Source organism: Prosthecochloris marina (assembly GCF_003182595.1).
Taxonomy (GTDB): Bacteria; Bacteroidota; Chlorobiia; order Chlorobiales; family Chlorobiaceae; genus Prosthecochloris; species Prosthecochloris marina.
Genome location: NZ_PDNZ01000006.1, coordinates 115344 through 211537, shown reverse-complemented (window position 1 = coordinate 211537; position 96194 = coordinate 115344). Strand labels below are relative to the sequence as shown.

Here is a 96194-nt window from a genome sequence, read left to right as displayed (position 1 = left end):
CCGCCGTAGAGCTTGTCATCACCGCCGTTTCCGGTGATGGTGTCGATACCGTCATCGCCGCTCATGGTGTCGTGACCGTCACCGGCAGTGATGGTATCGTTCCCGGCACCGCCGTATATTTTGTTGTTCCCTTCTCCGGCGTCAAGGTGATCATCGCCGTTCCCGCCGTTGAGATAGTCGTCACCCTCTTCACCAAGGAGCGTATCGTTATCATCCTGCCCATAGAGGTAGTCGTCGCCGGTTCCCCCGTAGAGAAGGTCGTTGCCGGTTCCGCCGTAGAGCTTGTCATCACCGCCATTTCCGGTGATGGTGTCGATGCCGTCGTCACCGCTCATGGTGTCGTGACCGTCACCGGCAGTGATGGTATCGTTCCCGGCACCGCCGTATATTTTGTTGTTTCCTTCTCCGGCATCGAGGCTGTCGTCGCCGTTACCCCCATACAACTTGTCGTCACCACTCCCTCCCGCAAACGTATCGTCACCATCATCCCCATGCATTATATCATCGCCGTCTTCAGCGATCAGCACATCGTTCCCGTCTCCACCGTAGATCCGGTTGTTGCCGCTACCGGCATGCAGGTAGTCATCGTCATCACCGCCGCGGATATAATCGTTACCTTCCTGTGCCGCTATGATGTCTTTTCCTTCCTGACCGTAGAGCTTATCATCCCCGCTTCCTCCGATAAGGATGTCGTTTCCGGCACCGCCGAAGAGAACATCATTGCCATCGCCCCCATCGGCAATATCATCACCGGCGTCAAGGTAGACTTTGTCATCTCCCCCTCTTGCATGGACTTCTTCGGCATGGTTCAGGCCCCTGACAGTGTCGGCCTCTTCTGAGCCGTAGATAATCTCTTTGTCCAGGTAGTAGTAGTTGAGCCATGTTGCCAGATCGCCGAGATTTGCATTCTGGTCTCCGTCTTCGTTGAGGATGTAGTCGCCTTCGATTTCAAACCCAAGATGATAGATGCCGTCAGCAACCGTGTTGATCAGGTTGTCGCCACGAAACTGTATGTTGCTGCCATCGTTTTGCACAAGATGGAAGCCAGTTTCGTCGCCGTTGTCGAAATCATCACCATGGAGTTCGGTCCATTCGTCGAGATGATGCTCGCGGATATAAGCATTGATGGTTCGTACATCGTCTACCGAAATCCTTCCGTCACCGGCTACTCCGGTGTTTTCAATAGCTTCGACGATGATTTCATTCATCCTGTTTGCCGCATCAGCGCCTGTATTGATGTCGTCGGCGTCGGTGTTTCGGGCCAGGCCGGGATCGGTTTTTACCGCATCGGTGAGCCGGTCGAGACCGGTGCCGGTATCCGACTGGTCGACATAGTAATACTGTACCCAACTGGCGAGATCCTCGAGACTTGCATTGCGGTTGCCGTCTTCATTGAGGATATAATCTCCTTCTATATCGAATCCCAGGTGGTAAATGCCGTCGGCCACCGTATTGACGAAGTTCTCACCGAACATCCGTGTAGAAGCGCCATCGTTTTGAACCAGGTGGAACCCGGTTTCAATTCCATTTTCATCATCTCCGTGAAGTTCTACCCATTCATCGTGATAATTACCCTGAATGTACTGGTTGATGAGGACGATATCATCGGCCGAGATCTTTTTGTCTTCGGCAACACCGGTTTCCCTGATGGCTTCATCGATGATTTCATTCATTCGGTTGGCTGTGTCGGCGGCTTCGGCAATTTCCTCATCGGTGATGTTCTTGTCAAGCCCTTTATCTGCCATGACCGTATCGGTGATTCTATCCAAGCCGGTACCCGTTGTCGAGTGGTCGGTGTAGAACTGCGTCAGCCACTCTGCAACCTGATCAACCGAAGCATTCTGGTCACCGTCTTCATTGAGAATATAGTCCCCCTGAATTTCAAAGCCGAGATGATAGATGCCGTCAGCAACCGTGTTTATCAGATTGTCTCCACGGTATCGCAGGGCTGCCCCGTCGTTTTGGACCAGGTGGAACCCGGTTTCCACACCGTTTTCGTCATCACCGTGCAAGTCGATCCATTCCTGCTGGTAGTTTGTCCTGATATAGGTATTGATCTCCCGTACATCATCTCCGGATATTATTCCGTCATCCATCGCTCCGGTTGCCTCGACAGCTTCGGTGATGATGTCGTTCATGGCTGCAGCGGCTTTGGCTCCGCCTTCTATATCTTGCTGTGAAATTCTGCCTTCAAGCCCTGGATCGTTCTGAATTGCTTCGACAAGCTGATCGAGGCCATTGTTCTCGGGCGCAATGAGGTTGTTTTCCTCACTTTCATATTTTTTTTCTACCATGATATCGTGGGGGTTGGAGTGTTTTTTTTTGCAGTTGAGTGCGAAGTGGTTATTAAGCAAATAAGCGTGCTAAAGTAAAATTTAAAGAAAATATACTTCTTTGGGAAAGTGACTGAAGTGTTTTTTGGGCAATTGATAAACGTTTTTATCCACATTCAAGGTAATTATAAATAGGTCATAATTTTTTTTAAAAAAGAGTTAAGCTTTATGTAATGTGTAGTTGACGTATTTTTTTGTTTGACTAAAAGTTTACAATTGTTACATATGTTTTTCAGTTATGCAAGCTTTTAGGGGTGGGCGGTGAGTATTGAAAGCTTTATCCGGGCTTTTGCAGGAGAGGCGCAAGTATGGTTTGCTGTTTTGTCTTCATGCCATAGCGTGGATGATGATTTACGGTTTAGATGAGGGTATTGCGTGTCTTTTTTCAATGAACAAGGATAGTGCTTGCAGCACGAAAAACTGTAATCAATCGAAACTATGGCTTATTTCAACCATGTTTGTCTTGTTGAGGCGCCTCAGGCTGCATCCTTTCCGTTTCCCCAGTATGTTTCCGATATCATCGGCATCTGTTCCCTGGCTGCATCGATCGAAGGCGATGTGGAGAGTCTTGTTATTCCGGACAATTATTATAACAGTGCCCTGTTTGACAGTTTCGAGAGGTTGTTGAAACGACATCGGATCGAACTGGTGGGGATTTCATCAATGACCGGAGGCTTCAATAACGCGAAGAGACTCGCAGAAATCGCCAGGACACAAGGGGCTTTCGTTGTCATGGGCGGTTTTCACCCTACAGCCATGCACGAAGAGGTGCTGAAGCTTTCAAGTGTGGACGTTGTTGTTGCAGGCGAAGGTGAAAACACTTTTCGTGAGTTGGTTCTTAACGGTCCGTCACGCAATGTGAAGGGAATAGCTTTCAGGGAGAATGGCGGTATTGTCTACAACGGACCGAGGGAGACAATCCGTGATGTCGATACCATTGCTTTTCCTTTGCGCAGCCTTCGCCCGGAACGTTACGGTGAAAAGGGACAGGACTATTCGGTAGATACCATTTTTACTTCCAGAGGATGCCCATGGGCTTGTTCGTTCTGTGCCAATGACCAGATGCACAAGAAATGGAGGGGAAGAAGTCCGGAGAATGTCGTGGATGAAATCGCTCTTATACATGATCCGGCAAAAAAGAAATATCTCAAAATCTGGGATGCGAACTTTCTGACGGATATCGAGCGTGTTGAGGAGATCTGCGATATGATGATAGAGCGGGAATTGACAAATTTCAGGATAACCACTGAAACCAGGGCGAAGGACGTACTTCGTTCTGAAAGAGTGCTCGACAAGCTTCGCAGAGTAGGGTTGAAAAAGATCGGTCTGGGTATCGAAAGCCCGAACCAGGAAACTCTCAAGCTCATGAAAAAGAAAAATACCCATGATGAAGTACAGAAAGCCATAGAGCTCGCAAGTAGATATGGTATTGGTACGGAAGGTTTTTTTATCATTGGCCATAACAACGAGAACAAGGAGGATACCAAGGCATATCCTGAATTTGCTCGTAGTGTGGGGCTCAGGAAGTCTTTGTTTTTCGTGATGACTCCCTATCCCGGAACGAAAGTCTACAGGGAATATGAAGAGAAAAAAAAGATTGTAACGCACGACTGGGATCTCTACAATAACTTCTGTCCCGTTATTGAAGCAGGAACAATGACCCGTACTGAACTTGCCACCATGATGATTTATTGTTTTACAGCTTTCGGATCACTTCCTTCTATGATAAAAAGGAAAAGTGCCAGGCAGGTGTGCCTTGTGCTTCTAAGAGACCTTTTCCAGCATTGCGTCCTGCTTTTCGGCAACAAAAGCCTTGGTGAACGTGAGGTCAGGGATATTCTTTATGACTCTTTTCTGTTGCTTGCAGATAATGAGGCGGGAGTTGTCGAAAAAAAATCTTCGATAAAACAGATGAGCAAACCTTTTGCCCTCACCCTGCAGCATTCACAGGGTAAGCAGCTTGCCATTGAAGTTCATCAGAACGGGGAGGAGTGTAAAGTACTGGTGAAAAATGATTTTTCTGAAACAAAAAAAAGAAGAAATCCTGTCATATCTCTCGAAAGTTTGACTGGTTTCGTGAGGAACGTTCCTGAGGACACACTGATGGGGATGCTCTACAGGAACGAATGTGTCAGAAACAATCCGGACAAATGGGGTACCATGTTTTTTCCCATTCTTGGAGAGCCGGGCATGTGGTCACTTCTCCGGCAGTTGACACTGCTTGTTTACCGTTCACTCAACGGGAGTGCAGGAAAACCATGATAACGGCTGAAGAAATACACCGTGTTTTAGAGAGTGTTGCCGATCCGGTAATTGCCGAGCATTCGCGGCACTTTTTCAAAACAGGCGAAGGGGAGTATGGTGAGGGGGACCGGTTCCATGGTATCAGAGTTCCGGTACTCAGAAAGTATGCCAGGAAATATCAAAGCATCTCATTGGCCGAAGCCAGGCATCTGCTTGCTTCCCCTTTTCATGAAGAGCGGTTTTTTGCGCTCCTTGTTCTGATGAGGAAATTCGAAAAAGGCGATAGTACTTTACGTGAAACGATTTATACGCTCTATCTCGACAATTTGAAGTTTGTCAATAACTGGGATCTTGTCGACATTTCAGCACCCTATATCGTCGGTCCATGGTTGGAAAAGAGGGATAAAGGGGTTCTTTACAGACTCGCACAATCGGAGGTTCTCTGGGAAAGAAGAGTTGCCATACTCTCTACATTTCATTGTGTTCGGAAGAACAACTTTAATGAAGCGTTGACTATTTCGGAACTCTTGATACATGACCCCGAGGATCTGATCCACAAAGCTGTCGGATGGGTTCTCAGGGAAATAGGCAAACGGAATGTTTCTGTTGAGAAAGCCTTTCTCGGGAAGCATTACAGAGATATGCCCCGGACGATGCTTCGTTATGCCATAGAGCGGTTTCCTAAAGGGGAAAGAAAAAAATATCTTCAAGGAACAGTATGATGACAGAACGTAACCGTTTTACATCCATTACAGCCGATTCCATGACTGAAAAAAAAGAAGATGTTTGCCAGGAAGAGTGTTTTCATCCTGATTCGCTGCAGAAAGCAAAGAATGCCATGATGCCCCAGGAAACGTTGCAGGATCTTGCGGAGTTGTTCAAAGCGCTTGGGGATCATACTCGGGTAAGGATTCTCAATGCCCTCTATCATGCCGAGCTTTGTGTCTGTGATCTTACCGTGCTTCTTGATATGAGCCAGTCGGCAGTTTCTCACCAGTTGAGGGTTCTCAGAGCGGGCAAGATCGTCAAATCGAGAAAAGAGGGGAAGAATGTGTTTTACTCTCTCGATGATGTGCATATTCAAAAGCTCATAGAACTGGGTTTGGAGCATGTAAGTGAACCGATGTGCCGTAGGTAATAATTTTTTTTAAATTTCATATGAATATATTGTCATGTGAATATTTGTTTGTAAAAATTGGCGCTATTTATAATTTCGAAAACGATCAGGACGTTGTTTGATAGTATCTATGAGATTGTACTCGCATCCTGGGGAGTTCTGCTTGAATCAGCTCCTTATGTGCTTCTTGGTTTTTTTGTCGCAGGGCTTTTCAAAGCGTTTCTGCCCCATGATTTTATAACGAAACATCTCGGGGGGAAAGGTGCATCGAGTATTGTGAAAGCATCGGCTTTAGGGGTTCCGGTGCCATTGTGCAGCTGCGGGGTTCTTCCTGCCGCTGCCGGGCTGAAAGAACAAGGAGCCGGTAAAGGGGCGGTAACCTCTTTTCTGATATCGACTCCGGAGACCGGGGTTGATTCAATAGCCGTAACGTATGCCCTTCTTGATCCGCTCATGACGGTAATCAGGCCCGTTGTGTCATTCTTCACGGCTGTTGCAGCCGGGATGGCGGTTTTGTACACGGATAGAAATGGCATCGATGCAGAGCCGGCCGTTGTTTCTGCTGCTTCGGGTTCATCATGCAGCAACTCATGCTGTTGTGAACAAAAAAACGAGAAAAAGCAATCTTTCACCGCTAAACTAAGGGGGGGAATGACGTTTGCTTTTGGTGAACTTTTGCAGGATATCGGTAAATGGTTCCTGTTAGGAATTGTTCTGGCAGGATTGATATCGGTGTTTCTTTCTCCGGAAATCGTGAGCGTGTATTTTGGAAACGAGTATCTTTCGATGCTGTTGATGCTGGCAATTGCCATACCGCTTTATGTTTGTGCAACCGCCTCTACCCCGATAGCAGCAGCTCTTGCATTGAAAGGCATTTCCCCTGGTGCTGCTCTTGTTTTTCTTCTCGCAGGACCTGCAACCAATATTGCTTCGCTGACGGTGGTTTCAAGGATTCTTGGTAAAAAAGCTGTTATCGTGTATCTCGCTGTTATCATCGTCATGTCTTTTGCGGCCGGTATGGTTGTCAATAATCTCTACGGGCTTCTTGGATTTGACATAGCGGACTGGATTCAGAACGCTTCTCATGAAGATGGTGGGATTATCGCCGTTGGTTCTTCGATTGTGCTGCTTATTCTGATAATTCGCCCCTACCTGTCCGGGAACAAATAATGAGCGCCTCTTTTTATTGTATTTGTTCTGCAAATACAATTGCTTTGCCGGTTCCGGCCTGCAGGCAAGGGCTTCCTGTTGCATCGGGCTACATGAGACTCTGAGCGGAGGTGCTTTTAGGGGGAGAGTCTTTGCAGGGTATGCTCTTGTTAATGGTTTTTGCTTTGTATTTTACGGATAAAATCAAGCAAAGTGTCAAATGATCGAGCCATGGTTTTATGGAAAAGGCACTCTCCGGGGTATCTGATTCTGCTTTGTTTTCTGCTTGGTGGATGCGCATCCACAGCTGCGAGTGCTTTGGAGGAATACCCTGAACCTCCGGTCAGGATGTTGTTCGGGACCGACAGGAATCGAACGGATGCAACGGAGCCGGGTAAGGTGTTCGGGTTTGAACGTGGGGATGTTGCCTACGGTGTCTGCACCGTGTCACTGCCGTTCGATCATCGTATCGGAGAGCTGGAACGTCCGGTATTCAAAGAAGACAGTGCGGAGCATGTTGTTCTCATCGACGTCTGTGTGTATGACAGGCAGGCTTTTTTCACAGAGATGCAAGGATGTGTCAACCGTTCGGTCGATAAGCAATTGCTTCTGTTTCTGCATGGATACAACATGACATTTGAAAAAGCTGCACATAACATGGCGCAGATAGTGGCAGACCTTGGTTTTGAAGGGTGCCCGGTATTTTACAGCTGGCCTTCGAGGGGGAAGGTGAGCGGGTATCCTGCGGACGAAACCAGCGTGAGATGGTCGAAGAACAATCTTAAAAAATTTCTTGAAGATATTGCTGTAAAGTCGGGTTCAAAAAGCATCTACCTCTTGGCTCACAGTATGGGTAATAGGATTCTGACCGATGCTTTTCTGGAGCTGATCGAGGAACGACAGGATCTGAAACGTCATTTCAAAGCCTTACTGCTTGTGGCTCCTGATATCGATACGGGAATTTTCAAAAGGGATATTGCAGAAAAGCTCGGTAGGTCGGGCTCGTTTGTTACCATCTACGCATCGAGTGAAGATAAAGCGCTGAAGGCGTCTCGGAGAATTCACGGTTTTCCGAGAGTAGGAGAGGTCGAAGGAATTCCACTTATTGTTCCGGAAATTGAAACCATCGATGCAACCGGTGTCGATACAAGCTTTCTTGGTCATTCTTATTTCAACCGCTCGAGATCCGTGCTCTCGGATATCTATTATATCATCAATGAGGATTTACAGGCCGATGAACGTTTTTCTCTCGAAGCGGTCGATACGACGGATGGATTTTACTGGAGGTTCAAGGAGTAAGGAAAAGGAAGAGCAATGATACATGCGATTTTATGGGATAATGACGGGCTTCTTCTCGACAGCGAAACAATTTTCTTTGAATTGACGCAGGAACTGTTTGCCGATTTCGGATTTATGCTGCGAGAGGAATACTGGGGAATAGAATATCTGGGCAAGGCAAAACGAACACGGCAGGTGGCTCATGAGTTCGGCATGAGCGCGGAACAGGTCGATCAGATCATAGAATTGCGAGATCGCAGGTTTCTCGAAGCCCTTCAACAGCCTATTGCCCTTCGGCCGAAAGTTCGTGAAACGCTCGACGCTCTTTCAGGTCGTTTCAAGCAGGGGGTCGTTACCGGGAGCCCCCGTGAAAAGGTTGAACTGATGCATCGCTTGAATGGCCTGAACGGTTATTTCGACGTTGTCATCACTCATGACGATGTATTTGAAACCAAGCCCCATCCCGAACCATATCTTACTGCTCTTGAACGGCTGGGTGTAAAGCCGGAAAACGCACTTGCTGTTGAGGACTCTGAAAGGGGACTTGCCTCGGCAAACGCTGCAGGTATCGCCTGTATTGTCGTTCCGAACCATCTTACCCGCATTCAAAAATTCGAGCATGCCTCTGCAATCGAAAAAGACGTTTCAGGAGTGCTGAAACACCTTTCTAAAGGTCACCGCTAAAACGTATTGTGTGTTTCGATTGGCTGCCTTGGGAGTGGTGCTCGAACCGTTCATAACGCTTTTTAAAGGTGACCTAATTATCCGTGACGTTCATTTCTTTTGCAAGAAACCTTCCGGTATATGAATCCGGGCGTTCGATGATTTGGGATGGAGGGCCTTCAGCTATAAGGGTCCCCCCATCATCTCCGCCTTCAGGGCCGAGATCTACGATCCAGTCGGCATTTTTGATGATATCGAGGTTGTGCTCGATGACGATAACGGTATTACCTTTGTTGACAAGCCTCTGCAGGACATCGAGCAGGTGCTGAATATCCTGAAAGTGCAGGCCGGTGGTCGGTTCATCGAGGATGTAAAGCGTTTTTCCGGTCTGCACTTTTGCAAGTTCTGCGGAAAGCTTGATCCTCTGAGCTTCGCCGCCGGAAAGCAGGGGAGAAGGCTGGCCAAGCTTTATATAGCCAAGCCCGACGCTCTGCATCGTTGAGAGAATCCGTTGTATACGGGGAAAGTCGGTGAAAAATTCTCCAGCCTCTTCAACCGTCATGTCCAATACGTCAGAGATTGATTTGCCTTTGTATTTTACCTGCAGGGTTTCCCGGTTGTAACGCTTGCCCTTGCAGGTGTCGCACTGCACGTAGACGTCGGGCAGAAAATTCATCTCGATTTTTTTTGTGCCGGCACCCTGACAGGTTTCGCATCGCCCTCCTTTGACATTGAAGCTGAAGCGTCCCGGCTTATACCCCCTTATCTGGGCTTCCGGCAGCCGAGCGAAAAACTCCCTGATAAAGGTGAATGCTCCGGTATAGGTCGCTGGGTTGGAGCGGGGGGTTCTACCGATGGGGGACTGGTCCACATTGACTACCTTGTCGATATGTTTAAGTCCGTCTATGCTGTCATAGGGGTGGGTCAGCAGTTTTGAACGGTAAAAATGTCTCGCAAGAATAGGGTAAAGCGTTTCGTTTATCAAGGTGGACTTTCCGGAACCGCTGACACCGGTTATGCAGATGAACGTGCCGAGAGGAAAGCGAACATCGATATTTTTAAGGTTGTTGCCCCTGCAACCCTTGAGGCTCAGGACATTCGACTCCCTGATTTTTTTTTCCGTTTTTTCTGTTCGGACTTTTTGCTCGCCCCTTAGGTAAGACGCAGTTATGGAATGTTCATCAAGGGTCGATACGTGCCCTTGGGCAACGACTTCTCCTCCATGTTCACCTGCACCAGGACCGAGGTCGATTATTTCATCAGCCATCAGCATGGTGTCCTTGTCGTGCTCGACTACGAGAACAGTATTGCCGATATCTCTGAGGTTCTGTAACGAGTCGATAAGTTTGTGATTGTCCCGCTGGTGCAGTCCGATGCTTGGTTCGTCAAGAACATAGAGCACACCGCTAAGCTGGGAGCCCAGTTGAGAGGCAAGCCGTATCCGTTGGGCTTCACCACCGGAAAGTGTTTGAGAACTGCGGCTCAGGGTAAGGTAGCCCAACCCGACATTGAGGAGAAATTCAAGACGTTTGGTTATTTCATGGAGGATCGGGGTTGCGATCATTCGTTCTTTTTCCGTAAGACGAACCGGTAGATCGTGGAAAAAATCAAGCGTTGCCGGTAGAGGGAGAGATTCGACTTCATGGATGTTACGCTCATTGATGGTGATGCTAAGACTTTCCTTACGAAGGCGGGATCCTCCGCATTCCGGGCAAAGCTGTTTTGTCATGAAGCTTTCAGCCCATTCCCTGATTTTTGATGAGCTGGAATTTTTCTGAAGCTCTTCAACATAAGCGATGGCTCCATTGAAACCCTGCGGGTAGATATAATCTTTTCCGGCATAACTGTATGTGACGTCGAACGAGGCTTTGCCTGAGCCGTTGAGAAGGATGTTCAAAGCCTCGTCCGGTATTTTTTGCGCAGGAGTGTCAAGGGTAAAATTATAGCGTTTCGCTATGGCTTTAACCACTTGCCAGAGGTTGCGCTTGCCCGGTTTTCCGAAAGGTTCGATAGCACCCTGGTTCAGTGAAAGGGTTTTATCAGGCACCATAAGCTCAGCTGAAAGTTTCCGGATTTCTCCGAGACCGTTGCAGGTTGGGCAGGCTCCGTAAGGTGAGTTGAAGCTGAAATTGTTCGGGGCGAGCGTGTCAAGCGGTACCGTACCGTCGGAAAAGGCATATTTTGTGCTGTAGAACTGCTCCGGGGTTTCACTTTCGAACGGAACGCAGATTACTGCCGACTTGTGTTCCGACATGCCGATGGCCAGGGTGACAGACTGTTTCAATCGTTCTTTTATGTCCGGTTGTATAACAAGCCTGTCGACGACGAGCTCCACAGTGTGGCTTTTGTATCGTTCGAGCTGCATGCCTTTTTCCATCTCTCTGAATTCGCCGTCAATGCGTACTCGTAGAAAGCCTTTTTGAAGAAGTTTTTCGAAAAGTTCGCGATAGTGTCCTTTTCTACCGGTAACCAGCGGTGAGAGTATCTGGACTTTTGTGCCTTCAGGCAGGGAGAAAATGGCATTTGCAATCGAATCTTCCGATTGTTTTTGCAGTTCCCTGCCGGTTTTGGGATCGTGCAGTCTCCCTGCTTTTGCAAACAGCAAGCGAATAAAATCATGTATTTCTGTAATGGTGCCTACCGTTGAGCGGGGAGACCGGCTGGTGCTTTTTTGGTCGATCGATATGACCGGGGACAATCCTTCGATAAGGTCGACATCTGGACGTTCGATATTACCTATGTACTGACGGGCGTAGGCCGAGAGTGTTTCCATGAACCGGCGTTGTCCTTCGGCATAGATGGTATCGAATGCCAGGCTTGATTTTCCTGAACCTGAAATACCGGTTATAACCACGAACTTGTTTCGCGGTATATCCAGTGAGATGTTCTTGAGGTTGTGAACCCGGGCTCCCCGTATGCTGATCTTGTTGAATGCTGTCATGATGGCTGCTGTGCACGATGCAAGAGGAGCTATATATCAAATCTTGTTCAACAAAGCAAGGAGTCAAAAGCGATGAACAATGACCGAACCCTGAATTTGTTTTGATACAAACACCGTCAAGGTTCTCTTTGGGGGTGTGTTTCTATTACATAGGATTTATTCTTTGTTATTTTTTTGTTACCTTTAAAGGAGACTATGGTTGTCCGTTTTTTTACGATTGCAGGTGAAATGATGGAAAAACGTATGGAAGAGGAATATTCACAGGGATTGGTCGAGCAGTTTATCCAGCGTTGTAGAGGACATGGGTTGAAAGTGACTCCACAGCGGCTCGCGATATACAGAAAATTACTTGCTTCGTCGGAGCATCCTTCGGCTGATGTGGTCTATAAGAAAATTGTTCAGGAATATCCTACGATGTCTTTTGACACTGTCAACAGAGCTCTGTTGACGTTTGCCGATATCGGAGTTATTGATACCGTTGAATCTCATTCCGGGGTGAAGCGTTATGATACGGATATTGCGCCCCATCATCATCTGCATTGTATAAAGTGTGGTGCTATCATCGATTTTTGTGACAGCGATCTCGATGCGATACCTATTCCTGAAAGAATTACCAGAAATTTTACCGTGCTTGGAAAGCGAGTGATTATAAGGGGGATATGTCCTCAATGTGCAGAAGGATCCGCTGTGCATCATGATCATGAGAATTCCTGATGCAGCAAAAGAAGTTGCACGATAGCCAATGAATCGCCGAGAAGATCTGTGAAATAGTTTTTTTGGATTCCCGGGTCGCGCTCCGCTGCCCGAGGATGGTTAAAAAAAAGAGGCTGTCTGAAAAAGACAGCCTCTTTTTTTGTTATGGTGCCGGGTCGGCTAACCTTTACTTACTTCTCGAGCTTTTTATGACAGAACCACCAGTCATAGCATTCATACTGTTCGGGCCGCTTTTTGGCATCTTCGACATTGTTGGCTGGTGGAATGATAACACGGTCTTTCAACAGTGCATTGTCCGGCCAGTCTGCAGGAATGGCAACTTTGTTGTTGTCCGAGGTCTGCAAGGCTTTCACTGCGCGAAGGATTTCATCCATGTTTCTGCCGATTTCCTGCGGGTAGTAAAGGACAAGCCTGACTTTTCCTTCAGGATCGCCGACAAACACGGCGCGGACCGTATTGGTGCCTTTCCCGGGGTGCAGCATACCGAGTTGACTCGCGATACGATCATTTGCGGCAATAATCGGGAACGCAATATCGACATCGAGGTTCTCTTTGATCCATTCCACCCATTTGATATGAGAGAATACCTGATCGACGCTCATACCGATCAGCTTACACCCGATTTTGTCAAATTCTTCGAACCTCTGCTGGAAAGCGACAAATTCTGTCGTACACACCGGGGTGTAATCAGCCGGATGACTGAAAAGGACAAACCATGAACCTTTGAGGTCACCGGGGATATTCATTGGCCCATGAGTTGTCTGTACGTTGAGTTCGGGAAAATCATCACCAAGTAACGGCATTGACATCTCAAAATACATGTCGTCATCGAATTGTTGTGACATGGCTTTCTCCTGGATTTTGTTTATGTAGGCTGTTCATTGTAACAAACTGTTTCAATATAGTTTTTTTTGAGATAAATCATAATAATTCTTAATTAATTTTTATTCTTTTTTAATCCATCCTGGAAACAGGAGAAGCCAGAGTATTTGATTGCTTCGGTGACGCCGGTATCCCAAGGGGAAGGATTAACAATATGTACTGATGATATCTGGTCAGGTCGAAAGCCGGTTTCAAGGGCTTTTATGGTAATGGGCAGCGCCATTTACCGCTTTTTCCCTCGAGAACGGTTCTATCGTTCGGCGATCAGGGGCATGACTTGCTATGGCACCAGCTTACAGTTGGTGCCATGCATCAGGTGTTGAACGCTGGATTTCAGGAACGTAATGCTGCCCTGGCTGCTGCCAGCCTTGCAACAGGAATTCGGAACGGGCTGCATGAAATATAGTTAAGCCCGATTGTGTTGCAGAATTCAATGGTTGTAGGATCGCCGCCGTGCTCACCGCAAATGCCAAGCTTGAGATCTTTTTTGACACTTCGCCCTTCTTTGGCGGACAGCTTTACCAGAAATCCCACACCGTCTGTATCGATGGACTCGAAAGGATTTCGTGCATATATATCGAGGTCCTGGTAGGATGGCAGGTATTGACCCGAGTCATCACGGCTCATGCCGAGCCCCATCTGGGTAAGGTCATTCGTCCCGTAACTGAAAAAGTCGGCGGCTTTTGCAATTTCCCCCGAGGTAACAGCGGCTCTGGGTACTTCGATCATTGTGCCGACAAGGTATTGAACACCGGTCTCCTGCTCGGCCATGACGCTTCTGGCTGTTTTATGGATGATTTCACCGGTAACTTCGAGTTCTTTGACGTTTCCAACAAGCGGAACCATGATTTCAGGAGTAATGTCATACCCTTCTTTTTTTATCATACAGGCAGCTTCGATAATCGCTCGCACCTGCATGGCGGGGATTTGAGGATGAATGATCCCCAGACGGCACCCGCGTAGACCAAGCATTGGGTTGGCCTCACGCAGATCCTTGATGCGGTTCCTGATCTCGTCGAGGGGTTTTCCGATTTTTTTCGCGAGGTCTGCAATTTCTTCATCGTTTGCGGGCAGGAATTCGTGCAGAGGGGGATCGAGAAGTCTTATGGTAACCGGGCGGGATCCCATTGTCTTGAAAAGGCCGTAAAAATCTTCACGCTGAAAAGGCAGCAGCTTTTCCAGTGCCGCTTTTCTGCCGTCCATATCTTCGGCAAGAATCATTTCCCGCATTGCATCGATACGGTTTCCACCGAAAAACATATGTTCCGTTCTGCACAGCCCGATACCTTCAGCTCCGAGTTTTACAGAAAGTTCCGCTTGATCAGGCTGGTCGGCATTGGCTCTTACCTGCAGTTTGCGGTACTTGTCGGCCCATTGCATGAACTGATCGAAAATTTGCCAGATGGGAGCTTCTTCAGGTATAAGCGTTTTATCGGCGAGAACTTCGATGACTTCGGAATTTCTTGTGGTTATAGTTCCTTCAATAACTTCTCCTGTCGTTCCATCCAGAGAGATGGGGTCTCCCTGATGCAAGACGGTGTCGTGACCGTTAACCCGAAGTATTCCGTTGTTGTAATCGATGTTAAGCGCTCCGCAGCCTGCGACACAGACCTTGCCCATCTGCCTTGCTACAAGAGCGGCATGAGAGGTCATTCCTCCCCTTTCGGTAAGTATTCCTTCGGCAATGGACATTCCCTTGATGTCTTCAGGGGAGGTTTCGATTCTGACCAGAATTACCTGTTCTCCACGATTTTTAGCGGCTTGAGCGTCGACAGCATTGAAATAAATGTTGCCGGTTGCCGCTCCTGGTCCTGCGTTGAGGCCGGTTGCAAGGAGCCTGCCATTGTCGATGGCAACCTGTTTTTGCCTGAGATCGAATACGGGGCGCAAGAGTTGATTCAGCTGTTCGGGTTCGATGCGCAAAAGGGCTTCCTTTTCATCAATCAGGCCTTCCCGGCACATATCGTAGGCAATTCTTATTGCAGCGAGTCCGGTTCTTTTACCGACGCGGCACTGTAGCATGAAGAGTTTTCCGTTTTCAATGGTAAACTCGATATCCATCATATCATGATAATGCTGTTCGAGCCGTGTACGAATACGGTCAAGCTGGTGGTATATTTCAGGGTTTTCCTCTTTCAACTGGACTATTTTAAAAGGGGTTCTGATACCCGCGACCACATCTTCACCCTGGGCGTTCATCAGATATTCCCCATAGAAAATATTCTCACCGCTTGCGGCATCCCTGGTGAACGCTACTCCTGTTCCGGAGGTATTACCCATGTTGCCGAAAACCATTGCCTGAACATTACAGGCGGTGCCCCACCAAGAGGGAATATGATTGAGCTTTCTGTAAACAATGGCGCGTTCGTTATTCCAGCTTCCGAATACAGCGCTGATTGCTCCCCGGAGCTGCTCCATAGGATCTTCGGGGAAACTTTTACCGGTTTCTTCCTTTATTGCAGTTTTGTAGGCGGAAACCACATGTTTCAGATCGTCGGCGTCCAGTTCGGTATCCAGCTTTTTGCCGAGAGCTTGTTTTCTCGCTTCGAGAATTTCCTCGAAAGGATCTTTTTGTTTGCTGTTTGCCGGTTTGAGGCCGAGTACCACATCTCCGTACATCTGGACAAAACGGCGGTAACAGTCCCAGGCAAACCTTGGATTGCCTGATTTTCGAGCAAGCCCTTCGACGGTGTTATCGTTCAGACCAAGGTTGAGAATCGTATCCATCATACCGGGCATGGAAGCTCTGGAGCCGGAACGGACCGATAAAAGGAGCGGGTTATTTGTATCGCCGAATTTTTTCCCAAGCTGTTCCTCTATTGTATGCAGGGCTTTCGGGATATCGGTTTCGAACAATCCGTCGGGGTAGGTTTTCTGGTTGTCGTAGTAATGGGTACATACCTCCGTGGAAATTGTAAATCCAGGAGGAACAGGGAGGCCGATATTTGCCATTTCGGCAAGATTCGCTCCTTTACCGCCAAGGAGATTTTTCATCGAAGCATCACCATCTGCGCTTCCACCTGAAAAATTGTAAATATACTGCTTATCGGAACCCTGAAGGGTGTTTGGTCGGGGATTTGGCATGTCTTTGGTATGAAAATTGAATTGAACCGGAAAACAAAAACTCGATAAATGATCTATGTCAAAAAGACGAAGATGTTTATTTTGAAACGCGTTTCGTCAAATAAATGTAATAAAAAATTTACACCAGCCATCCACTATCGGAAGCCCGGATACGATAGGAAAATGGGTGAAAAGATCATTTTTGGGGTGCTAAGCAACACTTTTGTAACATGGAATCCGCATTGGTACTTTTTCTTTTGCAGGTACTGCGTATCTCGGTACCGTATGTGCTGACATCTGTTGGTGCCGTGTTTTCAGAAAGGGGTGGTGTTATCAACCTTGCTCTTGAGGGGCTCATTCTTGCGGGAGCGTTCGGGGCAGCGGTAGGGCAGCACTTTTCCGGTTCGGCCGTTACAGGAGTGTTCACCGGTATTCTCGGCGGTCTTCTGGTAGCATTTCTTCACGCTTTCATTACGGTGACACTCAAAGTCAACCAGATTGTAACCGGGATTGCGATAAACATACTTGTCATAGGGGCAACGCGTTTCGGACTGAGCATTCTTTTCGGCAGTTCCCTGAATTCAGAGCGCATTGACGGTTTCGCGATTTCTTCTGTCCTGCTTGATCCGATATTTCTGAGTGCTGTAGCCGTTGTTGGTATCGGTCACGTGCTGCTTTTTAAAACACCTTTCGGACTCAGGCTGCGTTCTGCCGGAGAAAGTGCCGAAGCGGTAGATGCAGCAGGAGTAAACGTCGATCTGATGCGATATTCCGGAGTTCTGATTTCCGGTGTGCTTGCAGCTCTTGCCGGTGTCTTCCTTGCATTTCAACAGCACAGCTTTACCGATAACATGTCCGCGGGCAGAGGGTATATAGCGCTTGCGGCAATGATCATCGGGAAATGGATGCCTATAGGTGCAGCTCTTGCAAGCTTTTTGTTTGCCGGCGCAGAATCCCTCGAAATGTGGTTACAGACAGGATGGATTCCATCGCAGCTTGTTCAAGCTTTGCCGTATGTCCTTACATTGCTTGTGCTTGCCGGTTTTGTCGGAAAGTCGAGGGCACCCCGTGAAATTGGAGTGCCGTATGAGAAATGAGAGTCAAGTCAAAAATCAAAGAGCAAAAGTCAAACGGAAAATTAACTCGTCACTTGTTACCTGTCACTCGTCACTGCTCTCAGGCTAAAGCAACTACTGCGTTGACCAGTTTCTCGATACCCTGTGCTACATCCTTGATCGTCGGGCCGAGCATATAGGCCGGTGTGCTGACCACTTTACCGTCGTTGCTGGCGTGAATATTGTAAACCCTGCAGTTGACGTGTGTTGCTCCCACTGCCTCGATATTCGAGGCGCTTTCCTGATCGGTACCGATCGTGACCTCTACATTTTCCTTGCCGAGCACTTTCGCGGCGATAACCGGAGAGATGCAGATGAAACCAAGTGGTTTTCCCGCTTCATAGAAAGACCGTACAGCTTCGGCAACGTCGGGAAGTACGGTAAAATCGGCTCCCTTGAACGCATAGTCCGACAGGTTCTTTGCGGCCCCAAACCCACCTGGCAGGATAAGGGCGTCGAGGTTCAGCGAATGGATATCCTTGAGATTTTTGACGTCGCCTCTCGCAATGCGTGCGGACTCGATGAGCACGTTGCGGGTCTCACCCGTCATTTCCTCGCCGGTTGCATGATTGATGACGTGATGCTGGTTGATGTCCGGGGCGATACAGATTGCCTGTGCACCGGCAACGTCGATGGCAAGGAGTGTCAGAACAGCTTCGTGGATTTCCGATCCATCCATCACACCACACCCTGATAACAGAACGCCAATTTTTTTCATGATTGTTCGAAATTTCGATTTAGAGGAAATATGAGGCAATCGCCGCAATGATATTGTAGATGATAAAGCCCCAAAAAAGGAGCAGCAGTAGTTTGATATTCATGGTCATCTACAGGACTGGGTGATTCACATTGTGCTTGATTGCCGATGAACGGCATCAGAGATCATTGTACGATGTTAAAAAAAATCGGCAAGATTGCGAAATCCGCTTATTACACGACAGCCGGTCTGGGATCGAAAAGTGTTGCCCCGTCGTTACTGATAGTATGTGACTATGTGTTTGAAGAGTATGCGAACTTAGATGCTCAATGGCGGTGAAACCGCCGGGAACGATGGAGGTTGTTATGGTAAATCAAAAATTACGTTTTTACCAGACCGGGACATATCCTTTTCCGTACACCACGATCGGATCTGATACGGCGCTTACGGTTTCAAAGCATGAGGGAAAACCTGCGCTTGCCTTTTTGACACAGACTCCGAAAGAAGACGATATTGTTTTTTTGCGGCTTTACCGCAAGGCATCTCAGGAAACAGGACGGTTCAGCTCCCCGCCGAACTACTGGGGGATATCGGGGTTGGCTTATGATCAATCCCGTAACCTGCTCTGGGCGACCGAAGGGTTGGGCACCCTGAATCAGCATGCCGACAGAATCATAGGAATCGATGCCGATTCGGGTAAGCATATCGATACAATCAAGGTACCGCAGCTGGACAGCCACGCGCTGGCTTTCAACGGGATGTACTTCGTGCGTTCCGACGGGAGCGTGCTGGAGATGATCGACCGGTCCGGTAACATTCTCGCTACGTTGCAAGTGCCTATCGGGACCAACTGCCGGGGACTGAGTGCGGCTCCATGGACCTATATCGCAAGCGATACCCTTGAAAATAAACTGGTGATTATCAGTCTTTTCGGCCAGGTTGTAGCCGAGTGTGGCGAACTGCCGGGAGAGCCGGGCGGGATAGAAGCTGTTGCGTTTGACAATATTCAGGATTTTTCAACAATCCCACAGTTTCCTGAAAGTGTGGAATCACCGCAAAAGCCCTGGGAGCCGGTGCCGTGGAACTTCCGTCACACGATTTACCTTGCCAATCAGAAAGATCAGATGATTTATTTTGGTTATTTTTACCAATAAATAGAGGCCTTTTAAGAAACATTGCCGAGAGTAACTTCATTGAATCCGAAAGCATTAAACCTTGTGGCGCAAAACATTAATCCTGCAACGTACAAACATATCCTCTTTTTTACCGGTGCGGGCATGTCGGCTGAAAGCGGGGTGCCGACTTACCGGGGCAAAGGAGGAATCTGGGGGTCTTACAGTATTGAGGAGTATGCCTGCCAGCAGGCTTTCGACCGTGACCCCGAAAAGGTTCTTGGTTTCCATGAAAAGCGCCGCCGTTCCGTACTCGATTGCCTCCCTCATGAAGGGCACAGGGTGATTGCCGGTATACCCAACGCCTGTGTGGTGACCCAGAATATCGACGGCATGCACCAGCGGGCAGGATCGAAAGAGGTTATCGAGCTGCATGGCAGCCTCTGGCGTCTTCGGTGCCAAAGCTGCGGTTTCAAAAAAGAAGATTACAGGGAGAAGTTCGAAACAACCCGCTGTGACTGCGGAAACCGGCTCAGGCCAGACATCATCTGGTTCGGCGACATGCTTGATGCGGTTGTCATGAGCAAGGCTTCCCAAGCCATCAGAAACTGTGATCTGTTTATCAGTATCGGCACCTCCGGAACTGTCTGGCCCGCTGCGGGTTTTCCCGACCTTGCGAGACAATCCGGTGCCTACTGTATCGAAATCAACCCCGAACCGTCCGGGGCAACAAGCTATGACCGGGTTTTCGAGAGGCCTGCGGGGGAGGTGTTGCCGGAGTTGTTCGGTGTTTCGCGCCGATAAATCTGTTACGCCTTTCGATAGCTGCGTTGAGCGGTGCTCAGAATCCTCACGTACTCGCATGTACGCTCCGGTTCCTACGCTCCGTTCGCCTTGCTCTCGAAACGCTCACGACGATTTATCGACGCGAAAAGCAGGCTGAACGGTCAACTGCCTTTTATGATTTCCTTGGTGTATTATTTTTGTGTTATCTTGTCATGAGTAATATTAAAATTGCAAGATTTAAGCTAGCATCTAATTATAGGAAAAGTGGTTACGGCGAATAGCAAACATATATCGTTGTCATTTCCCTTTTGGTCTTTAGAATTTCAGTTGGGCATATGAAAGAACGTCAAATCATTCCTTTTCGTTTTACTTCGAAAATCTCGGAGTTTGATGCCGAGATGCTTGAAGATATTGGTTCCTCGTTACAAGAGCAGAGAAAGGCAATTTTGCCAAGCGAAAACGTATTTAAATATACGCATGGTAAGAAATGGCGTACGATAATAGCTGAGAATAACGACCAGGACGATGACGGGCAAATGCAGACACACTCTTCTGAAATACAGATACCTGTTCAGGAAGTTGTCGATAATGATCTTGGCTCTTTAGTGCGGTACCGTAACTCAATTGTGAGTGGATTGATAAAAGATCTTATGCAAAGCATATATCAGGCTGTCAACGATTCAACGGAGAAAACAGGAAACGTTATTGGTGCCAGAAGCGGTAGTTTCACGGCAGAGCATTTTGTTGAGATGCTTGAAAAGATTGAATTCGGAGTTGATCGTGACGGAAATGTTTCCTTACCTGAAATTCATGCCAGCCCAGAGTTAGTGAAGAAAATGCTTCAAGTACTATCGGTTCAGGGACCAGAGTTTGAAAAGAGAGTTCAAGAAATAACTCAAAGGAAATCTGAGGCAGCTTTGGCAAGAGAGAATGACAGAAAGTCAAAGTTTCCTAAACATGGAGATAAGTAGCTAATGAAAGTTTTAGTAGCTATTGGAGGAGATTACTATTCTAGTGAAAAATTGCCGGATTTAACTGGGGCGGAGAATGATGCAACCGCAATATTCGATCTGCTTTTAAGCAAGGAAAAAAGTTTTTACGATAAAGACCGATCAATTTTACTTAACTCGCCATCTTGTCAAGAAACGAAAGCAGCAATAGAAGAAGCCATTTTTAACTCTATTGGTGAGATGGACTTTTGCTTGTTCTTTGCTGGTCATGGTTGCGTGAAAGATGGTGCGTATTATTTGTGCGTTAAAGACACTTCTATTGATAGGCTTTCTGTTACGGCTATAAGTATCACTGACCTTTTTATGTGGATAAATGAAGCTAAAGTTCGAGACACAAGCATAGTGATCGACGCATGTCAGGCAGGTGGGGTTGGTTACGATGTGGCTGCTTTTTTGAAGCCAGATAAAATAGGTCACTTCGGTTCCCCATCGGTTTCAATTTTAGCGGCTGCTGCCTCTGATCAGGCAGCGAGGGAGGTCAGCGGGCAAGGTGTTGCGACATCAGCTCTTTTAAAGTGTTTGTCAGGTGAACTAGTTGTTCAAACAAGTCACCCAAGTCTTAGCCTTATTGAAATTGGTCAGACTTTATCAGAAATAATGAAAGGCGAGGATCAGCAGGTTCCTGTTTATTGGGGGCTAAGCCTATTTGGAAGATCTTCGTTTTCTGAGAATCCCCATTTCGATAAGCCTAAAACACCAGTTATTGGCTTACCGGATGGCCTAAATAGGAGTGGAATCGAAGAGCCAATAATTAGGAAGTATGCTCATAGAGTTTGGGAATTATATCTTACTACCATTCAGTGTTTCGATGCAACAAACTTCTTGAATCTTGTTCAGTCATTATTGGGCGATTTACCAACAGGTTCTAAGGCAGGGGCAGTAATTGTAGACGCAATGATTTTCGCTTTCCGGCCTCTTGTTAGCGCCTCGAACGATCCTTTTGAAGAGGTTGAATTGCTTGGGGCAAGTATTGCTTCTTTACTACGATACTCCAGCAACGATGAAGTAGCTGATAGGGTCATAATCGATATGTCTCAACAGTTATTAGAATCGATATGTACGGGAACCCGAAAAGTTCTTAACGCTATCGAAGAAAATCAGTTTTCATTGTTAAGTGAACGATCTGCCATTGCCGATTTGTACTATCTGCCGATAAGGATTCTTAAAATCTTAGGGTGGATTGGTGCAGGCCAATATATATCAAATATTTTCAACGTAGAATGCCCTGAAGAGCATCGAGTGAGGCAGCAATTAGTGCGCAAAATTTTGGAAGCCTATACGTGCTCAATAGTGGCCGTATCAGATGAACAAACCTGTAATTTGGTTATGTTTTTTTGTATGGCGGAGAGCATGAAACTATCTGAAGAGGCAGAACAGATCTTCGGTTTGCTTTGCCATACTTTTCATAAATACAATGGGAAAATCGCTCAACCGAAATTGTCAGGTTCTGATGCTTATAGATTTATTAAAGCCAGAGCTGAAGAAGACAATTCGATCTTAGAGGAAGTGGTCGCAAAGCCAACTGAGTTTCTCTCTGCCCTCTTGCTTGCTTCTGAAAAGCTTGCTCTATCGGATGTTGTTGATAGTCTTATCGAAGATTTCGATCACGCATCTGCAAATATATTTATACCTGATAGTTACATAGACTTTTCGGATAAGCGAATCGAGAATGGACTTAACTATTCTTTTATAATTGGGCATGGGGTTTGGCGTGTTAAGGACTTTATGGGTACATGGGATACCGTTCGTTCTCAAATAGATAGTGACCCCAGCATAGGCTCAAAAGCCACACAGATAGCTGCTGTTTGTGCGGCACTTATATGGCCTGATCGAACACCTTGGTTTGTCTGGGCGTAATAGCTCAGAAGTGCGGAAACAATATGTTGGTTGCAGGCATTATCATTGATCAGCTTTTTAAGAACAACGCGTACGGAATCCCAGCCATTTTGGCATAAACTTCTTAACCCTCTTCGCATATTCTTCATATTCAGGATGGCGCTCTCTTAACCATTGTTCCTCTTTATCCGCTTTGTATGAGAAGAACAGGAATGCGACTACAAGCAGCAGAAGACGGGAGAGGCTGAGGGTGAAGATGGCCCAGCTGAAGGTTGCGAAAGCTGGCTGCTGTAGAGAGGGGGGCGGAGTTGTTCGGTACAAGCTGAGCAGTTGTTGAGCTTTTTTGGGAAAAAGGACTGGTGACGAGTTTGGGGATACGATGGATTTCTCTTTCATGTAGTACTGTTGTCCGACTTCTCCCTTTCTCATCGTGCCATCTCCGGACCGGGCTTCACTTTCTCTCTTCGAGTCATCCTCGGGCAAGCGGAGCGCGACCCGGGGATCCATCACTGGCTTCGCTGATCCGCATGGATGCCGCATCGAGTGCGGCATGACTTCTCTCCTTGTCATCCTCGTGCAAGCGGAGTGCGCTGGGGATCCGTCACCGACTTCGTTGATCCGCATGGATGCCGCATCACGTGCGGCATGACTTCAAGGGGACTGGACGCCGGATCACTTTGTATAATGAAACAAAGAGTATTACACTGGACGGCTCGATTATGGGATGCATAGCCTGAAACTTTTTTGTCTGCAAAAAGCTTTTTGAGTATACAGTGGTCGATCATGTTGTTTTTGTTGTGCTCCGGCGCCCTTCCTTTGGTTCCTATCAGTAGAAAAAGTATCCAGCGATTTTCAGTAATGCCGATGAGTATTGACCCGTCAGGGTTTTTTCTTACGAGAGGCATACAGTGATAGACAGGCTGTTGTATTGACGTGAGGATTGGGTGAAGCCGACATTTTTGTCTCTTGAGATATTCTTTGTACTGGCTGCATAACACTTTTCTCGAAGGAGGTTGAACAATGTGTACCAATTTCTCAATTCCTGTCAGCGGAGAGAAACCTGTCCATCGGGTCTCCGCTCGCACCATGGATTTCGGTATTCTTTTTAAGACGGTTCTGAAGAAGTTCGCGGTTGGAGAATCCTTTCCCGATGGTCCACATGCCATTATTCATCCGCTGAAATGGAAGGCGAAGTACGGTTTCATCGGTGCCGTGGTGGAACTACCGGTTATCAATGCTGACGTGCCGTTACCCAGTGTCAGCGATGGTATGAACAGTGCCGGTCTCAGCGTTGCGACCTTGTGGCTCCCCGGATCGGAGTACCCACGAGCCACGGGTACCAAAGACAACCGTATCTGGGTATCCGATTTCCCCTCCTGGGCATTGGGGAATTTCGCGACAGTGAGGGATCTGAACGCGGCTATGGATGGCGGAGCGGTTCAAATCGAGGGTGTCCCGTTTCTGCAAAACAAGATTCCGCTTCACTTCATGGTGCAGGACCAAGCGGGTGACTGTCTTGTTATCGAATTTCACAGCGGTGAGGTAGTCAAGACGCTCACAGATGATGGATTGCTCACCAACGCACCTTTTTACAGCGAACAGCTGGAGAATCTGCATCAGGAGAAGTATAAAAAGCTGACTCCCCGGAATACGGAGTATCAGTACGGTCAGGAAACCAACGGTAGTGGCATGCTCGGTCTGCCTGGAGATGCCACGCCACCGTCACGCTTCGTACGGGCAGCTAAAATGTGCCTCTCGGTATATCGGCCGGAGCCGGGGAACGAACAACAAAACATCAGTTTTGCCTGGCAGCTGCTGCAGACCGTATGGGTCCCTTGTGGTACCATCACAGAGATGGATCACCCCGAAAAAATGTCCGATTTCACGCAATGGGCGGTCATTCGTGACTACACAAAGAAGCAGTACTACTTCTACAGTTACTTGAACCCGACACTGCATAAAATAGACCTGCAAAAACTGGATTTCAGCACGTCGAGTGATGTTGAAGTACCAATAATCTGTCAAGATGACTGGTTCATTGACGCAACAGCGAAGTTCAAATGAACGTTGCAAGCAATGCAGTTCCGGGTCACGCAACGTGACATGGATGTGTTGATTTTACGCGGGGTACAGGACGGCTTTGGAAAAACAAGGGTACGATGCTTTCGCTATCGGTATGAGACACAGATTTTCTGGTGAGCCTCAATACTCAATAAATAAAGGGTATGAACTTTTTCACCTTTCGTGCATACTCCTGGTACTCGGGATGTCGTTGTGTGAGCCACCGTTCTTCTTTTGAAGCCTTGAGCGAGAAGAAAAAAAATGCAAAAACAAGCAAGAGAAAATGTGATAGGCTGAGAGCGTAACATGACCATCCGAAACCGATAAACAACTGACTGCTGTACAGGGGGTGGCGCACGAATGAGTATACTCCCGTTCGAACGAGTTGATTATGATCGACAGGATAGGGAAGCGGGGTGATATATTGTTTGAGATTGTGTGATCCTAATCCTCCAAAGAGCAGCGCGGTCGCTCCGCAAACGATCAGGACTGCCGTGCGAGGAATTGTAAGGTATTCCTCGAATTCTGCAATTCCGAAAGGTTGCCAGACAGGAGTCATGATGAAGATACCTACTATCAGAAACTGGATGACGACAAGGTATTCTCCTTTGGCGCCTCGGAGAAATGAATCTGTTCCCGATTTTTCCTTGTTCATAAGTGACTGAAAATAATTGTCTTAATTGTTACGTTTTTGTAGTTTTATTTGGCTTGAGGTCGGCGCTGCCTTAAAAATACCACTAACAGTCTTAACGTTTTCGGTTCATGATTTCTTCGCAAGATACTGTTTTGCTGATCATTGATGTGCAGGGAAAACTGGCACAGATCGTTTACGAGTCCGCAGCTGTTGAACAGAATATTTCAAAACTGGTCAGGGCGGCAAAGATTCTCGGTGTGCCGGTGCTCTATACCGAGCAGTACCCGAAAGGACTCGGACATACGGTCGCTCCGCTTGAAACGTTGTTGGCGGAAGAGGAGCCGTTTGAAAAAATCGCGTTCAGCTGCTGCGCCGACGAAGGTTTTATGGAAGCTCTCAGAAAGCTGAAAAGGAACGAAGTGCTTGTCACCGGCATGGAAACCCATGTGTGTGTCTATCAGACGGCCAACGAGCTGATTGATTACGGCTACAATGTTCATCTGATCACCGATGCGGTTTCTTCGCGGATGAAGGAAAACCGGGATTTGGGGATACACTGCATCGAAAAAGCAGGTGCTTTTCTGAAAAGCACGGAGATGGTGATTTTTGAGCTGCTGCGTGTAGCCGAGGGTGACGCGTTCAAGGCAATAGCGAAGATCATCAAGGAATGACCGGCCGGTTCGACCGTTCTCTTTACGTGTCATCCCCGGGCCTGACTTCTCCTTCTTTTCGTGTCATCCTCGGGCAAGCGGAGCGCGACCCGGGGATCCATCACCGGCTTCGTTGATCCGCATGGATGCCGCATCGAGTGCGGCATGACTTCTCTCCTTGTCATCCTCGTGCAAGCGGAGTGCGACCCGGGGATCCATGGGTTTTCCTGCTTCTTTCCATGAATGCCGGATCTCGTCCGGTATTTCGGGATCTTCAGCTAAAGATTTTGAGAAACAACCTTATCGAGCATCTGCTCGAGAACTTTCCGCCCTTCGATAATGTCGATTTCTACTGGAAGGTAGAAACAAGGGACCCGGGACATGGTTTCCAGGGTGGGTTGGTTTGCTTGCAATCGAAAATAGTCTTTTTCGGTGGTGACAATCGAGAGGTTCTCATCGATTGACCGTTCGACGAGAGCTTTTATACTTACAAGCGGGAAGTCTGCGTGGTCGGGAAAAAGCGCCTGTGATACAACGTTTATACCACGTTGCTTCAGCGAAGCAATGAACCCCTCCGGCTGTCCTATACCTGCAAGGGCAATCGCTCTCTCCGGCACTAAGTTGCCGGGGCCTGCAAATTGTACCGGTTCGCCGGGACGGACGCTGGTTGTAACCATCGGTTTACCGGTAAGGGATAACTTCTCCGCGAGGTGAGCCGTCTTGAATGGGTCGGTAACCTTGCTGAGCACCAGGAGGTCGGCGCGATCGAGATTTTTGCGGGGTTCCCTCAGGCGACCGGCCGGTATGAGCCGGTCATTGAAAAAAGGTGCCGCACTGTTGATAACAACGATGTCAAGATCACGATCGAGCTGCCGGTGCTGAAACCCGTCATCGAGTACAAGAACATCGGGGAGGTTTCCGGCAAAGTGCTCTGCAATGAAATCAGCGCCTTCTTTTCTTTTTTCGGCAACCACCACAATTGTTTCGGGATTGTTATGCGCGAGCATTGCACATTCATCGCCGGCTTCACGGCTTCCAAGAAATACTTGCCGGCCATCGGAAACCATGGTGACGCCTTTTGTACTCCTTTTGTAGCCACGTGAAAGAATGGCCGGTGTCAACCCCTTGCGTGAGTAATACTTGATCACAAAATCGACCAATGGGGTTTTACCGGTTCCTCCCATACTGATATTGCCTACCGAAACCACCGGGATTGCAGCTTTATGACTATGAAAAACGCCAAGGTCGAACAGCCTGTTACGGACAAAGATAACTGCACTGTAGATCAGAGCTGCCGGTGAAAGCAGAATGTTCAGAACGTTAGTCATCAGCCAAGTCCTTTGACAGTTGATGTTCGAACGCTCTCAGTTCTTCCTGATTCCTGAATTCAGGAACTTCGATATTGTGAATTGTAACATCGACCCGGCTGAACGGAAACGGAATTTCAAAACGGTCCCAGCTTTTGAGCTGTATGCGTTTACTGTAACGGATGGTGGCAAAAATGATCGGAATTCCTTCTGCTGAGGCCAGGCGGAGTGTTCCGTACTTGAATGTCTGGCGCGGACCGCGTGGTCCGTCCGGGGTGATCGCGATAATGCCGTTGTTTGCCAATTCCGTGAGCATGGCTGTTTTTACCTCGCTGCTTCCCTTTGAACTCGATCCCCGTATCAGGGTAAAACCAAGTTTTTCAAGTGTACGGGAAAGGATTTCGCCGTCTTTTGAAAGGCTGACAATTGCATGTATGGTTTTGTCGGGTGACAGTCGTTGGGCAAGCAACCAGCCATAGATCATTTTGCCGTGCCAGAATGCGAATATCCTCTTCCCTGTTTGACCGCAAGTTTCCTTCTGCGGATTTGTAACGGTGATTCGGAGCGTCGAAACCAGGAGTTTCAGCGCGCCGGGCAGGATCAGTTCGGAAAGAGGCGGGAGTAAAGACATGCCACATGAATGGTTGATTTGTTGGCGTACTGCCCCTGCGGGTAGGGGTTTACGGCTTTCAGCAATGTACCAAAAGTCTTCTGATTTTTTGATTCTCCATATCTTCCGCTCTTGTGTTCTTCGGTGTGATTGTGTTTAAACGGTCTGTTTGTATGGCCTTCAGGGGATTTTTTTATTTGTTTTTTTCATCGCCTGCGTTATATAGTTGGTTTGTATGGAGTGAAGGGTTACCGTAACAGTCCCGGTACATATTCGGGATTATGCAAACCATTTTTTATGAAGGTACTGATAGTCGGTGGGGGGGGCAGGGAGCATGCTCTTGCTTGGGCTATAGCTCGCAGTGAAAAAGTGTCGAAAGTCTACGTCGCTCCCGGAAACGGTGGGACAGCAACAATGGGGAGCTGCGTTGAGAACGTCGCTCTCGGGTCCACCGATGTTGATGGCCTGTTGCAGTTTGCTGTCAGCGAGTCGGTTGATTTGACGGTTGTCGGGCCGGAGCAACCTCTTGAAGCGGGTATCGTGGATCTGTTTGCCGAAGCTGGGAAAAAAGTGTTCGGCCCGACGAAATCTGCGGCGCAACTTGAAACCAGCAAGGTTTTTGCAAAGGATTTCATGAGCCGTCACGAAATCCCAACGGCATCGTACGAGGTTTTCAGGGATTATGATTCCGCAAAAGATTTTCTTGAGAAAACAACGGTATTTCCCCAGGTTATAAAGGCCAGCGGCCTTGCTGCAGGAAAGGGGGTGGTTGTTGCCGAAACACGTGCCGACGCCCTGCAAGCCATCGATGATCTGTTTGAAAAGAGGGTTTTCGGCGGAGCTGCCGACGAGGTTGTTATCGAATCCTTTTTAGCCGGTCAGGAGGCAAGTGTGTTTGCCATAACCGATGGTACCCAATACCGTTTCTTTTTGCCTTCACAGGATCATAAGCGCATCGGGGAGGGTGACACGGGTAAGAATACCGGTGGCATGGGGGCTTATGCTCCGGCACCTCTGGTCAGTGAAGAGGTGATGAAAAAGGTCGAGGAGCGTGTGATCGTTCCGACCCTCGAGGGGATGCGGGAAGAGGGAATGCCATATACCGGTTTTCTTTATATCGGGCTTATGATCGATAACGGCGAGCCTTCGGTCGTGGAGTATAATGCCCGCCTCGGTGATCCCGAAGCCCAGGTTGTACTACCGCTCATGCAGACTGAACTGGTTGAAGCTCTCGAGGCCAGCCTCGATGGGAATCTGGGTGAAATTGCATTTGAGATGAAACCGTTGTCTGCGACGACGGTTGTTCTTGCATCCGAAGGGTATCCCGGCAGTTATGAAAAGGGGAAAGTGATTGAAATCGACCCGAAACTTCAGGAGCATGACAGTGTCATGGTGTTTCATGCCGGTACAGTGCTTGAAGGCGGAATGCTCAAGACTTCGGGAGGCAGGGTGCTGTCGGTAACCGCTCTGGCGCCGACACTCGGGGAAAGTATCGCTCTCGCCTACAGTGCGTTGAGTGGCGTTGCTTTCGATGGCAGTTATTACCGTCGGGATATCGGAGCGAAAGCACTTGCTTGATTGCAGGTTTGCCGGTAGGATTTTTTCGGCAGGAGAGAGAAAATTATCAACGTATACGCTATAGAGAGAGCATAATTCGAAACGTCAGGATGCAGTTACCCCGTCGCCAGTTCGAAATAATACAGGAACATGCATTGAGAGATGTACCCTATGAATGCTGTGGTCTGCTTGCAGGTAGACGGCAGCCAAACCACAAGGGTGAATACGAAAATTTGGTTTATGAGATAGCCCCATGCGCCAACGTGCTTTATAATGGCAGGGAGCATGGTTTTGAGATTTCCTATTCCGAGTATATCGATGTCGAGCGCGAGGCGAAAGGGCTCGGGCTCGAAATTGTCGGATCATATCACTCTCATATCGGTTCGCCTGCGGTTCCTTCAAACAACGATGTGAATTTTGCAAGGCCGGGTCACTCGATGATCATACTTTCCGTGCAAAATATGCAGCCGTCTGCCGTGACATCCTGGTACCGCCGTGAGGAAGGTGGTTTTCACCAGGAAGCTATAAGGGTGATAGAGTAGCGACATTTTTTTTTACATTACCTTCGTTCATCGTCAGAAACGCATAAAACCGGAAGAAAAGTGCCAAAGCGGAAAGATATCAAGTCGATTTTAGTCATAGGTGCCGGTCCGATTGTTATTGGCCAGGCATGTGAATTCGATTATTCAGGTACGCAGGCTTGTCGGGCTCTCAAGGAGGATGGTTACCGGGTTATCCTGGTAAACAGCAACCCGGCAACCATCATGACCGATATAGAGTTTGCTGACAGCACCTATATCGAGCCGATTACTCCTGAATATGTTCGCAAGATTATCGAGAAAGAAAAGCCGGATGCTTTGCTGCCTACAATGGGAGGACAGACAGCTTTGAACACGGCTGTAAGCCTTGCCGAAAGCGGTGTGCTCGAGCGGAACGGGGTTGAGCTTATCGGGGCCAAGCTCAGAGCGATAAGAAAGGCAGAAAACCGGGAGTTTTTCAGTGATGCCATGAAGAAGCTCGGCCTTGAAATGGCGAAGGGCTTTTTTGTCCGTAACGAAAAGGAGGCAAAGGAAGCGCTCGAAGAGATTGGACTGCCAATTGTCATACGGCCTTCGTTCACTCTCGGTGGAACCGGTGGAGGGTTTGCGGAAACCAAGTCCGATTATTACGATGCAGTCAGACGGGGTATTGCGGAAAGCCCTATCGGGGAGGTCCTTGTCGAGGAGTGCCTTATTGGGTGGAAAGAGTTTGAACTCGAAGTGATCCGCGATCTTGCCGACAACGTCATAATTGTTTGTTCAATCGAGAATGTTGACCCCATGGGGGTTCATACCGGCGACAGTATTACGGTAGCTCCCGCCCAGACTCTTTCAGACCGCCAGTATCAGGCTCTCAGGGACGCATCGATAAAGATTATCCGTGAAATAGGAGTTGAAACCGGCGGCAGCAACATTCAGTTTGCCATCAATCCGGAAAACGGCAGGGTTGTTGTTATCGAAATGAATCCGAGGGTATCGCGCAGTTCCGCTCTTGCGTCGAAAGCTACAGGGTTTCCTATCGCCAAGGTTGCAGCGAAACTTGCGGTCGGGTACACGCTCGATGAGATTCAGAACGATATTACCAAATCGACACCTGCGAGCTTCGAACCGGTTATCGATTACTGTGTCGTAAAAGTGCCCAGGTGGGATTTTGAGAAGTTCAAGAACGTTGATTCGAGGCTCGGTGTGCAGATGAAGTCTGTAGGAGAGGTCATGGCTTTCGGGAGGAATTTCCGTGAAGCTCTTCAGAAGTCTCTTCGCGGGCTTGAAATCGGCCGAGCCGGTCTGGGAAGCGATGGAAAGGACGTTATGAACGTCGTCGATATGACGCAGCAGCAGAAGAAGTTTGCCAAAGAAGACCTTCTGGAAAAGATCAAGATACCGAAAGCCGACCGGATGTTTTATCTGCGTTATGCCTTTCAGGCAGGTGCGACCGTTGAGGAGATCCATAACTCGACAGGTATAGATCCGTGGTTCCTGGATAATATTCGCCAGATTGTCGATTTCGAGAGCGAGTTGAGAGCTATGGCAGGTCAAGCCTCTTCTTCATGACGACCTACCTGACAAAAATACTCGAACACAAGGCGGGTGAGGTCGATGTTTTAAAACAACAGGGGCCTGCTGCGCGCTATCACACTGTAGAAAAAGATCTTCCTCCCGCTCGGGGCTTCAAGACTACGTTGCAGAACAGTCAGGGAGAGATCCGTCTTATCGCCGAAGTAAAGAAAGCATCGCCTTCCAGGGGTGTCATGGTTGAAAACTTTCAGCCCCTCGATATAGCGAGACGATATGCGGAAATTGGTGCTTCGGCCTTTTCCGTTCTTACCGACCGGAACTTTTTTCAGGGAGCTAACGAGTATTTGCAGCAGATAAGCGCTGCTTTTGATCTTCCTGTTCTGCGCAAGGATTTTATCATTGACGAGTCACAGATTTACGAGGCTCGCCTGATAGGGGCCGATGCGGTTTTGCTTATCGTTGCAGCGCTCGATACTGTAAGGCTCAGAGACTACCTGCAACTTGTCGAAGGCATTGGGCTCGATGCCCTTGTGGAAGTGCATGATCATGCAGAGCTGGATCGTGCGCTCGATGCCGGAGCGGCTGTTATCGGAGTCAACAATCGGAACCTTAACGATTTCACCGTCTCTCTTGACACATCACTTCGCCTCAGGCCTTCTATTCCCCGGGGTGTTGTTGCCGTTGCGGAAAGTGGCCTGAAGCGTGCTTCGGATGTTGCCATGATGCAGGAAGCATCATTCGATGCCGTCCTGATCGGTGAAGGGCTGCTGGGTCGTGAACTTCAAAGATTTACCTGGAAGCGGACTTGATTTTTGCCGCGGCTTCCTCCGGGTTTTCAGCCTTAAAGAACGCCGTACCGGCAATCAATGCATCCGCTCCTGCCGTTACAAGATCCTGCGCATTGTCTACGGTTACACCTCCATCGACTGCAATAATCATTTCCGGGTTGAGGTTGTTGCGCATGGTATGGAGTTGTTCTACTTTTCCCAAGGAGGACGGAATGAATTTCTGACCACCGAATCCCGGGTTGACCGACATCAGCAAAACGAGGTCGAGATCAGGCAATATCGATTCAAGCGTCGATACCGGTGTGCCGGGGTTTATCGACACTCCTGCTTTTGCTCCCAGACTTTTAATGAGCTGTACACTTCTGTGCAGGTGAGGGCAGGTTTCCTGGTGAACCGTTACCTGGTGTGAACCGGCGCTGATGAAATCGGGAATGTACGAATCGGGATCGGAAATCATCAGATGGGTGTCGATGGTAAGGTTCGAGCACCCTGCAATCGCTTTTACGATAAAAGGGCCGAAGGTTATATTCGGTACGAAATGCCCGTCCATGACATCGCAGTGAAGCCAGTCTGCCCCTGCTTTTTCGGCAATTTCAATTGATGCGGCGAGTTTCGTGAAATCTGCAGAAAGAATAGACGGTGCCAGAAGTGTGTTTTTTTGCTGCATGATGGTACAAAGAATAACAGATAAAGGGTTACAGTTGATATTAAAATGGTTCTCCGATCCCGAAATTGAACGTGAAATCTCCGGGGCTCCAGTTGGAGAGCTGCCAGGGTTCAGTTTGTGTAGGATCGTAAAGTTTATAGGCAAAATCAAAACGGAAAGGGCCGATCGGTGACCCCACACGCAGGCCGATACCGGCATCCCATGCGATATCCTTGTAAAGAGACTCGAGTGTCAGGGCGTAAGGGCCGTTTCTGTCCCATATGTTTCCTACATCGGTAAAAAAGGCGATACCGGATGGTTGACCGAAAAGTTTAAAGAATTTCAGGCGATATTCAAGGTTTGTTTCGATTTTTATATCCGCTCCCAGCGTTGCGGTAGCCTCGCTTTTGTTGCCGCCTGGTCCCAGCGTATTGAACTGCCAGCCTCTCATGCTATTGGGCCCACCCGCATAGAAACGGCGCTCGTCGGGCGTAGCATCGGCTTTGCCATAGGGAGCCATTGCGCCAAGGAAAACCCTTCCGGCAATTTGCTGTTGTTCGGTGAGATCTTTGGTGAAGGTGAACTGGCCGCTTGCTTTGAGAAACTGTGAATATGGTGTCCCGAAAATCTGGGGTTCATCATCTGTGAATCCTGTGTAACTTTTCGTGTCGATATATTCATCGATAAGATAAACAAGGCCCCCGACTTCTTCGAGAGTGATGTTCCAGGTATAGATTGTTTCATCGGTCTCACGTAACGGGTCGTTCTGGTTCGAGTAGAAATATTGCAGACGAAAGGTTTGATTGAGATTGGTTTGCAGCAAGCTGTCCAGACTGTTGTCGACAGCAACCGGGTCGGTTGGGTCAACGCCGATATTCTCGGCAAGATCGGTTTTGAAAAGCTCCTTGAACCCGTCGAGAGAATCTTTTTTAACCAGCTCGAGCTCAAAGAAATCAAAATTCAATCGGGATTTTTTTGAGAGTTGTGCATTATAGCTCAATCGAAAAAGCCCTTTCTGATTATCGAGAAGAATCGGTAAACGGGAGCGAGAGTATTCAAGGGTTCCTGCGTAGATGTTTCCGGGTTTTTTCAACTCGGGTTTGGTAATGTTTGCCGAAAATGCAAACTCATAGGGCCTGTACTTTGAGTAGAGGCTTTCGTCGAGGTTGTTCAACAAATCGTTCGATGTGCTGAGCTGCATCCCGAAATCGGTGGTGACTTTCAGATTTTCCGCGCCCCCGAAAAGATTTTTATTTTCGTATCCTACTGAAGCGCCTGCGAAAAGGCTTCCATAACGGTTATCAAAATAGATTTTGGGTTCAATGAGATGCTTCGGTTTCGGTTCCAAATGGATCGATGTATACAGTTTGCCTTCGCGAACCGAATCTTTTCGTATGAATACCGAAGAAAAAACATTTGTCGAGCCGAAATTCTGCAATGTTTTTCTTTCCAGAGAAAGACTGGTTGTATCTCCAGGGCGATAGGCTGTATAATTCGTGATCAGTTCGGATGAAATGTCCTGCCTGCCGTGTTGCACGATATCGATACTGTCCAGCCGGATATTTTTCTGTTGCGGTATTACCTCCGCCGTGTCTTTCGTGAGCGGGTCGTGAACGACGACCTGAAGTGAGCCGTATTCGAGCACTTTGGGAAGTGAGATATTCGTCTGCAGACCGGCAAACAAGCCGGTTGTATCCACCTGTATGCGGATACTGTCCTCATGCATGAATGCATAGCCGTATTCCTTGAAGAAATCAACTGTTCGGTCACGTTCTTCTATGAGGTGATCGACTGTGAAAACGGAGTCGCGCTCCAGTTTGCTCTCTTCGAGATACTGCTTTTTCAAAGTCGCTGTTATACTGTCGATCCCTTCATATCTGACGGTGTCGATTCTGGCTGGGGAATTTTCTTCAATGAGGATGCTCAGCTCGACTCTGTTTTTTTTTTCATCGGTTGTTACCGATGCGTCGACTGTCGCATCAAAATAGCCCTTGAAAGTGTAGAGTTTTTTTATCAGGGCTATATCACGGTTGAACACCTCCTGGTTGAAAATATCCTTTTTGGAGGTGGAAATAACTTCGAGGATCTCTTCTTTGCTCAGAGATCGATTCCCGGTTACCGATATCTTTTTTACGGTAACCGGCTGATCAGCCGGCTCTGTCCGGTCTTGTTTCTGGGCTATGCACGATGGTGTTGGGAACGCTTGGACGGCAATTGAAAGAATCAGAAATGCAGTGCATAGCCGAAAAATTTTTTTATGTAGAAAAAAAACACGCGTCGTATCGATCTCCCTAATTTATAGGCTCTTCATCTCCATAGCAAAAATCTTCATCGGTAGGATAATCGGGCCAGATCTCCTCGAGACTTTCATACAATTCATCGCTTTCAGGAAGGTCACTCAGATTATCGATGACAGCCTGGGGGGCTCCGGTACGATTTGCGAAATCGATCAATTCTTCTTTTGTTGCAGGCCATGGGGCATCGGCAATATATCTTGCCAGGTCCAGGTTCCAGAACATATGGTATCGGGTATTGATTCAGAATTATGAGTTACTGTTGTTTTGCTTCGAGGCAGGTTTCGCTGTCAGGAAACTCTCCGGCGCGAACGTATCAAAAAAATAGGCGGATGGATTTATCTTCCGGTTGTTTTTGTGTACTTCATAATGCAGGTGCGGGCCGGTTGAAATACCAGTGTTGCCTGAAAGAGCGATGACATCACCTCGTGTTACTTTCTGACCTTTTTTAACCAGCGACTTTGAAAGATGCGCATAAACAGTCTTGTAGCCGAACCCGTGATCGATCACGACTTTTTTGCCGTAACCGAAGTTATAACCCGTATACTGGACTACTCCATTTCCCGGAGCATATACTTTTGTTCCTGAAGGTGCGGAGAAATCAATGCCGTCATGGTGTATACGTCTTTTGTAAATGGGGTGCTGGCGCATACCGAATCCACTCGTGATGCGGCCATTGATAGGTTTCAGGGCAGGGATCGATGCGAAAAGCACCTGATTTTTAGCCCAGGTATCCTGTATTTTTTTATGGCTGTTTTTCTGTTGTGCAATTTTAAGGCCGAGCTTGTCTATCTTTTTTTCAGTCATCGCAAGAAGATGGACCGATGACTCCTTATCGGCAAACATGTCTGTGGTTCTGCTTCCGCCTGTACCCATTTTCTTTTCTTCTTCAGGTATCAATGGGAGGTTGACGGCAAGGCGTAATTGATGATCGGAAACAGAAAGTGATTCAATTTCTTCTTCGAGTCTGGAAATCTGCTTTTGAAGTGCAATGAGCGATTCGTCGCCGGATGAGTGAATGGAAGAGGTGGTAGAGCTGTTGTTGCGAAAGGCGAAGGATGTCGCGGCAATCAAAACTATGGAAATGATAAAAATCCCTGCGAGCAGCAATGTAAGAACGTGCAGCGGCATAAACCGTCCGTCTTCTGTGAGATAGTAGAAGCGTTTCCTGGAAAACATCAGTCTCCTCTGGTTGGAATGTACAGGGAACTTTTTGAACTTCGAAAATATAAAAAAAGTTTTTCGTTCGGCAATACTTCTGCGTTATCAGTGTGCGTCCAGCCAGTTTTTCCCGGTTCCGATTTCAACCTCGACGGGTACGTTCGATAGGCCGCATATTTCGGCTGCTTTTACCATGCAATCCGTCGCTATTATCGAGAGAGCCTTTTTCTCATCCGGTGTTGTTTCAAAAACAAGTTCATCGTGAACCTGCAGGAGCATCGAGGACTGCATGTCGTTGTCGTGCAGCTTTTTTGCCGTGAGGCTCATTGCACATTTAATGATGTCGGCTGCGGTTCCCTGAATAGGAGTGTTCATGGCTGCCCTTTCAGCTGCCATCCGAATGTTCCTGTTTTTGCTGCGCAGGTCAGAGATATATCTTCTGCGTCCGATCAACGTTGCAACGTACCCTTTTTCAGTTGCATCGTTGATGATTTTCTGGAGTGCTTCAAACAGCCCGGGATATTTCGATTTATACGTTTCAATGATGGTTTTGGCTTCCTTTTGGGTGATATTGAGCCTCTGGGCAAGGCCGTATGGCTGAATGCCGTAGAGGACACCGAAATTGACTTCTTTGGCTTTTCGCCTCATGTCGTCGGTTATGGTTTCCGTGTCGAAAATCGCTTTTGCCGTTGCTGCGTGGATATCTTCTCCCTGTTTGAATGCCGATATAAGGTGGGGATCTTGAGAGATTTCTGCCGCGATACGAAGCTCTATCTGCGAATAGTCGGCTGAAAGAAGATAATTGCTTTTTTCAGAGGGTATGAACGCCTTGCGGATTTCTTTACCTAATGCTGTACGGATCGGGATATTCTGCAAGTTGGGATTCGAGGAAGACAATCTGCCGGTAGCGGTAATGTGCTGGTTGAAAGAGGTGTGCAGCTTTCCGGTTTTTCGGCAAAGCATTCTGGGAAGCGCCTCGATGTAGGTGGTTTTGAGTTTCTGAAGACTGCGGTACTCCAGAACATCTTTTGCAACCGGATGGAGCAGCGATAGATCCTCGAGCACCCTCACATCGGTTGAGTAACCGGTTTTGGTTGTTTTTTTTGCCGGGAGGCCGAGAACATTGAACAGGATATTACCAAGCTGCTTGGGCGAATCGATGTTGAAGCTGACGTTGGCTGTTTCGTAGATTCTTTCTTTGAGGTCCTCGATCTGCCGGTTAACGATTTCTGCTGTTCGTTTCAATTGGCCGGTATCGAGGGAGATTCCTTTGAATTCCATCTCTGCGAGTACTTCGACGAGCGGAAACTCTATATCGTGGCACAGGTTGTAAAGTTCGGTATTTTTACCGAGAATTTTCTCCTGGGTTGCCTGGAGTCGAAGTGCGATGTCTGCGTCCTGACAGGCATAGGCGGTGAGTTTGTCGACAGGAACTTCATGGATGGGTATGGCTTTTTTCCCTGAGCCGGTCAACTCACTGTACGTTGTGGTACGGTATCCGAGATATCGATCGGCAAGATCGTCAAGGTTGTGTTTTTCCTCCGGATCGATGACATAACTTGCGAGCATGGTATCGAATCCGACTGGAGAAAGCCGTATTCCGTAGTTTTTAAGCACAAGCATATCGTACTTGAGATTTTGGCCATTTTTGACAATGGCCTGGTTTTCAAGCACTTCTTTGAGTATGTCGAGTACCATTTCGGGGCTCAGTCCTCCCGGAGTACAATAGATGAAGTATGCTTCTTGCGGTTTCCAGCTGACCGATATTCCCACAAGTTCGGCTTCGAGAGTATTCAGACTGGTTGTTTCGGTATCGATGGCGAAGCCTGTCAGTGCCGAGAGTTCTTTTTCAAGGTTACGCACTCCTTTTGCATCGCCAATGAGATGATAGGCTACATTTTCAGGCGTTGCAGTCTCAGGGTTCGGCAAGTCGGTGTTACCGTGTCGAGGGGGCTGGATGCCGGGGAAAATTTGTGGAATCCTTGCTGCCACGCTTTTCATTTCCAGTTCGTCAAGCAGATTGAAAAGTTTCGAGCCATCCGGTTCTTCACTTTCAAGGTCAAGCAGTGTCGTATCGAGGGGGAGATCCGTCCTGATCGTAACGAGATCCTCGATCAGTTTCCGCTGGGTTTCGAATTCTTCAAGGCTTTTGCGCGATTTCGGGGGAAGCTCGTCAAGATGGTTGAAAACGTTTTCGAGGCTGCCGTATGTATTGAGGAGTTTTGAGGCTGTTTTAGGACCGATTCCTTTTGCTCCCGGGATATTGTCCGAACTGTCGCCGGTTAGCGTCAGAAGATCGGTGAAACGTTCCGGTGAGACACCGAACTGCTCCATTATTTCTCCGGTGCCGAGAAGCATCAGCTCATTTTGTTTTTTGCCGGGTTTGAGAATTTTTACTCCGTCATGAACAAGCTGTGCAAGGTCTTTGTCAGGTGTAACGATATAAACGGTGCAGTCCTGCTCGAACTTTCTCGCTGCACTTCCTATGAGGTCATCGGCTTCATAGCCCGGTTGCTTGAGAACCGGAATCCGCATTGCTTCGACAAGCTTGAAAATCAGATCCAGCTGTGCGATGAGATCTTCTGGGGGGGCCGGACGGTTCGCCTTGTAAAGTTCGTAGAGTTCGTGCCGGAACGTTTTTTCCGCACTGTCGAAAGCGACGGCAAGGTAGTGCGGTTTGTAGGTTTCGTAGATTTTCAGCAATGTCACGAAAAACCCATATGTTGCACCTGTAGGAATGCCTTCCTTTGTCGTCATTCCGGTTCGTTGCAGCGCAAAGAAAGACCGGTAGACCAGCGCCATGCCATCGAGCAGAAAGAGGGACGGTTTGTCCCCGGTGCGTTCCGGCTGTTTTTTGTTCGATGCGATGCTCATATCGAATGTTAATTGACCGGTATTATTCAACGACGCCATAACTCCCCAGAACTTTAACCATTGTTGCAAATTCCCTGAGATGTGTCAGGGCATTGTGAATCGCGGGATCGCTCTCATGTCCGATGAAGTCCACATAAAAGAAGTACTCGAAAGCTTTCATTCTCGAAGGGCGGGATTCGATTTTAGTCATGTCGATATTCCTTAGCGCCAGTGTTGCCATCGCCCTGAACAGTGAACCCTGCTCGTTCGGCAGAGTGAATACGATCGAGGTTTTCTGTCTGGTTGTGTCCGGCTTGTTTTTAAGATCGAGGTCCGAGGTGTGTTCTTCGTGGGTGATGCAGAAAAAACGGGTGATGTTCCAGTCCTCGTCAGCGAGGTTCTCTCTGAATATTTTCAGGCCGTACAGTTCGCCCGCTCTTTTTGATGCAATGGCAAACTGAGCCGGATTACCTTCATCAGCGATGATTTGGGCACTGCCTGCGGTATCATACGCTACTTCAGGCGTGAGATTTTTATGAGCAGCGAAAAAGTTGCGGCACTGGGAAAGAGCCTGCGGGTGCGAGAGAACGTTACCGTCGGCATTGACGGATGCCGTCGGAAGACCGAGCAGGCAATGCTCAACCTTTACGAACGTTTCAGCAGCAATTCGGACAGGATGCTGCATCAGCAGATCGTAATTATGGTGAATGCTGCCTCCGAGAGAGTTTTCGATCGGAATGACCGCGCAAGAAACGTCTCTATGTTCAACAGCGTAGAAGGCCTTGTCGAACGTTTCGAAAGGAACCGGATCGCCGAAGCGTAGTGCGGCTATTTCACTGTATGCGCCGGGTTCTCCCTGGTATGCTACCAGCCGGTTTGTCATTATTTTTTCTTGTGATTAATTTTAGTAAGCTAAGCTTGATATGATACTACGGTGCCTTGAACTGTTTGCGTACCGGTTCGAAATACAACTTGATCCTTTTCGGTTTGGGCATTCAGCTTAGGTTAAAGAAAATAAATCTATTATCATAAACGGTTATTTTCCTGTTTTAATTAGCATGTATAATTATGTCTGGACACAGTAAATGGTCAACGATTAAAAGAAAGAAGGCCGCAACCGATCAGAAAAGAGGTAATTTGTTCACCAAGCTGGTGCGTGAGATTACCATTGCAGCGAAAACCGGCGGTGGAGATCCGGGAGGTAACCCGCGGCTGCGTCTTGCTATCGATACGGCAAAGGCCAATTCAATGCCTCATGAGAATATACAGCGAGCCATCAAGAAAGGTACCGGAGAGCTCGAGGGGGCTGTTTATGAAGAGATAACCTACGAGGGCTATGGCCCGGGCGGTATTGCTATCATCATAGAGACCGCTACGGATAATCGCAACAGGACTGTTGCCGACATCAGGCACGCCATAAATCGTCACAACGGTTCGCTTGGTGAAAACGGAAGCGTCAGCTGGATGTTTCAGAGAAAGGGCACTATTGACGTTACCAAGGCTGCGGTGAGTGAGGAGGCGCTCATGGAGGTGCTTCTCGATGCGGGTCTCGAGGAACTTGACAGTGATGATGAGAATTATTTCAACGTGATTGTCGATGTAAAGGATCTCGAAGCTGCGAAACAAGCGCTGGATCAGGCCGGTATTGCCTATGACAATGCGAAGATGGATATGATTCCTGATAATTTCGTTGAACCGGGACCTGATGAAACCGTCAAAGCCATGAAGCTTATCGATGCACTTGAAAACTGTGATGATGTTCAGGCGGTTTACAGTAATCTTGAGATCAGTGAGCAGGCAATGAACAGTCTTGACTCCTGAAAAAACGAGAGAGTGAACATTCAGCACTACTTGTCCGGGTTACTTGTTTTCTCGTTACGGCAAGGTATGCTTGAACAATCCCATAGTGTATGACTATGATGGTTATCGGGGTTGACCCCGGCAGTGTACGAACCGGTTACGGTATTGTCAGAGGTGAGGCAGACTCGTTTTCCCTCGTCGACTGCGGGATCATTCGGCTGAGTTCCAGGCAAAGTATCCCGGAACGGATAAAAATCATTTACGATGAACTCGAGGCACTTATTTCATCAAACAAGCCTGCAAGGTTGGCTCTCGAGACAGCGTATGTGAACCGCAATGCTCAGTCAGCTCTCAAGCTTGGACAGGTGAGAGGCGCAGTTGTAGCTCTTGCCATGAATAAAGGGGTTCAACTCCATGAGTACGCTCCTCGTGAAGTAAAGCAGATTCTTACCGGGAGGGGGGGGGCCAGCAAAGAGCAGGTTGCTTATATGGCGCGGCATTTTCTCAATATCTCCGATCCGATAAAGCCTCACGATATTTCCGATGCACTCGGGATCGCTCTATGTGACCTGTTGTGCGAGAGGAGGCCGGTACCGGGCCGAAATGGGAAAACAGGCTCCTCTTTGTCTAAAAGCAACTGGTCCGAGTTTGTAAAAGCGAATCCCGATCTGGTTTTATAAGATGTTTTAGCAATTTTGGATAAAAAGCTGTGAAAGGCCACATCATCAATCTGCCGAATTCTTTGAGTTTTCTCAGGATCCTGCTTATTCCTTTTTTTATCTATTACTTCGATAAAGGGGATATATGGATTGCGAACACAATACTGGTTATCGCGGTTTTAAGTGACTGGTTCGACGGTCAGACAGCCCGCTGGACAAACGAGGTGTCTGATATGGGCAAGATTCTTGATCCTCTTGCCGACAAGCTTTGTCTTGCAGCAGTGGCGGTTTACTTTATGGCAATCGGTGAACTGCCCGTGTGGTTCGTTGTTTTTGTCGTGATCAGGGATTTACTGATTTTCCTTGGGGCGGCATACGTAAAACATCATCACAAAGTCATTACAACGTCACTATGGCCTGGCAAGTGGGCGGTTGGTTTTGTTTCCATGATGTTTTTCACCATGGTCTGGCCTCATCCTTTTTTTGACCGATATCCCGTACAGGAGGTTTTTATGTACCTCTCGGTTGTAATGCTGTTTATTTCTTTTATACAGTACTGCCTGCGGTTTTACCGTATTCAGCAGGGGAGAGATTCCAGCCTCGAATCCTGATCCCCTGCATATGAAGGCTCTCTTCAGTTGTTTTTTTCCACGACAGTAGCCATGAGTGATGCTTCACAAACAAGGTCGCCGCGAACGTAAGCTTTCGCTTCGAACTGGCAGACACTGCGGCGCCGGCTTTTCATGATCGCTTCGATAACCAGAGTATCGCCCGGAATAACAGGTTTCCGGAACCGTGCTTTGTCGATGCCCATGAAATATACCTGCATGTCGTTGATGTTGTCGTTACCATTGAGCATCATGATGCCACCGGTCTGTGCCATGGCTTCGACAATCAGCACGCCGGGCATGATGGGATTTCCGGGGAAATGCCCCTGAAAAAATTGCTCATTCATCGTGACGTTCTTGACCGATACTATTTTTTCGTCCAGTTTGAATTCAACGATTTTATCGATCAGGAGAAAAGGGTATCGATGAGGGAGAATTTTCTGAATGGCATTGATATCGAAAATGACACCGGATTTTTTTTCGTGCTGAAACTTGCGGGCCAGTTTGTTTCGATCGGCATATTTTTTCAACTGTTTGACAAATTCGACATTTGAAGCGTGCCCGGGTCTTGCAGCAAGCACTTGCGCTTTTAAGGGCATGCCGAGCAATGCTATATCGCCGATAAGATCGAGCAGCTTATGGCGCGCAGGCTCGTTTTTAAAGTGCAGTTCTCGGTTATTGAGAATGCCGTTTTCCCCAAGGGTAAGTTGGGAGCTGTCTACACCGATTTTGTTGGCTAGCGTTTTCAATTCGCTATCGGATAATTTTTTATCCACGATAACGATTGCGTTATCGAGATCCCCCCCTCTGATGATTCCGATATTTGCAAGAGCTTCGACCTCACTGAGAAAACAGAATGTGCGACAGGGTGCGAAATCTTTCAGAAACTCGGTTTCGAGGTCGAAAAGTCCTGAATGCTGGGATCCAAGAGCCGGATTTTTATAGTCGACCATCACGGTGGTTCTGAAACTGTCAAGCGGCAGAGCTACAATGTCAACATTTTTTTCAGAATCATGATACTCTATCGTTTCATCGATGACCAGATAGTTTTTCGGTTCTTCCTGTTCGACAAGGCCTGCAGAAAAAAGAGCTTCGGCAAAGTGTATCGAACTGCCGTCCATGACAGGGGGTTCGGGACCGTCGATTTCGATCCGGCAGTTATCTATCTGCAGCCCGTAAAGAGCGGCGAGCACATGTTCGGTTGTATTTATCTTGTTGCCTTCGAATTCAATGGTTGTGCCTCTGCAGACATCAACGACATTATCGATTACCGCCGGTATTTCGGGGCAGTTTTCAATATCGGTTCTTACAAACCGGTAACCGTAATCTACAGGTGCAGGCTTGAAGGTTATCATGCAGTCCTGGCCGGTATGCAAGCCGGTACCTTGAAGAGATATTTCTTTTCCAAGTGTTCTTTGATGAATGAGCATTTCCTGACTGTTGATCCGGCCGAAAGTTTGAACCGGAAATGTGTGAACGAAATACAATGCCAAAAAACAGACATCCTGACAAGTTTCGTACTTCAGATGCCTGAGCATGACCCCTAAGATAACAAAGCTGTACAACCATTCAAATAATCGGGTGACAAGGCAGGGGGGTGGGCCCGTAGGCAAATGGATAATGGGTAATCGGGAATGGCGGGAAGTCATGCCGCACTCGATGCGGCATGCGTGGTGACGTTCATTGAAAGATGGATCCCCGGGTCGCGCTCCGCTTGCCCGAGGATGACATTTTCTATCTTCACCGTAGCACTCGTCACTCGTCACTCGTCACTCGTCACTCGTCACTCGTCACTCGTCACTCGTCACTCGTCACTCGTCACTCGTCACTCGTCACTCGTCACTCGTCACTCGTCACTCGTCACTCGTCACTCGTCACTCGTCACTCGTCACTCGTCACTCGTCACTCGTCACTCAGCACATCAAAGGTGTTCCTGAAAATATTTCTTCGCTTTTTCAAGAATGAGCGGATGGGTGACAGGGCTTCCGGCGACGATGCTGTGGTGTGCACTGACGTCGCTGTTACCGCTGAAGCTGGTGACAATTCCACCGGCTTCTCTTACAAGAAGCACTCCGGCGGAATAGTCCCAGGGAAAGAGCTTGTACTCCCAAAACGCGTCGAACCTGCCGCAGGCAGTGTAGGCAAGGTCTATCGCCGCAGAGCCCGCCCTTCGGATGCCGGCTGAATCATGAATGACATCTTTAAGCATCGAGACATATGACTCGAGATAATGGTATTCCTTGAAGGGGATACCGGTAGCGATGAGAAAGTGTTCGGGGTCGTTGCGCGTGGACACATGAATGGGGTTGCCGTTCAAACAGGCCCCTTTTCCTTTTTCTGCAGTGAAGAGTTCATCGAGAACGGGCTGGTAGACAACTCCGGTGACAAGATCGTTATGGCTGTCGCAAAGAGCGATGCTGATTGAGAAAACGGGAAAGGAGTGAATGAAGTTCAAGGTACCGTCGAGAGGGTCGACAATCCATTTTCTGCCGGAAGTGCCGTTTGCAGTACTGCCTTCCTCACACAACATGCTGTCATCCGGAAACGCTGAAGTAATAGCCGAAGCAATCCTTTCTTCGCAGGCGTTGTCGACTTCGGTGACGAAATCCTTGTAGTCCTTTGGGTGTATCTTTGTCAAATCGAGTTTACCAAATGTTTGAACGGCGATGCTGCCTGCTTCTTTTGCTGCGTTTATGGCTGTTTCAAGCTCTCTGCTCATGATACTATCATTACGAGTTTATTGGCTTGTCTTTTTTCAGGAATTGGCTGGATTCCCTCTCCGGCGCGTGACAATATACATTATGTCACGGCTATTGACGAATATCTTTGCCAGGGTGTTTTCGGGGGAATTCTCTTTTCTTCTGTTGAAACTTATTGCTCTATTTTATGCTTACATAGGGAAATACATTGATCGGCAGTATCCCAGAAGAACCAAACCAATACTCTTATGAATCTAAATCCGGTTGTACTCATTGCCTGTATCGGTCTTTGTTTGCTCATTGGTTTTGCAGGCAGCGCGTTTACCCCGCAATTGGGGGCGGAGTGGTATTATTCTGTGTTGAAGAAGCCATCATGGAATCCTCCTGATTGGCTTTTCGCTCCCGTATGGACGGTGCTTTTTATTCTTATGGGCGTGTCTCTTTTCCTGGTTATCAAGGATGGGCTCGATAAACCGGGGGTAGTGGCTGCGCTGATTGTTTTCTTCGTTCAACTTTACCTGAATTTCGCATGGTCGGCGGTGTTTTTCGGTTTGCAGTCACCTTTTGGGGGGTTTTTGGAGATTGTCGCTCTCTGGTTGTCGATAGTGCTGACGATCATACTCTTTGGTGTTATTTCCACAACCGCAGCCTATCTTCTGATTCCCTACTTGCTGTGGGTTAGCTTTGCATCGTACCTTACGTTCACGATCTGGAATTTGAACCTGTAACGCTCTTCTGTTCCGGTCATTGGAAAAAGGCTGTGAGATGAATGGAAAACGCAACGCTGGTGCTATAGCCGCATGGTTGGTACTATTGATACTGGCCATGCCGGCGTTCATTGCCGCTGAAAGCGGGGCATCTGTTTTTCATGGTAATACAGCGAGCAAAGTTTTTCACCGGGTCGGCTGCCGCCACTACAACTGCTCGAAATGCACAGCGGTATTCCACACAAGGCAGAGTGCTGTTGAAGCGGGCTACAGGCCCTGTAAGGTCTGCAAACCTTAGGGCGCCGCTCAAAACAGATCTTTTGCCCAACCTCTGCGTTCTGTTCACACTTCCGATGCTCACGTATTTAAACATACGCTCCGCTTCGGCTTGTGAACACGCCTTGATCTTGAACAAAATATCCATTTTGAGCGGTGCCCAACGCAGTAATGATGACGCTCGCGATAATGAAAAGAGGAGCCTTTTTTTAAAGGATCTTTTTCTTCATTCTGTGTTATAGATCCTATGGGACTTATAGGACCTATACGTTGTAACAGCTCAGCAACTCAACAATTCCATCGGGATTAAAAAACATTCTCTCCTTTCGGCAGAATCCCGTAACGGTCGATGAAATCTTTTTTCAACACGTCCATCATCGTTACATCACACCGCTTGCCATTGCGGTACACAAGCTCGCGCATTGTTCCCCGGTTCGTGAAACAACAGTCTTCATAAAGGCCTATCGCTTGCTTATTGTGTGATTCTACCATAAGTGCGATGACATGAAGGTCGATAACGTTGAATGCGAAGTCAAGAAGGGTCAGCATGGTGTCCTTGCCGTATCCTTTTCCTCTCAGTGAGGGTTTAAAAATACAGAAGGACCCGATAAACGCATGCCGGCTTACCCAGCTTATCGATTCAAGGTTTACGATGCCGATAAGTTCCTTGCTGGTACAACATTCCTCTATACCGAAGAAAAATTCGCTCCGTTCCCTGAAGCTTTTGTCTTTTACCCGGACAAGTTCTGTCAGGTCATCCTTCGAAGAGGGTAAGGGTGAGGGAAGGTATTGGCGGAGTTCGTAGTTGTTCCAGTGTGAAAAAATAATATCCGCATCATTTCCCTCGAGCCGGCGCAGCCGTATATATTTTCCACTGAACATGGGTACAGGTTCCGTGTTTTTGGTTATCGCAAGGTTGCGAGGTTATCAACTGCTGTTTTTCCGGCTGCTTTCAAGCGCTCCCGGATTTGAGGACGGTCGGTGTTTCCTGCCCCGATGGAAATGTAATATTCATCAATAAGGATATAGAGTCCTCCGGTTGCAATAAATGCTTCATCTCCAAATCCTTCAAGGTCGGTTCTTCCTTCGCTCTGGGCTTCTCTGATGGAGTGGAAGATAGCTGAAGGTGGGATACCGTCGGGTTTCATGAACGCTTTTTGGGTAAGCATTACCTGGAGAAATGACTCGGAGGTTTCGTCGGCGGGGTTATACATGCAGAGTTTCATACCTACGACCTTTTGTTCACTCTTTTCGGCTGCTTTGACGGGTTCACCAAGTAGCGATTCCGCATCGGATTTCGTGATGAGCTCACAGGGTTCGATAAGCGTTTGCCGTTGTGTCTGTGACAATGTTTTTTCCGGTTCTGTTTCCCCTTTATCAGCAGAACATCCGGAGAATGCGAAGCTGAAGCCGAAGAAGAGCACAATGATGCAGAGACGGTGTTTCATGAGAGGGGTGTTTTGTTTTCATGTGCTATAAGAAAATATAAAAAAAGAGGCTGTCTCAGAAACAAAACCGAGACGGCCTCATGATTGTCAGTCAACATCCAATTCCACGAACGGTGAAAGAGAGGTTCGGATTTCACCGGAATACGGCATCAAAACTTCTGAAGTCATGACCGCCCTGTATAATGTTATTTGTTTATTATACCGAGTGATCCGGCAGCCAATCTTCCTCAAAGTCATGCCGCCCTCGATGTGGCATCCATTCCTCCCCAAAGTCATGCCGCACTTGATGCGGCATCCATGGAGACTTTCAGAAGAAGATGGATCCACGGGTCAAGCCCGAGGATGACTGGAAAAGAGAAGTCATGCCGCACTCGATGCGGCATCCATGGAGAACCGGAGGAATGCTCATGGATCCCCGGGTTGCGCTTCGTTTGCCCGAGGATGACAGGGAGAGGAGAGCCATGCTGGAAAATGGCTGGGCGAAAGGAGTCAAGCTGGACGTGAAGTGGCATCCATGAAGGCTTTCAGAAGAAGATGGATCCCCGGTTCAAGCCCGAAGATGACTGGAAAAGAGAAGTCATGCCGCACGTGATGCGGCATCCATGGTGAAAAACAGGGACGCTCATGGATCCCCAGGTCGCGCTTCGCTTGCCCGGGGATGACCGGGAGAGGAGGGCCATGCTGGAGAATGGCTGGGCGAAAGGAGTCAAGCTGGACGTGAAGTGGCATCCATGGAGACTTTCAGAAGAAGATGGATCCCCGGGTCAAGCCCGAGGATGACTGGAAAAGAGAAGTCATGCCGCACGTGATGCGGCATCCATGGTGAAAAACAGGAATGCTCATGGATCCCCGGGTCGCGCTTCGTTTGCCCGAGGATGACAGGGAGAGGTGCCCGGAGATGACAGGGAGAGGAGGGCCATGCTGACCTGTGAAATAGAGGCTTTGAAAACGAGTGCCTGCTCAAAATACAAGAGGCTGCCCTTTTGGGGCAGCCTCGTATTTTCGAATTGAAGACAAAAGAGCTTGTCAGTCTTCTTCCTCCTGTTCTCGGAGTTGCTCCAGCACTCCGAAATCTTCGAGCGTTGTGACATCACCCTTGATTTCTTTTGTCGAAGCAAGCTCGCGGAGCAAGCGCCGCATGATCTTGCCGCTCCTTGTTTTAGGTAACCCTTTTGCCCACCGTATTTCATCGGGTTTGGCGATAGGGCCGATTTCTCTGGAAACATGGTTGCGGAGATCTTCGCGGAGTTTCATGTCTCCTTCGTATTCGTCCTTGAGCGTGACGAATGCAATGAGTGCGTTACCCTTGATTTCGTCAGGACGGCTTACGACTGCCGCTTCGGCAACAGCTTCATGGGCTACCAGGGCGCTCTCCACCTCACTGGTGCCGAGGCGATGTCCTGAAACGTTGACGACGTCATCGACTCGTCCCATGATCCAGATGTAACCGTCTTCATCCTTGCGGGCGCCGTCACCGGTAAAGTACATATCCTTGAACTCCGACCAGTAGGTTTCTTCATAGCGTTTGTTGTCACCGTAAATGGTGCGAAGCATCGATGGCCAGGGTTTTTTGATGACCAGGTAACCACCTTCGTTGGGTTTGCAGGATGAACCGTCTTTGCGGACGACATCGACCATGATTCCCGGAAGTGGTCTTGTCGCCGTACCCGGTTTGGTCGGGGTTGCGCCGGGAAGAGGTGAAACAAGTATACCGCCTGTTTCCGTTTGCCACCACGTGTCGACTATCGGACATTTTTCTTTGCCGATCACCGTGTGGTACCACATCCAGGCTTTCGGGTTGATCGGTTCGCCTACCGTGCCGAGTAGCCGCAGCGAACTCAGGTCATGTTTGGTGACCCACTCGTCTCCTGCCCGGATAAATGCACGAATTGCGGTTGGTGCGGTATACAGTATCGTTATTTTGTGACGGTTGACGATATCCCAAAAACGATCCCACTGCGGATAGTTCGGAGCACCTTCGTACATCATGATGGTAGCCCCGTTCAGCAAAGGACCGTAAACCAGGTAGCTGTGCCCTGTGATCCAGCCCACATCGGCGGTACACCAGTAGATGTCGTCGTCCTTGATGTCGAAAACATATTTGAAGGAATTTGCGGCATGGACCATGTAGCCGCCTGTGGTATGGAGGATTCCTTTCGGTTTGCCTGTCGAGCCGCTTGTGTAGAGAATGAAAAGAGGGTGTTCGGCATCTACAAAATCGGGGTCGTTATGGTCGAGAGCGAGCCCCATGAGATCATGCCACCAGTGGTCCATACCATCATGCATGTGCACGTCTTCATTGGTGACTTTGAGAACGATGACGCTACGAACCGAAGGAGTATCGACTATTGCTTCGTCGACAATTCCCTTGAGGTTGATGGTTTTGCCTCGCCGTTTTGTTCCGTCCGCGCAGATAATGAGTTTCGCTCTCGAATCATTTACCCTTTCGGTAATGGCGTGAGCGGAGAAACCGGCAAAAATAACGTTATGAACTGCACCAACGCGCGCACAGGCGAGAACTGCAATGGCCAGTTCCGGAACCATGCCCATATAGATGGCGACCCTGTCACCGGGTTTGATGCCGGCTATTTTCAAAACATTGGCAAACTTGCTGACCTGACGGTGCAACTCTCCATAGGTGAGGACGCGCTGTTCGCCTTCTTCACCTTCCCAGATGATCGCTGCCTTGTTTTTCCGCCAGCTTTTTACGTGCCGGTCGACGGCGTTGTAACAGATGTTTGTAGTACCGCCGTTGAACCACTTTGCGTAAGGAGATTCCCACTCAAGGACGCTGTCCCATTTTTTGTCCCAGTAAAAGCTTTCGGCTATCCCTTCCCAGTATTGTTCAGGATCTTCAGCGGCTTCAGCATAGAGCTTTTCATATTCCTCCATCGAGGAGATGTGGGCTTTTTCTGAAAAATCGGGAGGAGGGGAAAATTTTCTTTTTTCCGACAAAACTGAACTGATTGACTCTTGATCGGCTGTTTTTTGACTTGATTTTTTTCGTTCCTTAGCCATTATACCAGATTTTAAGTTGACAAAAAGGGATTATCCCCCTCACATGTATGAAAAGCGCGAATTGGGTATTTGGGAAAGGGCATGGAGCTCCGGCTGGTAAAAAAGCGAGATAGTGTTTGCTTCAAAACGGTTTTTCCCGAGATGTATTTACTTAACAACTTAACAGGAATATATTCGTGCAGAAAACCAAAAAAAACATTATACAAAAAAAAGCAGTGTGCAGGCAAGTCGATTGTTGTTTTCGTTGAATCGTTTCTCCGATCATGGAGATGGAAGCGGTTTCAATGAAGCGTTTTGATGATCATGTACACGATACCGAGAATTTTCTTCTCATCATGCGGATTTTCCATTGAGATTTCCTGACCGGTGTCATCGGTCAACAGGATGTTTTTCTCATTACGGTGTGCTTGGGCAAGGAATTGGCGGTTATCGCTCGACAGTAAGACAAGTTCCTGGTCTTTCAGCTCGATTTCAGGTGCTGCTATCACGATATTTCCCTTTGTGATCCGGGGAGGGAGATCTTTTGTGCAGTAGAACGCAAGAGAGTTGTTGTATTTGACAAGTGTGACCGGGAGTGTTATGTATTCCTGCTTTTCCTTGCCACCAAGTGGGATTCGGACGATGTCCTGAAATCCGTATTTTATCGGGTATTCCTGGACAAGTCCCAAAAGATGGTTTACACGTCGTTCCAGAATATCGAGCCGCTCTGTTCCATCTGACGCACCCTCTTCTCCGATCAAATAGTTGAGGTTCAATTCGGGATATGTCCGCTTTAGCGATTTTATGAGCTTGTACCCGGGCTCCTTTTCTCCCCGTTCCACTTCGCTGATAAAACTTTTCGATATACCGAGCTTATCTGCAAGACTTTGAAGCGTAAGATGTTCTGACTTACGGATGTGCTTTAAGCATTTCCCGAAATGGGTGCTTTTATCCGCCATGATGAATTTTTTTTGTATATTTCCGCTGTAGCGGAAAATGGTTAACAGTAGGAAACAGAAATAAAGAAAAATAAACCGAAAAATATGGAAGGACAAGAAGTAAGGATCGATCATCGAAAACTTCCTTGGAAAGGGATATGGAAAGCTATTGCCGAAAAAGAATCAGTCCGGAGGGGAAAAAAGGTTTCACCTGAAGCTGTACGGATGGGGGTTCAGGGGAAGAGCGAGTACTATCTTCAATTGTATCATCAGGAAATACAGAAACGCAAGGCTTATCTGCATTGTAATGAGAGGGATATCTAAGGGTCCCGGTCTTAAAGCAACAAACGAAAACGTGCTCCCATGTTTCCTGGTAATACAAGTGATTCCGATAAGAGCGGCAGGAAAAGGTTCGCGGAAGTGGATGTATTGAAGGATATGCTGAACGAAAAAGACAGGCAGATACGACTCCTGCACCAAAAACTGAAGCAGTCCGACGAGTATGGAAGAAATCTCAGCGATTTGCTCCGGGAATTGGTCCGACTGCTTGCAATTATTGAACAGTAGCTGTAGTTACCGGCTGTTGCTCTTTTTTTTCTTTATTTCGGTTTGACGACGAAATTGATCAGCCTGTCGGGAACGACAATTTCTTTGACTACGGTCATTCCCTGGAGAAACTTCTGAACTGTTTTATCGTTTTGAGCTTTTTCAAGCAGAACTTCTTTCGATGATTTTGCCGGTGCGGTTACCGTTCCCCTGAGTTTTCCGTTAACCTGTACTGCGATGGTGACTTCGTCATCAGCAGCAAGAGCTGGGTCGAAAGCCGGCCAGGCGGCAGTGGTTATCGACGATGTATGACCGATGGCTTCCCAGAGCTCTTCACAAATGTGGGGTGCATAGGGGGAAAGCAGTAAAAGAAGTTTTTCTACAGCTTCTCTGCTTCTGCATTCCGCTTTATGAAGTTCATTGACAAAGACCATCATTTCGGCGATTGCCGTATTGAATTTCAGTTGCCCTGTATCTCCGGTTACCTTTTTTATTGTCTTGTGCATAGTTCTCACAAGGTTTTGCGAAAGGGGAGTGTCAGTTATGCTGACAGGGCTTTCCGGTTCTGGAAAGACCAAGCGCCATACTCTTGCGAGAAAACGGCTTACACCTTCGATACCATGAGTGTTCCAGGGTTTAACCTGTTCAAGCGGTCCGAGAAACATCTCATAAAGGCGTATCGCGTCTGCACCGTATGCGCTCAGGACGTGGTCGGCCGGAATGACGTTGCCTCGGGATTTGGACATCTTTTCATTGTCTTCGCCGAGAATCATGCCCTGATTGAACAGTTTTTGGAACGGCTCTTTGGTCGAAACCACTCCGAGATCATAGAGCACCTTGTGCCAGAATCGGGCGTAGAGGAGGTGCAATACGGCATGCTCCGCACCGCCTACATAAAGGTCCACGTTCATCCAGTACTGTTCTTTTTTCCGGTCGACCAGGGCTTTGGTGTTTCTGGGATCGATGAAACGCAGATAGTACCAGCAACTGCCAGCCCATTGCGGCATGGTGTTGGTTTCACGTCTGAATGTGCCGTGTTCATCGGTTCCGTGGAGCCATTCGGAAATATTGGCGAGGGGTGATTCCCCGGTTGTTGTCGGCTGATAAGCTTGTACGTCGGGCAAGGTGAGCGGAAGATCGGTTTCAGGGCGCAGTGCGCCATCTTCATAGTGTTTGACCGGTATTGGTTCACCCCAGTACCGTTGCCGGCTGAAGATCCAGTCACGGAGTTTGTAGTTGACCGTTCTTTTTCCCTTTACTTTTTTTTCGAGCCAATCGGCCATGACATCGAAAGCGTTTTCGAAGGTCAGGTCGTCGAGACTGATTTCGTCGTTCGAAGAGTTGACGCAGACACTGCCTTTTTCTTCGAAAACCGCTTCCTGGACGTCGTGGGGGCTTTTGATGACCTCGATGATCGGGAGACCGAATTTTTTGGCAAACTCCCAGTCGCGTCCGTCATGAGCCGGTACCGACATGATCGCTCCTGTGCCATAGCTGGTGAGGACGAAGTCCGATATCCAGACAGGCAAGGCTTGTCCGTTTGCCGGATTGACGGCATACGAGCCGGTAAAAACGCCGGTTTTTTCTTTCTGCAGTCCGGTTCGCTCGAGCTCTGTTTTCAATTTCGCCTGCTCGATATATGCTTTCACTTCCACAAGTTGCTGAGCAGTTGCAAGCTTTTCAGCCATCGGATGCTCCGGCGAAATCACAACATAGGTTGCTCCGAAAAGGGTGTCGGGCCGGGTGGTATAGACCCTGATGGTGGTTTTGTGGCAGGGGAGTTCGAAATCGATTTCAACACCTTCCGATCGTCCGATCCAGTTGCGCTGCATCTGCTTGACGTTTTCAGGCCAGTCAACATCATCGAGGTCTTCGAGCAGTTGTTCTGCATAAGCGGTTATTTTCAGAATCCACTGGCGCAGGGGTTTCCGAACTACGGTATAGCCGTCGGCGATTTTCTCATCGACTTCCTCATTCGCGAGGACAGTTTTGAGTTCTTCGCACCAGTTTACATCAACCTCGGTTGTATAAGCCAGTCCACGGTCGAGCATCTGAAGGAAAATCCACTGTGTCCAGGTATAGTATTCCGGGTCGGTCGTGTTGATTTCACGGCTCCAATCGTAGGAAAAACCCATACGCTGCAGTGTTTCCTTGAAGCTCGCGACATTCTTTTCAGTGATGACTTTCGGGTGAGTACCGGTTTTAATCGCGAATTGCTCGGCAGGAAGTCCGAATGCATCCCATCCCATAGGGTGCAGAACGTTGTGTCCCTGGCTGCGTTTAAAGCGGGCAATGATATCCGTTGCTGTATACCCTTCAAGATGTCCGACGTGGAGTCCGGAGCCGCTCGGGTACGGAAACATGTCCAGGACATAATACTTGGGTTTGCCATCTGAGTTTTCGGTACGGAAGGTCTGGTGCTTGTCCCAGTATGCCTGCCATTTTTTCTCTATTGTTTGAAAGTCGTAACGCATGCTTTTTTTCGGATATGTTTGTGCTTCCTGCAGATCTGGTCAAAGAAAAGAAAATCACACGAAAATGAAAAAGCCGCAGGATGCTTTTTCGGGCAGAAAAAAAGCTGTGCACCAGATGTTGCACAGCTTTAGGTTTCCTGTTGCCCGCTGTTTCCTGCAGAGGGCCGACTGTTTTACTCTCCCTGTGCCGGTGACCCGTTTTCGGATTCTGGTGGAACGTCAAGCAGTGCTTTCATGGATAGTGCATAACGTGTCTTGCCTGTTCTGGGATCCTTACGGATGTCGATCAGCTTGACTTTTATACGGTCTCCGGGTTTCAGATAGTCACTCACTTTCGAGACTCTTTCTTTTGCAATTTCAGAGATGTGGACAAGTCCATCGGTTTTCGGGAGGAATTCGACAAACGCGCCCAGTTCTTCTCGTATGTCGCGGACCTTGCCGGAATAAACCAGGCCGACTTCCGGTTTCGAGATCAGCGTTTTGATCGTTTCTATCGCCGCAGATGCACCTTCTCCGCTCGGTGCGGCAATGGTAACCGTACCGTCGTCTTCCACATTGATTTCCGCGCCTGTTTCTTCCGTTATGCTTCTGATCGTTTCGCCACCCTTGCCGATGATCATGCCGATCGCATCTACCGGTACCTGGATAGTCGAAAGGCGCGGTGCATATCTGCCGATTTCCTCTCTCGGGTCGGAAATTGCATCGGTCATCTTTTCGAGGATATGCAAGCGTCCTTTTTTAGACTGCTCGAGGGCTTGTTCAAGAATATGATAATCAAGACCGTCGATCTTGATATCCATCTGGCATGCCGTGATACCGTCTCTGGTTCCGGCCACCTTGAAGTCCATATCTCCAAGATGATCTTCGTTACCGAGAATATCGGAGAGAACCGCGTATCGTTCACCTTCTTTGATAAGCCCCATGGCAATACCCGATACCGGTTTCGTGAGAGGCACGCCGCCATCCATTGCAGCAAGAGTTCCTCCGCATACGGACGCCATGGATGAAGAGCCGTTCGATTCGAGAATGTCGGATACGATACGAATGGTGTAAGGGAATTCTGCATCGGAAGGTGCCACTTTTTTGACAGCTCTTTCTGCAAGGTTTCCATGGCCGATCTCACGGCGTCCTACACCTCCTACACGTCCGGTTTCACCAACTGAGAAGGGAGGAAAATTATAGTGCAGCATGAACCGCTTTTCGGTATCGTCGATAAGGGTGTCGATCATCTGAGCGTCTTTTTTCGTGCCCAGCGTCAGCGTGACGAGCGCCTGGGTTTCGCCTCTGGTGAAGAGCGCCGAACCATGAGCCCTGGGGATAAGACCGAGTTCGATACTGATGGGTCTGACCTCTTCGAGTGTTCTGCCGTCAAGACGCTTGGCGTCATCGAGAATCATGTGGCGCATCACTTTTTTCTCGATATCATGAATATGACCCGAAATAATCTGTTCATTGAGATAAAGAGCCTTTGCAGGATCGGCGGCGATATCATCGGCAGAGATTTCTTCCTTGTAACGGGCGAGGATTTTTTGCGTTACGGACTTGTATATCTCCGAAGTTTTTTCTGCGCGCTCCTCTTTAGCGAGAGGCATATAAGCAAGTTCTTTCAGGGAAACCGCACACAGTTCTGCGATGCTTTCCTGTAAGTCCTCCGGGGCTGCAATCGGGAGGAACGATCGTTTTGGTTTTGCTACTTCTGCGGCGATTTCGTCCTGCAAGGAACAGATTTTTTTGATGGCTTCATGTCCAAAACGGATTGCGTCGAGCATTTCAGCTTCGGATATCTCGTCCATTTCGCCTTCAAGCATACAGATTGTACCGGCTGTACCCCCAATGCTGATATCGATGTCGCTTCTTGACAGTTCGTTGATATTCGGGTTGATGATAAACTCACCGTTGATCCTGCCGACACGAACTTCCGACATGGAGTTTGAAAACGGAATATCGGAAACCATGATGGCAGCAGAGGCGGCAATGCCTCCAAGTACATCGGCATCGTTAAGCTGGTCGGAGGAGATAACCGAGATGATGATTTGTGTGTCTTGATAATAACCGTCTGGGAAAAGCGGGCGAAGAGCGCGGTCGATGAGGCGGGCGGAGAGGATCTCTTTTTCAGAAGGCCTGCCTTCACGTTTTATGAACCCCCCCGGGAACTTTCCGGCTGCGGAATATTTTTCACGATACTCGACCTGAAGAGGAAAGAAATCCTGATTCGGTGGGGGAGGAGTTTTACTGGAAACCACGGTTGCAAGAACCATGGTGTCGCCCATACTTGCGACAACGGCCCCATCGGCCTGTTTCGCCATTTTGCCGGTTTCAATGGTGATAGTTTTTCCGCCTTCCAGATCGATTGCTTTGCGTATAAACATGGAATGATCATCAGTTGTTAGTGGATATAAAAAGCAGGTTGTCACGTCGGATTTTTCGGGCCGGTACACAACGTCGATAAGCGATTAAATTAACAATCTTTCAATATACGATATTCTTAGAACATTAGTTGAGGGTTAATTATTTCTGCCATTATACTCCAATTCGGTTTGAGCGGTTGCCGGGCAGTTAGACAAGTCTGAAAAGTAATGAATGGTTGCATGTTCATGTGTCTTGTGCGGCGCTTTGTTCAAGAGGCTCGAGTATGCTGTTATCTATAAGTCTCGTCGAGCCTATCCAGACCGCGAGGAGGAGGCGATGGTGTGCATTCGGGCGCAGTGTGCCTGTTTCAGCAAAAGTATCCGCATCTACAATGCCGGTATAGTCGATCGTTGCATCGGGGGCCGAACCGATGACGGCGGCAACTTCTTCGAGAATTTTTTCCGTTTCGGTCATTCCCTGTGCTACGAGTTCTTTGGCGCGGAGGATCCCCTGATAGAGAACAGTCGCCTGCTGACGTTCCTGTGAAGAAAGGTAGATGTTCCGCGAGCTTGTTGCCAGTCCGTCTTCATTTCGAACGACAGGTGCTTCGATAATTGTCGTCCCGAGGTTGAAATCCCTGACCATGCGTTTGATGACCGCAAGCTGCTGGGCATCTTTTTCTCCGAAGATGGCGAGATGGGCTTTGGAAATCATCAGCAGTTTCAACACAACGGTGGCCATACCGTTGAAATGGCCGGGTCTTTTCTCACCTTCGAACCGGTTCGTGATATCCCCCGTATTGACCTGTGTCTGGAAGCCTTCCGTATACATCGATTCCACGTCCGGAGCAAACAGGTAATCGACGCCAGCGGCTTTTGCCATGGCTGCATCTTTTTCAAAGGGTCTGGGGTAACGGTGAAAGTCTTCATCGGGGCCGAACTGGCGCGGATTGACGAAGATGGTGAGAATCACCGTGCCGGCATTCTCCTTGGCGATCTTCAGGAGGCTCAGGTGGCCTTCGTGCAGAGCGCCCATAGTCATGACAACAGCTATAAGCTGATGTTTCAGTCGTAGACTTTCAGCGGTTTTCTGCATGTAGGCCGGATCATTGATTATCTGCATGTTTTTTTGAGTTTATTGAGATAAAATGAGTGGTGCGTTTCCTTTTTTCAGGGTTCACGGCCGGTATCACCATAATCGATACCGTACTTATTTGCCTTTTCATTTTGCTTTCGGATAAACAACTGCAACGAACTCTCCTTTTGCTTTCTCGCCCGTGAAACGTTCAATCATTTCCGAAGGAGTTCCACAGAGATATTCCTCGTGCAGCTTGGTTACCTCTCGTGCAATGAAGACCTGTGAACCTGAAAAATAAGTATCGATTTCTCTCAGAAGTTTCATGATACGGTGCGGAGATTCATAAAACACTATTGTGCTGTCGATGGAGGCAAGAAATTCCAGTTTGCTTTTCCGTCCTTTTTTGTGCGGCAAGAACCCGGCAAAGAAAAAGTTGTGTACCGGCAGGGGACAAACTGAAAGAGCTGCCGTTACGGCACTTGGGCCTGGTACCGGAATAACCTTTGCAGGTAATTCATACGCTCTGCGAACCAGCGCAAAGCCAGGATCGCTGATCGCAGGCGTACCGGCATCGGTAATGACGGCGACATCAAGGCAGTTCTCAAGCAGAGTAAGAATGCTTGCGATCGCTTTTGCTTCGTTGAATGCGTGGTAGCTGATGAGTTTTTTCCCGCTGATGCCGATATGGCGCAACAGTATCGATGCCCGCCGTGTGTCTTCACATGCGATGGAATCGACAGATTTCAGGGTGTTGATCGCCCGCAGGGTAATATCTTCGAGATTGCCGAGGGGTGTAGCTACGATGTAGAGTGTACCGATGTCATCCATAAGGGCTATAACTGCCGTGATTTGTTTGACTATAGTGCAGTGTATCTATATACATAGTAATTTTTTATAGACCCATCTAAAATGTAATATTCATAGAGGCGCGTTCGGGAGAACGAAACCGAAACAATACGTATATTACATCTTTTTCTCATACGGGTGATAAAGAGTGTTTTTCAGGGGTAAAACAACGTTGTAAAGGACGGGTGGTGTTTTCCGTGTTGCTACAGTTTAATGAACCTTCAGGAAAACGCTGCCAGGAATGTAAAGGCCACCTCTATTTATTGTCATGAGCGGTGTCAAATGCGAAGCGAACAAAGCGCGGAAAACGGGGGTGCGCCGACGAGTCGGGACATGAGGATTTCGATCCCGACAGGTCGGGATCAACGATGCAGTTGAAGCGCGGAATAAAAAAATTGAGGTGTTCTTAATAGATGCTTTCATGGACTGAACCATGCCAGAGGATAAAGCGAAAATAGTATTGCCTGTACATATCAATGCTCCGGTTGAAAAAGTATTCCCGCTTTGCTGTCCGGTGGAAGAGTATCGGTGGATACCGGGTTGGAAATGTCATCTGATTCATTGTCCAAATGATAAGGTGGAATTGGGAACGGTTTTTAGCGAGGTTTCATCTGCGCCATTCCTGCTAAGCAGTTTCAAGGGAAAAACCACCTGGACAGCAATTCTGCACGATCCTGCTCATTACAAGCTTCATTTCAGGCTGGACAATAAAAAATCATCATCACTGTATAAAATCGAATTGCAGGATGATGGCAGGGGAGGAACTGCAGGAAACCTGGATTTTACCTGTAATGCGATTAATGAGAAGGATACCGGCTATAACGGAAAAAATACGGCAAAAAAGATCCTTGTAATGCTGTCAACTATCAGCACCATGTTACAACATTACTGTGAGGCCGGTAATATGTTAACTTTCAAAGAGTTACAAAAAATCGTCTTGTCGGAATCCAGGCTGTCAACCATGGATAAAGTACGTATAGGGCTTAATCGTATGGTTGTTTTGGCCATGCATCAATGAACCAAAATATTTTGTGAATACGTTATAGCTAAACAGTTGAGCAGTATGTTACGTGCTGAATGATAAACCGTTGGAAGAAAGGATATGGAAAATCAGGACGCTTACCAGAGGGCTAAAAAAAGGGTAAAGGCAAAGTTGGGATTTTACATTCATTTGGCAGTCTACATGTTTGTCAATACGGCAGTCATAGTTATCAATTTAAGTACCTCTCCCGAATATTTCTGGTTCATTTGGCCCCTACTTGGATGGGGGATCGGTTTGTTTTTTCATGGAATGGATGTCTTCGTTTTTTCTGGAGACTCATCCGTCATGGAAAAAATGATTGAAAAAGAAATGAAGAAGGAGACTTCGGGGGAGCAGTGAAAGAAATCTTTTGTTTCCGGCTTTGTCTTTTTTGAGGAAAGATTGTCATGAATTTTACAGGTAGGGTGTTCTTTGGGGGAGGATGAATATGGCAAGTGTGACTTCCAGGCAGGTCATGAAAAACGGGATGCCATACGAAATATGCCTTTGTATTGACCCGGAAACAAAGCACACTGCTGAATTCTTGAAGGACCAGATAACCAGTGCAATAAAAAGTATGTCATCCCGGTCACGCTGGCTACGCTTTGCTTCGCCTCTAAACAGGCTTTCCGACAAGCAACTCGATTACCTGACGAACCTTGATGGTAAAAACAGAATGGCGTGGTGCGCGTTGATACATGAAAAGAACCAGGAAAAGGGAATAGGATTATCCCGGTACGTCAAGCTGACGGAAGAAAATAATGTTGCTGAATTCGCTGTAACGGTGGTGGATGAGTTCCAGGGTCAGGGTGTTGGTTACGCGTTGCTAAAAAAACTGATCGGGTCGGCGATGGATAACGGCATTACTATATTAAGGGGTTATTTGCACCCGGATAACAAGCGAATGCTTGCCTTGTGCAAGCGCTTGAGTGCTTCCATCAGTATCGAGAATACAGTATGTATAAAAGCTGATATACCAGTGTCCGGCGACTAGCGTTAATCATAGGGCGGATTGCCTCAAGATGTTTTTATTTTTGAACAATTAACCACGGCTAACGCGGAGTCAGGAAGTTTCAAAAAGCTGAATGATGTTCCGTTTTTTGGGCCTTCTGCGAACCGCGTTATGCATAAAAAAAGAACAATATGAAAGAAACATTGAAGCCTGGTATCAAATACGAACACAAATTTGTCGTTCCAACGTCTAAAACCGTGCCGTCGCTCTACCCCGAGTCGGAAGAGTTCACAGCAATGCCGGAAGTATTTGCCACCGGATTTCTGGTGGGTTTCCTTGAGTGGAGTTGCATCAAGGCCATTAACCCACATCTTGACTGGCCGAGAGAGCAAACTGTCGGGACGCATATTGACGTCAGCCATGAAGCCGCTACGCCACCCGGTCTTGAAGTCACGGCGGCTGTCGAACTCATGGAAGTTGATGGAAGAAAACTTGTTTTCTCGGTCGAAGCTCACGACGGTGTTGATCTGATTTCAAAAGGACGCCATGAGCGTTTTGTCATCAACAAAGAAAAATTCGATGCCAAGGTAAGGGAAAAAGGCATGCATAATGAGTAGTGTGGCGGACATTCCCATCAATAAACATCTTGGGATAACGTATAGAGAAGGGACGCAGTCTCTCCATTTGCCTGACGATTGCCGCATCCGCAATTATTTTGGTGGCGTGAGTTTCTGCGCCCAGTTCACCCTGGCCGAAGCAGCATCCGCTCAGTATCTTTTCGATAGGTTGGGAATGGATCTCGAAACCGACATACCGACGTTGAGAAATGCTGTTACGAAATTCCACAAACCAACCGAGGGTGAGTCGGTCGCCAAGCTGATTTCTCTGGAGCATCTTTTTGGGGAATTTCAGCGGATTCTCGATGACCGTCGCAAAATCGTCACGACTGCTCATGTCGTAGTTGTTTCGGAAGCTGGGGTGAAGGCTCTCGAAGCTGAGTTCACGTGGCTGGTGCTGAGGAAAGAAAACCTGTAGAGAAAAAGAAGTGGGAGAATGATCGGGCATCGAGAGGAGCAGGTTCAACAGAGGAAAATCCTGTATATTGCCCAGTGCGGAAAACAAGGGTGTTTTTCCGAAGTGAGAAGTTTTTAGCTGAATATTGAATTGAATTTGCCCGGGTGAAAAAGAATGGGACGGATATGGGAAAGGGCGACTTGCTGCTGAAGGTCCGTGACCTCGAAGTTGCCTTTTCATCGAGGAAAGGAGGGAAAAAGGCTGTAGTTAAAGCGGTTAACGGGGTTTCCTTCGACGTGAGAAAAGGAGAGACGCTTGGCCTGGTCGGGGAGTCGGGCTGCGGTAAAACAACTCTCGGGAGGGCCTTGTTGAGGTTGACGCCTGTTCCGGTGAAAGGTGAAATATGGTATGACGGTGAGGCTATAGATACGATCGGTAACCGGGATTTTCGCAGTCTGCGCAGTCAGATGCAGATGATTTTCCAGGATCCGTTCAGTTCTCTCAACCCAAGGATGACAATCGGTCAGATGCTTAACGAGGTTCTGTCGGTTCATAAGGTGGTTCCCCGCAAGGATGCAAAGAAGAAAATCTATGAGTTGCTCGATATTGTGGGGTTGAGCAACGACTATTTCAACCGTTACCCGCATGAATTTTCAGGAGGACAGCGGCAGAGGATAGGTATTGCGAGGGCGCTCGCGGTCAACCCCAAGGTTATCATCTGTGACGAACCTGTTTCTGCACTCGATGTTTCCATTCAGTCGCAAATCATCAACTTGCTGAAAGATCTGCAGACCGAGTTCGGGTTGACCTATCTCTTCATCGCTCATGACCTTTCGGTTGTCGAGTATATTTCAGACCGTGTTGCGGTTATGTACCTTGGAAAGATCGTCGAGGTAGCCGATTCGGATGAACTCTACAGAAACCCGAAGCATCCTTATACGAAAGCACTGATGTCGGCGATTCCTCTGCCGGAATTGAGCCGAAAAAAGGAAAGGATACTCTTGAAAGGCGATTTGCCCGGACCGCTCGATATGCCGTCCGGATGCAGTTTTCATCCCCGCTGTCCCGAAGTGATGGAGCGGTGCCGCTCGGTGGAGCCGATGTTAAAGCCACTCTGCGACGATGGTCGGCACCAGGTGAGCTGTTTGCTGTATGAATAAGGCTCTTTTGCAAAAAAGTTTGTTAATAGTAGGTCATGTTTCCTGTTAACCCATTACCTGGTTTGCGGATAAGAAACTTGATAGACGATAGAGCTGTTTGTGTAACTGAAAAATGAAAACATAACATAATCCAATGGCAAAGAAGAAAATAGGTGCAGGAAAGATCGGCTGCATCGTTGTCGTACTGGTTTTTCTTGTTCTTGCGATAGGTCTTTACCGGGCCTTTACGACGCAGAAATCGCTACCTGAAGAGTTCGTACTGAAAATAGATGTTTACGGAGACATCAAGGAAACCACCGATGTCGGGTTCTCTCTGCCTTTTGAGCGTGAGTCGCAAGAACTGTCTTTACAGGATATTCTGTTTCTGCTCGACCAGGCGGGTGAAGATGAACGAATCAAAAGTGTCCTGCTCGACATCCGTGGAGTACGAACAGGCTCTGCGAAGATCCAGCAGATTCAGCGAGCTATCGAGCAGACGAGAAAAACCGGGAAACCGGTAAACGCTTTTCTTGGTAGTGCTTCTGATGCAGATGTGTGGCTTGCATCTGCATGTGATTCCATTGTTGCGGAGCGAGGGAATTTTCTCTTGCTCGATGGTTTGAAGGCCGAGCTGCTATTTTATACAGGAACGCTTGAAAAGCTCGGGGTTTCTTTTCAGGCTGCTCAATGGTCGGCATGGAAAAGCGGGGTCGAACCGTTTACAAGAGCTGGAGCGAGCCCGGAGTACAGGGAGCAGGTTGAGATGATGCTGGATGCTGTTTATGATGCCTATACAGGCTATGTGGCGAAGCGGAGAGGGATTCCTGTCGAGGAATATGAAAGCATTATCGATGAAAAAACGGTTTTGTCGGCAAAGCAGGCGAAAGAGTTCGGAATTGTCGATGAAATCAGCGGGCATTGGGAGTATCTGGAAGGATTGAAAAAAACATTTGGAAAGGGAGACGGAGAGCGAAGTGATGAAGATGTTCTGGTCAGCGGAGCACGTTATAAAGCCTCTATTCCCTGGCCGTTCGAACCCGAGACGAAAGAAAATATCGCTGTGATAACAGCGTCGGGATCGATTGTTCGCCTGGAGGATGATATGACGGGAGGAACGGAACAGGGATTTGACGAAGAAACTCTCAGAAGTTCGGTTCAGGCTGCACTCGATGATGAAAGTGTCAAGGCTATCGTGCTTCGTATCGACAGTCCGGGAGGTGATGCTCTCGCCTCATCCAATATGTTGCAGATTCTCGATTCGGCGAAAGTGAAGAAGCCGATAGTTGCTTCGATGTCAGGTGTTGCCGCGTCGGGGGGATATATGATAGCACTTGCAGCAGACAGTATCTTCGCCGAACCGCTTACCGTTACCGGCTCGATCGGCGTCTATGCGTTGAAGCCCGAGATAAGCGCGCTACAGGAGAAGATCGGCTTGAATCGTGAGGTGGTTATCAAAGGAAAAAATGCCGATGGGTTCACGGTTTTCAAGCCGCTCGATGAAGAAGGAATGGCGAAGTTCATGGAAACGACCGGCTGGATTTACGATGACTTTCTGGCAAAAGTTGCCCGATCGAGGAAAATGACTCTGAACGAGGTCGAAGCCGTTGCAGGCGGCAGAGTCTGGACGGGAGATCTTGCTGTTAAAAAAGGGTTGGTTGACCGGATCGGCGGGCTACAGGATGCGCTCTTCGCTGCTCGAGCGATGGCTGAAATGGATTCCGCAAAAGTTCCCGGATTGAAACTCTATCCCGAGCCTCAGGGGTTGATGGAATATCTTTTCGGCGGCGGCCCCGGAATAACTGCCAGGATGCTTGGAGAACAAATCCCTTCGGGAAGCGTCGCCGATCGTTCATTGCAAACGCTCGATCTTCTCCTGAAGCTGGAACAACAGCCGGGGGGGATGTTCAGGATGACGATGCTGCCTTACGACTTGAGGGTGGAATAACAGCGTCCTGTTACAGCAAAAGCAATCACAGAAAAATGCATGAACTGGTTAAAGAAATCAGAGCAATTGCTCAGGCAGGTCTTTACTATACCAAGGATCCATACGACCGTGAGAGGTATGAGCGGCTCATCGCGATTAGTACGATGCTCTACTCGAAAGTCAGTGCAGCGGGGATCGAGGAAATAGAAAAATTTTTTATTCCGGAAAAAGGCTATGCAACTCCAAAGGTTGATTTGCGAGCCTGTGTGATCAAGGACAGCAAAGTCCTTTTAGTGAAGGAGAGGTCAAATGGAAAATGGACGTTGCCTGGGGGATGGGCGGATCAAAATGAATCTCCGAAAGAAGGAATTGCCCGAGAGGTGCTCGAAGAATCCGGGTTTGCAATAAAAGTCATTTCTCTCTACGCGGTTAAAGACAGGGATCGTCATCCTTATACACCGAAGTATCCGGTAAGCTTGTACAAGTTGTTTTTCACCGCTGAGGTAACAGGGGGAGCTCCTCGCGATAACATTGAAATATCCGGCATTGATTTTTTCGATGTGGATAACCTGCCACCGTTATCGCAAGACCGGGTGTTAGCCCGGGATATCATCGAGGGGATGAATCATTATAGAGATAACAGGGGAATCACTTACTCGGATTAATCACATGCCTGTTAACCTCTATACCCGTTTTGGGTCAACCACATTTTCAGGAGCACTGTAATACTATGTCATCTGATTGTATTTCCAGGAGGGAGTTTCTTGCAAGGGCATGCAAATATTCTTCGGTGTCCTTGATGGCGCTTTTTTGGGGTTGCGATATTGCGAGATTAACGGAAGGTGATGAGAAGCGAACGGCTTTGATCTATGCAACCAGATATGGGGCGACAAAGGAGACTGCAGGTTGGATACACGAGGGGATACAAGGGCCGGTCGATCTTCTCGATATCGAAAGCATTTCTTTTTCTGACGTAATTTCCCGATATGACCGGTTTGTTGTAGGTTCAGGTATCTGGATTGGCGGTGTTCACAAAAGAATCGTTGATTTTCTCGAATCTCGCAACGATGAGTTGAACGGAAAGATATTGGCGACATTTGTCGTGTGTGGAACGGACGGAAGTACGCAAAGCGGCAGAAAGCGGATTGACGGTTATTTCACTCCGATGCATGCTCCCCTGGAGAGGAAACCATCCCTCAGTGGATATTTCGGTGGTAGAGTGATCGTAGAGAAGCTGACGGATGAAGACAGGGAAGCACTGACCGTATTTTATAAGACATACCTGAAGGATCAATTGCGAAGCTGGGACCGGACCGACCCTGAAAAAGCTGTGTTCTTTGGCGGTGAGGTCAAGCGTTTCTGTGGAGAAAAAATGAATGTTTCGCTCGGTTCTGCGACAAGTTGACAGCCACATTGTAAAAACGGTGCAACAGAGAATGTCGGATTTCAGGTTTGATTCGAACACTGACACTATTCTTTTCTTTGGTGACCCCAATTTGGGAGGGGATGGGTTTCGCCTGTTTTCCGGTTTTTTTCCCAACGCGAAGCAGTTGATCTGGAAAAAAGGCACGGGTAAAACCGCTCTGAGAAAAGAGCTTCGATCACGATCATGGCTGTTTACCATCTCGTTCTACAACGATTTCATTTTTTCTTACGACGATTTCGATTTTCTCGGTCTGCCGCTCAATATTCATCCCGCTCTGCCAGTTCTGCGCGGGGTAGGGTATGACCATGTTCCCTTGATTGAGAACCATGGAGAGCACGGAGCCACTCTTCATTTTATGAATCGCTCTTCGCGTCTCAAAGTCGATATCAAGAGTGATGTCGACTCAGGCCGGATTATCAGAGTCAGAAAACGCACGCTGAGTCCTGAGGCGACATACGGAGATCTGAGATTGCTGAACCAGCATGTTGCACTCGATATGCTTGCCGGGTTGTGCAAGCAAATGCTTGTGTGGGGTTGCGTCGAAACGGCCCGCCGCGAACTTTGTGCAGAAGCGGAAACAAACGGCTTTGTCTGGTCCAGGAGGTATATCAGTTCCTCGATTCTCGGCAAGATGCTTGAAGATCTCTACATGTTTGATCCCGGTCACCGTGTATTCGTGGAAAAACCTCGATTGGTGTGTCCTGTCGGGGATTGAAAACAAGAGGCATTTTTTCCGTATTATGCTATAAGCTTTGTTTGCAAGATATGTGTACTCTCAGGGAATACAGGCAGGGAGATGAAGCAATGGTTTTCGCTTTGCTCGAAAGCGCGTTAAAGCACTATGGGCTTTCAGTGAATCCGGAAGAGACCGATGCCGATATACAGGATATCGATGAGTCGTATATACGTTCTGGCGGAGCATTCAAGGTACTTGAAGATAATGGTGCGGTAGTCGGCTCCTATGGTCTCTATACCATCGACGAGAATACGTGCGAGCTGAGGAAAATGTATCTCAAAGCAGAATATAAAGGAAGAGGTCTGGGTAAAAAAATGATGGAGGACGCATTCATTGTAGCCAGGTCTTTGGGTTTTTCCACCATGATTCTTGAAACAAACAGTTGTTTGAAAGAAGCGGTGAGCTTGTATAGAAAGTACGGGTTCACCGAATACACACCGGAGCACTTGTCTCACAGGTGTAATTATGCAATGCGGAAAAGTCTTTAACAGGTTTCCGAAGCCTTTACCAAGCAGTTGTTATCTGTACAGTTGATCAACCCATATCCAATTCATCATGAACAAAATCTGGTTACCCGTTTTGATTGTCCTGGGTTTTGCTGTGCCGGTTATGATGCAATGTGCTACAGCCCAGACACAAACTGAGCTCAGTGAACAAACCTGTGCTGAATCTCAAGAGGCCGACAAGGAACTCGATCAGGTCTATCGACAAGTGATGAAAGCACACAAAGGCGAAAAGCGTTTTACCGCAGCTTTGAAAAAAGCACAACAGGCTTGGGTTTCTTTCCGGGATCTTCATTTGGTGTCGCTCTATCCCGCCGAGAACAAACAGATGGAATATGGGAGCATCTATCCCATGTGCTATTGTCTGGAGAAAACCAGGCTGACCAGGGAAAGAATCGCCCAACTGCGTCAATGGCTGGAGGGTATGCCTGAGGGTGACCCTTGCACCGGGAGCAGAAGGGGCGTGAAGAACGTTCGATAAAACGTTGATGGAATCACAAAACCGATCGGGTGCATTGAACAGAGAAAAAGCGAAAGAGCTATTTGCTGCAACGTCGAAAACGATATCGGATATATCTGATGAGCTGATACAAAACCTGTTTGAAAAATCTAACCTTGTACATTTTGAACAGGGTGAATTGTTTCAGCGAGCGGGGGAGTTCCCCAAATACCTGGGCTTCAACCTCAATGGTCTGTTTCGGCTGTATTATATCGATAACGAAGGTCACGATTTGACGAAGGGATTTTCCGATAGAGGGTCGTTTGTTGTCTCTTATAGTGCGTTGGTACAAAAACGCCCTTCACACTTTTTCATCGAAGCTCTCGTTGATACCGATATTCTTCAATTCGATTGGAGCGAATTGATGGAGATGCTGGAGAATGATCTTCGATGGTATCCATTTGTTTTCAAGCTTGTAGAGAATGTCTATATAGTGAAGGAAATGCGGGAACGGTCATTTTTGATCGATGATGCTACAACACGGTATCTGAATTGTAAGCGTGAATACCCGAACCTCGAGAGTAAGGTCAAGCAGTATCATATCGCGTCCTTTATCGGTATAACACCGCAGGCACTCAGCCGCATAAGAAAAAAACTGAAATTAACCTGAGTCAATGACTTGGAATCGCCATGCTGCTTAACTTTCCTGCAAACAGGTAACGTGAGACGGAGGTTCCATGGTTGGTGAGGCAGACAGGACGGTTTTAATTACCGGAGGAAGTTCTGGTATTGGTTTTGAAATGGCGAAACAGATGGTTGCACAACAGGCAACCGTGATTATCTGCGGCCGTTCGCAGGAAAAGCTGGATAGGGCGAAAAGTGAGGAGCCCCAGTTGATAACCATTCAGTGTGACATCACCGAACAGCATGAGCGTGAAGTAATGTGCGACAGGATTTCTCGGGAGTTCGATGGCCTGAATATGCTGATGAACAATGCTGGAATCGTGAAACGTTATCAATTCGCCAAAGAGGGAGAGCTGGAGACAAAACTTTTTGATGAGTGGCGAACGAATTTCATAGCGCCGGTTTTGCTAACCCGTCGGTTATTGCCGATTCTTGTCAAGAACAAGGGCTCCGTAGTCAATGTCACTTCTGGTTTGGTTTATGTTCCTCTATCCATTCAGTCTAATTACTGTGCAACCAAAGCAGCCTTGCATTCGATGACGCAGAGCATGAGGGTAGAATTATCAAAACTGGGTATCAAAGTCGTTGAAATTTTCTATCCAGCAGTCGATACCCCGTTTCAGGAAGGACAAGCCCCTGTGACCGCCATGAGTGCGAGTGAGGCGGCTGCCATTGCCTTGAAAGAGCTCAATAAGGGAAAGGAGGAGATCCGTGTGAAAATGGCCGCTTATTTGTTCATCCTCGGACGGTTGTTTCCAAAACAAATCGTCCCTCTGTTCAATAAACTCAACGCAAGAGATGCTCGAGAATACAATCATGGGAATTAAAAGGTCGTATCCCGAGCTGATGATGCCTGCGGTTTGGAGAATGGCTCATGATGGTGATTGAGAAAGCTGTAGGGCCGGATGCAGAGCTTTTGCGATCGGCGGCGGTATCTGCATTCCTCGACGATAAGAGGTATAGGCCGGCAGCTCGGGGTTTCGAGGGTCCTCCGGGGCACGACAGTATCGAGGCTCATACTCGCTGGATTGATATGCATGACTATTTCAAATGCGTTGTTGACGGTATCATCGTCGGCGGTTGCATCGTCAGGAGCCATACGGATTATTGCGAACTTTTCGGGATTTTTCTTCACGAAAGCTGTATGGGAAAGGGAATCGGCAGTACACTGTTACATGAGGTGATGAAGCTGTATCCGAAAGATACACAGTGGTTACTTGAAACGCCGGATTATGCGGTGAGGAACCACAGGTTCTACGAGCGTAACGGGTTCATCAGAGCTGGGAAATCAAAGCCGGATCCAGGTTCGGGTTATGGTTTCATTACCTATAGATACAAGCGAGATTCGAATTGCCATTGAAAAGTTACATATTCTTGTCATAGAAATCGCTCCTCGAGGGGAGGTGTATCAACGACTGTACAAGTAATCAAACAGGGGGATAAACCCGAACGGGCGGTTGTAAAACTTGCAGATGCCGTGGGAATAAGTGTCCCTTATCTCTCGCAACTCGAAGCCGGCAAGAGAAAGGGTTCGCTTGAGGTTTACTCCGCGATTGCTCGCGTCCTTGGGATGACGTTCGATGATATTGCGTAATCGCTTTTCCTATCATACAACGATTACTGGAAACGAAGAACAGGCTTCAAGATCCTTGCCTTTCTCTCTCGATTTCGTCTTTTTAGGAGACTAAGGCAGAAACTTGAGGTTCGGCTGAGATGGTGATGCAAAGAAAAAGGAGATTTTACCAGTAGGCAAAATTGGGTGTTCGTTTATTTTTTGTGTTTACTGAACAACAGCCGCTATTAATTTAAATTTGTTTGGATTGAAAATGTTTGATGAACTGGCAAAAATCAACGCCCGCCCTTTACCTTTTCAGTACTATACAGCAGATGAACTGTGGACCGATGAGCACACCTCAAAAAAGATGCTCGAGTATCACTTGAACGATGCAATTGATCTGTCGTCCCGAAAAAGAACTTTCGTTGATCGATCGGTGCAGTGGATAGTGTCTCATTTCGGGGTGGGCTCAGGTTCAAATGTTGCTGATTTTGGGTGTGGTCCGGGCCTGTATACAACGCGGTTTGCAGAAAGTGGTTCCTCTGTTACCGGAATCGATTTTTCTGAAAGATCTATACAACATGCGAAAGAGACCGCTCATCAAAAAGAACTGAACATCAACTATGTTCAACAAAACTATTTGGAGTATGAGACGGAGGAAAGGTATGATCTCATTACATTGATATTTTGCGATTTTTGTGCATTGAGCCCTTCACAAAGAAGGATGCTCCTTTCCAAATTTTTCACATTTTTGAGCCCTGGCGGATCAGTTCTTCTGGATGTTCATTCATTGAACATATTCGACAGCAGACAGGAAGTTGCGACGTACGAGTACAACCAACTCGATCATTTTTGGTCTTCTGATGATTATTACGGGTTCCTGAACACATTCAAGTATCAGGAAGAAAAAGTAACTCTCGATAAATACACGATAATTGAAAAGGCAAGAACTCGTGTTGTCTATAACTGGCTGCAATATTTCAGCCGGGAATCACTCAGAGAGGAGTTTGAAGAGTGTGGATTCAGGATTGAAGAGCTATACTCTGATGTTGCAGGCTCGGCTTTTTGCCCTGAATCTCCCGACATTGCGGTTGTGGCGAGAAAGAAGTGACAGATAGATTTGCACGGATGTAAATTTCGATGTGCCCCCTCTTTCGGACATGTCCCCGATCAACCGGCTACTTCATTTTGGCAAGAGTCTTTCTCCCGAGTGAGTCGCATATTCGCATCTTGATCGTCCAGGGTATATTCGTACACACATCGAATCAATCGATCGGAGCGTTTGTTTCTGTCATATGAACATTCGATTGTTTAATCGCTTTGAACCAGGCAGAAGACTCCCCTTGAAATAAAAAAACCAAGGCAACCAAATCCATGCCTGTCTGAACAAGAAACAAGATTCCCGATATGATGGGGGGATCCGAGAGTGACAGGTACATAGGTAGTACGACTATGGATAACGGAACGCCCATGATGAAAAAAACGAGAAAGGTGATACGTGCCCAGTTTTTTCCCTTTCCAATCATATAATACAGGAGCAATGTCAAACCGAAGATAAAGAAGGTATAGAGTGAATCGTTGAGAGCAGAACCGAACGAATTGACCTCATCCAGTCCAACTGGGAAAAGGCCGCTACTGATAACTCCTATGCCAAGTGATGCATAAAGCAGATTTAAAGCCGTATTGACTTTTCGTGGTTTGGTTAATTCATAGGTATAGGTTTTTGGCATCGGATGTTTCCTTGAATAGAATGTGCCCTGTTACTTCATTGACTGGATCTGTGCTGCGTCTTGTGTTGCGTTCAGTTCATTTATTCAAGAGCTTGGGTTAAGCGTTTTTTCAGCTTCTCAGCGTGATCTGTGAGCAGCTCCATCTGAATCGGTGCAAGTTCTTGAGCGATCGATGGGTTTTTCTTTACCATGCTCTGCATCAGATCAGTTGAATAGAACTTGTTCAGTTCCTGTAGTTCTTCTATGGTATAGTATTTTTTATAGACCGGCATATAAGCTTTTATCACATCGTCGAGTGATAAAGATTCTTCCGACAAAATATCGATCATTTTATCGACCTGTTTCCTGTCGTCAGGATATTGTGAGAGAAGCGTTTTTTTGAATTGTTCCAAGAGTTGTTTCTCCATATTCTCCAGGTATGAGCGTACCCCGGAGACTTCGTAGAAGTATCGTAACTCTGTTTCAAAAACACCGGTTGGTTTATAGCCTGTATACTTTACCTGAATTACATTTGCCCGGGCAACGTTTTGCGCCACTAATGTGCTGGTTACCATAACGCAGATAAGCATAAGGGCGGCTATCAGTGATCCGCCGCTTTTTCGTGATCCGGTTTTTTCTGATTTTGTCGACATGCAATGTATCCTTTAAAATAGGGGGCGTTGTTCAATAGCTTTAAAAGGGTCCTAAGTGACATTTGTGTAAGTAGATACAATGTAATGCATCCCCTTTTTATTTCCAATCTCTTGCCTGTTATTTATCAAGAAATACACCAGGAGTTTTCCTTGATCTCCCAATACCGGTAATACGTTGCCCTTGATATCCCCAGGGTCTTACACATCTCTCCGACGTTGATACTGTTGTTCTGGCTCGTTTTCTTGGTCAAAAACAGGCAAGGGCAGAGGGAAAAGTGATGGTCGTTTCGATGCTGGAACCATGTCGGCAAAGAAGTTGAATGCTTTGTAAACATACCCGACATTAGCCGTCTGAGTTAAACGACAGGTTCGCAATTTATCGTCTTTCCATAATTCTTTCAGGATGTGCAGGCTCTTGAAAACCATACTTTCGATAGAGTTCATGTGCATCCAATGTGTCGAGACGCCAACAAAGAAGGATATCATTAAAAAGATCGTTGTTCACGATATGGTCCACCAGCATTTTTCCAAGTCCTCTATTTCTGTAAGGCTCTAAAACAAAGAGGTCCATCAAATAGGCAAAAACTGCATAATCCGTCACGACTCTCGCAAACCCAACAAAATTGGCAGCTTTATCGTACATCCCAAAGCATAAAGAGTTGTCGATGCTTTTCCGTATGGTTTCAATTGTTCTTCCTTTGCCCCAATAGGACCTGTTGCACAGATAGTCATGGACAACTTCGATATCTAATTTGCTTTTATCCGTGGATATTGTGAAACTGTTTTCCATGGATGATTCCTTTTGTTTGGAAACCCTGAAATGGCCTTTCCCTGGTTTGTAAGAATTTGTTATGGTGCGCCATGTTGTTGCAGCAAATCAACATAAGCGCCTTCAATCAGTTGTGAGTCGTTGACTCCGAGTCGGCATACAATGGCTTTGGCTTCGTCAACGCCATCTTTGGAAGACTCGCCGTCGGCAAGCACTACTTCAAGTTCAAGAAAATCGCCCAGTCCTTCAACACGGTCTAAATGAATCCTTGTTCTACCGATAAAATACAACATGCGACGTTTTTGAACACGGCCGACTGGACCATAAGCCAGATCGAGCGTTTTCCGCAATGTTTCCGGTTCGGGTGTTTTGGAGATCAGATAAAAGCACTCCTTTGGTCCCGATTCGTCTGGTCGTTTATAGAATATCAGTTCTCCACTACCGTTGGAAAAGGTCCTCAGTTTTAACCGGCCGTTGGTACATCTGAAAAAGGTATCGTCCTGGATGATTTCAGAAGGTTTTCCATCGGCAATTTCCTCGATCTTGCGTTCAAGGTCTTCGAGGTTATCGATACGGGCTTTTATTTCAACGTTTCGAGACATATGGGATGTTCAACATTACTTACTTAATCTATTGCTTCTCAAACATTGCAAATACCCTATTTTATAAGGCTTTCTTTTTTGTACTCTTCACAGCACGTCGTTTAATTTTCCTACATCATCATTTTTTATGACGAATCCCCAGCAGATAAAGTCGATTGTCCAGTGACCGTTTGTATTGATTACATGCAATGTTTGGCACATCGGTATTTTCGGACTCCATTCCAGAAAGGTGATTCTTTCCATGATTATCGCCGATTTCCCGTCAGGAGTAATTCGGATCTTTCTTGAGTCAACGGTATACAAATAAGAGCTTGTCGTATCCTCGAAAAACCTGGAAAACATTGCCATCAATGCTTGCTTGTCCATAACTTCTTCCGGATCCGATCCATAAAATTCCCCGTCATCAGCGGAAAGCCGATCGAGCGTTTTGAGGTCTTTCTTATTCCATGCGTCCAGATATCGATCCAATATTTTTTCAAGTGCCGCGGTCAGCTCATTGTTATCCATGATTGAGGGTGCCCTAATTTCATTGTATGGAATGTTCTTTCTTCAAGATTATTAAGGATCTTGCATTCTATTCTCGGAATTGCATTAAGAGCAATAGGCCCCGTCTATTTTTCTTTCGCCAGTGGCGCTTGCACAATTCAATATCCCCAACAAATTGTAAGACATTTACGAAGTCTTTTTCTGTCTCCTATCGGCTGGAATGATGGCAATCTTTACACCAAGGGCATGAAGGACAGCGTTGATTGTTTCAAATCGTGGATGTGATCCTGCGCTTAACGCTTTATATAAACTCTCCCTGCCTAAACCCGAATCTTTGGCGATCTGTGTCATGCCTCGGGCTTTAGCAACGTCACCGAGAGCGGCAATAAAAACATCAGGATTCGGATCTTCCGTTGCAGCGGAAAGATATTCGGTAATGACCTCTTCGTTATCCAGATAATCGGCTATGTCGAATGTCGCAAACTCGCTATTCACTGTTCTGTCTCCTTGATTTTCCTGGCTAGTTTTTTTAGGTTCTTGATATCTTTTCGCTGAGTTGACTTGCTGCCCCCGCCTAGCAGGAAGTAAACGGTAGTTCCTGTTCGAGTGTAGTATACTCGATAACCTGCTCCGACATGGATGCGCATTTCCGATACGCCTTCGCCGACAGGCTCACAATCACCGAAATTGCCATGCATCGCACTCCGAAGTCTTGCCAGGATTCTTGCTTTTGCTTTCTGGTCTGAAAGGTTGGAAAGCCATCGGTCAAATTCGTTTGATCGAATAAAAGTATTCATCTGTCCCTACTTATTGTATCTAATTGGATACTTTTTTGCAAGTTTTTTTCCGCCTACCTCGAAAGATCGCGCAGCAGTTTTTTTCAAATAACGCCTTAGAAAATGAAGCATTTTATTCAAGATTAAAGAGTGTGTACAAGCTAAAGAGGCTGTCCTGATTTCCGATTACGATTAGAGGTGGAGATTATACATCAAATCGACAATTTTTGGCTTCGACGAAAAAACGTCGCGAGCGGTTTGAGAACAAGGCGAACGGCACACAGGAACCGGAGTGTACTTAAGGGTACATGAGGATTCCGAGTACCGTGCAACGCAGTTATCGAATTGCGCAGCAGCTTTTTCCTTCAGTAATTCCAGAAATCCCTGTCGAGGCTTCTATACTGTATCGCCTGGATCAGGTGGGGCATTTCGATGTTGTCCGATCCGTCGAGGTCGGCGATGGTTCGGCTGACTTTGAGAATGCGGTCGTGGGCTCGGGCTGACAGGTTCAGCCGTTCCATGGCTTCCATGAGCTTCGTGGCGCAGGGTTTGTCGAGCGGGCAAAACTTTTTGATGAGCCTGGTTGTCATCTGGGCGTTTGCGTGAATGCCGGGAGCGTTTCCTTCGCTAAAACGATTTGCCTGCTTTTCTCGCGCGGTTATGACCCGGTTGCGAATCACCTCCGAGCTTTCCCCTTTTGCTGTTGAAAACAGTTCCAGATTGTCAACTTTGGGAACGTCGATATGGATGTCTATCCGGTCGAGCAGGGGGCCGGAGATTTTCGACAGGTATCGTTGAATCTGCTGCGGTGTGGCGGTCAGGTTGCCGTCCTGGTCTTTGAGGGCTCCAGCCGGACTTGGGTTCATCGCGGCCACCAGCATGAAACAGGCCGGATAGTTCGTAGTGAGAGAAATGCGTGAAACGGTTACCTCATTGTCTTCAAGCGGTTGGCGAAGGACTTCGAGGGCATTTCTTGTAAACTCCGGTAGCTCGTCGAGAAAAAGGACTCCATTGTGGGCGAGGCTGACTTCACCGGGTTTTGCCATCGTGCCGCCGCCGATCAGTGCAACATTGCTTGTTGTATGGTGCGGGTTGCGGAAAGGACGGTGGGTCATGAGCGGTTTTCCATTGCTCAGCTTGTCTGCAACCGAGTAAATCTTTGTCGTTTCGAGTGATTCCTCGAAATTCAATGGGGGAAGAATGCCGGGCAGTGCTTTTGCAAGAAGCGTCTTGCCGCTTCCGGGCGGGCCGATCATAATGAGGTTATGGCCTCCTGCAGCTGCGATTTCCATCGCTTTTTTGGCGGTTGCCTGACCTTTGATATCGGCGAAATCAACCGGATATTCGGGATGATCCTGAAAAAGTCTTTCCACGTCAACTTCCATGGGCTTGCAATGAGAGGGATCTCTCAGCAGGCTGACAGTGTCGGAAAGAGTTTCTACACCGTGCACTTCTATGGTCGATTGTGAGGCGGCGACCGCTATCGCCGCTTCTTCTGCATTGACCAGGGGCAGGATGATCCGCTTGAGGTTTTCTCTCGAGGCCATCATCGCTATGGGCAGAGCTCCGTTGATGCGCCTGAGTGATCCATCGAGAGCCAGTTCCCCGATGATAAGCGTTTCTTCGAGCTTATTGCTTACTTCCTGCAGTGAACCGAGCAGTCCGATCGCGATCGAAAGGTCGAAAGCGGTACCTTCTTTTTTCACATCGGCGGGTGCAAGATTCACCGTGATTTTTTTGGGCGGAAGGTTGAAGCCCGAGTTCTTTATTGCGGTCAGGATTCTTTCCCGACTTTCGCGTATGGCGTTGTCCGGCAGGCCGACAACAGTAAATGAAGGCAGGCCTCCTGAAACGTTGGTTTCGACCTCTACTTTGAGAGCATCTATCCCGATTAGGGCGGCAGCGCTGAGCTGAGAGAGCATGAGGTGACAAGTTGGAATTACGGCATTCTTTCTTCATGATAGATAGTGATAAAAACCGTAAATATCCAGTTTTTGTTGGTTTAACCTGTCGATCTCAGCCCGCTCGCAATGGCGTTGACCGTGAGCAGCAGTTCCGGCAGCATGGCTTCGGCTTCTTTCTCTTTTCCCGACTTTTTATGATCTCTCCACCTTTTCAACAGGTCTATCTGGAGGCGGTGCAGTGCGCTTAGTCCGTCTTGGCGCACCCTGATAAAGCGGAACACATTGAAAAATGTTTCTTCGAGGGAGCCGTCGTAAAGCAAGTCGAGAAACTGTTTTGTTCTAAGGTATTCAGCAGTGATAGTGTCGAGAATTCTTTGCCGGGGCTCGGGCTGTTCGACAAGCAAGGCATACTCCTGCATGATTTCGGGATCTACGGTTGCAACACTCGTTGCGACGTTGCTTGCAATGTAGCGGAGCGGGGCCCAGGAAAAATCTTTTCCCCTGATGATATCGAATGCATCCGGTCGTGTGTCTCGGAGCTTTTTCAAAGCGGTCCCGAAACCGTACCATCCGGATATGGCAAAACGAGCCTGGTTCCAGCTGAATACCCAGGGTATTGCACGCAGGTCGTCGAGACTTTGTTTCCCGCTTCTACGCGAAGGGCGGGAGCCGATCCTGCTCGATTCTATGATATCGATCGGGGTAGCCTGATGGAAAAAGTCAAGGAGGCCTTCCGTATCGATAAGTTCTCGGTAAGCCCTGTTGCTTTCTTCCGCGAGAAAATCTATTATTTGTTCGACCTCTAACGGGCTTTTCCGGCTTTCACGATGGGCGAGCCTTGCTTCGGCAACGCCTGCCATGAAGAGTTCAAGGTTGTAAGTTGCACTGATTCTGTTTGCGTATTTCTGGGCAATGGTTTCTCCCTGTTCGGTTACCCGGAGGCCGGCTTCGAGTGAGCCGTGTGGCTGGGCTCTGATGAAGCGGTGTGTTGGCCCTGCACCTCGGCTGATGCTGCCGCCTCGGCCATGAAAAAAAAGAATGTCGACTCCCCGCTTGCGGCCGGTTTCGAGGAGTTGTTCTTCAGCCCGGTAGAGATTCCAGAGACTTGCTCCGATACCGCCGTCCTTGTTGCTGTCGCTGTACCCTACCATGACTTGCTGGAGGGGCTTCTTGCGACCATTTTTTTCCTGCTGATAGGCGGTGCTTCTGATTGTAAGGGGATGGTCAAGGAAGCCGCGGAGAATCTCCGGGCTTTTTTTCAGATCATCAATGGTTTCAAAAAGAGGTACTACGGGAACCATGCAGGCATCCTTCCCTTCGTATGTGGTCATCAGGCCGACTTCTCTTGCAAAAAGATATATCACGAGCAGATCGGAAACATTTCGTGTCATGCTGACGATCAATGAACCTATGCCGTCTTGCCCATACCGTTTCAGGTGGTCTCCGAGCGTGCGGTAACAGCGCAGAAGTGTTGCGGCTTCGGATCCGACAGTCATATCGGGATGGGTGAAAGGACGTGGCGAAAGGAGCTCGCTGTTAAGAAATGCGATGCGTTTTTCCTCGCTCCAGTCGGGGAAGTCTCCGCCGTTCAATCCGGCTGCGGTCATGAGTTGAGAAAGGGCGAGATCGTGAAAGCGGCTGTTTTGCCTGATATCGAGTTTGCCAAGATAAAATCCGAAAGTTTGCACGATCCGGTAAACCGGAGAGACTTCGGTTTTGGCAATGTTATCGGCCCCAATGGCAAGAAGAGCATCCCTGAGGAGTTCAAGGTCCGAAAGCAGTTCACCCTGGTGCGTATAGATTCCCGGTGGTGCGGTTTCATCATAGGATTCATGCTCGTCAGGCTCCGGGGGGAGCGCGGCTATCATCAGATTGAGGAACTGGCGCCAGGGTTCTTTGGGGTTCTTTTCGGCAGCGGTATCTCCTTTTTCCCCGGTCATCTCCGTGAGTTGTTCTATACGTTGTATCATTGCCGGGGTGGGGGACTGAAAACGTTCGGAAAGGCTGAGCCGGGAAGCAAGCTGAAAGAGGTGATGGTGCACCAGCCTCAGGGCGTACTGCCGCATTTCAATCAGTGTCTGACGGGTAACCTCGGGTGTGACAAACGGGTGACCGTCACGGTCCCCACCTACCCAGCTTCCGAAACAAAGACGCGGAAAGTTTCGCGGATCGTCCAGAATACCGGCATCAAAGCCTGCGCTTGTCCATGCCTGGACCAGCCGCTTGTCGAGCATGGGGAGGACGGATGGGAAGATATTGTAAAGATAGTGAATGACATTTTGGCGTTCGGCTGCTACGGATGGTTTTTCAAACAAAATTTCACCGGTTCTCCACAATCTTTCCAGAACAACCTTCATTTCTTTTCGGATATCCTCCCGTTCGGCGGGGGTCCACATCTGGTTTTCAAGTTTCACGAGAAGCAGATAAAGTTCCCGGTGCTGTTCGAGCACTGTTCTCCGCTTTGCCTCGGTAGGATGAGCTGTCAGCACAGGCTCTACAAAAATGTCCGAAAGTTCTTCCGCTATGCGGGTTTCCGTGAGCCCGATTTTTCGAAGATGAATCAGGGCGTCACCCCAGAGACCGGAAAGAGATGCGGTGCCCTCCTGGGTCTCAAGATGTCTTCGGAGTTGTGCGGCCGAATTTTCCTCAGCCATGTTGAGTAACTGGAAGACAATAGAATATGCCTGAACTCCCCGTCCTACATTGGGCAGGCGATTCAGGGCCAGAGTTCCGTCTTTCCAGGAGAGGTGCTCGGCAAGCTTTTTTTCTCCGAAATTGTGGAGCACTTCCCGGAAACATTCCAGAAGTAAATCAAAATCGAGTTTTGCTTTTTCGTAGTCGACTACGCTTGTCGTTGAGGTAATCATCAGGGGAGCAAATAGGTTGAAGAGAAGATCTGTTCAAGAAAAATAACCATCGTCAAGGTCTGTACAAAACCTTCAGGATTCGGGATTTATAGCGACGGAGTACCTATGCGAATTATAACGGTGAACGGGTGGTTAATTGGTTATTTTATTTGTCGCTTGACGAATATTGATTATCTTAATTTTTAAAATTATTCGTAAACCGCTAACACCAAATTTTTAGCTGTCATGGATAACAAATCAAATGGTAAGCTTTATGCACTAGCCATTGGTGGTGCCGTATTGATGGGTGTATTGTTCTTCTTTACATCGTTTTTGACAGGTTATCAAACACCTGCTGAGAATATCTCCCCGATCCTGACCCCACTGAAGTCGTTTATGGGGTGGTTTCTCCTGATCTTTTTCGCTTCTCTGATCATCTGGGGACTCGGCAAGATGTCTGCAAGGGTTAGCGATAGATGGGTTGTGAGCATGCCCGTCAGCATTTTTGTTATTGTTGCTGTGATGTTCATCAGCCTCGAAGTTGTGTGGGAAAAAGGCCGTACAACCACCATGGAAGGCAAATATATCCGTACGGTAAGGCAGCTCGATGCATTCAATGAAGGTGAAGATTTCGAAAATATCGAGGATCAACCCGTTGAAGAAGAAACTGCTGCTGTGGAGGAAGAGGTTATCGAAGAAGCAGTTAGCAGCGAAGGTGAAGTTGCGGTGGTTGAAGAAACTGTCAAAACTGAAGAGACTGTCAAAACCGAGCAGGTTGCGATGGCCGGTAAAGATCTTGCTGCTGCAAATAAGCTGTTCCAGAGAAAATGTACAAGGTGCCATGCAATCAAATCCGTCGAGGTCAAGCTTGGTGAGTACAGAAAGAAAGGCGAGACAGAAAAAATTGTCCTGGAAATGAAAGCTGTACCGAACTCCGGTATCAGAAAGAAAGATGTTCAGACTTTGATCGACTACATCAATGCCAATTATTAGTACATGGATTAGCTATAGATTGATTAGATGTGATGATAGTGAAAAAACCCCGGAGTCCTGCTCCGGGGTTTTTTATGATACAGTATTTGGCAACAAATCGCCAGCTTTCGACATTGCCGCTACCAATGCATCAATGCCGGTTTTATTGTTGCTGTGAGCTATAAGAAGCCGTTACGGTTTCAGTGATTCCACCTCTCGCTTTCCACTCTGTCTTCACGGTCAGTTCCCTTGGCTCGAGTACTTCGATCATATGATCAAGAATAGTGTTCGTGATATTTTCATAGAAAATACCGGCATTGCGAAATTCGAGATAATAGTATTTCAATGATTTGAGCTCGACACAGGATTTATCCGGGATGTAACGGATCGTGATGGTCCCGAAGTCAGGTAGCCCTGTTTTCGGACAGACCGATGTGAATTCAGGATTCACTATTTCAATCGTGTAGTTTCTGTCAGGAAACTGGTTGTCGAATACTTCGAGGAGTTCTTTTTTCATGTGTAGCTGTTTTTACGTTTCCGATTCTCTGTTATGATACGTTTTGTGAGTTTTCGGGTTAAAATAGAATTCTCTCTTTGATTTTCCGTACATTCAAGCTTTCTGCAATGAACGAATAAAAATAAGCTTTTGATTGCCACCGAAACATGATAGGGACGGAACAGAACATGGCGGCTGTTTTTGATGAGTTGTCGAAAGAGTACGATCTCGAAACAAACCATTATACCATTGTGGACAAGGCGTTCACGTTCGTTAGTGTACGTGACAGTTATGCCTTGCTTGACAGAATATCCCCTGAGGATTTCGTCAAAGATGAACAAATGCCATACTGGGCGGAAATATGGCCGGCAGCCGTAACACTTTCGGAATTTATTGTGGACGAGCTTGCTGTTGGCGAGAAGAAAATCATTGAAATCGGGGCAGGTGTCGGTGTGGCGAGCGTTGTCGCTGCATCAAGAGGGGCTGATGTGCTTTCAACGGACTATTCCTTAGAGGCTCTTCGCTTTATACAACTGAATTCATTGAAAAATGATGTTTCGCTGGACACGGCGCAGCTTGATTGGCGGTGTATTCATCTGCAGGATCGTTTCGATGTGCTCTTTGCCGCCGATGTATTGTATGAAAGAGTGAATTTACTGCCTATCGTGCATGCTGTCGATAAACTGGTCAAGCCGGAAGGATGCGCCTATATTGCCGATCCAAGAAGAAGGCTCGCCGAGCAGTTTCTCGACCTTGCATTCGAAAACGGGTTTTCCGTTACCAGCTATGCCAGGAGTTTCAGTAAGGGCAAACAGGTCATACCGGTCAATATTTACAGATTGTCTAAATCCATTGAAGATAATGCCTGAACAAAGTGTTCCTCTTTGGCGGTATTTACCTTCCGGGAATGCCCGGTTATGGCGGATTATGTTTCTCGAACCGGACCTGCTTGTCTGCGAAAACCGGCTGCAAGAAGTCGGTAAAACAAGTTTTACCTGTCTTTCACTCGCATCCGGCAAAGAAATTCTCAAGGACTTTTCACTTAGTGATCATGTTCAGGGGATGATCGGGGAGAGCTGTATGACCGGTCTTGAAACTGTAAGAGGCAATCTATTCTATATTCATGGTTACCAGGACAACAGTCCGGAGCACAAGGGGATCTGGGCTGTGGATCCTCGTAAGGCAGATGTGGTCTGGGCCAGACCCGAAGCGGCTTTTGTCGCGAACCTCGATGACGGCATGCTGGTTTACGCGGCAGGGTCTTTCGCAGGATTTCCTGAAAGAAGCTATTTTCTGCTCGATTTCAAGAGCGGGGAAGTCCTCGAGACTATTGGCGACGATGCGGCAAAAGCAAACAAAATGCGCATGGGAGCGTTAAGCGATGAAGCTTTGCAGAAAATCGAACTTCCCGTGATGCAGAATCCCGGCGGTACGGGGGCCGGCTCGCTCGTCGAGGGTTTTTATGAATCTATCGAGCATGACCGTCTGCTTGTTACCGTTACCCATTCTCCTGCAGAAGATGGTAAAACGTTCGATGCAACTATCGAGGCGTTTCGCGACAGTATCAAGGTATACGAAGATACCCTTGCCAGTCGTACAACGGTTCCCTCTGTGAATTATTTTTTGCTTCGTGGCGTTATATTATACTATATCCGAGGTATGAATGAACTGATCTCCGTGCGTCTTCAATGAAAAAAAAGGAGAAACCAGCAGCTTCCGAAGCAAATGCAACATACCGTGGTCTCGATGCTTTTCTTGATTACATGAGAGGGCAGAGGCAGTATTCGGCGCATACCTGCAAGGCTTACCGAAAAGATCTTTCACAGTTTTACGATTTCCTTGCCGATCATTACGGCAGCAAAGATACATTGGATAGAGACCCCGGATCGGTTACAGTACTCGATGTCCGTCTTTTTCTCGGATATTTGCTGCGAGAGGGTTTACAGCCTAAATCCATTGCGAGAAAGCTGGCAGCGGTCAAAAGTTTTTATAATTTTCTTCTTGAAACCGGTGCGGTGAAGGTTTCGATTCCAGCACAGGTTTCCACTCCCCGTTTCAACAAAAACGTTCCCGGCTTTCTCAATGAAGAGCAGACAGTGAGTCTTTTCGAAGAGATTCTCGTTTCATCTGTTCCTCCTGTTACCGGTTCTCGGAAAAAGGATGATCATGCAGAGCGGTTTACCTTGAGCCGGGACAGGGCGATGCTTGAAATTCTCTATGGTTGTGGGCTGCGTATATCGGAGCTTGTCGGCCTCGAGCACGAACATGTCAACCTCGAACAGGGCTTCATGAGAATAACAGGTAAGGGAAATAAACAACGTATAGTGCCACTGGGGAGCCATGCAGCAAAGGCACTGAAAAATTATTTTGAAGTCAGACGAAACTTCTTTAGAATAAAAAATAAGGGGAATCCCGACACCGCATATGTTTTTGTAACAAAAAAAGGTACGGGTATTTATCCTGTTCTTGTTCAGAGAGTTACAAAAAAATATTTGTCGGCGGTCACGGAGCTCAAGTATAAAAATCCACATGTTCTGCGACATAGTTTCGCAACGCACATGCTGAACAACGGGGCTGATCTGAAAAGTGTAAGCGAGATGCTGGGCCACACCAATCTTACCACTACGGAAATATACACGCATGTAACCTTTGGGAGGGTGAGGGAAGTCTATGAGAAAGCCCATCCAAGGGCATGAACATCCAGGTACTTGAGTTTTCCCTAATGTTCTTTTCTGTTTTTCATACATATTTTTTAAAAGGAGGGTGTCTATGGCAAGGACGGAAGTAAAAGAAGCGGTAAACATACAGGTTACCTTACGACATACAAATAACCATCGTGAAATAGAGCAATATGCACGTGATGCCGTTCAGGCGTTGGACAAGGTCTTTTCGGGTATTGTCAACTGTCATGTAGTGCTCGACCATCAGAAAAACGACTTTGAGAAAAACAAGCTTGCGGAAATAACGGTCCACATTCCTCAGAACGTTCTTGTTGCCAAAGAAGCGGCGGCAAAGTATGAGCAGGCAATCGACAGTTGTGTGGATTCACTGGGGAGACAGTTGAGGAAACATAAGGAAAAGCTGCAGAATCACAGGTAATTTTCAAGCAACAGGGCCGGAGATCCGGCCCTGTTGTTCTTTGATGCACCTCTTAGCTTGTTTACTACCATGAACTTTGATCAAAAAGGCTTGAAAAGGCGGTCGATGACCGTTGAGTATTTTATTGAAAATATCAACAAGAGCATCGATATAAAGCTTCGTCGGTTGAACAGTGTCGATGAGCAAAAAAGACGTATTTACGATAGGGATCTTCACCGTCCAGGTCTCGCGCTGGCGGGATTCACCAATCTCTTTACCTACAAAAGGGTTCAGATTCTCGGTAATACCGAGACAAGATTTCTCAACCAACTCGATGACAAGACGAGGATAAAAGCGTTTGAAAATATCGTCAAGTATAAAGTTCCATGCATCATTCTTACAAGCAACAACAAGCTGGATCCGGTTTTGCTCGATATGGCTACAGATGCCGGTATTGCAGTTTTGGCCACGCGGAACGCTTCTACAAAAACCATTTTTCTGATTACCGATTTTCTTGTTGATCGATTTTCGGTTTATCAGCAGTATCATGGTTCAATGGTCGATGTATACGGGGTTGGCGTTTTCCTGGTTGGAAAAAGTGGTCTTGGAAAGTCGGAAGTCGCCCTTGACCTGGTTGAGCGAGGACATCGGCTGGTTGCTGACGATGCGGTTGTTATCAACAGGAAAGGAGAGAAAGTATTGATCGCTTCGAGAAATAACATCATCGACCATTTTATGGAAATTCGCGGTCTTGGTGTGGTCGACGTAAGAGCTGCTTTTGGTATAAGGGCGATCAGGGAAAAAAAGGTTGTGCAGGTAGTTGTTGAACTGCTGGAATGGAATGAAGGAATAGACTACGAACGTTTGGGGCTCGATACCAAAACAACAAGAATTCTCGGTGTCGAGGTACCGCTGGTTCAATTACCTATCAATCCGGGTAAAAATATTACCGTGATCATCGAGGTTGTCGCTCTCAACTATCTGCTGCAGCAACACTCGGGGTATGTGGCGGCAGAAGCTCTTGAGGACAGGATTAAAAGATCGATCGATGGGGAGTCAATGCTAAGCACCCGGTTTGGCAGTAACTATTTTGCAAAAGACTATGAATAGAAAAATAAGCATGAGAGGTATTGCCGTCATTTCTGTATTGTTTGCTGTGATGTTTGCAGGCTGTTCCGGAAAAGGACGAGTCAGTGGTTCCTCCGCTGGTGATTCGACGCTGGTGATTGCCATGCTTGGTGATGCCAACTATCTCAATCCGGTTATCGGAGCTTCGGTGACGTCGCGCAACGTGTACGGTCTTCTTTATCCGGGCCTGCTGAAAAGTGAGTTCGATACGACATCAGGTCTCTTGAACTTTGTGGCTCTCGAAAAAAAGCTGAGAGAAAGTGCTGAACATGGTTCCGGTAAGAAAACAGCAGGAGCTCTTGCCAGAACCTGGAAGATGAGCGAAGACCATCGTTCGATAACGTATATGCTGAGAAGTGATGCACGTTGGAATGACGGTACTCCTATTACATCTCATGATTTCAAGTTCACGTATGAACTGTACGCTAACCCTGTTATTGCAAGTCCTCGTCAGCAGTATCTCGCCGAGCTTATCGGCGCAGAAAAAGGAGAAATTGATTTCGACAAAGCAATCGAAACGCCTGATGACACGACTTTGGTGTTCAACTTTTACAAACCGGTTCCTGAGCAACTGGCTTTGTTCCATACTACTCTGACTCCGCTTCCAAAACATGTGTGGAAAGAGGTTCCGCCACAGGAGTTCAGGCATTCACCACTCAACCAGGACCCGCTTGGTGCAGGCCCTTATGTGCTTCAGGATTGGCAGAAGCAGCAGCAGATTGTTCTGGCTTCAAATCCGATGAGCAATCTTCCCAAGCCCGGTACTATCCCGCGTATCATGTTCAGAATCGTGCCTGATTATACCGTACGTCTCGCACAGTTGCAAACCGGGGCAGTAGACGTTGTCGAAAACATAAAACCTGAAGATTTTGACGGGCTCGAAGCCGCAAAAGCCGCTGTGGAAATAAAGCCAGTCGGTCTTCGCGTTTATGACTATGTCGGGTGGTCGAATATTGATCGTAATGCGTATCATCAAGATGGTACCATAAAACCGCACCCTTTGTTCGGCTCGGCAACGGTTCGGCGAGCTTTGACTCTGGCGATCGATAGGCAGTCCATTCTCGACGGTTATCTCGGGGAGTACGGGGTGGTTGCAAGCACCGATATATCTCCCTCTTTGAAATGGGCTTACAACGATGCGGTTGTTCCTTATTCCTATGATCCCGCTGAATCCATCAGGCTTTTGGAAAAAGAGGGATGGATGCCAGGGCCTGATGGTATCCGGGAGAAAAACGGCAGGAAGTTCAGTTTTGTTCTTTTTACCAATGCCGGGAATGAACGAAGGAATTTTGCAAGTGTCATCATTCAGCAAAATCTCAGGGAGATCGGTATCGATTGTCAGCTCGATGTTCAGGAGTCGAATGTCTTTTTTGAAAATCTGCGTTTGCGAAAAATCGATGCCTGGATGGCCGGATGGTCCATCGGACTTGAAATCGACCCTCTTGACAGCTGGGGTTCCGATCTGGAAAAAAGCCGTTTCAATTTTACCGGTTACCAAAATCCGAAGATCGATGAGCTTTGTGAGCTAGCCAAAGCCGAGCTGAATCCGCTTGATGCAAGACCTTACTGGATGGAGTACCAAGAGATTCTGCATCATGATCAGCCGACGACTTTTCTTTACTGGATAAAAGAGACTCAAGGGTTCAACAAACGGATAGAAGGTGAAGAGCTCAATATACTCAGTACCTTCTACAACATCGACGATTGGACGCTTTCTCCGTCCGCAAGCGTTGCGGAGTAGGGGAGGAAAGGCAAAGGTTAAAAGTGAGAAGGTAAAAGTCAAAAGGGGGATGGAAAATGATGGATGTGGGATCAATGTTGTATACTATTTGTTGTTGTTACAGGGGTGGCGTGACGGCTTTCTCTTACGAATCACGAATCAACTAACCGATGCTTGTCTACATATTGCGCCGTTTGCTGGTTGCCATACCGCTGGTATTCGGTGTTTTGACTCTGACATTTTTCATTATCAGGCTGGCGCCCGGTGATCCTGCTGCCATGTTTATACAGCCCGGGATCAGTCCTAAAGTTGCCGACCAGATTCGTGAACAGTACGGATTGAATGATCCGGTGTTTATCCAGTATATTAAATGGCTTGGAAGTGTGCTTCAGGGAGACTTTGGGCGCAGTTTCAGCCGTGCGCAGCAGCCTGTTTTCGATGTTATAGCGCAGGCGTTGCCGGTTACCATCACTATCGCCCTGCTTACTCTGGTAGCAAACTTTATTCTCGGTATCGTTATCGGGGTTGTTTCAGCAGTCAAGCAAAACAGCTTTCTCGACAGATTCCTGACGGTGGGTGCACTTTTTTTTTACTCGATGCCCGAGTTCTGGTTTGCCTTGATGATGATCATTGTTTTTGCGCTCAAGTTGCCGATTTTTCCGGTGTCGGGTCTTAACGAAATCGGGGCAGAATCTTATGGCCCGTTCAGGTTTATGCTGGACAGGATATGGCATCTCGTGCTACCGGTTACGGTATTGAGTATTAACGGTGCCGCCGGTATCGCCCGTTATGTTCGAGGCAGTATGCTCGAGGTGATACGTCAGGATTATATCCGGACAGCGAGGGCGAAAGGGTTGCCCGAAAAAGTGGTGATCGTGCGTCATGCTCTTCGCAATGCACTTTTGCCGGTCATTACCCTGATGGGCGGATCGTTGCCGTTCATTTTCAGTGGGGCACTGTTTATCGAGGTTATTTTTGCTTTTCCCGGCATGGGCCGCGTAACGGTAGAGGCTATTTTTGCCCGCGATTATCCGTTGATCATCGCAAATACTTTTATATCCGGCACGTTGATTATTATGGGTAATCTCATTGCGGATGTGCTTTATGCCGTCGTTGATCCGAGGATCAAGCTTTAATCAGTTATTTAAAACCTTTTTCTGTTGTTGCCGTGCGAGATGAATTGTTGAATACCCCTGCCAATTCTGCGGAGGAAAAATTTGAAGAGCAGATTCGCCCTGTCCAGCTCGATGATTTTACCGGGCAGCCACGTCTTACAGAGAATCTGCGCATATTTATAGCAGCAGCAAGGAAAAGGGGGGAAGCTCTCGACCACGTTCTGTTTTCCGGTCCGCCCGGTCTTGGAAAAACAACGCTTGCACATATCATTGCCGCGGAACTTGGCGGAGGGATAAAAGTGTCGTCCGGTCCGTTGCTCGATAAACCCGGGAACCTTGCCGGTATCCTTACGAGTCTTAACAAAGGGGATGTTCTTTTTATCGATGAGATCCACCGGCTGACTCCAGCTGTCGAAGAGTATCTATATTCCGCTATGGAGGATTTTCGTATCGATATTCTACTCGAGAGTGGTCCCTCGGCACGTGCCGTGCAATTGAAGCTCGAACCGTTTACCCTGGTTGGCGCGACAACCAGGGCAGGAATGCTGACCTCTCCTCTCCGAGCCCGTTTTGGGATATCCAGCCGCCTGGATTATTACTCTTCCGAAGTTCTTGAACGGATTATCGTCCGAACTGCAACAATCCTCGGGGTTGCCATCGAGGGGAGTGCAGCGGCGGAAATCGCCGGACGTTCTCGAGGAACTCCCCGTATTGCAAATCGTCTACTCAAGCGTGCCCGTGACTTCGCCCAGGTTGCCGATGCTCCCGTCATTTCGACTGAAATCGCCCGAAAAACTCTTGCGGCACTTGAAATCGATGACGATGGTCTCGATGATATGGATAAGAAAATCATGCTGACCCTGATTGAAAAATTTGACGGCGGTCCAGTCGGTATATCCTCTCTGGCTGTTTCTGTTGGTGAGGAGCAAGATACGATCGAGGAAGTGTATGAGCCGTATCTTATCCAGACAGGGTTCATTTCGAGGACTCCCAGGGGAAGGGTGGCGACGAAAAATGCTTATTTGAAGTTCACCGGTTCTTACCCTGGCTCGCAAGGTGACGGGCCCTTATTCGGGAACAAGTAGCAAGGATTATTGACAATGCAATCGTGAATAATGTGAGAATCCGTTTAGTTTTTTCTTTCGGTCATCTTTCAGGCTTGATCCGGAGATCGAGTTGAAAAGAAGACCGTCTATATTTTCCTGCGAATTACGAATCAACGTTTATCCGAGCCTGATACCATGAATGCACCTATTCGTTTTGTTGTTCTTTCGCTGTTTCTCGCCGGTTTCGTTTTTACCGGGTGTACGGGTAGTGCATCTGTGGGAAAAACAAGTCAGGCTCCCGACGATTCCCTTGCCGATCGGTCGAGAGACCTTTTTGTCGAAGGATCACTCTCGACGGTCAGCGGTGATTATCAAACTGCAATTACGCAGTTTCGAAAGATTTTGGCTGCAGAACCTGAAAATGCAGCGGTGCATTTCTCTCTTTCAAAAGCATATGTGGCGTTGGCTTTACCGGATTCTGCAAAACATTATGCGGAAAAGGCCGTCGAGTATAATGCTTCAAACAGGTATTACCGGCACCTGCTTGCAGGAATCTACTTCGATATGAAGATGTTCTCCGATGCCGCCATGCAATTTGAAAAGCTTGTGGAAACCGAACCTTCGGATACACGCAGTCTTTTTTTTCTTGCGCATGCATACCTTGCGGATGAAAAGCATGAAAAAGCGTTGGAGACTTTTGCGCGCATCCTGCAATTCGACCCCTCTAATGAAAACGCTCAGGTTCAGTCGCTATGGCTTGAACTGAAGCTGAAGCGTTACGGTGCGGCGATTCACAGCCTGGAAAGCATGATGGATGCAAACGGCTCTAACGACAAGCTCCAACTGACACTTGGGGAGCTCTATCTGCAATCCGGTAAACCGGCAAAAGCTCTGCAGATATTCCGGGAAATGATTGCGGAAACACCTTCGTTTGTTCCTGCTTGGATAGCTCTTTTCGAGACGTATATCGAGCAGGGGGAGCGAGAACTGTTTTTGACGGAGTTAAGGAGATTTTATGCTGTCGATGAAATTGAGTTTTCGAAGAAAATAGAAGCGGTGAAACTATTCATGCTCAGGGCGGAAAACGAACCATCCTATAGTGAGCATGTTCACACGATGGTGGATGAACTGGCGGCATTTCAGACAGGTGAGCCTTCTGTTTATGTTCTGAGGGGGATGTCTCTGCGTGTTCAGGGAAAGTACGATCAGGCACAAGAGGATTTTCAAAAAGCTCTTGAACTGAATCCTGAAAATCTTTTTGCCTGGGAGGAACTTGCCTCGACATATATGCTTCAGGAACGATATCACAATGTTTCTGATACTGTTTCACAGGCAAAGAAGCGTGCCGGGCGCTCGTCACTGCGTCTCGAGGTTTTTGACGGGTATGCACTTTTCCGGTCCGGTTCCTATCTGAAATCGGCGAGGGTGCTCGAGAAAGCCCGTAACTATGAGAAGCAGGAAACTCCTTCATGGCTGCTTGTTCAAGCACACATTACCCGCGCAATGGCTTATGATAAGTTGAAAAAACCGGAAAAAAGCATCGAAGCGTACAATGATGTTCTTGGGATCGATCCGGAAAATGCATTGGCTTTGAACAATCTGGCTTATCTCTATGCCGAAAGAGAGGAAAATCTCGATGAGGCGATGCAATATGCGAAGCAAGCTGTCGATACAGAGCCCGAAAATCCGGTTTTCCTCGATACGCTCGGGTGGCTGTATTATAAAACCGGTAATTATCAGAAAGCACGTGAAATCATTGAAATAGCGCTTTCCATGGAGCCCAATGAGCCTGAAATTTACGAACATCTTGCGGAAATCTACCGGGCATTGGGAGAGCCTGTTAAAGCGGAGGAGTACCTCAATAAAGCAGATCAGTTGAGACAGAAGGATGCAAGTCAAGAACCAAAGGGAAAAAGTTAAAAGGGAGAAGGTAAAAGAGAGGGTAGTAGGTAACAGGTAATGGGAAATAGGGAAATTAAAAAAAGGGTGCATCGAGAAAATCGAGCACCCTTTTGCTTTTTACCCGGTATGTAAAACCCTGAAATTAATCGTTTTCGAATTTTCTTGAAGCGAGGTACTCGTATGTTGCATAGCGGGCGTCGACCTCTTGCTGTATTTCAACGAAAAACTCTTTTGCCAGGTCAGGATGGCTTTTCTTGAGCATACGGAAACGGTTTTCCATGTTCAGGAACTGCTCGACAGGAATTTTCGGTTTTTTCGAATCGAGAATCAATGGATTCTTGCCTTCTTTTCTTCTGTCCGGGTTGTAACGGTAAAGTAGCCAGTGCCCTGAATCAACGGCGGCTTTCTGGTGTTCCATGCCGATAGCCATATCTATGCCGTGAGCTATGCAGTGAGAGTAAGCAATGATGACCGATGGGCCGTCATATGCTTCGGCTTCGAGGAATGCTTTTACCGTGTGCTCGTCCCTCGAACCAAGTGCTACGCTGGCGACATAAGCGGTGCCGTAGGTCATGGAGATCATTCCAAGATCTTTTTTCTGCAAAGGACGTCCTGCTGCGGCGAACTTCGCGACAGCTGCTTTCGGGGTAGCCTTGGATGACTGACCACCTGTATTGGAATATACTTCGGTGTCGAGTACCAGAAGATTGACATTTTCTGCGCCTGCAGTGACGTGGTCGACTCCGCTGTAGCCGATGTCGTAAGCCCAGCCGTCTCCGCCGATACCCCAGACGCTTTTCTTGACCAGCATGTCGGCCACTCCGAGCAGGTTCGCCGCTTCGGGGCGGTCAATGCCTGCAAGTTTTTCTTTCAGAACTTTTACCCTTTTACGTTGCTCGAAGATTGCCGGTTCGTTTTCCTGTGTGGCTTCGAGGATTTCGGTTGAAAGGGTTTCCCCTATCTCGGCTGAAAGCTCTTTTACCAGTTCTTCAGCATATTCTTTCTGCTTGTTGATCGAAATCCTGAATCCCATGGCAAACTCGGCTGTATCTTCGAACAGCGAGTTCGACCATGTTGGTCCGAGGCCGTCAGGGGTTGTACAGAATGGAGTTGTCGGCAGATTACCGCCATAAATGGACGAACAGCCTGTAGCGTTCCCGAGGACAAGCCTGTCACCGTAAAGCTGGGTCATGAGCTTTACGTAAGGTGTCTCACCGCAGCCGGCACAGGCTCCATTGAACTCGAACAGAGGCTGCTGCAACTGCTGTTCCCTGATGATACGGGGATTGATCCTGGACCGGTCGAATTCCGGAATGTTGATAAAGTAGTTCCAGTTGTCGATTTCATCCTCGCGGATCGGGGCCTGGAGATCCATGTTCAGGGCGTGACGTTCAGGATCTTTCTTGTCCCTTGCCGGGCAGATATGGGCACAGATTTCACAACCGGTACAATCTTCGACTGCTACCTGGATGGTATACTTCAGACCATCCCAGTTCTTGCCTTTTGCGTCGATGTACTTGAACGTCTTAGGGGCGTTCTCGAGATATTTCGGGTCGTATGCCTTGGAGCGGATAACGCCGTGCGGGCACATCAGTGCGCATTTGCCGCACTGGATACAAATATCCTTTTCCCAGACCGGAACCTTTTCTGCGAGGTTGCGTTTTTCGAATTTCGATGTGCCGACCGGGAATGTGCCGTCCGGAGGCATCTGGCTTACCGGTACGTTATCTCCTTCACCTGAAATGATTTTCGCCAGGGTGTTGCAGACAAACTCAGGAGCTTCACCCGAAATCGGAGGCCGCATGGCTTTTTTGCTGTCGGCAACCGACCCGAGAGGTACCTCGTGAAGATTTGATACAGAGTTCTCAACTGCCTGAATGTTCTGGTTGACTATATCGTCACCTTTCTTGCCGTAGGTTTCACGAATTGACTCTTTGATCTTGTCAATGGCTTCTTCACGGGGAAGTACACCGGAGATGGCAAAAAAGCACGCCTGCATGATCGTATTGATACGTTGACCCATGTGGCTTTCTTCAGCCACTTTGTAAGCGTCGATCGTATAGAGTTTCGCTTTTTTGTTTATCAGGTACTCCTGGACGAGTTTCGGCAGGTGATCCCAGAGTTCTTCCGGTGAGTAGTGAGAGTTCACCAAAAGTGTTCCACCTTCCTTGAGGTTTTTCACCAGATCGATCGATTCGAGGAAAATCCAGTGGTGGCAGCCGATAAAATGCGCGGTTGATACCTTGTAAGTCGATCTTATGGGATCGGGACCGAACCTGAGATGCGACACGGTAATCGAACCGGCTTTCTTGGAGTCGTAGACAAAGTAGCCCTGAGCATAGTTATCGGTGTTTTCACCGATAATCTTGATGGTGTTTTTGTTCGCGCCGACCGTACCGTCCGATCCAAGTCCATAGAACATAGCCCTGAAGACGTTTTCTTCCTCTATACAGAGGTTCTCATCGTAATCGAGGCTTGTATGTGTAACGTCGTCGGTAATGCCGACGGTAAAATGATTTTTCGGCTCTTCCTGTGCAAGGTTATCGAATATTGCCTTGACCATGGCGGGCGTGAACTCTTTCGATGAAAGGCCGTATCGCCCACCTATCACTTCGGGATGGTTTTCGTCCATACCTTCGTGAATGGCATTGACAACGTCGAGATAAAGAGGTTCTCCGGCACTGCCCGGTTCTTTCATACGGTCAAGTGCGGCAATGGATTTTACGGTTGACGGGAGTGCAGCCAGGAAGCGTTTCACATCAAACGGGCGGTAGAGGCGAACCTTGATCAAGCCGACTTTTTCGCCTTGGCGGTTCATGTATTCAACTGTTTCAAGTGCGGTTTCAGCGCCAGATCCCATCATGATAATGACCCGATCTGCATCCGGTGCACCGTAGTATTGGTAGAGCTTGTACTGACGTCCGGTCAGTTCTGCGAATTTGTCCATTGTTTTTTCTACAATGTCCGGGCAGGCATTGTAGAACGGGTTGACGGTTTCACGGCCCTGGAAGTAGACGTCCGGGTTCTGCGATGTTCCCCGAATGATCGGTACATCGGGTGACATCCGCCGGTTTCTATGGGCGATAACCAATTCGTCGTCTATCATGCTCTTGATCTGGTCATCGGGGAGCACTTCTATCTTGGTGATTTCGTGCGAGGTACGGAAACCGTCGAAGAAATGAAGGAACGGCACGCGTGACTCGAGCGTGGCTGCTTCGGCAATCAATCCAAGATCCATGACTTCCTGACCGGAACATGACGAGAGTAGTGCGAAACCTGTTCCGCGTACCGACATCACGTCGCCATGGTCACCAAAGATGGAAAGTGCCTGGCAGGCAAGTGAGCGTGCAGAGACGTGTATGGTACAGGGGCTTAGCTCTCCTGCGATCTTGTACATCGACGGGATCATGAGAAGCAATCCCTGAGCAGCGGTAAACGTTGTGGTCAAGGCTCCTGTCTGGACAGCGCCATGAACCGCAGCGGCAGCACCTGCTTCGCTCTGCATTTCATCTACCAGTGGGACGGTGCCCCAAACATTCGGGAGTCCTTCTGCAGCCCATGCGTCTGAATACTCTCCCATGTTCGAGGCCGGTGTAATAGGATATATTGAGATAACCTCGTTTGTACGATAGGCAACATAAGCCAGTGCTTCATTGCCTTCCAATGTCTTATAAATCCGACTCATTGTATAATAAAATAGAAAACAGGTTATTGTTGGCTGGACTTAACGTGTAACTGTATCAGGTATGTCGGAACGATTGATTCTCCTTCGAACCGAAAAAATAATCAAAGAATCAATATACATCATTTTAATTACATTTCGATATGATAAAGTTGTCGGCTGTTTGATTCCGGCGTCTGTAACCGGCTTACTTTTTTTAAGCCTTTTGTTTCATTGACTTTTTTCGAAGTTTATTTTCATGAATGATATCGTTTATGGCAGGAACGCTGTGCTCGAGCTGCTCGCTTCGAACCCTGAAAAGATCGAAAAGATCTACATGCAGTTCAATACAGGGCATCACAAGCTCAAAGAAATTCTCATTACATCCAAGCGTTCAAGGATTCCGACAGGTAAAGCACGCCTTGAAAAACTCAGTGAGATTGCAGGAACAAGCAAGCATCAGGGGGTTTGCGCACTGATTAGCACGATACGTTATTATCAACTCGATGAAATTCTTCAGAACCCTCGCAATACCAGTCCTTTGATCGTTGTTCTTCCCGGGTTGAACGATCCACATAATGTCGGGGCTATCATCCGCACTGCCGAAGCGGTTGCAGCCGATGCCGTCATACTGGTCGATGGCAAGGGTACCCCCGTCAATGCAGCAGTGCACAAGGCGTCGGCAGGAGCTGCTTCACACATGCGGTTATGTAAGGTGAGAAGTCTTGTTACCTGCCTCAAGATGTTTCGGGAAAAAGGGTTTCAGGTTATCGCCGCGGATATGCATGCGGAGAAAAACTACACGGATATTGATTTTAGACTTCCTTCGGTTTTGCTGATGGGGAGTGAAGGCGGGGGGCTTACACCTCATAGCCGTGAACAGTGTGACTGTCTTGTCCGCATACCGATGGCCGGGTGTGTCGAGTCATTGAATGTAAGCGTTTCGGCAGGGGTTTTGC

Annotated in this window: 95 protein-coding genes (1 of these 95 only partly in view); 57 read left to right on the top strand and 38 right to left on the bottom strand. The window is 47.8% G+C overall.

The window, feature by feature from the left end; translation table 11 throughout:
* On the bottom strand, window positions 1–2294 hold a 2294-nt coding region (locus tag CR164_RS09850), incomplete at its 3' end, for a calcium-binding protein (protein WP_146204164.1).
* 477 nt (window positions 2295–2771) lie between these two features.
* Between CR164_RS09850 and CR164_RS09845 the strand changes: the two genes are divergently transcribed.
* The 6 genes from CR164_RS09845 (at window position 2772) to CR164_RS09820 (ending at window position 8805) form a co-directional block, all read left to right on the top strand.
* Window positions 2772–4595, top strand: a complete 1824-nt coding sequence (locus CR164_RS09845) for a B12-binding domain-containing radical SAM protein (RefSeq protein ID WP_110023813.1) — start codon at window positions 2772–2774, stop codon at window positions 4593–4595.
* Window positions 4592–5299: a DNA alkylation repair protein gene (locus CR164_RS09840; RefSeq protein WP_110023812.1), complete on the top strand. Its 708-nt coding sequence runs from the start codon at window positions 4592–4594 to the stop codon at window positions 5297–5299. Before CR164_RS09845 ends, CR164_RS09840 begins: the two co-directional genes overlap by 4 nt.
* 41 nt (window positions 5300–5340) lie before the next feature.
* Window positions 5341–5715 (top strand): ArsR/SmtB family transcription factor, encoded by a 375-nt coding sequence (locus tag CR164_RS09835; RefSeq protein ID WP_110023831.1) that lies wholly within the window; start codon window positions 5341–5343, stop codon window positions 5713–5715.
* A gap of 84 nt (window positions 5716–5799) precedes the next feature.
* On the top strand, window positions 5800–6864 hold the full coding sequence (locus CR164_RS09830) for an SO_0444 family Cu/Zn efflux transporter (protein ID WP_110023830.1): 1065 nt from the start codon (window positions 5800–5802) through the stop codon (window positions 6862–6864).
* A gap of 192 nt (window positions 6865–7056) precedes the next feature.
* The gene (locus CR164_RS09825) at window positions 7057–8142 is read left to right on the top strand and encodes an alpha/beta hydrolase (RefSeq protein ID WP_239994529.1); all 1086 of its coding nucleotides are present in this window, start codon (window positions 7057–7059) and stop codon (window positions 8140–8142) included.
* Between the two features lie 15 nt (window positions 8143–8157).
* Window positions 8158–8805: an HAD family hydrolase gene (locus tag CR164_RS09820; RefSeq protein WP_110023810.1), complete on the top strand. Its 648-nt coding sequence runs from the start codon at window positions 8158–8160 to the stop codon at window positions 8803–8805.
* A 73-nt stretch (window positions 8806–8878) separates the two neighbouring features.
* On the opposite strand, the gene uvrA is transcribed toward CR164_RS09820, so the two are convergent.
* Window positions 8879–11725: an excinuclease ABC subunit UvrA gene (uvrA, locus tag CR164_RS09815; protein ID WP_110023809.1), complete on the bottom strand. Its 2847-nt coding sequence runs from the start codon at window positions 11723–11725 to the stop codon at window positions 8879–8881.
* 195 nt (window positions 11726–11920) lie between these two features.
* Between uvrA and CR164_RS09810 the strand changes: the two genes are divergently transcribed.
* Complete coding sequence (locus tag CR164_RS09810) at window positions 11921–12439, top strand: Fur family transcriptional regulator (RefSeq protein ID WP_239994528.1); 519 nt, start codon at window positions 11921–11923, stop codon at window positions 12437–12439.
* A gap of 170 nt (window positions 12440–12609) precedes the next feature.
* Here CR164_RS09810 and CR164_RS09805 read toward each other — a convergent pair whose 3' ends face one another.
* Together CR164_RS09805 and ppdK are read right to left on the bottom strand one after the other, a co-directional pair.
* Window positions 12610–13284: a peroxiredoxin gene (locus CR164_RS09805; RefSeq protein WP_110023808.1), complete on the bottom strand. Its 675-nt coding sequence runs from the start codon at window positions 13282–13284 to the stop codon at window positions 12610–12612.
* A gap of 370 nt (window positions 13285–13654) precedes the next feature.
* Window positions 13655–16405 carry a pyruvate, phosphate dikinase gene (ppdK, locus tag CR164_RS09800; protein WP_110023807.1) on the bottom strand — a complete coding sequence of 917 codons (2751 nt, stop codon included), beginning with the start codon at window positions 16403–16405 and terminating at the stop codon, window positions 13655–13657.
* 209 nt (window positions 16406–16614) lie between these two features.
* Here ppdK and CR164_RS09795 point away from each other — a divergent pair, with 209 nt between their 5' ends.
* Window positions 16615–17481 carry an ABC transporter permease gene (locus CR164_RS09795; protein WP_110023806.1) on the top strand — a complete coding sequence of 289 codons (867 nt, stop codon included), beginning with the start codon at window positions 16615–16617 and terminating at the stop codon, window positions 17479–17481.
* Window positions 17482–17560: 79 nt separating this feature from the next.
* Here the strand turns inward: CR164_RS09795 and elbB are convergent, their stop codons facing one another.
* Window positions 17561–18217: an isoprenoid biosynthesis glyoxalase ElbB gene (elbB, locus tag CR164_RS09790; protein WP_110023805.1), complete on the bottom strand. Its 657-nt coding sequence runs from the start codon at window positions 18215–18217 to the stop codon at window positions 17561–17563.
* A gap of 174 nt (window positions 18218–18391) precedes the next feature.
* Between elbB and CR164_RS13020 the strand changes: the two genes are divergently transcribed.
* The 5 genes from CR164_RS13020 to CR164_RS09770 all read left to right on the top strand — a co-directional run bounded on the left by CR164_RS13020 (window position 18392) and on the right by CR164_RS09770 (window position 22961).
* A complete protein-coding gene (locus CR164_RS13020; protein ID WP_153303692.1) occupies window positions 18392–18535 on the top strand; it encodes a hypothetical protein in 144 nt (47 codons plus the stop codon).
* Window positions 18536–18561: 26 nt separating this feature from the next.
* Window positions 18562–19350, top strand: coding sequence for a YncE family protein (locus CR164_RS09785; RefSeq protein WP_146204163.1), 789 nt, complete (start codon window positions 18562–18564; stop codon window positions 19348–19350).
* A gap of 63 nt (window positions 19351–19413) precedes the next feature.
* Window positions 19414–20112, top strand: a complete 699-nt coding sequence (locus tag CR164_RS09780) for an NAD-dependent deacylase (RefSeq protein ID WP_110023828.1) — start codon at window positions 19414–19416, stop codon at window positions 20110–20112.
* A 317-nt stretch (window positions 20113–20429) separates the two neighbouring features.
* Complete coding sequence (locus CR164_RS09775; protein ID WP_146204162.1) at window positions 20430–21065, top strand: hypothetical protein; 636 nt, start codon at window positions 20430–20432, stop codon at window positions 21063–21065.
* Between the two features lie 3 nt (window positions 21066–21068).
* A complete protein-coding gene (locus tag CR164_RS09770; RefSeq protein WP_110023802.1) occupies window positions 21069–22961 on the top strand; it encodes a caspase family protein in 1893 nt (630 codons plus the stop codon).
* Between the two features lie 57 nt (window positions 22962–23018).
* On the opposite strand, the gene CR164_RS13110 is transcribed toward CR164_RS09770, so the two are convergent.
* Together CR164_RS13110 and CR164_RS09760 are read right to left on the bottom strand one after the other, a co-directional pair.
* Complete coding sequence (locus tag CR164_RS13110) at window positions 23019–23447, bottom strand: hypothetical protein (protein WP_110023801.1); 429 nt, start codon at window positions 23445–23447, stop codon at window positions 23019–23021.
* 59 nt (window positions 23448–23506) lie between these two features.
* A complete protein-coding gene (locus CR164_RS09760; RefSeq protein WP_110023800.1) occupies window positions 23507–23845 on the bottom strand; it encodes a hypothetical protein in 339 nt (112 codons plus the stop codon).
* A 115-nt stretch (window positions 23846–23960) separates the two neighbouring features.
* On the opposite strand from CR164_RS09760, the gene CR164_RS09755 reads away from it, so the two are divergent.
* The gene (locus tag CR164_RS09755) at window positions 23961–25004 is read left to right on the top strand and encodes a linear amide C-N hydrolase (protein WP_110023799.1); all 1044 of its coding nucleotides are present in this window, start codon (window positions 23961–23963) and stop codon (window positions 25002–25004) included.
* A 145-nt stretch (window positions 25005–25149) separates the two neighbouring features.
* Here the strand turns inward: CR164_RS09755 and CR164_RS09750 are convergent, their stop codons facing one another.
* Entirely contained in the window at window positions 25150–25656 is a 507-nt protein-coding gene (locus tag CR164_RS09750; protein ID WP_110023798.1) for a methyltransferase family protein, read from the bottom strand.
* 107 nt (window positions 25657–25763) lie between these two features.
* On the opposite strand from CR164_RS09750, the gene CR164_RS09745 reads away from it, so the two are divergent.
* Window positions 25764–26306, top strand: a complete 543-nt coding sequence (locus CR164_RS09745) for a hydrolase (RefSeq protein ID WP_110023797.1) — start codon at window positions 25764–25766, stop codon at window positions 26304–26306.
* A 63-nt stretch (window positions 26307–26369) separates the two neighbouring features.
* On the opposite strand, the gene CR164_RS13310 is transcribed toward CR164_RS09745, so the two are convergent.
* From CR164_RS13310 to CR164_RS09735, 3 genes are read right to left on the bottom strand one after another with little or no spacing between them, the layout of a single operon-like run.
* Complete coding sequence (locus CR164_RS13310) at window positions 26370–26504, bottom strand: hypothetical protein (RefSeq protein WP_275068359.1); 135 nt, start codon at window positions 26502–26504, stop codon at window positions 26370–26372.
* A gap of 59 nt (window positions 26505–26563) precedes the next feature.
* A complete protein-coding gene (gene lpxK / locus CR164_RS09740) occupies window positions 26564–27613 on the bottom strand; it encodes a tetraacyldisaccharide 4'-kinase (RefSeq protein WP_110023796.1) in 1050 nt (349 codons plus the stop codon).
* Window positions 27606–28223: a lysophospholipid acyltransferase family protein gene (locus CR164_RS09735; RefSeq protein WP_110023795.1), complete on the bottom strand. Its 618-nt coding sequence runs from the start codon at window positions 28221–28223 to the stop codon at window positions 27606–27608. Before CR164_RS09735 ends, lpxK begins: the two co-directional genes overlap by 8 nt.
* A 276-nt stretch (window positions 28224–28499) precedes the next feature.
* On the opposite strand from CR164_RS09735, the gene purD reads away from it, so the two are divergent.
* The 4 genes from purD (at window position 28500) to trpC (ending at window position 32622) form a co-directional block, all read left to right on the top strand.
* Window positions 28500–29780, top strand: a complete 1281-nt coding sequence (gene purD, locus CR164_RS09730; RefSeq protein ID WP_110023794.1) for a phosphoribosylamine--glycine ligase — start codon at window positions 28500–28502, stop codon at window positions 29778–29780.
* A gap of 89 nt (window positions 29781–29869) precedes the next feature.
* Window positions 29870–30301, top strand: a complete 432-nt coding sequence (locus CR164_RS09725) for a M67 family metallopeptidase (RefSeq protein WP_110023793.1) — start codon at window positions 29870–29872, stop codon at window positions 30299–30301.
* A gap of 60 nt (window positions 30302–30361) precedes the next feature.
* Window positions 30362–31849 carry a carbamoyl-phosphate synthase large subunit gene (carB, locus tag CR164_RS09720; RefSeq protein ID WP_110023792.1) on the top strand — a complete coding sequence of 496 codons (1488 nt, stop codon included), beginning with the start codon at window positions 30362–30364 and terminating at the stop codon, window positions 31847–31849.
* Window positions 31846–32622, top strand: a complete 777-nt coding sequence (trpC, locus tag CR164_RS09715) for an indole-3-glycerol phosphate synthase TrpC (RefSeq protein WP_110023791.1) — start codon at window positions 31846–31848, stop codon at window positions 32620–32622. The genes carB and trpC overlap by 4 nt, the downstream gene beginning before the upstream one ends.
* Here the strand turns inward: trpC and rpe are convergent.
* The 6 genes from rpe to pheA form a co-directional block, all read right to left on the bottom strand.
* The gene (gene rpe / locus CR164_RS09710; RefSeq protein WP_110023790.1) at window positions 32603–33268 is read right to left on the bottom strand and encodes a ribulose-phosphate 3-epimerase; all 666 of its coding nucleotides are present in this window, start codon (window positions 33266–33268) and stop codon (window positions 32603–32605) included. The genes trpC and rpe overlap by 20 nt on opposite strands.
* 40 nt (window positions 33269–33308) lie before the next feature.
* Window positions 33309–35429 (bottom strand): BamA/TamA family outer membrane protein, encoded by a 2121-nt coding sequence (locus CR164_RS09705; protein ID WP_239994532.1) that lies wholly within the window; start codon window positions 35427–35429, stop codon window positions 33309–33311.
* 109 nt (window positions 35430–35538) lie between these two features.
* Window positions 35539–35766 (bottom strand): DUF2795 domain-containing protein, encoded by a 228-nt coding sequence (locus CR164_RS09700; protein ID WP_110023788.1) that lies wholly within the window; start codon window positions 35764–35766, stop codon window positions 35539–35541.
* A gap of 24 nt (window positions 35767–35790) precedes the next feature.
* On the bottom strand, window positions 35791–36720 hold the full coding sequence (locus tag CR164_RS09695) for a M23 family metallopeptidase (RefSeq protein WP_239994527.1): 930 nt from the start codon (window positions 36718–36720) through the stop codon (window positions 35791–35793).
* A gap of 87 nt (window positions 36721–36807) precedes the next feature.
* Window positions 36808–39615, bottom strand: a complete 2808-nt coding sequence (polA, locus tag CR164_RS09690) for a DNA polymerase I (protein WP_110023787.1) — start codon at window positions 39613–39615, stop codon at window positions 36808–36810.
* A complete protein-coding gene (gene pheA / locus CR164_RS09685; protein WP_110023786.1) occupies window positions 39599–40438 on the bottom strand; it encodes a prephenate dehydratase in 840 nt (279 codons plus the stop codon). The genes polA and pheA overlap by 17 nt, the downstream gene beginning before the upstream one ends.
* Window positions 40439–40623: 185 nt before the next feature.
* Between pheA and CR164_RS09680 the strand changes: the two genes are divergently transcribed.
* From CR164_RS09680 to CR164_RS09670, 3 genes are all read left to right on the top strand, one after another.
* The gene (locus tag CR164_RS09680; protein ID WP_110023785.1) at window positions 40624–41376 is read left to right on the top strand and encodes a YebC/PmpR family DNA-binding transcriptional regulator; all 753 of its coding nucleotides are present in this window, start codon (window positions 40624–40626) and stop codon (window positions 41374–41376) included.
* 95 nt (window positions 41377–41471) lie between these two features.
* A complete protein-coding gene (ruvC, locus tag CR164_RS09675) occupies window positions 41472–42035 on the top strand; it encodes a crossover junction endodeoxyribonuclease RuvC (protein ID WP_110023784.1) in 564 nt (187 codons plus the stop codon).
* 29 nt (window positions 42036–42064) lie between these two features.
* The gene (locus CR164_RS09670) at window positions 42065–42625 is read left to right on the top strand and encodes a CDP-alcohol phosphatidyltransferase family protein (protein WP_110023783.1); all 561 of its coding nucleotides are present in this window, start codon (window positions 42065–42067) and stop codon (window positions 42623–42625) included.
* Between the two features lie 23 nt (window positions 42626–42648).
* Here the strand turns inward: CR164_RS09670 and CR164_RS09665 are convergent, their stop codons facing one another.
* Window positions 42649–44052 (bottom strand): bifunctional UDP-3-O-[3-hydroxymyristoyl] N-acetylglucosamine deacetylase/3-hydroxyacyl-ACP dehydratase, encoded by a 1404-nt coding sequence (locus CR164_RS09665; RefSeq protein ID WP_110023826.1) that lies wholly within the window; start codon window positions 44050–44052, stop codon window positions 42649–42651.
* Between the two features lie 204 nt (window positions 44053–44256).
* Between CR164_RS09665 and CR164_RS12950 the strand changes: the two genes are divergently transcribed.
* A complete protein-coding gene (locus CR164_RS12950; protein ID WP_146204160.1) occupies window positions 44257–44559 on the top strand; it encodes a hypothetical protein in 303 nt (100 codons plus the stop codon).
* Here CR164_RS12950 and CR164_RS09660 read toward each other — a convergent pair.
* Window positions 44544–45341 (bottom strand): inositol monophosphatase family protein, encoded by a 798-nt coding sequence (locus CR164_RS09660; RefSeq protein ID WP_110023782.1) that lies wholly within the window; start codon window positions 45339–45341, stop codon window positions 44544–44546. The genes CR164_RS12950 and CR164_RS09660 overlap by 16 nt on opposite strands.
* Before the next feature lie 228 nt (window positions 45342–45569).
* Between CR164_RS09660 and CR164_RS09655 the strand changes: the two genes are divergently transcribed.
* Complete coding sequence (locus CR164_RS09655; RefSeq protein WP_110023781.1) at window positions 45570–46049, top strand: TspO/MBR family protein; 480 nt, start codon at window positions 45570–45572, stop codon at window positions 46047–46049.
* A gap of 37 nt (window positions 46050–46086) precedes the next feature.
* Window positions 46087–46326, top strand: coding sequence for an Ada metal-binding domain-containing protein (locus CR164_RS09650; protein WP_110023780.1), 240 nt, complete (start codon window positions 46087–46089; stop codon window positions 46324–46326).
* A 284-nt stretch (window positions 46327–46610) separates the two neighbouring features.
* Here the strand turns inward: CR164_RS09650 and CR164_RS09645 are convergent, their stop codons facing one another.
* Together CR164_RS09645 and CR164_RS09640 are read right to left on the bottom strand one after the other, a co-directional pair.
* Entirely contained in the window at window positions 46611–47186 is a 576-nt protein-coding gene (locus CR164_RS09645; RefSeq protein WP_110023779.1) for a GNAT family N-acetyltransferase, read from the bottom strand.
* Between the two features lie 23 nt (window positions 47187–47209).
* Window positions 47210–47752 carry a hypothetical protein gene (locus CR164_RS09640; protein ID WP_110023778.1) on the bottom strand — a complete coding sequence of 181 codons (543 nt, stop codon included), beginning with the start codon at window positions 47750–47752 and terminating at the stop codon, window positions 47210–47212.
* Between the two features lie 317 nt (window positions 47753–48069).
* Between CR164_RS09640 and CR164_RS09635 the strand changes: the two genes are divergently transcribed.
* Complete coding sequence (locus CR164_RS09635) at window positions 48070–48270, top strand: hypothetical protein (RefSeq protein ID WP_110023777.1); 201 nt, start codon at window positions 48070–48072, stop codon at window positions 48268–48270.
* Between the two features lie 106 nt (window positions 48271–48376).
* The gene (locus tag CR164_RS13015) at window positions 48377–48532 is read left to right on the top strand and encodes a hypothetical protein (RefSeq protein ID WP_153303691.1); all 156 of its coding nucleotides are present in this window, start codon (window positions 48377–48379) and stop codon (window positions 48530–48532) included.
* A 246-nt stretch (window positions 48533–48778) separates the two neighbouring features.
* On the opposite strand, the gene acs is transcribed toward CR164_RS13015, so the two are convergent.
* On the bottom strand, window positions 48779–50770 hold the full coding sequence (acs, locus tag CR164_RS09630; RefSeq protein ID WP_110023776.1) for an acetate--CoA ligase: 1992 nt from the start codon (window positions 50768–50770) through the stop codon (window positions 48779–48781).
* A 281-nt stretch (window positions 50771–51051) separates the two neighbouring features.
* Window positions 51052–51708: a helix-turn-helix domain-containing protein gene (locus tag CR164_RS09620; RefSeq protein WP_161953515.1), complete on the bottom strand. Its 657-nt coding sequence runs from the start codon at window positions 51706–51708 to the stop codon at window positions 51052–51054.
* A gap of 84 nt (window positions 51709–51792) precedes the next feature.
* On the opposite strand from CR164_RS09620, the gene CR164_RS09615 reads away from it, so the two are divergent.
* Window positions 51793–52011 carry a hypothetical protein gene (locus CR164_RS09615; protein ID WP_110023773.1) on the top strand — a complete coding sequence of 73 codons (219 nt, stop codon included), beginning with the start codon at window positions 51793–51795 and terminating at the stop codon, window positions 52009–52011.
* A 39-nt stretch (window positions 52012–52050) separates the two neighbouring features.
* A complete protein-coding gene (locus tag CR164_RS09610; RefSeq protein WP_110023772.1) occupies window positions 52051–52254 on the top strand; it encodes a hypothetical protein in 204 nt (67 codons plus the stop codon).
* Between the two features lie 32 nt (window positions 52255–52286).
* Here CR164_RS09610 and leuS read toward each other — a convergent pair whose 3' ends face one another.
* The 4 genes from leuS to rsmI all read right to left on the bottom strand — a co-directional run bounded on the left by leuS (window position 52287) and on the right by rsmI (window position 58961).
* A complete protein-coding gene (gene leuS, locus CR164_RS09605) occupies window positions 52287–54707 on the bottom strand; it encodes a leucine--tRNA ligase (RefSeq protein WP_110023771.1) in 2421 nt (806 codons plus the stop codon).
* Window positions 54708–54880: 173 nt separating this feature from the next.
* Window positions 54881–57076 (bottom strand): polyribonucleotide nucleotidyltransferase, encoded by a 2196-nt coding sequence (locus tag CR164_RS09600; RefSeq protein WP_110023770.1) that lies wholly within the window; start codon window positions 57074–57076, stop codon window positions 54881–54883.
* A 223-nt stretch (window positions 57077–57299) separates the two neighbouring features.
* Window positions 57300–58178, bottom strand: coding sequence for a pantoate--beta-alanine ligase (panC, locus tag CR164_RS09595; protein WP_110023769.1), 879 nt, complete (start codon window positions 58176–58178; stop codon window positions 57300–57302).
* Window positions 58179–58277: 99 nt separating this feature from the next.
* Entirely contained in the window at window positions 58278–58961 is a 684-nt protein-coding gene (gene rsmI / locus CR164_RS09590; RefSeq protein WP_110023768.1) for a 16S rRNA (cytidine(1402)-2'-O)-methyltransferase, read from the bottom strand.
* Window positions 58962–59412: 451 nt separating this feature from the next.
* Here rsmI and CR164_RS09585 point away from each other — a divergent pair, with 451 nt between their 5' ends.
* From CR164_RS09585 to CR164_RS09505, 17 genes are all read left to right on the top strand, one after another.
* A complete protein-coding gene (locus CR164_RS09585; RefSeq protein WP_110023767.1) occupies window positions 59413–59997 on the top strand; it encodes an SRPBCC family protein in 585 nt (194 codons plus the stop codon).
* Between the two features lie 84 nt (window positions 59998–60081).
* Complete coding sequence (locus tag CR164_RS09580; protein ID WP_110023766.1) at window positions 60082–60360, top strand: 2TM domain-containing protein; 279 nt, start codon at window positions 60082–60084, stop codon at window positions 60358–60360.
* A 217-nt stretch (window positions 60361–60577) separates the two neighbouring features.
* Window positions 60578–60994, top strand: a complete 417-nt coding sequence (locus CR164_RS09575; RefSeq protein WP_161953514.1) for a GNAT family N-acetyltransferase — start codon at window positions 60578–60580, stop codon at window positions 60992–60994.
* Window positions 60995–61143: 149 nt separating this feature from the next.
* Window positions 61144–61569 (top strand): thioesterase family protein, encoded by a 426-nt coding sequence (locus CR164_RS09570; protein ID WP_110023764.1) that lies wholly within the window; start codon window positions 61144–61146, stop codon window positions 61567–61569.
* On the top strand, window positions 61562–61987 hold the full coding sequence (locus tag CR164_RS09565) for a hypothetical protein (protein WP_146204159.1): 426 nt from the start codon (window positions 61562–61564) through the stop codon (window positions 61985–61987). Before CR164_RS09570 ends, CR164_RS09565 begins: the two co-directional genes overlap by 8 nt.
* A 164-nt stretch (window positions 61988–62151) precedes the next feature.
* Window positions 62152–63126: an ABC transporter ATP-binding protein gene (locus CR164_RS09560; protein WP_110023762.1), complete on the top strand. Its 975-nt coding sequence runs from the start codon at window positions 62152–62154 to the stop codon at window positions 63124–63126.
* Between the two features lie 133 nt (window positions 63127–63259).
* Window positions 63260–65050, top strand: coding sequence for a signal peptide peptidase SppA (gene sppA / locus CR164_RS09555; protein ID WP_110023761.1), 1791 nt, complete (start codon window positions 63260–63262; stop codon window positions 65048–65050).
* 35 nt (window positions 65051–65085) lie between these two features.
* On the top strand, window positions 65086–65694 hold the full coding sequence (locus CR164_RS09550) for an NUDIX hydrolase (RefSeq protein WP_110023760.1): 609 nt from the start codon (window positions 65086–65088) through the stop codon (window positions 65692–65694).
* Between the two features lie 65 nt (window positions 65695–65759).
* Complete coding sequence (locus CR164_RS09545; RefSeq protein ID WP_239994526.1) at window positions 65760–66434, top strand: flavodoxin domain-containing protein; 675 nt, start codon at window positions 65760–65762, stop codon at window positions 66432–66434.
* Window positions 66435–66465: 31 nt separating this feature from the next.
* Window positions 66466–67170 carry a formyl transferase gene (locus CR164_RS09540; protein WP_110023759.1) on the top strand — a complete coding sequence of 235 codons (705 nt, stop codon included), beginning with the start codon at window positions 66466–66468 and terminating at the stop codon, window positions 67168–67170.
* A 50-nt stretch (window positions 67171–67220) separates the two neighbouring features.
* Window positions 67221–67679 (top strand): GNAT family N-acetyltransferase, encoded by a 459-nt coding sequence (locus CR164_RS09535; protein ID WP_146204158.1) that lies wholly within the window; start codon window positions 67221–67223, stop codon window positions 67677–67679.
* Window positions 67680–67746: 67 nt separating this feature from the next.
* Window positions 67747–68175, top strand: a complete 429-nt coding sequence (locus CR164_RS09530) for a lysozyme inhibitor LprI family protein (protein WP_110023757.1) — start codon at window positions 67747–67749, stop codon at window positions 68173–68175.
* A gap of 7 nt (window positions 68176–68182) precedes the next feature.
* Entirely contained in the window at window positions 68183–68803 is a 621-nt protein-coding gene (locus CR164_RS09525) for a Crp/Fnr family transcriptional regulator (RefSeq protein ID WP_110023756.1), read from the top strand.
* A gap of 67 nt (window positions 68804–68870) precedes the next feature.
* Window positions 68871–69644, top strand: coding sequence for an SDR family oxidoreductase (locus CR164_RS09520; RefSeq protein ID WP_110023755.1), 774 nt, complete (start codon window positions 68871–68873; stop codon window positions 69642–69644).
* A 47-nt stretch (window positions 69645–69691) separates the two neighbouring features.
* Window positions 69692–70177, top strand: a complete 486-nt coding sequence (locus CR164_RS09515) for a GNAT family N-acetyltransferase (RefSeq protein WP_110023754.1) — start codon at window positions 69692–69694, stop codon at window positions 70175–70177.
* A 66-nt stretch (window positions 70178–70243) separates the two neighbouring features.
* A complete protein-coding gene (locus CR164_RS13365; RefSeq protein WP_110023753.1) occupies window positions 70244–70411 on the top strand; it encodes a helix-turn-helix domain-containing protein in 168 nt (55 codons plus the stop codon).
* Between the two features lie 232 nt (window positions 70412–70643).
* Complete coding sequence (locus tag CR164_RS09505) at window positions 70644–71483, top strand: class I SAM-dependent methyltransferase (protein WP_110023752.1); 840 nt, start codon at window positions 70644–70646, stop codon at window positions 71481–71483.
* Window positions 71484–71637: 154 nt separating this feature from the next.
* Here CR164_RS09505 and CR164_RS09500 read toward each other — a convergent pair whose 3' ends face one another.
* The 9 genes from CR164_RS09500 to CR164_RS09460 all read right to left on the bottom strand — a co-directional run bounded on the left by CR164_RS09500 (window position 71638) and on the right by CR164_RS09460 (window position 80138).
* Entirely contained in the window at window positions 71638–72102 is a 465-nt protein-coding gene (locus CR164_RS09500) for a hypothetical protein (RefSeq protein WP_110023751.1), read from the bottom strand.
* An 80-nt stretch (window positions 72103–72182) separates the two neighbouring features.
* Complete coding sequence (locus tag CR164_RS09495) at window positions 72183–72734, bottom strand: DUF2059 domain-containing protein (RefSeq protein ID WP_110023750.1); 552 nt, start codon at window positions 72732–72734, stop codon at window positions 72183–72185.
* A 376-nt stretch (window positions 72735–73110) separates the two neighbouring features.
* Window positions 73111–73524 (bottom strand): GNAT family N-acetyltransferase, encoded by a 414-nt coding sequence (locus CR164_RS09490; protein ID WP_110023749.1) that lies wholly within the window; start codon window positions 73522–73524, stop codon window positions 73111–73113.
* 59 nt (window positions 73525–73583) lie between these two features.
* On the bottom strand, window positions 73584–74105 hold the full coding sequence (locus tag CR164_RS09485) for a class IV adenylate cyclase (RefSeq protein ID WP_110023748.1): 522 nt from the start codon (window positions 74103–74105) through the stop codon (window positions 73584–73586).
* 87 nt (window positions 74106–74192) lie between these two features.
* Window positions 74193–74612: a YybH family protein gene (locus CR164_RS09480; RefSeq protein ID WP_110023747.1), complete on the bottom strand. Its 420-nt coding sequence runs from the start codon at window positions 74610–74612 to the stop codon at window positions 74193–74195.
* A 165-nt stretch (window positions 74613–74777) separates the two neighbouring features.
* Entirely contained in the window at window positions 74778–75086 is a 309-nt protein-coding gene (locus tag CR164_RS09475; protein WP_110023746.1) for an addiction module antidote protein, read from the bottom strand.
* A complete protein-coding gene (locus CR164_RS09470; protein WP_110023745.1) occupies window positions 75083–75388 on the bottom strand; it encodes a type II toxin-antitoxin system RelE/ParE family toxin in 306 nt (101 codons plus the stop codon). Before CR164_RS09470 ends, CR164_RS09475 begins: the two co-directional genes overlap by 4 nt.
* A gap of 344 nt (window positions 75389–75732) precedes the next feature.
* Window positions 75733–77289, bottom strand: coding sequence for a YifB family Mg chelatase-like AAA ATPase (locus CR164_RS09465; RefSeq protein ID WP_110023744.1), 1557 nt, complete (start codon window positions 77287–77289; stop codon window positions 75733–75735).
* Between the two features lie 80 nt (window positions 77290–77369).
* The gene (locus tag CR164_RS09460) at window positions 77370–80138 is read right to left on the bottom strand and encodes a phosphoenolpyruvate carboxylase (protein ID WP_110023743.1); all 2769 of its coding nucleotides are present in this window, start codon (window positions 80136–80138) and stop codon (window positions 77370–77372) included.
* A gap of 225 nt (window positions 80139–80363) precedes the next feature.
* Between CR164_RS09460 and CR164_RS09455 the strand changes: the two genes are divergently transcribed.
* Window positions 80364–81110 carry a photosystem P840 reaction-center cytochrome c-551 gene (locus CR164_RS09455; protein ID WP_110023742.1) on the top strand — a complete coding sequence of 249 codons (747 nt, stop codon included), beginning with the start codon at window positions 80364–80366 and terminating at the stop codon, window positions 81108–81110.
* Window positions 81111–81252: 142 nt separating this feature from the next.
* Here the strand turns inward: CR164_RS09455 and queF are convergent, their stop codons facing one another.
* A complete protein-coding gene (gene queF, locus CR164_RS09450; RefSeq protein ID WP_110023741.1) occupies window positions 81253–81606 on the bottom strand; it encodes a preQ(1) synthase in 354 nt (117 codons plus the stop codon).
* Window positions 81607–81752: 146 nt separating this feature from the next.
* Between queF and CR164_RS09445 the strand changes: the two genes are divergently transcribed.
* From CR164_RS09445 to CR164_RS09405, 9 genes are all read left to right on the top strand, one after another.
* Window positions 81753–82454 carry a class I SAM-dependent methyltransferase gene (locus CR164_RS09445; RefSeq protein WP_110023740.1) on the top strand — a complete coding sequence of 234 codons (702 nt, stop codon included), beginning with the start codon at window positions 81753–81755 and terminating at the stop codon, window positions 82452–82454.
* A complete protein-coding gene (locus CR164_RS09440) occupies window positions 82447–83277 on the top strand; it encodes a DUF4905 domain-containing protein (protein WP_161953512.1) in 831 nt (276 codons plus the stop codon). Before CR164_RS09445 ends, CR164_RS09440 begins: the two co-directional genes overlap by 8 nt.
* Entirely contained in the window at window positions 83274–84281 is a 1008-nt protein-coding gene (locus CR164_RS09435) for a tyrosine recombinase XerC (RefSeq protein WP_110023738.1), read from the top strand. The genes CR164_RS09440 and CR164_RS09435 overlap by 4 nt, the downstream gene beginning before the upstream one ends.
* 73 nt (window positions 84282–84354) lie before the next feature.
* Window positions 84355–84684, top strand: a complete 330-nt coding sequence (hpf, locus tag CR164_RS09430) for a ribosome hibernation-promoting factor, HPF/YfiA family (RefSeq protein WP_110023737.1) — start codon at window positions 84355–84357, stop codon at window positions 84682–84684.
* 69 nt (window positions 84685–84753) lie between these two features.
* Window positions 84754–85773, top strand: coding sequence for an HPr(Ser) kinase/phosphatase (gene hprK, locus CR164_RS09425; RefSeq protein ID WP_110023736.1), 1020 nt, complete (start codon window positions 84754–84756; stop codon window positions 85771–85773).
* 49 nt (window positions 85774–85822) lie between these two features.
* Window positions 85823–87532, top strand: a complete 1710-nt coding sequence (locus CR164_RS09420; protein ID WP_239994531.1) for a peptide-binding protein — start codon at window positions 85823–85825, stop codon at window positions 87530–87532.
* Between the two features lie 149 nt (window positions 87533–87681).
* Window positions 87682–88647, top strand: a complete 966-nt coding sequence (locus CR164_RS09415) for an ABC transporter permease (protein ID WP_110023734.1) — start codon at window positions 87682–87684, stop codon at window positions 88645–88647.
* Window positions 88648–88679: 32 nt separating this feature from the next.
* Window positions 88680–89711 carry a Holliday junction branch migration DNA helicase RuvB gene (ruvB, locus tag CR164_RS09410; protein ID WP_110023733.1) on the top strand — a complete coding sequence of 344 codons (1032 nt, stop codon included), beginning with the start codon at window positions 88680–88682 and terminating at the stop codon, window positions 89709–89711.
* 156 nt (window positions 89712–89867) lie between these two features.
* Window positions 89868–91592, top strand: a complete 1725-nt coding sequence (locus tag CR164_RS09405) for a tetratricopeptide repeat protein (protein ID WP_110023732.1) — start codon at window positions 89868–89870, stop codon at window positions 91590–91592.
* 124 nt (window positions 91593–91716) lie between these two features.
* Here CR164_RS09405 and nifJ read toward each other — a convergent pair whose 3' ends face one another.
* Entirely contained in the window at window positions 91717–95259 is a 3543-nt protein-coding gene (nifJ, locus tag CR164_RS09400) for a pyruvate:ferredoxin (flavodoxin) oxidoreductase (RefSeq protein ID WP_110023731.1), read from the bottom strand.
* 235 nt (window positions 95260–95494) lie between these two features.
* On the opposite strand from nifJ, the gene rlmB reads away from it, so the two are divergent.
* Window positions 95495–96194, top strand: the 5' portion of a protein-coding gene (rlmB, locus tag CR164_RS09395; RefSeq protein WP_110023730.1) for a 23S rRNA (guanosine(2251)-2'-O)-methyltransferase RlmB. Its footprint extends 32 nt past the window's final position; 700 of the gene's 732 nt are visible here — the first part of the coding sequence; the start codon lies at window positions 95495–95497; its stop codon lies off the right edge, out of view.

Bases quoted from the DNA above. Each gene is read 5' to 3' on its own strand.
- uvrA (WP_110023809.1), bottom strand. From the start codon at position 11,725: ATGACAGCATTCAACAAGATCAGCATACGGGGAGCCCGGGTTCACAAC.
- queF (WP_110023741.1), bottom strand. From the start codon at position 81,606: ATGAAAAAAGAACTCCTCGAAGTATTCGACAACCAGTTTCCTGACAGA.
- ppdK (WP_110023807.1), bottom strand. From the start codon at position 16,405: ATGCCAAATCCCCGACCAAACACCCTTCAGGGTTCCGATAAGCAGTAT.
- sppA (WP_110023761.1), top strand. From the start codon at position 63,260: ATGGCAAAGAAGAAAATAGGTGCAGGAAAGATCGGCTGCATCGTTGTC.
- CR164_RS09585 (WP_110023767.1), top strand. From the start codon at position 59,413: ATGCCAGAGGATAAAGCGAAAATAGTATTGCCTGTACATATCAATGCT.
- CR164_RS09750 (WP_110023798.1), bottom strand. From the start codon at position 25,656: ATGAACAAGGAAAAATCGGGAACAGATTCATTTCTCCGAGGCGCCAAA.
- CR164_RS09600 (WP_110023770.1), bottom strand. From the start codon at position 57,076: ATGTTTATACGCAAAGCAATCGATCTGGAAGGCGGAAAAACTATCACC.
- CR164_RS09455 (WP_110023742.1), top strand. From the start codon at position 80,364: ATGGATAACAAATCAAATGGTAAGCTTTATGCACTAGCCATTGGTGGT.
- nifJ (WP_110023731.1), bottom strand. From the start codon at position 95,259: ATGAGTCGGATTTATAAGACATTGGAAGGCAATGAAGCACTGGCTTAT.
- CR164_RS09620 (WP_161953515.1), bottom strand. From the start codon at position 51,708: ATGGCGGATAAAAGCACCCATTTCGGGAAATGCTTAAAGCACATCCGT.
- CR164_RS09560 (WP_110023762.1), top strand. From the start codon at position 62,152: ATGGGAAAGGGCGACTTGCTGCTGAAGGTCCGTGACCTCGAAGTTGCC.
- CR164_RS09755 (WP_110023799.1), top strand. From the start codon at position 23,961: ATGTGTACCAATTTCTCAATTCCTGTCAGCGGAGAGAAACCTGTCCAT.
- CR164_RS09550 (WP_110023760.1), top strand. From the start codon at position 65,086: ATGCATGAACTGGTTAAAGAAATCAGAGCAATTGCTCAGGCAGGTCTT.
- CR164_RS09565 (WP_146204159.1), top strand. From the start codon at position 61,562: ATGAGTAGTGTGGCGGACATTCCCATCAATAAACATCTTGGGATAACG.
- CR164_RS09785 (WP_146204163.1), top strand. From the start codon at position 18,562: ATGGTAAATCAAAAATTACGTTTTTACCAGACCGGGACATATCCTTTT.
- CR164_RS09770 (WP_110023802.1), top strand. From the start codon at position 21,069: ATGAAAGTTTTAGTAGCTATTGGAGGAGATTACTATTCTAGTGAAAAA.
- lpxK (WP_110023796.1), bottom strand. From the start codon at position 27,613: ATGACTAACGTTCTGAACATTCTGCTTTCACCGGCAGCTCTGATCTAC.
- CR164_RS09480 (WP_110023747.1), bottom strand. From the start codon at position 74,612: ATGGATAACAATGAGCTGACCGCGGCACTTGAAAAAATATTGGATCGA.
- CR164_RS09435 (WP_110023738.1), top strand. From the start codon at position 83,274: ATGAAAAAAAAGGAGAAACCAGCAGCTTCCGAAGCAAATGCAACATAC.
- CR164_RS09535 (WP_146204158.1), top strand. From the start codon at position 67,221: ATGTGTACTCTCAGGGAATACAGGCAGGGAGATGAAGCAATGGTTTTC.
- CR164_RS09680 (WP_110023785.1), top strand. From the start codon at position 40,624: ATGTCTGGACACAGTAAATGGTCAACGATTAAAAGAAAGAAGGCCGCA.
- CR164_RS09835 (WP_110023831.1), top strand. From the start codon at position 5,341: ATGACTGAAAAAAAAGAAGATGTTTGCCAGGAAGAGTGTTTTCATCCT.
- CR164_RS09525 (WP_110023756.1), top strand. From the start codon at position 68,183: ATGGAATCACAAAACCGATCGGGTGCATTGAACAGAGAAAAAGCGAAA.
- CR164_RS09540 (WP_110023759.1), top strand. From the start codon at position 66,466: ATGTCGGATTTCAGGTTTGATTCGAACACTGACACTATTCTTTTCTTT.
- trpC (WP_110023791.1), top strand. From the start codon at position 31,846: ATGACGACCTACCTGACAAAAATACTCGAACACAAGGCGGGTGAGGTC.
- hpf (WP_110023737.1), top strand. From the start codon at position 84,355: ATGGCAAGGACGGAAGTAAAAGAAGCGGTAAACATACAGGTTACCTTA.
- CR164_RS09635 (WP_110023777.1), top strand. From the start codon at position 48,070: ATGGATCCACGGGTCAAGCCCGAGGATGACTGGAAAAGAGAAGTCATG.
- rpe (WP_110023790.1), bottom strand. From the start codon at position 33,268: ATGCAGCAAAAAAACACACTTCTGGCACCGTCTATTCTTTCTGCAGAT.
- CR164_RS09490 (WP_110023749.1), bottom strand. From the start codon at position 73,524: ATGGAAAACAGTTTCACAATATCCACGGATAAAAGCAAATTAGATATC.
- CR164_RS13015 (WP_153303691.1), top strand. From the start codon at position 48,377: ATGGATCCCCAGGTCGCGCTTCGCTTGCCCGGGGATGACCGGGAGAGG.
- polA (WP_110023787.1), bottom strand. From the start codon at position 39,615: ATGGCGTCGTTGAATAATACCGGTCAATTAACATTCGATATGAGCATC.
- CR164_RS09530 (WP_110023757.1), top strand. From the start codon at position 67,747: ATGAACAAAATCTGGTTACCCGTTTTGATTGTCCTGGGTTTTGCTGTG.
- CR164_RS09845 (WP_110023813.1), top strand. From the start codon at position 2,772: ATGGCTTATTTCAACCATGTTTGTCTTGTTGAGGCGCCTCAGGCTGCA.
- elbB (WP_110023805.1), bottom strand. From the start codon at position 18,217: ATGAAAAAAATTGGCGTTCTGTTATCAGGGTGTGGTGTGATGGATGGA.
- CR164_RS09610 (WP_110023772.1), top strand. From the start codon at position 52,051: ATGTTTCCTGGTAATACAAGTGATTCCGATAAGAGCGGCAGGAAAAGG.
- CR164_RS09570 (WP_110023764.1), top strand. From the start codon at position 61,144: ATGAAAGAAACATTGAAGCCTGGTATCAAATACGAACACAAATTTGTC.
- hprK (WP_110023736.1), top strand. From the start codon at position 84,754: ATGAACTTTGATCAAAAAGGCTTGAAAAGGCGGTCGATGACCGTTGAG.
- CR164_RS09580 (WP_110023766.1), top strand. From the start codon at position 60,082: ATGGAAAATCAGGACGCTTACCAGAGGGCTAAAAAAAGGGTAAAGGCA.
- CR164_RS09760 (WP_110023800.1), bottom strand. From the start codon at position 23,845: ATGCCTCTCGTAAGAAAAAACCCTGACGGGTCAATACTCATCGGCATT.
- rsmI (WP_110023768.1), bottom strand. From the start codon at position 58,961: ATGGATGACATCGGTACACTCTACATCGTAGCTACACCCCTCGGCAAT.
- CR164_RS09465 (WP_110023744.1), bottom strand. From the start codon at position 77,289: ATGCTCTCTCAGCTCAGCGCTGCCGCCCTAATCGGGATAGATGCTCTC.
- CR164_RS09775 (WP_146204162.1), top strand. From the start codon at position 20,430: ATGAAAGAACGTCAAATCATTCCTTTTCGTTTTACTTCGAAAATCTCG.
- CR164_RS09415 (WP_110023734.1), top strand. From the start codon at position 87,682: ATGCTTGTCTACATATTGCGCCGTTTGCTGGTTGCCATACCGCTGGTA.
- CR164_RS09615 (WP_110023773.1), top strand. From the start codon at position 51,793: ATGGAAGGACAAGAAGTAAGGATCGATCATCGAAAACTTCCTTGGAAA.
- CR164_RS09470 (WP_110023745.1), bottom strand. From the start codon at position 75,388: ATGAATACTTTTATTCGATCAAACGAATTTGACCGATGGCTTTCCAAC.
- CR164_RS09735 (WP_110023795.1), bottom strand. From the start codon at position 28,223: ATGTCTTTACTCCCGCCTCTTTCCGAACTGATCCTGCCCGGCGCGCTG.
- CR164_RS09485 (WP_110023748.1), bottom strand. From the start codon at position 74,105: ATGTCTCGAAACGTTGAAATAAAAGCCCGTATCGATAACCTCGAAGAC.
- CR164_RS12950 (WP_146204160.1), top strand. From the start codon at position 44,257: ATGGCGGGAAGTCATGCCGCACTCGATGCGGCATGCGTGGTGACGTTC.
- CR164_RS09460 (WP_110023743.1), bottom strand. From the start codon at position 80,138: ATGATTACCTCAACGACAAGCGTAGTCGACTACGAAAAAGCAAAACTC.
- CR164_RS09805 (WP_110023808.1), bottom strand. From the start codon at position 13,284: ATGTCACAACAATTCGATGACGACATGTATTTTGAGATGTCAATGCCG.
- CR164_RS09575 (WP_161953514.1), top strand. From the start codon at position 60,578: ATGTCATCCCGGTCACGCTGGCTACGCTTTGCTTCGCCTCTAAACAGG.
- CR164_RS09700 (WP_110023788.1), bottom strand. From the start codon at position 35,766: ATGTTCTGGAACCTGGACCTGGCAAGATATATTGCCGATGCCCCATGG.
- CR164_RS09640 (WP_110023778.1), bottom strand. From the start codon at position 47,752: ATGAAACACCGTCTCTGCATCATTGTGCTCTTCTTCGGCTTCAGCTTC.
- CR164_RS09500 (WP_110023751.1), bottom strand. From the start codon at position 72,102: ATGCCAAAAACCTATACCTATGAATTAACCAAACCACGAAAAGTCAAT.
- CR164_RS09725 (WP_110023793.1), top strand. From the start codon at position 29,870: ATGCAGTTACCCCGTCGCCAGTTCGAAATAATACAGGAACATGCATTG.
- CR164_RS09745 (WP_110023797.1), top strand. From the start codon at position 25,764: ATGATTTCTTCGCAAGATACTGTTTTGCTGATCATTGATGTGCAGGGA.
- CR164_RS09515 (WP_110023754.1), top strand. From the start codon at position 69,692: ATGATGGTGATTGAGAAAGCTGTAGGGCCGGATGCAGAGCTTTTGCGA.
- pheA (WP_110023786.1), bottom strand. From the start codon at position 40,438: ATGACAAACCGGCTGGTAGCATACCAGGGAGAACCCGGCGCATACAGT.
- CR164_RS13310 (WP_275068359.1), bottom strand. From the start codon at position 26,504: ATGGATCCCCGGGTCGCACTCCGCTTGCACGAGGATGACAAGGAGAGA.
- CR164_RS09795 (WP_110023806.1), top strand. From the start codon at position 16,615: ATGGAATCCGCATTGGTACTTTTTCTTTTGCAGGTACTGCGTATCTCG.
- CR164_RS09545 (WP_239994526.1), top strand. From the start codon at position 65,760: ATGTCATCTGATTGTATTTCCAGGAGGGAGTTTCTTGCAAGGGCATGC.
- ruvC (WP_110023784.1), top strand. From the start codon at position 41,472: ATGATGGTTATCGGGGTTGACCCCGGCAGTGTACGAACCGGTTACGGT.
- CR164_RS09440 (WP_161953512.1), top strand. From the start codon at position 82,447: ATGCCTGAACAAAGTGTTCCTCTTTGGCGGTATTTACCTTCCGGGAAT.
- leuS (WP_110023771.1), bottom strand. From the start codon at position 54,707: ATGCGTTACGACTTTCAAACAATAGAGAAAAAATGGCAGGCATACTGG.
- CR164_RS09505 (WP_110023752.1), top strand. From the start codon at position 70,644: ATGTTTGATGAACTGGCAAAAATCAACGCCCGCCCTTTACCTTTTCAG.
- CR164_RS09665 (WP_110023826.1), bottom strand. From the start codon at position 44,052: ATGCTCATTCATCAAAGAACACTTGGAAAAGAAATATCTCTTCAAGGT.
- CR164_RS09655 (WP_110023781.1), top strand. From the start codon at position 45,570: ATGAATCTAAATCCGGTTGTACTCATTGCCTGTATCGGTCTTTGTTTG.
- acs (WP_110023776.1), bottom strand. From the start codon at position 50,770: ATGGCTAAGGAACGAAAAAAATCAAGTCAAAAAACAGCCGATCAAGAG.
- CR164_RS09810 (WP_239994528.1), top strand. From the start codon at position 11,921: ATGGTTGTCCGTTTTTTTACGATTGCAGGTGAAATGATGGAAAAACGT.
- CR164_RS09405 (WP_110023732.1), top strand. From the start codon at position 89,868: ATGAATGCACCTATTCGTTTTGTTGTTCTTTCGCTGTTTCTCGCCGGT.
- CR164_RS09420 (WP_239994531.1), top strand. From the start codon at position 85,823: ATGTTTGCAGGCTGTTCCGGAAAAGGACGAGTCAGTGGTTCCTCCGCT.
- panC (WP_110023769.1), bottom strand. From the start codon at position 58,178: ATGCAGATAATCAATGATCCGGCCTACATGCAGAAAACCGCTGAAAGT.
- CR164_RS09645 (WP_110023779.1), bottom strand. From the start codon at position 47,186: ATGTTCAGTGGAAAATATATACGGCTGCGCCGGCTCGAGGGAAATGAT.
- CR164_RS09840 (WP_110023812.1), top strand. From the start codon at position 4,592: ATGATAACGGCTGAAGAAATACACCGTGTTTTAGAGAGTGTTGCCGAT.
- CR164_RS09820 (WP_110023810.1), top strand. From the start codon at position 8,158: ATGATACATGCGATTTTATGGGATAATGACGGGCTTCTTCTCGACAGC.
- CR164_RS13110 (WP_110023801.1), bottom strand. From the start codon at position 23,447: ATGGATCCCCGGGTCGCGCTCCGCTTGCCCGAGGATGACTCGAAGAGA.
- CR164_RS13020 (WP_153303692.1), top strand. From the start codon at position 18,392: ATGTTAAAAAAAATCGGCAAGATTGCGAAATCCGCTTATTACACGACA.
- CR164_RS09660 (WP_110023782.1), bottom strand. From the start codon at position 45,341: ATGAGCAGAGAGCTTGAAACAGCCATAAACGCAGCAAAAGAAGCAGGC.
- CR164_RS09650 (WP_110023780.1), top strand. From the start codon at position 46,087: ATGAATGGAAAACGCAACGCTGGTGCTATAGCCGCATGGTTGGTACTA.
- CR164_RS09520 (WP_110023755.1), top strand. From the start codon at position 68,871: ATGGTTGGTGAGGCAGACAGGACGGTTTTAATTACCGGAGGAAGTTCT.
- CR164_RS09445 (WP_110023740.1), top strand. From the start codon at position 81,753: ATGATAGGGACGGAACAGAACATGGCGGCTGTTTTTGATGAGTTGTCG.
- CR164_RS09495 (WP_110023750.1), bottom strand. From the start codon at position 72,734: ATGTCGACAAAATCAGAAAAAACCGGATCACGAAAAAGCGGCGGATCA.
- purD (WP_110023794.1), top strand. From the start codon at position 28,500: ATGAAGGTACTGATAGTCGGTGGGGGGGGCAGGGAGCATGCTCTTGCT.
- CR164_RS09695 (WP_239994527.1), bottom strand. From the start codon at position 36,720: ATGTTTTCCAGGAAACGCTTCTACTATCTCACAGAAGACGGACGGTTT.